Raw genomic sequence first — 108,824 nt, forward strand, 5'->3', positions numbered from 1 at the left:
GTCGAGGGCTGCTTCGACCTCGTGCAGCCCCTCGGGACGCTGGTGGCGGACGTCGAGCAGCGAGCCGGGGTAGTCGACGCTCGTCGCGGCGACGTGCCCGATTCCCGCCATCTTCGCCAGCAGCGCCATCGGCAGCGGGCTCTGGTGGAAGGAGGTGAAGATGACCGCCCGGTCGTAGCGGCGCCCCGCGAGGGTCGCGACGAGCTCCTCGATCGCTGCGGGGTCGACCGCCGGCGGTCGGTAGCCGGACCACGGGGCCGCGACGACGAGCACGTCCCGCACCCCCGGCAGCAGCCGCGCGGCCGCGGCACCGGTGGGCGAGGCGAGGAGGTCGACGTCGTCGCGGGCGGCGAGGGCGCGGACGGCGGGCCCGGTGAGGAGGACGTCGCCGTCGTTGTCGAGGCGCACGGCGAGGGTCGTCACTGGTCCTCACCCGCCATCGCGAGGACGAGGTCGACGGCGGAGGAGAGGTCCGCGGCGACGTGCTCGGCCTGCTCGACCTCCTCCTCGCGGGTCACCGGCGTAGGGACGAGGACGGCGCGAGCGCCCGCGGCCCGGGCGGCACCGACGTCGGCGCCGATGTCCCCGACGACGACGCACTCGTGCGGCTCGACGCCCAGCGCACGCGCGGCGCGCAGCACCATCCCCGGGCCGGGCTTGCGGCAGGTGCAGCCGTCCTCGGGGCCGTGCGGGCAGTGCTCGACGACGTCGAAGGAGCCGAGGAGGTCCTGGACGCGCTCGTTGACCCGGCCGACGTCCTCGGCCGCGATGAGGCCGCGGGCGACGCCCGACTGGTTGGTCACCATCCCGATGAGCAGACCGCCCGCGCGCAGCCGACGCAGCGACTCCGCGGCGCCGGCCACGGTCCGGACCTTGGCCGGGTCCCCGTTGTACGGGACGTCCTCGACGATCGTGCCGTCGCGGTCGAGCAGGGCGGCGCGCACCGGCGGCGGCCACGCGGGCACGTCGCGGAAGCGGGCCGCCCCGTGCAGCCGGTGCCACACCGCCGACCACGGGATGGCCACGCTCGTCCACGCCATCCGGCGCCACTCCGCGGCCCAGCCCTCCTCGCCCGGGCGGGGCCCGGGCGCGATGCGGCGCGCGGCGAAGTCGATGGTGAGTCCCGCCCACGTCGTGGCGGCCACGGTGGCGGCGCGACGACGACCGGCAGCCGCGAGGAGCGCGGCGGCGCTCCCGGCGGCCACGGTGGCGACGTGCCACCGGAAGCGGCCCCGCCCGGTCCCGCCGATCTCCCGCCAGGTGGGGCCGTGCAGCGCCCGCATGAGCGAGTCGGAGGCCGAGCCCGCCTGCATGCGCAGGCTCACGGCGTCGTCCGCGGGACGGACCGGGTGGAGGATCTCGCGCTCGCCGCGGACCAGCTCCCAGCCGGCCTGCGTCACGCGCAGGGCGAGGTCGGCGTCCTCCCGGTAGGCGCGGGGGAAGCGCTCGTCGAAACCGTGGACCGCGGCGAGGGCGGCGCGGCGGTAGGCCATGTCCGCCGTCGCCCACAGGGCCGTCTCCAGCCCCGCGGTGTTGCGCTCCCAGTCGGTGGGCCGGCGGTGCTCGGGCAGGGGGGGGGTGATCCGGCCCTGCGTGGCGCCCGCCTGTGGCCCGGCGGCCGCGAGGTCCGCGGCCAGCCGGGTGGCCCAGCCGGCGGGGAGGCGCACGTCGTCGTCGAGGAAGGCGACCCACTCGGTGGTCGCAGCCCGCCAGCCCGCGTTGCGGGCGGCGGCGGGGCCGCGGCCGCCCGAGCGCAGGACGTCGATGGGGACGGCGGCGTCGGGCAGGTCGAGGGGCTCGGTGCGGTCCAGCGGGCGGTCGTCGACGAGGACGATGCGCGCCGGCGCCGGTCCGTCCTGGCGGAGCAGGTCGGTGAGGACCTCCCGCAGGGACGGTCGGCCGACGGTCGGCAGGACGACGGTGTAGTCGCTCACGCGACCGCCACCGCGGCGTCGTCCGTCACCGCCGCCCCGGCCGCCTCGTGGGCGTCGAAGAGCTGGGAGCGCCGCACGAGGTGGGGACCGAGGACGAGGAGGTCGACCGGCGCGGAGCCGAAGAGCTCGAGCGCGTCGCGGGGGTCGTCGACCATCGGGCGCCCGGCCGTGTTGAGGCTCGTGTTGATGACGACGGGCAGGCCGGTGCGCTCGGCGAAGGCCGCGATCGTCGCGCCCAGGCGCGGCTGACGCTCGGGGTCGACGGTCTGGATGCGCGCGGTGCCGTCGACGTGGACGGCGGCCGGGATCCGGTGGCGCCACTCCGGGCGCACGGAGTGGACGAAGAGCATGTAGGGGCTGGGGATGGGGCCGTCGGTGAAGATCTCCTCGGCGCGGTCGGCGAGGACCATGGGTGCGACGGGGCGGAACTGCTCACGGCCCTTGACGTCGTTGATGCGCTCGAGGTTCTCCTCCAGGCCCGGGTGGGCGAGCAGGGAGCGGTGGCCGAGCGCGCGCGGCCCGAACTCGCTGCGGCCGTCGAACCAGGCGATGACGCCGTTGCCGGCGAGCACCTCGGCCACCTGCTCGGGCAGGTCGTCGGGGGTGGTGAAGGGGACCTTCGCCGTCGTCAGCCACTGCGCGAGCTCGTCGTCGGACCACGCGCGGCCCAGGTCCGCGCCCGCGATCGGGCGCGGCTCGGCCCCGCGGTCCGCCGCCACCTGGAGGGCGGCACCCAGCGAGGTCCCGGCGTCACCGGCGGCGGGCTGGACCCACACGTCCTCGAAGGGGGTCTCGCGCCAGATGCGGGAGTTGGCCACGCAGTTGAGCGCGGTGCCGCCCGCCATCGTCAGGGCGGTGTCGCCGGTCTGCTCGTGGAGCCAGGTCGCGAGGTCGACGAGGACCTCCTCGAGGCGCGCCTGGACCGAGCAGGCGAGGTCGGCGTGGGGGCCGCCCCACGTGCCGTCGTCGACGCGCGGCTCCACCCACCGCGACCAGTCGGGGACGGGGGCCTGGAAACCGCCGTCGTCGGTGGCGTGGATGGTCTCGCGCAGCTCCTCGAGAAAGCGCGGCTTGCCGTAGGAGGCCAGGGCCATGACCTTGTACTCGTCGGAGGAGCGCAGGAAGCCGAGGTGCTCGGTGAGCGACTCGTAGAGCAGGCCCAGGGAGTGGGGCAGCTGCTGCCCGGCGAGGGTCTCGAGCTTCCCCCTGGTGTAGCGGCCGGCGAGGTGGGAGGCGTGCTCGCCGCGGCCGTCGAGGACGAGGACGCTCGAGCTCGCGTGCGGGGAGGCGAGGGCGCCGGAGGCGGCGTGCGCGACGTGGTGGGGGACGAAGACGACCTTCTCGGGGTCCAGGCCCGGCAGCGTGGCGGCGAGGAACTGCGGCGCACGCTCGGCATAGGTGAGGCGCAGGTGGTCCCACGGGTCGTCCAGGCCCATCTCGTGCGCCGGGCGCGCGAGGGAGGGGTCGAAGGAGTAGGCGACGGCGTCGAGGTCCTTGGGCTCCAGGCCGGCCTCCTTGAGGCACCAGCGCATCGCCAGCTCGGGTAGCTCCCAGGCCGAGAACGGCACGGGACGCTTGCCGTGCTTGCGGCGGCTGAAGCGCTCCTCCTCGGCCGCGGCGACCACCTTGCCGTCGATGACGAGGGTGGCCGAGGGGTCGTGGAACAGCGCGTTGACGCCGAGAACTCGCATACCTGCCTCCTGGGTGGTCCAAGTCACCTATAGGTGATTCGCTGCTCACGCTGCCCGAGAGAAGCACTTCTCGCACTTCGACAAGGAGGCCCCGCCCGTGACGACCACCGAGACCGCCCCCGTCCGCACCGCAGAGCTCGCCGTCCACCTGGTGGATGGACGGGTCGCGGAGGCCACCGGGTCGCGGCGCCTGCGCCGTGAGGACCCGAGCGGCTCGGGAGCGGTGTCGACGCTCGTGCCGGCGACGGCGGAGGAGGTGTCCGCCGCGGTCGACGCCGCCTGGCGGGCACGCTCTGACTGGCGCCGTACGGCACCGGCGGAGCGCGCGGCGGCGCTGCGCGCGGCCGCGGCCGCCGTCCGCGCCGACGCCGACCGGCTCGGCGCGCTGCTCACCGCGGCGACCGGCCGGCTGCTCGGCCAGTCGGTCGAGTCGGCCACCGTGGCCGCCGACCTCCTGGAGGAGGCGGCGACGACGGGCCTCGGCCCGGCCGGCCGCACGCTCGCCGGGGCCACGGCGGCGCTGGACGTCGTGCGTCGCGAGCCGCGCGGCGTCGTCGCCGTCATCACCCCCTGGAACGACCCGTTCCCGGCCGCCGCAGGCCTGCTGGCCGCCGCGCTCGTCACCGGCAACACCGTGGTGCACAAGCCCTCGGAGCGCTCGGCAGTGCCGGGCTGGGAGATGGCCCGGCTCATCGCCGACGCGCTGCCCGCCGGGGTCCTCAACATCGTCAACGGCGACGGCGAGACCGGTGCCGCGCTCGTCGCCGACGAGCGGGTGGCCCTCGTCGCGCACGTGGGCTCGACGGTGGCCGGCCGGCGCATCGCCGCCGTCGCCGGGGGGCGCGGGGCGAAGGTGCTCCTCGAGAACGGCGGCGCGGACGCGATCGTCGTCGACTCCGGTGTCGACCCGCGGTGGGCGGCCGAGCAGATCGCGACCGGCGCCTTCACCAACACCGGGCAGATCTGCACCTCCGTCGAGCGCGTCTACGTCCACGACGACGTCGCCGACGCCGTCGTCTCCCAGCTCGCCGACGTCGCCCGCGACCTCGTCGTCGGGGACCCGGCCGACCCGGCCACGACGCTCGGTCCCCTCGTTGACGCCGAGCAGCGTGCCGTCGTCGACGGCCACGTGCGCGCGGCGCTGGACGCCGGCGCCCGGTGCGTCACCGGCGGCGCGCCGCTGGACCGGCCGGGCAGCTTCTACCCGCCCACGGTCCTCGACCACTGCCCGCCGGACGTGGACGCCGTCGCCGAGGAGACCTTCGGGCCGGTGGCCGCGATCGTGCGCGTGCCCGACTTCGACACGGCCCTCGCGCTCGCGGGGGAGAGCCGGTACGGGCTGGCCGCCACCGTCCTCACCCCGGACCTCGGCCGCGCGCTGCACGCCGCCGAGGAGCTGGAGGTAGGCACCGTCAAGGTGAACGGCGTCTTCGGTGGCGCGCCGGGCGGCTCGGCCGACCCGCGCCGCGACAGCGGCACCGGCGCCGGCTACGGCCCGGACCTGCTCACCGAGATGACCGTCCTCAAGACGGTGCACCTCGAGGCCCCGGGCGCCTGATCCCGCCTTCCCCCCTTCCGCCCGAGTACGCACGGACGGTCACCGCGGCGCCCTTCCGAGGGCCGCTGGGTGACGGTCGGTGCGTACTCGAGTAGCTAGCCGTAGCGGCGGGCGGTCGACTCGCGCTGGGAGCGTTCGAGCGCCTGGAAGTGCGCCTCGGCGTGCGCGGGCAGTACCCGCCGCTCGCTGAGCACCCAGGGCGCGCCGCGCAGCGCGGCGAGCACGCCCTCGAGCGCTGGGCGCGAGCGCAGCTGGCCGAGCACCACCGCGGTGCGGCGCAGGGCGGCGGGCAGCGGACGGCGCAGCCAGGTGAACCACAGGGTGTTGCGCACGCCGTCGCGCAGCCGCTTGGTCGTGTCCCGCGCCGTCGAGGCCTGGTGGTGGACGGTGGCGGTGGACAGGTAGCACAGCTCCCACCCGACGGCGGCGAGGTCCGCGGCGAGGAGCTCCTCCTCGCCGCCGAGCCACAGGCGCGGGTGGAAGCCGCCGACGCCGAGGAACGCGGTGCGCCGCACGACGGACGCGCCCGCGAGGAAGCTGCCGAGCGCCGGCCCGGGCAGACCCGGGCGCTGCCCCTGGACGGGGGAGTCGCGGAGCTCGGCGACGATCGGGTCCTCCGTCCCGGCGGGCTCGACGACGATCCGCGCGGTGAGGACGGCGACGTCCGGGTGGGCGTCGAGGGCGTCCGCCGCGGCCGCGAGGCTGCCCGGGTCCCACCACGTGTCGTCGTCGCAGAAGGCGACGTAGGGGGTGTCGAGGAGCTGGACGCCGAGGTTGCGGCCGACCGCGCCGAGGTTCCGGCGGCTCTCGAGGAGCGTCACCCACGGGTGGTCGCGGCGCACCGCCTGTGCCGTCCCGTCGCTCGAGCCGTTGTCGACGACGACGACCGGCGGCGCCTCGGGCAGCTCACGCAGCAGGCGCAGGGTGCGGTCCAGCTCGGTCCGCCGGTTGTGGGTGATGACGACGACGCCGACACGCGGCTCCGGTCCGGGTGCGCTCATGCCACCCATTGGAGCCCCACCCGTCGCCTCGCGCGAGCGAGGCGCCGCGGGCCGAGCCCGGCGGAATGGGCCGCGACGGCGCCGCGTTGCCCCGGCATGACGGACTACGGCCACGACCTCCTCTTCGGCTCCTTCATCACGCCGACCAACGCCTCACCCGAACGGGTCGTCGCCCTTTCGCAAGCCTCGGAGGCCGCCGGCCTCGACCTCGCCACCTTCCAGGACCACCCCTACCAGCCCGCCTTCCTCGACACGTGGACCCTGCTGTCCTACGTCGCCGCGCGCACGGAGACGATCCGGCTCGCGCCGAACGTTGCCAACCTGCCCCTGCGCCCGCCCGCCGTGCTCGCCCGGGCCGCCGCCAGCCTCGATCTCCTCAGCGGCGGCCGGGTGGAGCTCGGCCTGGGCGCCGGCGGCTTCTGGGACGCCATCGAGGCGATGGGCGGCACCCGACTCACGCCCGGTGAGAGCGTCACCGCGCTCAGCGAGGGCATCGACGTCATCCGCGCCGTCTGGGACACGAGCACCCGTGAGCGCCTCGTCCTCGACGGCGAGCACCACCGCCTCGACGGCGCGAAGCGCGGTCCCGCGCCCGCCCACGACATCGGCATCTGGGTCGGTGCCTACAAGCCGCGCATGCTGCGGCTCGTCGGCCGCCAGGCCGACGGCTGGCTGCCCTCCCTCGCCTACCTCAAGAGCCTGCAGGACCTCGCGGACGGCAACGCGGCGATCGACGAGGCCGCCACGGCCGCCGGCCGTGACCGCCGCGCGGTGCGCCGCCTCCTCAACATCGGCGGGCAGCTCACCGCCCAGCGCAGCTCGCGCCTCCTCGTCGGCCCGCCCGAGCAGTGGACCGAGCAGCTCGCCGCCCTCGCCCTGGAGCACGGCGTCAGCGCCTTCATCCTCGACGGCGACGACCCCTCCGCCTACGCCGTCCTCGGCCGGGAGGTCGCCCCCGCCGTCCGTGAGCTCGTCGCGGCGGAGCGCGCCTGATGGACTACGGACACCCCCTCCAGCTCGGCGTCCTCCTCCCCGCGACCACGGCCTCCGTCGCGCTCGCGGTCCGCGCCGAGGAGCTCGGCCTCGACCTCGTCGCCCTCCCGGACGGCGACGCCGGCCACGAGGCCTGGACGCTCCTGTCCTGGGTCGCCGGCCGCACCCGGCGCATCGGCCTGGTCCCGGCCCCCCTCGGCACGACGGCGCGGCCCCCGGCCGTCGTCGCCCGGGCCGCCGCCAGCCTCGACCTCCTCAGCGCCGGACGCCTCACCCTCGCCCTCGACGGCGAGCCCGCCGGCGCGCTCGAGGAGGTCGTCGACGTCGTCCGCGGCACCTGGGACGCCGCCGCCCCCACGCCGCTGACCTACCGCGGCGAGCACCACCGGCTGTCCGGAGCCCAGCGCGGCCCCGCACCGGCGCACACGGTCCCCGTGTGGCTCGCGGGCGGCGGACGCGAGGCCCTCGACCTCGTCGGCCGCGCCGCGGACGGCTGGGTCGTCCCGCCTGCCACCACTCCCGCCGCGCTGCGCGACGGCAACGCCCTCGTGGACGTCGCCGCCACCTCCGCCGGACGCGACCCGCGGGAGGTCCGCCGCGTCCTCACCATCGACGCCGCCGGCAGCCTCGCGGACCTGCTCGCCGCCGTCGTCGACGACGGCGTCGGCACCCTCCTCCTCGCGACCGACGACGCCGCAGCGCTCGAGCGCTTCGCCCGCGAGCTCGCCCCCGCCCTGCGCGCGGCCGTCACCGCGGAGCGGGAACGCCGCGGCACCGCGCCCGCCCCCACGCGCAGCAGCGCCGTCCGGGCCGCCCGCCGGCCGGGCATCGCCTACGACGACGTCCCCGCGGCGCTCGCCGGCCACGCCGTCGAGCCCGGTGACGCCCGGTACGCGAGCGTCCGCTCCACCTACCTGCGCGGCGGCTCGCCCGGCCTCGTGCTGCGCCCGGGCACGGCCGAGGAGGTGGGCCAGGCGCTGCGCTTCGCCCGCGCCCAGGACGTGCCGCTCTCGCTGCGCAGCGCCGGCCACGGGATCAGCGGCCGCTCCACCAACGACGGCGGCATCGTCCTGGACCTGTCGCGGATGAACCGCATCGAGCTGCTCGACGACGGCGAGCGGCTGGTGCGCCTCGGCCCCGGCGCCCGCTGGGGCGAGGTCGCCGCCGCCCTGCAGCCCTACGGCTGGGCGATCACCTCCGGCGACTACGGCGGCGTGGGTGTCGGCGGCCTCGCGACCACGGGTGGCATCGGTTTCCTCGGCCGCGCCCACGGCCTGACGATCGACCACGTCCGGGCGGTGGAGATGGTCCTCGCCGACGGCAGCGTCGTCCGGGCGAGCGAGGACGAGAACCCCGACCTCTTCTGGGCGGCCCGGGGCGCCGGCTTCACCGTCGGCGTCGTCACCGCCTTCGAGCTGCAGGCCGCGGAGGTCGGCGACGTCGGGGTGGCCCAGCTCGTCTTCGACGCGAGCGACACCGCCGACTTCCTCACCCGCTGGGGCGCCGCCGTCGAGGCCGCGCCGCGCGAGCTGACGAGCTTCCTCATGATGGGCGCCCCGCGGGGCGGGCAGCTCGTCGCGCAGACGACGACCGTCATCGACTCCGCCGACCCTGCGACGATCCTCGCGATGCTCCAGCCCTTCGCGCAGATCGCCCCGCTCGTGGGGCAGTCCGTCCAGGTCGCGCCCTACGCCGCGGTCGTCGCGACGCCCGAGGCCGCGCACGCCGGGCAGGGCGAGCCGGTCACCCGCTCGGGGCTGCTCGAGCACGTGACGCCGCAGTTCGCGGCCGACGCGGAGCGGCTGGTCCGCTCCGGGCACACCTTCTTCTTCCAGATCCGCGCGATGGGCGGCGCCACCGGGGACGTCGCGCCCGAGGCCACGGCCTTCGCGCACCGCTCGGCGAACTTCTCCGTCGTCGCCTTCGGGTCCAGCCGCCGCACCCTCGACGCCGTGTGGGACGGGATCCACCACCACACGGTCGGGCTGTACCCGAGCTTCGAGACCGACCCGCGGCCCGAGCGGCTCACCGAGGCCTACCCGCCGGCGCACCTCGAGCGCCTGCGCGCCATCAAGCGCCGCCACGACCCGGACGGCGTCTTCCGGGACAACCACGACATCGCCCCGTGACAGACGTGCGGGGCCCGGGAAGTCCCCGGGCCCCGCACGCTGGTCTGGTCAGGCGGCGCGGATGAACGCGTCGGGGTCGACGACGGCGAAGTCGGGCACGCGGACGTCCCCGGCCACCTTGGCGCCGTCACGCAGCCGCGCCCCACGCCCGACGACGGCGCGCCGGCCGACGTGCGTGTTCTTGCCGATCCGGGCACGGGCGGCGACGACGGCCTCGCGGTCCACCCAGGCACCGTCGTCGAGGTGCGCCTCGGCACCGACGCGGGCGCCGGGGTCGACGTAGGCGGTGGGCGCGACCCACGCGGTCGGGTGCACCTTCGCGCCGCGCTCGACGAGCCCACCACCGTTGGGGTGCTGGACGTAGCGCAGCATGGTGCCGTCGTCGTCCTCGAACTCGACATGCTTGCGGCGGGCCACGGTTCTCCTCCCGGGTACGGGTCCTGCTGTCACTAGGCTCAACGGGCGCGACCGCCGCAGGATTCCAGCTGCGGGGCCGCCCTGGCTGTGAGATTCGCCTCCTACGTCGGTGCCGGCGAGCGCGTCGACGAACCGTGGCGGCAGCAAGAGCGGAGGCTACCGGCGCTCCCGCGCTGGCGGACGCGTTCCCGGTGTCGCACCCTGGCCGGGACGGGCGGCGCGTGGTCGCCGGACGAGGGGAGAGCGATGGTCGACGTCGTCGTCGTGGGGCTGGTCTGCCGGGACATCGTCGTGACCGTGGAGGAGCTGCCGGCCAGCGGCTCCGCGCCGGTGGGGACGCGGATCGAGACGCTCGGCGGGGCCGCCAACCAGGCCGTCGGCGCCCGGCAGCTCGGGCTGAGCGCCGGCCTGGTGGGCGTGGTCGGGCAGGACGCCGCCGCCGACCTCGTCCTCGAGCAGGCCCGCCGGGACGGGATCGACGTCTCCGGCGTCGTCCGCCGCGGCACCACACCGCTCGTCGTCGGCGTCGTCGAGGCCGACTCCACCCACCGGCTGCTCGAGCACGTGCCGGACGGGTCACTGCTCGCCCCGGCGGACGTCCGCGCCGGCGCCCCGCTCCTCGGCGCCGCCCGCGCCGTCGTCGCCGACCTCCAGCAGCCCGACGACGCCGTCGCCGAGGCGGTCCGCCTCGGTGCCTCGGCGGGTGCACTCGTCGTCCTCGACGGCGCACCGGACGAGCCCGACGCGCTCGCCGACGTCTGGGACGGGGTCTCGGTCCTGCGCGCGGACGACGACGAGCTCGCCGCCTACGTCGGCACGGTCCCCGAGGGGACGGACGCCGTCCTCGACGCGGCCCGGGAGCTCGTCGCGAGCGGGCCGGGCGTCGTCGCCCTCGGTGCGGGGGAGGCCGGCAACGTCGTCGCCTGGCGCGGCGGGGCACGCGTCTTCCCGCGGCTCGGGCAGGACCCCGTCGACGCGACGGGCGGTGGTGACGCCTTCGTCGTGGGGCTGGTGCGCGCCCTGCTCGACGGCGCGGACGCGGAGACCGCGGGGTGGTGGGCCTCGGCCGCCGCCGCGCTCACCGTGACCAGGCTCGGCGGGCGCCCGGACCTCGACGCCGCGGCGGTCGCCCGGGAGGCCGAGCGCGCCGCCGCGGGCTGACGGTCCGACGTGCGGGCCGGTGGGACCGGTGGCAACCTCGTGCGACAGGGGAGGGTCCCGGGAGCCCGCGAAGGAGAACGCCAGTTGAGCAGCGCCGTGATGTCGTACGCCCCGACCGAAACCGTCACGGGAACGCCGGCGCTGCCCGTGACGCCACGCGGTGAGGTGAGCGCGACGCTCCTCGACGTGCTGCTCCGCGGGGCCGACCCGGAGACGCTGGAGAACCTCGGCCGCGCCGCGGCCGCCCGCACCACCGACGCCGTGCGTGACGACGACATCCAGCTCAGCCTCTTCCTCCTCTACGCCCTCAGCTACGGCACCTTCGACCAGCTCGGCGCCGAACACGAGTGGACCCCCGAGCTCGTGCGGCTGCGCACCGACCTTGAGGACGCCTTCGAGGCCGCCCTGCGGGAGCAGGTGACCGTGCCGCCCACCCCGGAACCGCGGGTCTCCGCCGTCGCCGACGCGCTCTTCGCCCTCACGGCCGAGCCGAGCGGCCCGTCGCTGGCCAAGTTCGTGGCGAAGAAGGCGAGCTACGAGCAGATCGTCGAGATGCTCGTCCAGCGCAGCGTCTACACGCTGCGCGAGGCGGACCCCCACACCTGGGCGATCCCGCGGCTCACCGGCCGCGCCAAGGCCGCGCTCGTGGAGATCCAGGCCGACGAGTACGGCGGTGGCCACCCCGACCGCGTCCACCAGTCGATCTACGCCGCCACCCTGCGCGGGATGGGGCTGAGCGCGGAGTACGGCACCTACGTCGACCACGTTCCCGCGATCACCCTCGCCTCCTTCAACGTCATGTCGATGTTCGCGCTCAGCCGCCGCTTCCTCGGCGCGATCGTCGGGCACCTCACCGCCTACGAGATGACCGCCTCGATCCCCTGCCGCCTCTACGCCGACGGGATGCGCCGCCACGGCATCCCCGAGGAGGTCACCCATTACTTCGACGAGCACGTCGAGGCCGACGCCGTCCACGAGCAGATCGCCGCCCGCGACCTCGCCGGCGCGCTGGCCGAGGACCGCCCCGAGCTCACCGCCGACATCATGTTCGGCGCGGCTGCGTGCCTCGCCGTCGACGGCGCGATGGGCGACCACATCCTCCAGGCGTGGAAGGCCGGGACCTCCTCCCTCGTCCGCCCGCTGACCGTCGAGGACGCCGCATGACGGACCGGGAGGAGGGCGTGACGATCACCGCCTACCCCAACGGCCCGCTCATCGTGCGCGGGGACGTGACGATCCTCGACGTCGAGGGCCGGGCGATGCCCCGCACCCGCAAGACGGTGGCGCTGTGCCGCTGTGGGGCCTCGACGATCAAGCCGCTGTGCGACGGCAGCCACAAGCTCGTGGGGTTCTGCACGGAGGAGCCCGCGGGCAAGTCCTGACAACACGAGCGGGCGACGGCGGGGCGCCGGTAGCGTCGGGCCATGAGCATCGCGCTGCCCGACTCCGTCACCGCCGCCGAGGGGGAGGGCGGCCTGCCCATCCTGCGGGTGGCCACCGCCCTCGCCACCGGGGAGGTCTACCTCCACGGCGCGCACGTCACCGCGTGGACACCCGCGGGGGCCGACCCCGTCCTGTGGGTGAGCAACGCGTCCCGTTTCGTCCCGGGCGAGGCGATCCGCGGCGGCGTCCCGATCTGCTTCCCGTGGTTCGGGGCCGGCCGCGAGCCCGGCCTCGCCCCGCCCCCGCACGGCTTCGCGCGGCTGGCACCGTGGCGGCTCGTCGCCGCCGAGGAGGACGACGGCGGTGCGGTCACGCTCACCCTCGAGCTCACCGACGCGGACGCCGCCGGTGTGCCCGCCGCGCAGGCCTGGCCCCACGCCTTCACCGCCACCTACGCCGTCACCTTCGGTCGCGAGCTCACCCTGGCCCTGACCGTGGAGAACACCGGCGAGGGCGAGATCTCCTACGAGGAGGCGCTCCACACCTACCTCGCCGTCGCCGACGCCCGGACGACGACGGTCCAGGGCCTCGACGGCGCCACCTACCTCGACAAGGCCCCCGGCGGGGGACCGGACCACGTCACCCAGCGCGGGGACGTCACCTTCACCGCCGAGACGGACCGCGTCTACGACAGCACCGGGACCGCCGTCGTCGTCGACGAGTCGGCCGGCCGCCGGATCGGGATCGAGAAGGAGGGCTCCGCCAACACCGTCGTGTGGAACCCGTGGGTGGACAAGGCCGCCGCCATGCCCGACTACGGCGACGACGAGTGGCCCTCGATGGTGTGCGTCGAGACCGCCAACGCCCTCGCCGCCGCGATCTCCCTCGCGCCCGGTGAGCGGCACACGATGACCGCCCGCTACGCCGTCACGCGGTAGGCGGGTCGCCTCCCGCCGGGCAGGTACCGCCCCCGGCGGCGGGAAGGGGACTCTGTCGGGGGACGTTAGATTGATCCACCAGGCGGATCAATCTAACGTCCCGCGAACACGCCCCCTTCCCGGGCGGATCGGCCGCTTCACAGCCAGCCCCGCTTCTCACCCGGCGCTCTCGGTCGCGGCTTGCGCCCGTATCGTGTGCCGGCCGGGGCGACGAAGCCCTCGGCAGTCCACTCGGGCTGAGGACCGCAGGCCCCGGTCCCGAGGAACTCGTGAAACACCCACCACTGTGGGCCGCCGGCGGCGACCACGCGGAGCTTGTGCACCTCCCGGTTCGCGGGGAAGCGGCGGCCCGAGCGGTCGCGAGCCCGCAGGTCAGTGGCGTCCCATGCCGTGACCGGATGCCCGTCGGCGTCGACGACTGCGAGCGAGTACGGGGACCTGGCGAGCAGGCTCACGACGGTGCCGAGCGTGGACGACAGCGCTGAGCGTTCGACCCGCGCGATCGTCGCCTGAGGGACGCCCACCAGCTCCGCCAGAGCCCGCTGACTCAGGCTGTGCTCGCGCCGGTAGGCCCGGAGGGCAAGGCCGACCTGCTCGTCGACGGGGACAGGCTCCGCGGGGCGCTCGTACTCACGCATGCCGCCCACGGTGCCCCGCCTGTCGGCTGGCGCCGGTGGCCCGGGCACGCACATGGGGACAGGGGTGTGCACACTGGCCCCTGTGAGGGAGCGTGGAACTGAGGCACACACGGAGGTGCGCGAGGCGACGCCGGACGCACTGCCGCTGCTCGAGGCCACGCTGCCCGGGAACCACGCCCAGCAGCTCGCCAACGCCGCCGCGGGCCGGCGCACCTTCCTCCTCGCCTGGTGCGGCGAGGAGCCGGTGGGGACCGTCGTCGTCCGGTGGACCGGGGTGCCCGTCGAGGGCCACGGGGCCGTCCCGGAGATCGGGTCGCTCGAGGTCGTGCCGGCGCGGCGCGGGGAGGGCATCGGGAGCCTGCTCGTCGCCGCGGCCGAGCAGCGGGTCTGCGAGCGCGGGGGCGCCGCGGCCGCGATCGTCGTCGCGGAGGACAACCGGGACGCCCGCCGCCTCTACGAGCGGCTCGGCTACCGCGACACCGGTGCGCTGCGCTCCCTCGACGGCGGTGCGGGGCTGCTGCTCGTGCGCGTGCTCGGCGGCTGACGGGCTCAGCAGGCTCCCTCGAGCACCCGCTCGGTCAGCATCTGGTCGGCCGGGCACGGCTCGGGTGCGCTGAGGGCCGCGGCGCGGGCCCTGGCCCGGCGGTGCAGCACGAGCAGGCCGGCGGTGAGGACGACGGCCGCGAGCACGACCCAGCCCGCGCGGCCGAGCGAGCTCGCCACGACCGGCAGGGCCTGGCCGGCCAGGCCGCCGGCGGCGAGCCACAGCGCGGCCCACAGGAGGCTGCCCGCGACCGAGCCGGCGAGGAAGCGGCCGTAGCGCATCCGGGCGGCGCCCGCGGCGGCCGGCATGAGCGTGCGGACGAGGGGGAGCAGCCGGCTGACGACGAGCGCGGTCGCGCCGCGCCGTCGGGCCAGCCGCGCGGCACCGTCCCAGTGCACGGTGCCCATCCGGCGCACCACGCGGGACCCGCGGAGCTGGGTGCCGTAGCGGCGCCCGACGACGTAGCCGACGTGGTCGGCCGCCGAGGCCGCGAGCGTGACGACGACGAGCGCGAGGACCACCTGGACCGGGGTCTGCGCAGCCGCGCCGAGCACGAGCACGGCAAGCTCGCCCGGCACCAGGACCCCGAGGCCGAGAGCGGACTCGGCCAGGGCGAGCAGGGCAGTGAGGGCGAGGAGCACGGGGCTGAAGGCCTCGGGCAGCGCGGTGATGAGGTCCACCATGGTTCCAGCAGATCGTGAGCGGGTGGGTCGTCGGTATCCGGGGTGACCCTGGTCCGACCCTGGAGTGCCCTCAGGGGCGTGGTCAGGGCCGCCCGCCCAGCCTGGTGGCCGGCGCGCGCGGCGGACAACGGATTTTCGTCAGCGGCGCCGGCGGCCGGGCCAGCCGAAGGTCGTGCGCGGCTTGCGAGGCCGGCTCGGGGCAAGGTGCTGGACGAGGGCGAAGTCGGCCATCGTGCGCCCCGAGCTGTGGGCGGCGAGGTCGTGGAGCAGGTGCGGTTCCATGACGGTTCCTCCTCTCAGTGGGTCGGGCGGCCGGCGCGCAGGGCGAGCGCACCGGCGGCGAGGACGCCGGCGATGGTGACGGCGACGAGGACGCGGTAGTCGACGACGCCGACGACGGCCGCCGCAGCGAGCGTGACGAGGGTCTGCGGCAGGTTGAGCGCGATGTTCGTCGCCGCGGACACCCGTCCCTGCAGCCGGGCCGGGGTCATCCGCTGACGCAGGGTGATGAAGGCGACGATCGCCCACGGCACGCCCAGCCCGAGGACGGCGAGGCCCGTCGCGGCGAGGGGGAGGGTGACGGCTGCGGGGGCGTCGAGGGCCCCGACGAGGAGCAGCGGCATCATGCCCAGCGCCATGGTGCCGAGCCCGAGGGCGACGGCCAGCGGCTCGCCGAGGCGGCCGAGGACCCGGGCGGCGGTGAGCCCGCCGACGACGGCTCCGACGCCCTGGAGGCTGACGAAGACGCCGAGCAGGGCCGGGTCCACGTCCAGTCCCTGCTCCATGAGCGGGAAGACGGCGACGTTGACGAGGCCGGTGGCCCCGGTGGCGACGGCGAGGGCCACCGTGAGCGCGCCGAGCGGTGCGGTGGCGAGCAGGTGGCGCAGCCCCAGGGACAGCTCGGACCAGAAGCGGGCGCCCGTCGACGGCTCGGGCGGTGTCTCGACGACCTCGACCCGGGTGAGGAGCGCGGCGGTGGTCGCGAAGCACGCCCCGGTCAGCGCGATGACGGCGAGCGGGCCGGCCGCCACGTACAGCGCCGTGCCGAGGAGCGGGGAGACCAGACGGAAGGCCTGGTCCACCGTCGAGAGGAGACCGTTGCCGCCGGGCAGCTCGTCGTCGTCGAGGAGGTCGCGCACGAGGCCGGACTGCGCCGACGCGGTGACGTAGCCCATCGCGCCGTAGACGAAGGTGACGGCGTAGACGAGCCAGACGTCGTCGGCGTCCCGGACGAGGGCGAGGGCGAGGACCGCGGGCACCATGACCGCGTTGCCCGCGGCCAGCAGCGACCTGCGGGACACCCGGTCGGCGAGCTGGCCGATGAAGGGGGCGAGGAGGGTCGGCAGGCCGAGGGCGACGAAGACGGAGGCGGCGGCGCCGTCCGAGCCGGTGAGGTCCTTGACCCAGACGGCGAGCATGAGCCACAGGGCGCTGTCGGCCGCGTTGGTGAAGACCCACGCGACCGTGAGCTGCCGGAACCCGCGGCGACTCAGCGCGGCCGGACCGCGGCGACGCTGCGGGGTGGTGGCGAGCTGGGTCATCGGTCCGTCCTTCTCTCGGCTGATGCCACCGAGAGTAGACGCTAAAGAACCCTTGCACAAGACATCTTGCACAAGATGTGTTGCGCGGTCGGGACGAGGGCGTGCCACAGCCCCCACCGCGTGCGGAGGAGGCGGGAGCGAGGCCCTCAGGCCTGCGGCGTGGGCGGCTCGGAGAAGATCGTCGACATGACGCGCACGCGGCGCGCGCCCTCGGGGCGCTGAGCGGGGTCGTCCCGCTCGTCGAAGCGCGCGAGCAGCTCCTGGATCTGGTCAGCCACCTCCGCGGCCTCGGCCGCGGTGGCCCAGAAGCTCCCGCCCATGAGCCGGGTCGCCTCGAGCCACTCCGGCGGCTCTTCGCTGAGCCGCTCCACCGCCGCCCACAGCCCCTGGGCGCGCTGCTCGAAGGTGAGGCGGGCCAGCTCGACGGTCGCCTGGACCGAGCCCGGGACCTCGGGGTCGATCTCCGTGGCGTAGCCGCCGCGGGAGACGGCCCTCCAGGGCTTCTCCCGGCCACGCGCCTCCGCGCGCTCGATGAAGCCGTACTTCTCGAGCATCCGCAGGTGGAAGGAGCAGCTCGCCACGGACTCCCCGGTGAGCTCGGCGCACTCGGTGGCGGTGAGCTCGGTGCGCTCCCCGAGGAGGTCGAGCAGACGCAGCCGCAGGGGGTGGGAGAGCGCGCGGATGCGCTCGGGCTCGTTGATGAGCTGCTGCTCGCGCGCTGCCATGCGGCCACCTTAGGCGCACCTTGCGCAAGGAACCTTGTGTCATCGCCGTCGCCCCCGTCAGCGGGTGGCGAGGGCGACGGCGGTCAGGGTCGGGGCAGCGACACCCAGCGTGGTGCTCACGGCCAGGGTGGCGCGGTGGCGGCGTGCCGGTGAGCGACGGGCACGGTCGGCCGGGACGCGCTGGCGACGGGTGAAGTCGTCGAGAGTCGTGCCGACGCTGTGGGCGGCGAAGCTGTCGAGCAGGTGCGGGTCCATGGGACGTCCCTCCAGGCGAAACGGACATTCCCCACGCTAGGAGGCGTACCGGACACCGGGTGTCCGCTGCTCCCGCCATGATGTGGACGTGGACTCCTCACGGCGCATGCTCGAGCTCCTCAGCCTTCTCCAGCTGCGGCGCGAGTGGCCGGGCAGCGAGCTCGCCGAGCGCCTCGGCGTCAGCGACCGCACCCTGCGCCGGGACGTCGACAAGCTCCGCGAGCTCGACTACCCGGTCCACGCCGTCAAGGGCAAGGGCGGCGGGTACCGGCTCGGCGACGGCGGCCGGCTGCCCCCGCTGCAGTTCCTCAGCGACGAGGCGGTGGCCGCCGCGATCGCGCTCACCACCGCCGCGAGCAGCAACGTCCACGGCGTCGGCGAGGCGGCGCAGCGGGCGCTGGGCAAGCTCGAGCAGGTGCTGCCCTCCCGGCTCCGCACGCGCGTGCAGCGGCTGGGGGCGAGCGTCGTCCACCTCCCCGGCCCGTCCCTCGTCGAGCCGGAGGTCCTCATGACCGTGGCCGGCGCCTGCCGCGACCACGTGTGCCTGCGCTTCGACTACGTGCGCGGCGACGGCACCGAGTCCCTGCGCGAGGTCGAGCCCTACGGCCTGGTCACCTGGACCGGTCGCTGGTACCTCGTCGCCTGGGACGTGCACCGGGAGGACTGGCGCACCTTCCGCGTCGACCGGCTCCGCCCGCGCATCCCCCTCGGCCGCCGCTTCACCCCGCGCCAGCTGCCCGGGGACGACGCCGGCTCCTACCTCCTCGGGCGGGTGCGCGACCTGTGGCAGGAGAAGGCCGTCGTCCTCGTCCACGAGCCCGCCGACAGCGAGGTCATGCGGCGCTGGGCGGGTGAGGGGGAGGTCCGGCCGGTCGACGCGACGAGCTGCCGGCTGCTCCTCGACGGTGACAGCGTCCAGTGGCTGGCCTCCGCCCTGGCCCAGCTCGAGGCCGACTTCGTCGTCGAGTCGCCCGAGGCGCTGCGCCACCACCTGCGGGAGGTCTCGGCGCGCCTGGCCCGGGCGGCGACGGCTCAGACGGAGACGAGCCCGGTGGCGCTGAGCGCGGAGTAGACGCCGAGCAGGAGGATCGCCACGCCGCTCACCGCGAGCGCCGTCACGGCGAAGCGCCCGCCGCGTAGCTCCGGCTCGACGTACCGCGAGCGCAGGTACCAGGCCGCGACGGCGACGGCCGCGAGGAAGATACCGCCGGCCACCCCGCCGACGAGGATCATGACGAAGGGCGAGGAGATCCACAGGTAGGTGAGCAGCCAGACCAGCGGCAGCGCGACGATGAAGACCCGCATCCAGCGGTTGCGCCGGCGGGCGTCGGCCCAGTCGAAGACCCCGACGATGCTCAGCGCGTTCGCCCACGACCGCGACCACGAGGGCACCGCCGCCCAGATCGTCGAGCCGAGTGCCGCCAGGGCACCGACGAGGTAGAGGATCCGGCCCCACTCCCCGAGCACGCTCTCGTAGGTGTGCGAGAGCACCTCGATCATGTCGTTGCCCTCGGGCGCGAGGCCCTGGGGATGGAGCACGGCGGCGCCCATGACGTAGAAGGACATCGTGCTCACCGTGTAGATCACCCAGGCGACGATCGCGTCGCGCTGCATGACGGCGATCCACCCGCGGGCACGGCGCCGGTAGTCGGCCGAGCCGTCGTTGGGACCCGACCAGCGGGCGTAGCCCTTCTCCAGGCACCAGTAGGTGTAGGCGGTGATCTCCTCGGAGCCGACGCCGGTGAGCCCGAACATCGCGACGGCGACGCCGACGGCACCCGCCGGGAGGGACAGGGACAGGCCGGAGGCGAGGTCCCCCGCGGAGTAGGCGTACTCGGTGGCGGGCAGGCCCAGGGCGATGACGAGGGTGACGACGACGAAGGTCATCGTGAGGAAGACGGCGACCTTCTCGATGAGGTTGTACCTGTTGGAGTACAGCGTGACGATCGCGAGCACGGTGACGACGACCGCCCAGATCGTCAGGGACGTCGGCTCGAGGGGGCCGGACCCGATGGGCAGGAGGATGCTCAGCGCGGCGGCCATGCCGCCGATGAGCCCACCGGTCTGGATGAGCTTGGAGACCGCCATGAGGGCCCACATGACGAAGACCCAGCCGATGTTGCCCACCCGCGGCGGGACCCGCGTGTAGCCCTCCATCCCGCCCAGCCCGGTGACGATGGAGTAGCGGGCCATCTCCACCTGGACGGCGACCTTGACGAGGGTGGAGAAGATGACGAGCCAGAGCAGGACGAAGCCGGCCTCGGCCCCCAGGGCCGTCGCGGTGATGAGCTCCCCGGCGCCGACGATGGACGCCGAGACGATGAGGCCGGGGCCGAAGAAGCGCAGCGAGCCGCGCCACGTCGTGGGCGGTTCGCGCACGCCGTCGGGATCCAAGCGGTACGGGTCCCCGACGGCGACCGAGGCCTCGGGCGCAGGTGCGGGTCGGTCGGCCATGACACCCCCTTCGTCGGTCCTGCGCACACAGTAGGACCGACCGTGGACACCCGCTCCTCCACGGTGCGGGGGCGCGGCGGGCGAGGGGTACGGTGCAGCGGTGAGCGAGTCGCGCGGTCCCCTCGTGCCTGGGCCGGCCGCCCCGCTCGTGCTCGGGGCCGCCGTGTCGGTGCAGTTCGGCTCGGCCGTGGCGGCTCTCGTGTTCCCCGCGGCGGGGCCCTCCGGGGTCGTCGCGCTGCGCCTGGCCTTCGCGGCCCTCATCCTCCTCGCCGTCCTGCGTCCGTCGCTCCGCGGCCGCACCCGGCGGGACTGGGCGCTCGTCGTCGCCTTCGGGCTGGCGCTCGTCGCGATGAACAGCCTGCTCTACCACGCGATCGACCGGATCCCGCTGGGTCCGGCGGTGACGCTGGAGGTGCTCGGCCCGCTCACCCTCTACGTCGTCCTCGGCCGGCGCCTGCGCAACCTCCTGTGGGCGGTCCTCGCGCTCGTCGGCGTCGCCGCGCTCGGCGGGGGGAGCGTCAGCGGCCTCGACCCGGTCGGTGTCCTCCTCGCGCTGGGCGCGGCGGCCGCGTGGGCCGCCTACGTCGCCGTCGGCGCCCGGGTGGCCCGCGCCTTCACCGGCGCGCAGGGGCTGGCCCTGGCGCTCGCGGTGGGCGCCGTCGTCGCCGTCCCGCTCGGCGTGGGCACCGCGGGAGCTGCGCTCCTCGACCCGCGGGTCCTCGCGCTCGGAGCGGCCGTCGCGCTGCTCTCCTCGGTCATCCCCTACTCCCTGGAGATGGCCGCGATGCGCCGGGTCACGGCGGGGAACTTCGCGGTGATGATGAGCCTGTACCCGGTCATCGCGGCCCTGGCGGGCTGGCTCGTCCTCGGCCAGCGGCTCGGGCGGCTCGAGCTCGTCGGCATCGCGCTCGTCGCCGTCGCCACCGCCGGGGCGACGAGCGGGGCGCGCGCCGTGACACCGCGTCCGAGCGAGGACGGCCCGTCCGCCCCACCGACCGCTGGGTGACGATGTCGGTGCCGGGCGCTAGCGTGTCCCCCGCCACCACCCCGGTGCCCCCGTGACGGCGTCGTCGCGGATGGTTACGACGAAATGAGACTGTCGATGCGTCGATCGTTGACCGCCGCCACCAGTGCCCTCGTCCTCGGCGCGGTCGGGGTCCTGGGGGCCGTCCCCGCGGGCGCCGACCCCGCGGCCCCCGAGCCGCTGCCGAGCCTCGACCTCCCCGACAAGGTGGGCGAGACGCTCAGGGCGGCCGAGGGCACCGTCACCGCCTTCGTCCGGCTCGACGCGCCCTCGGCGCTCGACGTCGTCGAGTCCGGCGGCTCCGCCTCCGACGCCGGCGAGGCGGTCGAGGACGTCGAGAGCCTCGCCGAGGACGTCGTCCCGGCCGAGGCAGGTGCCCGCGCCCGCAGCGCCGGGCCGCAGCGGGTCTCGGTGACGAGCACGCTCGTCGCCGGCACCATCGTCACCGGTGACGCCACCGAGGTGCGCGAGCTGGCGGAGTCCGACGACGTCGTGTCCGTGGCGCTCGTCCCGCTCAAGGAGCCGAGGAACAAGGGCGTCGACTTCTTCACCCGCGCCGCCGAGGTGTGGGAGTCCTACGGCGAGACGGGCGAGGGCATCCGCATCGGCATCATCGACACCGGCGTCGACTACACCCACGCGGACTTCGGGGGGCCTGGCACCGCGGAGGCCTACGCCTCCGCCTACGGCGAGGACGGCACCGCACCCGCGCCCGAGGGCACCTTCGACGGAGCCAAGTTCCTCGGCGGCTACGACTTCGCCGGCACCCTCTACGACGCCGCCGGGCGGCTGCCGGGCTCCACCACCGTGCCGCAGCCCGACCCGAACCCCATCGACGGCCTCTACACCCGCGACCACGGCGGCCACGGCACGCACGTCGCCGGCAGCGCCGCCGGCTACGGCGTCACCGCCGAGGGCGAGACCTTCCGCGGCGACTACGGCGACCTCGAGGACATCAGCGACTGGAAGGTCGGGCCCGGCGCCGCCCCGGAGGCCGGCATCTACGCCCTCAAGGTCTTCGGTGACTACGGCGGCTCGACCAGCGTGACGATCAACGCGCTGGAGTGGGCGGCCGACCCGAACGGGGACCTCGACTTCAACGACCGCCTCGACATCGTCAACCTCTCCCTCGGCGGCGACTCCGCCCCGGTCGACGACCCCGAGAACCTCTTCGTCGACCGGCTCAGCGACCTCGGCACCCTGTCGGTCATGGCCGCGGGCAACGCCGGCGACGTCACCGACATCGGCGGCTCGCCCGGCAACGCGAGCACCGCACTGTCCGTCGCCAACTCCGTCTCCGACACGATGACCTACGACGCCGTCGAGGTCACCGGAGCCGCGGACGAGTCCCTCCTCGGCCGCCACGCCGTGCAGAACACCATCTCCTACGCGGGGAGCGAGGACGCCGAGGGCCCCGTCGTCTACCTCGGCGAGGGCGTCGACGGCTGCCAGCCCCTCACCGAGTACGCCGAGCAGATCGACGGCGCGATCGTGTGGCTGCACTGGGACGACAACGACAACACCCGTGCGTGCGGCAGCGGCGCCCGCTGGGCGAACGCGACGGCCGCGGGCGCGGCCGGCGTCCTCATCGGCACCGAGAACGCGATCTTCACCGCCGGCATCGCCGGTGACGCCGCGACTCCCGGTGCGCAGCTCACGGCCGCCGCCACCGACCTGCTCCTGCCCGAGATCCAGGCCGGCACGCTGAGCGTGCGCCTGGGGCCCTCCTACCGGGACGCCACCTTCGTCACCGACGAGTCCGTCGCCGACATCCTCAACCCCGGATCCTCGCGCGGCGCCCACGGCTCGCTCGGTGTCGTCAAGCCCGACGTCGCGGCGCCCGGCACCCGGATCTCCTCGGCCGCGGCCGGCGCGGGCACGATGGCGCACACGCTGTCCGGCACCTCGATGGCCTCCCCGCACGTCGCCGGCATCGCCGCCCTCGTGCGGGCGGCCAACCCGGGCTGGAGCCCGCAGGAGGTCAAGGCCGGCATCATGAACACCGCGACCAACCCCGTCTACTCCCAGCCTGGCCCCGGCGGCCCGGTCTTCGGCCCCGAGCGGGTGGGGGCGGGACGTGTCGACGCGGTCGCCGCCGTGAGCACCGGCGTCATCGCCTACGACTCCAGCGCGCCGGACGGCGTCTCGGTGGCCTTCGGGGTCGTGGACGTCGGTGCCGAGACGGTCACCCTGCGCCGCACGGTGACCGTGGAGAACCTCGAGAACCGCGGTCCCGTCGTCCTCCGCCCCACCTTCGAGGCGGCGACGACCACCGGCGGCGCGACGATCACGACGTCGCCGTCGTCCATCACCGTCCCGCCCGGCCGCAGCAGGACCGTCACGGTCACGCTGACGGCGGACCCCGAGACCCTGGCGCGCGACATCGACCCCACGCAGTCGGCCGACTCCGGCGTCGGCGTGCCCCGCGAGTACGTCGCGGCGCTGTCCGGCCAGCTCGTCCTCGAGCCGCCGCGCCCCGGGACCGGACCCACCCTCCACGTCCCGGTGCACGCGGCCCCGCGTCTCGTCTCCGACCTCGCGGCCCAGCCCGTGGAGCTCGCCTCGGCGGACGCGGTCACCGCGCCCCTCGGGCTGACCGGTCGCCACGTCGACTCCGGCGGCTGGACCTCGCGGACCTCGGTGCTCGAGCTCGTCGCCACGAGCCCGCGCCTCGAGGACGTCGACGCGAGCCTTACCTCCCCGAGGCAGGTCGCGGCCGGTGACATCCGGTACGTCGGCGCGATGTCGACGGCGCCGCGGCTCGTGGAGGCCGGCTTCGACCCGGCACTCGGCTACCTCGGCATCGGCATCGCCGTCCAGGGGGAGTGGCCCACGCTCGGCACGACGACCGTCCCGGTCATCGACACCGACGTCACCGGTGACGGCGTCCCGGACATCCAGACCGCCGTCCAGAAGCTCGACCCGTCGCTCGACGTGACGATCGCCTACACCTACGACTACTGGACCGGCCAGCCCTACTCCCAGAGCGCCGTCAACGGCGCCTGGGGCAACGTCGACACCACCGTGTTCGACAACAACGTCCTCGTCGCCCCGATCCCGCTGAGCCTCTTCCGGCCGGGCGTCGTCCCGACCTTCAGCGTCTGGACCTTCTCGCAGTACGCCCCGAACGGCCTCAACATCGTCGACGGTGTCGAGCCCTTCACCTACGACCCCTTCACCCCCGACCTGTGGACCAGCGGCGGCGTGCTCAACGACGTCTTCGACCCCTCGGGCACGGACATCACCGTCCACCGCTCGCCGGAGGCCGGCGCGGACGTCGGGCCGCTGCTCGTCCTGCACTCGCACAACGCCGACGGCGCCCGCGCGCAGGTCGTGGACGTCACCGTCCCAGAGGTCGTCGCCGTCCCGACGACGACGACCCTCACCGTCGACGGCGAGCCCGCCGTCGGCTCCGAGGTCACCCTCACCGCCACCGTGGCGCCGGCCGCAGCGACCGGCACCGTGAGCTTCCGTGACGGGGACACCGAGCTCGCCACGGCGCCCGTCGAGGACGGCACGGCCCGCGCCGTCGTCCCCCTCGGGACCGGCACCCGCACGCTGAGCGCCGCCTTCGCGCCGGACGCCCCGCGGTGGGTGGCCTCGGTGTCCGCGCCCGTCACCGTCGAGGTGGCTCAGGCCACCTCGACGACGTCGCTGCGCCTCGCGCGCAGCCTCGCGACGTACGGGACCGAGACGACGGCGACGGTGACGGTCGACGCCGGGGCGGCGCCGTCGGGCACGGTCGAGCTCCGCCGTGACGGCGAGGTCGTCGCCACCGGCGAGCTCGCGGTCGACGGGAGCCGCGGCACCGCCACGGTCACCCTGCCCCGCGACCTCGCCGCCGGCGGCCACCGGCTCACCGCGGTGTACGCCGGGAGCCCCGGCGTCGCCGGGTCGACGAGCCGCGCCGCGACCTTCGTCGTGCTCCCGGCGCTGCCGCGCGTCGACATCGACGCCGAGTCCCGGGTGCCGAGGGGCAGCTCCCCGCAGGTCGGTATCGAGGTCCTCGGCCGGGGCGGCGCCCCGGTGCCCACGGGCTCGGTGACGGTGACCGCCGGCTTCCGCGTCATCGACCGGGTCGAGCTCGACGAGGACGGAGGGGCGACCGTGCAGCTGCCGCCCGTCCGCTTCCTCACGATCCTCACCGCCACCTACGGCGGCGACGCCGGGTACCTGCCCGGCATCGACCTGGCCACCGTCACGCCGCGCTGACCGGCGGCACGAGGGGCGGGGGCGCGGCAGGCGACTGCCGCGTCCCCGCGCCAAATGCGGCGCCCGGAGGGTGGCGCGCGCTACGGTCAGGGCATGAGCGACGGCGACTTCGAGTTCGAGCGGAAGTTCTTCGTCCCCGAGCTGCCGACCGCGGCCCTGCGCGAGCCGCACCCGGTGCTCATCGTGCAGAGCTACTTCCTCGCCGCCGACGGCTACGCCCTGCGGATCCGGCTGCAGGGGGCCGCGCCGGCCGGGACGCTGCCCACCTGGGGCGACGAGCGCGAGCTCCTCGAGGCCGCCGCCGACACCTTCTCCTTCTGCGCGCTCACCGCCAAGGGCCCCTACGTGGGCGGCACCCGCTACGAGGCCGAGCGGGAGCTGGACGTCACCGCCGGCCTGGCGATGGTCCGGCTCGGCGGTGACCTCGTGGCCAAGCTGCGCTACTCGCTGTGGCTGGGCGCCGACGGCTGGGTCGTCGACTCCTTCCTCGGCCGCAACGAGCCACTCGTCGTCGCGGAGTGCGAGCGCGGCGGCCCCGTCACGGACCTCGCCATCCCCGACTTCTGCCTCAGCGAGGTCACCGACGACCCCCGCTTCGCCAACGACGCGCTCGCCACCAGCCCGTACAGCCACTGGAGCGCGGACTACGGCCGCGAGCTCGAGACGGACGGGCCGCGCTTCCTCACCGAGTTCGGCACGAACCAGCTCGGCCTGCCCAGCTGACCCGCGCGCCGTCGCCCATGACTCCCGGGTCCCTCGTCCTCGTCCGTCACGGCGAGAGTGCCGCCAACGCGCTCGGCCTGTTCACCGGGGTGCTGGACGTCGGGCTCACGCCGCACGGTGAGCAGGCGTGCCACGACGCCGCCGCCCGGCTGCACGCCACCGGCTGGCGGCCCGACCTCGTCCTCGCCTCGGAGCTCGTCCGCTCCTGGCACACCGCGGACATCGTCGCCGGGGTCGTCGGGGGAGAGGTCACGCGGCACTGGCGGCTGGGCGAGCGCAGCTACGGCGCGCTCAGCGGCTACGGCAAGCGTGAGGTCGCCGAGCGGTACGGCCAGGAGCTCTTCCTCCACTGGCGCCGCTCCCTCGACGGCCGCCCCGAGCCCCTGCCCGAGCACACCGTCGCCCTGTGGCGCTCCCTGCCGCCCTTCGCCGGGCTGCCCGCCGAGGCGCTGGCGCCCACGGAGTCGCTGGCCGACGTCGTCGAGCGGGTCCGCCCGCTGTGGGAGGGCGAGCTCGGTGACGCGCTGCGCGCCGGCCGCCACGTCCTCGTCGTCGCCCACGGCAACTCCCTGCGCGCGCTGTGCGCGCTCGTCGACGGCCTCGACGCCGCCGAGCTGCGCGAGCTCAACCTCCCCAACGCCCGCCCGCTCCTGTACGAGCTCGGCCCCGGACTCGTGCCCCGCGTCCGCGGCGGGCGCTACCTCGACCCGCGGCTGGCCGCCGCGGAGGCCGCGGCCATCGCCGCGCAGGGCGGTACCTGAGGCCACCGGCCCCTCCGCCTCCCGGTGCCCGTCGGTCCGCCCTCCGGGCTGCCCGATCGTCCCTCCGCCCGAGGTGCGTGGGCGGAGGCGGCGGTTAGGCTCGCTGGAGATCCGCAGGGTCGCGGTGAGGGGGAAGCGATGAGAGTGGTGGTCGTCGGCATGGCCTATGCCGTCGTCACGCTGCCCGTCGACACCTTCCCGGTCGAGTACCGGGCGGTGCGCGACGTGTCGATCTCCGCCTCTGTCGGCGGATCGGGCTTCGCGGCCGCCCGCACGCTCGCGGCGCTGGGTGACGAGGTCTACCTCGCCGCGCCGCTCGGGGAGGACGCGGAGGGCGTCGCCGTGGACGTCGCCGCCTACCGCTACGGCGTCAACTCGGCGATGTGCCCGCGCTCGCTGCCCCGCTCACCGCGTGCCGTCGTCCTCGAGTGCGACGGCCGGCGGCAGATCAGCCGCGACCTCGGGGAGGCGCGCACCGCGCACGTCGACCTCGACCTCGGGGCGCTGGCGACCTCCGAGCTCGTCATGGTCGACGGCGTGCTCCCGACGGCGGCGCTCATCTCCTCGGCGCAGGCGACGGGGGTGCCCGTGGCCGCGGCGCTCGGCACGGTCCGGGAACCGCCGCTGCTCGAGCAGCAGCCCTACCTCGGCGCCGAGCTGCTCGTCATGGGCCACGACGGGCACGACGAGGAGCACCTCGTGCGCACGTGGCGGCGCCGCTCGGCCGCCCGGCTCGTCGTCCTCACGCTCGGGGAGCGCGGCGCCGTGGGGATGGTGCCCCACTCCGAGGAGGTCCTCCGCGTACCGGCCCGGCAGCTGGGCGGAGGGCCGCGGCCGCCGGGGCTGGGGGCGACCTACGCCGCCACCCTCGCGCACTACGTCTTCGCGCGCGGCTGCGACGCGCGCACCGCGATGGAGTACGCGGCGACCGCTGCCGCCTGGACGATCGCCCACCCCGGCGAGCCCGACGGGCTGCGGGAGGACGTCCTCGAGGCGGCAGCGGCGCGTCCGGACGAGGCGGCTCAGGCCTCGTAGTCGGCGGCGGAGCAGGCGCTGTCGATCTCGCCCTGCGCGGCCTCGGAGCCGGCGACGTCGATCTGCGTGAGGTCGGGGAAGGTGACCTCACCGGTCTCCGGGTCCGCCTGGGCGCGGGCCTCGTTGACGGCCGCGACGGCCTCGGTGAACGGTGCCTTGAGGTCCTCGAGGAGGGCGGTGAGGTCGGCCGGGGCGCTGCGGCCGAGCTCGGTGAGGCGCTGCTCGAGGGCGTTGACCTCGGTGTAGGTGGCGTCGTCCACGACCTCGCCACCGGACAGGGCGGTGCGCGCGCTCTCGGTGCGCTCGGCGAGCGGCGTGCCCGTGCCCTCGTAGAAGCCCTCGCAGGTGACCTGCTCGGGGCTCTGCGAGGCGGAGGCCGCCGGGGTGGACTCGTCGTCGGACGTGCTGGAGCTGCAGGCGGTGAGACCGAGCAGGAGGACTGCGGGAAGGAGGAGTCGACGTGTCATGCCAGACACGTTAAGCCTGTGCGCGGGGCGGTCCGGGCGGCCGTGGACGCCGACCTTACGCTCGGTTTTCCGCGTGCTGGAGCGGTTTTCCCGCACCGCACACCGTGGCTCGGGCCGTGGCGGAACGGCCCGAGACGTTCCTCACAGACGGTCGGTGCGCTGCCGCCGGACGATGAGGACGACGATCGCGGCGACCGCGCCGAGCGCCGCGACGGCGATGGCCACCTTGGCGGCGGTGGGCAGCCCGGACACCCCGGGCTCCTCGGCGGTCTGCGCCGGCTCGCTCGTCGCGGGCTCGCTCGTCGGCTGGGCGGGCTCGGTGGTGGCCGGGGCGGCGGCGGGCTCGCTCGTGGCGGGCTCGGCCGGCTCGGCGGGCGCGGTGACCTCGAAGGGGATGACACCGTCGATCGGGTGGCCGTCGCTGGAGGCCACGCGCCAGCGCACCTGAGCTGTCCGGCCGGCAGCTCGGTGTCGAGCGCGAGGACGACGTCGGTCCCGTCGAGCGTGCCCTCACCCTCGGCGACGGTGGTGCCGTCGGCGTCGACGACGGTGATCACCGAGCCCACCTCGAGCGGCGGGTTGTTGAAGCTCAGCGTGATCGACTCCGGCGGCGCGTCGAGCACCGCCCCCTCGGCGGGGTCGGAGGCGACGAGCATGTCGTGCGCCTGGGCCGCCGTCCCGAGGCCGAGCGTCCCGAGGAGGACGAGCAGGACGAGGGTGAGGGCGCGGGCGGGACGGCGAGCGGCAACGGTCGTGGTCATGGGGTCCATGCTAGGCAGACCCGGGACGGGGGCGGAGCGAGCGCCCGTACGATCGCCCTGATGAGGCAGCTGGACGTCCGCTCGGTGGGCACGGTCGCCGCCGGTGGAGCGGCGGGCGCCGTGGCCCGCCACCTCCTCGTCGGTGCGGCCGGCTCGTCCGCCTGGGCGGCGACGCTGGCCGTCAACGTGGCCGGTGCCTTCCTCCTCGGTCTCCTCCTCGAGCGGCTCGCCCGCGGTGGTCCCGACACGGGCCACCGCCGCCGCCTGCGGCTGCTCCTCGGCACCGGCGTGCTGGGCGGCTTCACCACGTACTCCGGGATCGCCGTCGAGGTCCTCGCCCGGCTCGACGCCGCCCACTGGGCGGGCGCCGCCGGCTACGGGCTCGGCACGGTCCTCGCCGGGCTCGCCGCGTGCGGGGCCGGCGTCCTCGCCGGGGCGCGGAGGGCGGCGCGGTGATCCTCCTCGTCGCCCTCGGTGGCGCGCTCGGCGCCGCGGTCCGCTACGTGCTGGACTCCCTGCTGCCCTCCGCCGGGCCGGAGCGGGTGCCGCGCGGGACGACCGCCGTCAACCTCAGCGGCAGCCTGCTGGCGGGCTGCCTCGTCGGTGCGCTCGCCGCCGGCTCCCTGGACCCGCGGGCCTACGTCGTCGCCCTTGCGGGGTTCTGCGGCGGCTACACGACCTTCTCGACGGCGTCCCTCGAGGCCGTCCGTCTCCTCCAGCGGGGCCGTCCCTGGCGGGCGGCGGGGTACGCGCTGGGCAGCCTCCTCGGCACCGTCGCGGCGGCCGCCCTCGGCGCCGCGGCCACCGGGGCGCTCCTCGGCTGAGCCCGCGCGCAGGCGACCCGGCTCAGCCGACGCGGCGCGCCACCTGGTAGCCCTCGCGGTCCAGGACGAGCTCGTAGTGGGTCCCCGGGTGCTTCTCCTCCGCGTACCGCGCGGCGTCCTCCGGCGCGTTGTCTCCCCACGCCCCGCCCTCGCGGTCGATGACGTAGTAGTCCGCGACCGGGTTGTCACCCGTCCCGGACCACAGCGCCGTCGTCGTCGGCACGAGACGCGCGAGCAGGGAGATGTCGCTGGCGACGACGGCGCCCTCCGGCACCGCCTCGACCACCTCCCGGGCCGCCTCCGTGCGGGGCGAGGCCTGCCACGTGTCCGGGCTCGCCAGCCGCGCGACGGGCAGGTCCGGGGCGGTGAGGACGACGGCGAGGCCCGCGGCCCCGAGCGCGACACCGGCGCGCAGCGGCCGGTGACGGTCCGGCTCCGCGGGACGCGGCCCCAGCGCGTCGAGCAGCGCGGCGGTGGCGAGCGGCATGAGGACGGCGTCGTAGTGCCAGACCCAGGTCCAGTAGAACGACACGTCGCCGAGGAAGCGCCACGCGAGCGTCGGCACCGCGGCGAGGAGGATCGGTGAGCGGACCCCGACGATCCCGGCCGCGAGGACGAGCAGGAGCACCGTGACGACCTTCTCCCCGGGGCCCAGGACCCCGGCGAGGGCGGTGAGCGGGTCGCCGAGGACGTCGCCGACCGTGAGCCGGTCGGTGTAGTCGTACTGGCCGCGCGGGTTGAGGAGCGGCAGGATGACGGCCGTCGCGAGGACGAACCACGCGACGCCCCAGCCGGCCAGGGCGAGGCCGGCGCGGCGCGCCCCCCGCCACCAGATGACCAGGCCCAGGACGGCGACGAGCAGCCCGAGGTCCTCCTTGACGAGGACGAGCGGCGCGAGCCACAGGACGCTCGCCCGCCAGCGCTTCTCGAGGAGGGCGCACAGGCCGAAGGCGAGGAGCGGCAGCGCGAAGGAGATCTCGTGGAACTGGCTGCGCACCGCCCCCTGGATGCCGTGGGACAGGACGTAGGCGGCCCCGACCGCGACGCCGGGCCACCGTCCCAGCCGGCGCACCGCCAGGGCCGTCAGCGGCCACGCCGACACCCCGACGAGCAGCGCCTGGACGACGAGCAGGGTGAGCCCGGAGGGCGCGAGGGCGTAGACCGGGCCGAGGAGCACGAGGATCGGGTGGAAGTGGTCGCCGAGGAGATTGAAGCCGTCGCCCTTGATCGGGACGATCGGCGCGTCGAGGCCCGCGTAGGCCTTGGCGAGCTGGGTGAAGATCGCCAGGTCCCACGACGGCGCCTCCAGCCGGCGCCACTGGAGGACGGTGACGAGCACGTACAGCGCGCCGGCCGCCGCTGCCACGGCCCAGGCCTCCGGCTGCCTCAGCCGTGTCCGCCGGGTGGTGGTGACGGGCGCGGTCACACCGCTCCCCGGCGCTGGAGGTGGCGCAGCGCCGCCCACCCGAGCGGCACCCGGAGCCAGAAGGTGAGCAGTCGGAAGACGAGCGCGACGGAGAAGGCGACGCCGGCGGGGATGCCGGCGACGGTGAGCCCACCGGTGAGGGCCGCCTCGACCGGGCCGATGCCGCCGGGGGAGGGCACGGCCGCGCCCACGGTGTTGGACGTGAGGTAGGTGATCGACAGCGTCGTCAGCGGCAGGCTGTAGCCGAAGGCGGCGAGGGCGCAGCCGAAGGCGGCGACGTAGCCGAGCGTCATGATGACGTTGCCGCCCAGCCCCACGAGCAGCCGGCGCGGGCTGCCGACCACCCACAGCACCCGGGGCCACACCTGGCGCAGGGTGGGTCCGAGCTTCTCCCACAGCCAGGTGCGCACGGGCGGTACGCCGAGCAGCACGCCGAGGATGATGACGGCGGTGATCGCCACCGCGTTGACCGCGCCGGAGGGCACCGACAGCGTGCCGGCGCTGCCGGTGACCAGGGCCATCGTCGCGAGGAGCAGCACGGTGGTGACGAACTGGGAGACCTGGACGAGGGCGACGGTGGCGACGGCGAGCGGGGTGGCGACCCGCTGCCGGTTGAGGAAGCGGAGGTTGAGCGCTGCGGGCCCGACCCCGGCGGGCGCGACGAGCGAGACGACGCCGGCGGCCACCTGGACGAGGGTGGTGCGCCACAGCCCGAGCTTCTCCGGCGCGAAGGCCACCAGGCCCATGGCGCTGCCGAGGAAGGTGAGCACGCCGAAGGCGAAGGTGGCGAGCAGCCACCACGGGTTGGCGTTGCGGGTGGCGGCGACGACCTGCTCGAAGTTCAGCGTGCCGAGGAGCAGCCAGACGGCGACGACGGCGATCGTCACCATGACGACCGTGCGCATGCTGAACCGGGCCAGCCGCATCGGCTCGACGTCGGCCGCTGGGTTCTGGTCCACGAGCCGGGCCCGCAGGGAGTTGAGCAGCTCGCGCGGGCGCTCGGCCGCGGCGCGAGTGTGCGCGGTGAGGACGACCGGCTGGAGCAGCGGCGCCACCGAGGCGAGCTCCTCGCTGTCCAGGGAGCGCGCGGCGCTGGCCAGGGCACGGTCCTCGCCGACGTGCGCGGCGGTGGCCGCGAGGAGCTGGGCGAGGTCGAGGCGGCGGGACAGCTCGGAGGCGGCGATCTCCCCGTTCTCCCAGTCGAGGAGCAGGACCTCGCCCTCGGCCGTGACGAGGACGGCGTCGGCGCTGAGGTCCAGGTGGGCGATGCCGGCGGCGTGCGCGGTGCCGAGCTGGCGCCACAGCTCGTCGAGCAGCTCGTCGCCCACCTCCTCGGCGGGGATGTCGCTGAGCCGGCGCGCGTGGCCGATGTGCGCACTCACCATGAGGACGGAGTCGCGCGACTCGGCCATCCCGGTGAGCGGCGCCGTGCGGACCCCGGCGCGCTCGGTCGCGTAGGCGAGGAGGGCGGCGCGGTCGGCGGCGTCGCGCAGCGTGGTGGCCCGCCGGCGGTGCAGTCCCCGTACCCGCAGCCGCGCCCACAGGGAGGAGAGGTAGCCGACCACCTGGCGGTCGCCGTCGAGCACGCTGACGTACCAGCGGCGGCCCTCGGCGTCCCACACCGAGTACACGCGGTGGGCGCTGACGGGGTCGAGGGTGACGCCGTCGGGGCTCGTGGAGGCGGCGACGACGGCGTGCGGGTCGGTGAGGACGTCGGGGACGATCGAGTCGGCCGGGCGTCCGGAGGCGCCGGGCCAGCTGGGGACCGCCGTCGTGTCCAGCGGCTCCACGGGCCGTGCGGTGTAGCCGACGGGCGCGCTGGTCGTCACGGTCCACGCCTGGACGTCCTCGTCGGCGCTGTCCAGCCGCACCACGCGGGCGGGGTCGAGCCCGGCGTGCCGCAGCCCCTGGACCAGGGCGATGCCCTCGGCACGCTCGTTGTAGACACCGACGACGTACCGTCCGGCCAGCCCGATCGCGCGGCCGATGAGGACGGTGACGACGGCGCCGGGCAGAGTGAGCGCGCCGCGGATGACGGTGAGGACGAGGACCACCCACAGGAGGTTCCACGACCAGCGCACGGTGGGGCGGTGGGCGCGGGTCCCGACCGTCGTGAGGAGTGCGGCGAGCGCGGCCACGAGGGGGTTCATCGCGATGACCGCGTCGCCCTCGGAGGTGATCGTCAGGCCCACCGACAGGGCGGTGGGCCCGTAGGTGTCGAGGAGGAGGACCGCGCCGGTCGTCACGCCCCAGGCGACGACGGCGGCCGCGACGGCCTCCGCCACCGCTCGCCAGCGCCGCCGCACGAGCTGCATGACGACGACGAACAGCGGCAGGAAGAAGGTGACGACGCCCTCGAGGACCGTGACGGGCAGGAGGAGGATCTCGCGGAGCACGAGCGCGGCGGCGGACTGGACGTCCTCGGTGACACCGATCGCGGTCGCGTGCGCGTACACGGCGAGGAGCAGGACCATGCCGATGCCGAGCACGGACAGGACGAGCTCGAGGAGGTCGCGCGGGCGGCGGACGCGCGCCTCGGGCACGTCGACGAGCAGCACCTTGCGGCGCGGCGCCCCGCGGGTGGGGCTGTCGGCCACGGGGGTGCGCTCACCGGGCCGATCCGTCATGCGCCCGAGTGTAGGCGGTGCCCCGGACCGCCCCCCCGGAGCCGCGCTCAGCCGAGACCGAGGGACGCGAGGAGCTCGGCCGGCAGCAGGGCGTAGCCGACGAAGGCGACGACGTCGAGGAGGGTGTGGGCGACGACGAGCGGCATGGTCCGCCGTCGCCTGCGGTAGTACTCCGCGAAGACGACGCCCATCGCGACGTTCGCCAGCCCCGGCCCCAGGCCCTGGTAGAGGTGGTAGGCGCCGCGCAGGAGCGCGCTCGCGGCGACGACGGACGGCGCCCGCCAGCCGAGCTGCTCGAGCCGCTCGATGAGGTAGCCGGCGGCGACCACCTCCTCGAGCAGGGCGTTCTTCAGCGCCGCGAGCACGAGGACGGGCACGGCCCACCACGCGGCGTCGAGGGTGGCGGCCTGGACCTCGACGGTGACGCCCAGCGCCCGCCCGAGCGCGTACAGGCCCAGCCCGGGGATCCCGATGAGCGCGGCCAGCCCGGCACCGACGGCCAGGTCCCGGCCCGGGCGGGAGAGCGTGAGGCCGATCCGCGAGGTGGCACGGCTGCCGGGCTCGCTGAGGAGGAAGAGCGCCAGCGCCACCGGCACGAGCGCGAAGCCGAGGCTGAGCAGCTGGTAGGTGAGGTCGAGGTAGGGCCGCGGGGAGCGCGAGGGGTTGAGCGCGGTGGCCTGGTCGCGCAGCGGCGTCTCGGCGGTGAGCCGGGCGACGAGGTTGACGACGGCGTAGACGGCGGACTGGCCGAGCGACAGGCCAAGGACGATCCACACCTCCGCGCGCAGGCGGCGGGGCGTGGTCTCCATGGGGCAGTTGTAGCAGCCGGCGCCCGGAGCGCCCGCGGGACGCGTCTCGCCATGCGGACGGCGGTGGGTGCACGGGAGGCGGCGAACTTACCGTGACGGGACCATCCAGAGCAGCCGAGAGACCTGGCTCGTCGACGCTGCAGCAACCCGCTCCAACGGGTGCTCCCGCCAGGACCGATGGAGGAACCCCGTGATCAGCCTCAGCGACCTGCGCAAGGTCTACCGCACCCGCGGTGACCGCGAGGTCGTCGCCCTGGACGGCATCGACCTCCACGTCCCCCGCGGTGAGGTCCACGGGATCGTCGGGGAGTCCGGCGCGGGCAAGTCGACCCTCATCCGCTGCCTCACCGCCCTCGAGGAGCCGAGCTCGGGGACCGTCGCCATCGACGGCGTCACCCTCACCGGCCTGGGCGAGCGCGAGCTGCGCCGCCAGCGGCGGCGGATCGGCATGGTCTTCCAGCACGTCAACCTCCTCGACGCCCGGACGGCGGCGCAGAACGTCGCCTACCCGCTGCGGGTGGCGGGGGTGTCGCGCGCCGAGCGGGAGGTCCGGGTGGCCGAGCTGCTCCAGCTCGTCGGCCTTGGGGACCGCGGTGACTCCTACCCCGCCCAGCTGTCCGGCGGGCAGAAGCAGCGCGTCGGCATCGCCCGGGCGCTCGCGGCCGAGCCGGCGGTGCTCCTGTGCGACGAGCCCACCTCGGCCCTCGACTCCGACACCACCCGCCAGATCCTGCGGCTCATCCGCGAGCTGCGCGACCGCCTGGGCCTGACCGTCCTCATCATCACCCACGAGATGTCCGTGGTCCGCGAGGTCTGCGACTCCGTCACGCTCCTCGACCACGGGAAGGTCGCCCAGACCGGGCCGATCGCCGAGGTGGCCGGCGAGCACGGCTCGCGGCTGGCCCGCTCCCTCGTCCCGCTCCCGCCGGAGCCCGGCGTGGCCGGCCGCACCACCCTCGAGCTCGCCTTCGGCGGGGGGACGCCCGCGCACCGGGTGCTCGCCGCCGTCGCCGCCCTCGGCGAGGACGTCGACGTCGCCTCCGGCACGATCGAGACCCTCGCCGGCACGCGGGTGGGACGCCTGCGCATCACCGTCCCGGCCGCCGCCGTCGCGAGCTCCACCGCCCGGCTGCGCGCCGAGGGCGTCCACGTCGAGGAGGTGGCGCCGTGAGCTGGCTGCAGGACGCGCTGAGCAACCGGGTCATCACCGAGCAGCTGCCCGAGGCCACCCTCGAGACGCTCTACATGACCGGGCTGTCCTCGCTCGCCACGGTGCTGCTCGGCCTGCCGCTCGGGCTCGCGCTCGTCGCGACGGCGCCCGGGGGCCTGCGCCCGGCGCGGGCGGTCAACGCGGCGCTCGCGACCGTCGTCAACGTCGGGCGCTCCTTCCCCTTCGTCATCCTCATGATCGCGATCCTCCCGCTGACGCGGCTCATCACCGGTACCACCTACGGGTGGCTCTCCGCCGTCGTCCCGCTCTCGCTCGCCGCCACGCCCTTCTTCGCGCGGCTCGTCGAGAACGCCGTCCGGGACGTGAGCGCGGGGAAGGTCGAGGCGGCGCGCATGGTGGGCGCCTCCCGGCTCGCGATCGTCGGCGGGGTCCTCGTGCGCGAGGCGCTGCCGGCCCTCGTCGGCGGTGCCACCGTCACCGTCATCACGCTCGTCGGCTACTCCGCGATGGCCGGCGCGCTGGGTGCCGGCGGCCTCGGCGCCCTTGCCGTCAACCACGGCTACAACCGTTTCCAGACCGACGTCATGGTCGTGACCGTCGTCGTGATCATCGTCCTCGTCCAGCTCGTCCAGATGCTCGGTGACCGGGTCGTGCGACTCGTCGACCACCGCTGAGCGTCCCCACGAAAGGAAGTCCCATGACCACCCTCCGCACCTCCACCCGGATCGCGGCCCTCGCCGGCGTCGCGGCCCTCACCCTCGCGGCCTGCGGCGACGCCGCGGACGACACCACCGACGGCGCCAGCCCGGCCGCCGACGGCGAGGTCACGACGATCGTCGTCGGCGCCAGCCCCACCCCGCACGCCGAGATCCTCGAGTTCGTCCAGGACAACCTCGCCGAGGACGCCGGCTTCACCCTCGACATCGTCGAGTACACCGACTACGTCCAGCCCAACGTCCAGCTCGCCGAGGGGGAGCTGGACGCGAACTTCTTCCAGCACCTGCCGTACTACGAGGCCGAGGTGGAGGAGAAGGGCTACGACTTCGCGCACTTCGAGGGCGTCCACATCGAGCCCTACGGCGTCTACTCCGACTCCCTCACGTCGCTCGACGAGCTGCCCGACGGCGCCCAGGTGGGCGTGCCCAACGACCCGGCCAACCAGGCCCGCGCGCTCGAGCTGCTCGCCGCCGAGGGTGTCTTCACCCTGGCCGAGGACGTCGAGGACCCGACGATCTTCGACGTCGCGGACAACCCGAAGAACGTCGAGCTCGCCGAGCTCGAGGCCGCCCAGCTCGTCCGCAGCCTCCAGGACTTCGACGCCGCCGTCATCAACGGCAACTACGCCCTCGAGGCCGAGCTCAACCCGGCCGAGGACGCGATCCTCCTCGAGTCCGGCGAGGGCAACCCCTACGCCAACCTCCTCGCCGTGCGCGCGGAGGACGCCGAGAACGAGGCGATCCTCGCCCTCGACGAGGCGCTGCACTCCGAGGACGTGCGCGCCTTCATCGAGGAGCGCTGGCCCGCCGGCGAGATCATCCCCGCCTTCTGACGCACCCCTCCAGCGCCGACAGCCGGATTCCTCCAGGAGGAATCCGGCTGTCGGCGCTTCTTGTTGCGGCTAGCCGGCGCGGCGCAGGCGCAGGGAGTTGCCGACGACGATGACCGAGCTCGCCGCCATCGCGGCGCCGGCGATCATCGGGTTGAGCAGCCCGAGCGCCGCGAGCGGGATCGCGGCGACGTTGTAGGCGAAGGCCCAGAAGAGGTTCTGCTTGATGACCCGCAGGGTGGCGCGGGAGACGGCGATCGACGTCGGGGCGGCGCGGAGGTCGCCCGTGACGAGCGTGATGTCGCTGGCCTCGATCGCGACGTCGGTGCCGGTGCCCATCGCCAGGCCCAGGCCCTGCTGCCCGGCCTGCGCGAGGGCCGCGGCGTCGTTGACGCCGTCCCCGACCATCGCGACGACCCGGCCCTCGCCCTGGAGGCGGGCGACGACGTCGAGCTTGTCCTCCGGCAGCACCTCGGCGATGACGTCCTCGGCCGGGATGCCGACCTCGCGGGCCACGGCCTCGGCGGTGGCCCGGTTGTCGCCGGTGAGGAGCATCGGCCGCACGCCCAGCTTCCGCAGGCGGGCGACCGCCTCGGCGGAGGTGGGCTTGACGGTGTCCCGGACGGCGAGGACGCCGCGGGCGGTGCCGTCCCAGGCGACGACGACGGCGGTCGCCCCGGTCCGCTCGGCGTCCCGGTGGTCCCGGATCACGCCGTCGGGCACGGTGACGCCCTGCTCGGCGAGCCAGGCGGGGCGCCCGACGAGGACCTTGTGGCCCTCGACGGTGCCGCTGACCCCGCGCCCGGCGTGGTTCGCGAAGCCGGTGATCTCGGGGAGGTCGCCGAGCTCGGCGCGGGCACCGGCCGCGACGGCCTGGGCGATGGGGTGCTCGCTGGCCGCCTCGACCGCTCCCGCGAGCCGCAGCACCTCGCTGCGGTCCGCGGCCGTGGTGACGTCCGCGAGCTCCATGCGTCCCTCGGTCACCGTGCCCGTCTTGTCGAGCACCATGGTGTCGATGCGGCGGGTGGACTCGAGGATCTCCGGGCCCTTGATGACGATGCCGAGCTGCGAGGCGCGGCCCGAGCCGACGAGCAGGGCGGTGGGGGTCGCCAGCCCGAGGGCGCAGGGGCAGGCGATGATGAGGACGGCGACGGCGGCGGTGAAGGCCGCCTGGAGGTTGGCGCCGGAGAGCATCCACACCGCGAAGGTGCCGATCGCGATGACGAAGACGACCGGGACGAAGACGGCGGAGATGCGGTCCGCGAGCCGCTGGACCGGGGCCTTGCCGGTCTGGGCCCGGGTGACGAGCCGGCCGATCTGGGCGAGCGTCGTCTCCTCGCCCACGCGGGTGGCCCGCACGACCAGGCGCCCGGAGGCGTTGACGGTCGCGCCGGTCACCGTGTCGCCGGGACCGACGTCGACGGGCACCGGTTCCCCGGTGAGCATCGAGGCGTCCACCGCGGAGCTGCCCTCGACGACGGCGCCGTCGGTGGCGACCTTCTCCCCGGGGCGGACGACGAACAGGTCCCCGGCGGCGAGCTGCTCGACGGGCACGCGCTCCTCGGTGCGCCGCCCCGCCTCGTCCACGGTCAGCCGTGCAACGTCCTTGGCACCGAGGGAGAGGAGGGCGCGCAGCGCGTCCCCGGCCCGGCGGCGGGAGCGCGACTCGGCGTAGCGGCCGGCGAGGAGGAAGGTCGTGACGACCGCCGCGACCTCGAAGTAGAGCTCGGGCATGCCGACCTCACCCAGTGCCCCCTGGGCGGGGAACAGGTGCGGGGTCATCCGCATCCCGATCTCCCCGGCGCCGCCGAGCAGCAGCGCCCACAGCGACCACAGCGTGGCCGCGATGACACCGACGGACACGAGGGTGTCCATCGTCGAGGCGCCGTGCCGGGCGGCCTTGGCCGCCGAGCGGTGGAAGGGCCAGGCGGCCCAGGTCACCACGGGCAGCGACAGGAGCGCGACGACCCACTGCCAGCCCGGGAACTGCAGGGGCGGGACCATCGACAGCGCGACGATCGGGACGCTGAGCACGCCCGCGACCCGCAGGCGCCGCCGCAGGTCCGCCTGGCGCCGCTCGGCGGGGGAGGAGGTGTCGTCCCCGGCGCCGTGGCTGTGCCCGGCGAGCGCGTGCTCGGCGCCGTGACCGTCGTCGTGCCCGCCGTCGCCGTGGCCGCCGTGGTGGGCGGCGTCGTCGTCGGCGGTGCGCCGGCGCGTGACGGTGGCGGCGTACCCGGCGCGTTCGACGGCACCGAGGAGGTCGCCGTCGGGCACCTGCTCCTCGAGGGTGAGGTGCGCGCTCTCGGTGGCGAGGTTGACGGTGGCGCTGACGCCGGGCACGGCGTTGAGCTTCTTCTCCACCCGCGCGACGCAGGAGGCGCAGGTCATCCCCTCGACGGCGAGGTCGATCTCTGCGAACGGTGTGGTGGTGGGGGATGACACGGTGGCCTCCTTGGTGGCCTAGTTGTCGGTGTGGATGGCGGTGACGCTGTAGCCGGCCTCGTCGACGGCGGCGCGCAGGGCGTCCTCGTCGAGGACGGCGTCGGAGACGACCGTGACCTCCGAGGTCCCGCCGTTGCGGAGGATGACGCTGACCTTGGAGACGTCCTTGACGGTCTCCAGCTCCTGCGTCACGGCGGACACGCAGTGCCCGCAGGTCATGCCCTGGACCTCGAGGACGGTGGTGCGGTCGATGGGCGACGGGTCGGTGCTCATGGGTACTCCTTGGGTGGGTAGGGATCTATGACCGGACGAGCCGGGCGATGGCCTCGCTCGCCTCGCGGACCTTCTCGGCGCCCTCCTCGTGGGAGGAGCGGGCGGCGTCGACGACGCAGTGGCCGAGGTGGTCCTCGACCAGGCCGATGCCGACCGCCTGGAGCGCCTTGGTGACGGCGGAGATCTGGGTGAGGACGTCGATGCAGTAGGTGTCCTCGTCGACCATGCGGGCGATGCCGCGGACCTGGCCCTCGATGCGCCGCAGGCGCCGGGCGTAGTCCTCTTTCGTGCCGCTGTAGCCGGCCATGTGATGCTCCCTTCCGTCATCGTCAACGGTATACCCCCTAGGGGTATTCCCGCCACGGGGAGGGGAGTGTCAGGGCAGGAGGTCGGCGCCGTACTTGAGGATGATGGCGACGACGACGGCGCCCACCCAGGCCATGACGACGGCGCCGTCCCAGCCCGCGCGGATGAAGGCCAGTGCGCGCTCGTGGGCGCGAGGGGTGAGGAAGAGGTTGTTCTCGCGGATGTTGTAGTGCAGGAGCGTGGCGAAGACGAGCGTCGTCGAGAGCGTGACGAGCAGGCACCACGGGCACAGGGCGCCGATGGTGAACATCGACTGGTAGAAGAGCCAGTAGGCGAAGACGACCCCGAGCGTGTAGACGACCTGCGCGGCGAACATGAACCAGCGCGGGAACCGCACCCCGCCGAGGCCCGCGACGGCGATCGTGATGACGACCGGTTCCGCGACCAGCCCGAGGAAGGCGTTGGGGAAGCCGAAGATTGCCGCCTGCGAGGAGACCCCGACCGCGCCGCAGCTGAGCACCGAGCTGATGTTGCACGTCAGCTGGGCGTTCGGGTCGGCCGCGAGGGTGACCGCGTCGACCGACAGCACGAAGGAGGCGGTGAGGCTGAGGCACGCGGACAGCAGCATGGTCGCGAAGATCCAGCCGTCGGTGTGCCGGATCTGCCGTAGGCCCGGGCGTGTCTCGGTGAGGTTCACCCGCTCATCGTCCGGGCCGATTCGGACGAATCCCACGGACCAAGGTCCCCACCCCCTGACGCCGAGAGCCGGATTCCTCAGCGGAGGAATCCGGCTCTCGGCGCGAGAGGGAGCGGCGGTCTGTCAGCCCACGTCGTCGAGGTGGGCGACGAGCGAGGCGGCCAGCCCCGTGTAGGTGGCCGGCGTGAGCGCGAGGAGCCGCTCCTCGACGTCGCGGGGCAGCCCGAGCCCGGCGACGAGGCCGCGCATGCCCTCGGCGTCGACGCGGCGCCCGCGGGTGAGCTCCTTGAGCCGCTCGTAGGGGTCGGCCATGCCCTCGGCGCCCGCGACGGACGCCGCGCGCATCGCGGACTGGACGGCCTCGCCGAGCACCTCCCACGAGTCGTCGAGGTCGCGCGCCATGGCGGCGGCGTCGACGTCCAGGCCCGCCAGGCCGCGGCGGACGTTGTCGACGGCGAGCAGCGAGTGCCCGAGCGCGACGCCGATGTTGCGCTGCGTCGTCGAGTCGGTGAGGTCGCGCTGGAGGCGCGAGGTGACGAGCGTGGCGCCGAGGGTGTCGAGGAGCGCGGAGGAGATCTCGAGGTTCGCCTCGGCGTTCTCGAAGCGGATCGGGTTGACCTTGTGCGGCATCGTCGAGGAGCCGGTCGAGCCCTGGGCCGCGAGGCGCTGGCGGAAGTAGCCCAGGGAGATGTAGGTCCACACGTCCGTGCACAGGTTGTGCAGGATCCTGTTGAAGCGGGCGATGTCGGCGTAGAGCTCGGCCTGCCAGTCGTGCGCCTCGATCTGCGTCGTCAGCGGGTTCCAGGTGAGGCCCAGACCCTCGACGAAGGAGCGCGAGACGGCCTGCCAGTCGGTCTCCGGGACCGAGACGACGTGGGCGCCGTAGGTGCCCGTCGCGCCGTTGATCTTGCCCATGAACTCGGCCGCGGAGACGCGGCGCAGCTGGCGGCGCAGGCGGGCGGCGAGCACCGCGACCTCCTTGCCGAGCGTCGTCGGGGTCGCCGTCTGGCCGTGGGTGCGCGAGAGCATCGGCACCTCGGCCGTCTCGCGGGCGAGCTCGGCGAGGTCACCGACGAGGGCGATCGCCGCGGGCAGCCACACCTGGCGGACGGCGTCGCGGATGGTGACGGCGTAGGAGAGGTTGTTGACGTCCTCGCTCGTGCAGAAGATGTGGACGATCTCCCCGACGGCGGGCAGCGGGCTGTCCGGCCCGACGGCCTCGGCGGCCGCGGCCAGCCGCCGCTTGAGGAAGTACTCCACCGCCTTGACGTCGTGCCGGGTCTCGCGCTCGATCTCCGCGAGCTCGGCGATCTCCTCCGCCCCGAAGGAGTCGACGACGCCGCGCAGGTAGGCGACGTCCGCGTCGCTCAGCTGCGGGGCTCCCGGCAGGGCGCCGGAGGTGGTGAGGTGGACGAGCCAGGAGACCTCGACGTCGAGCCGGGCCCGGTTGAGGGCCGCCTCGGAGAGGTGGTCGACGAGCGGGGCGACGACGCCGCGGTAGCGCCCGTCGAGCGGGCCGAGCGCGATCGGCGGCTCGAGGTCCGCGAGGGGGACGCGGTGCCGGCCCGGAGCGGCTCCGGCCGACAGGCTGGCGGACGACGTGGTGCTGGGCTGCTCGCTCATGGCCCCCAGTCTCCCAGAGCCCGGGCACCGCGAGCCGCCCCGTCCACGCGTCTTGCGGCCTCCGCCGTCAGCGGGTGAGGGCCAGGCGCTCCCTGAGGTGGGCCACCACCCCCTCGCAGGCCGGCAGCACCTCCTCGTAGGTGGTGACGAAGTCCGCGTCGTCGCCGAAGTAGGGGTCGTCCACCTCGAGCTCACCGGCGGCGACGGCGTCCGCGTCGAAGCTGCGCAGCAGCCGGACCTTGTCCGCGTCCTCCGGGGTCGGGGCGAGGGTGCGCAGCGCCCGCTCGTGGCCGCGGTCGAGCGCGAGCACGAGGTCGACCTCGGCGAAGCTTTCCCGCCCGAACTGCTGCGCACGGTGCTGCTCGCCGTCCAGGCCGTACTGCTTGAGCGTGCTCACCGCGCGCGGGTCGGCCGGGCCGCCCACGTGCCAGTCCCCGGTGCCCGCCGACACGACCCGCACCCGGTCCGCGAGGCCCTCCCGCTCGAGGAGGTCGCGGAGGACGACCTCGCCCATGGGGGAGCGGCAGATGTTGCCGGTGCACACGAAGGAGACGGTGAAGGGGGACATGACCACATTCTCGCCCGGGGTGCCGGGGAGAGCCACCGGGTGCGCAACAGGTCCGCGACGTGCGCGGCGCGTCCCCAGCCGACGACGGTGGCCCGTCCCGCCGTCGGGCGGCGCCCCTAGGTTCGGGGCAGGACGAGCCGCAGGAGGGCGAGATGAGCACGAGCAGCTGCACCCCGTCGTCGTGGACGGGTGGGGCGGGGCGGGGACGGGTGCGCGAACGTCGCGAGCGCCACCGGCGTCCTCGCCGCCATCGAGGACACGCTGCGCGCCGCCTACCCCGAGCAGTGGCGCTCGCCGGCCGCGGACGAGTTCGCCGCCCGCCTCGGTGACCTCCTCCACCACGCGTACCGGCTCGGCGCCCCCCTCGCGGCCGCGCGGGCCCGGCCCGCCGCGCGCGCCGCTGCCGCCGCCGAGGCCTGGGAGGAGCGGTGACCGCGCTCCTCCACAGCCACGACGCCGACGGCGCGGTGGGCGACGCCCGCCACCGCACCTCCGTCCACGTGCGCGGAGGGGTGGGGGCCACCCGGGTGGACGTCGAGGAGCTCCTGGCCATCGACGCGCTCCTCGACGGGCTGCGCGGGGAGGTCGGCCACCTCGAGAGCACCCTGAGCGCCGCCCGGCGCGACCTCGCGCTGGACGCCACCTGGTCCCCGGCGCTCGCCGCCACCGCGGAGTCCGCCGTCGAGGACGCGCTCGACGGCGGGTGGGGTGCGCGCCGGCTCGGCGAGGAGGTCCTCGAGCTCCTCCTGTCGCTGCGCTACGCCCGGCTTCTGTACGAGGAGGCCGAGCTCGCCGCCCACGCCCGACCCCCCGGACCGTCGCTGGTCGGGTTCCTGCGCATGCTCGTCATGCCCCACGAGGCGGTGTTCGCCGTGGCGGACCGGCTCACCCTCGTCGGTCGCCTGCCCGGCATGGAGCCGACCACCGCGTTCGGCCACGCCCTCGACGCCCTCGGGGAGATCGTCAACGTCATCCACGGGGATGACGACCTCCCACCCGACGGCATCGCCCTGGACGTGGCGGTCCGCGAGCTCGGGGAGCACGGGCAGAACGTCTTCCCCTGGTTCCTCGTCCCCGGCCCCTTCGTCTACGACGGCCGCGAGATCGACCCCGCCGCCCTCACTGGCGCCCAGCGGCTCGTCATCCCGGTCGTCGCCGCCTTCCACGCCCTCACCGGCCGGCGTCCCCGCGCCGCCGACGACCTCACGCTCACGGTGCCCCCCCCGCGCGAGGTCCCGGCCCCGCCGGACCTGCCCGCCGTCGTCGACAGCCTCCACGGCATCCACCAGGACCACGGCGCCGCCCCGGGCACCCTCGAGGTGCGCCGCGTCGAGCACGCGGACGGCACGCGCTCGTGGGTCCTCCTGCTGCCGAGCACCCAGGCGATGGTCCCCGGCGGGCGGAACCCCGTGGACAACCTCACGAACGTCGAGACCTACGGCGGCATGGTGAGCGACGTCGAGATCGGCGCCGCCGAGGCGCTGCGGCTGGCCGGCGTGCAGCCCGGGGAGGCGGTCGCCGTCGTCGGCTTCAGCCAGGGCGGCCTCGCGGCCATGCGCCTGGCGGCCGACCCGCTCGTGCGCCTGCGCTATTCCATCACCACGGTCGTGACGGCCGGGTCGCCCGTCGGCCACCTGCCGACCCCCGCGGGCACGGAGGTGCTCCACCTCGAGCACCTCGAGGACCCCTTCGTCGGGCTCGACGGCACCTCCAACCCCGCGGAGGACGCGCGCACCACGGTGAGCCGCTCCCTCGCCACCGGCACCACCGGGCTCACCCGGCTGGAGGTCCCACCCTCGGACTCCCACTCGATCACCGAGTACACCCGCACCGCCCGCTTGGCCGTGGACGCCGGGGAGCGGTCGGTCGCCCACCTGGCGGAGCGGCTCGCGGACGTCACGGGTGCCCCGGGCGCCCGCGTCACGGCCACCCGCTTCACGCTGGAGAGGGGGTGAGTCAGCGCTCGCCCGGCAGCACAGCGTTGAGGATGCCGCTGACGACCGAGATGACGAGCGCCGCGAGGAGCGCCCACCAGAAGCCGTCGACGAACAGCCCCCAGTCGGTGAAGCTCGTCAGCCAGCTCGTGAGCATGAGCATGAGCGCGTTGACGACGAGGAGGAACAGGCCGAGGGTGAGGATCGTCAGCGGCAGCGTGAGGAGCTTGGCGACCGGCTTGACGACGAGGTTGACGAGCGTGAAGACGAGGCCGACGACGCCGACGACGAGCACCTGCTCCCAGCCCTCGGCCTCGGTGAGGGTCACCCCGTCGAGGAGGAGGGAGGTGAGCCAGATGGCCACCGAGCTGACGACGAGCCGCACGAGGAAGCGCATGCGGCGATCGTGCCACGTCGGGCCCCTCGCCGGGAGTGCGATCATGGCGGCATGGCTCCAGCGTTCCGCTTCCGCGCGGACATCGACTCCCTGCCGGCCTACGTCCCGGGCCAGCGCCCACCGGCGGGACGGTCCGCGTACAAGCTCTCGTCCAACGAGAACCCCTTCCCGCCGTCCTCCGCGGTCCTCAGCGCCGTCATCGACGCGGCCGCCGACCTCAACCGCTACCCGGACATGGCGGCCACCGCGCTCACCGCCGCCATCGCCGAGCACGTGGGGGTCGACGCCGAGCGCGTCGTCGTCGGCAACGGCTCGGTCGCCGTCCTCGAGACGGCGCTCCAGGCGGCGTGCCGACCCGGCGACGAGGTCGTCCACGCGTGGCGCTCCTTCGAGGCCTACCCCATCGCCGTCCAGGTCGCCGGTGCCCGCAGCGTCCCGGTCCCGCTGCGGGGGGACGGCAGCCACGACCTCGAGGCCATGGCCGACGCCGTCACCGAGCGCACCCGTGCCGTCCTCGTGTGCAGCCCCAACAACCCCACCGGGACCGTCGTCCGCGAGGACGAGATGCGCGCCTTCCTCGCCCGCGTGCCGCGCGAGGTGCTCGTCGTCCTCGACGAGGCCTACGTCGAGTACGTCCGCGACGAGGAGGCCGTGGGCGGGCTGGCGCTCGCGGCCGAGTACAAGAACGTCCTCGTCCTGCGCACCTTCTCCAAGGCCTACGGCCTCGCCGGCCTGCGGGTCGGGTACGCCGTCGCCCGGCCGCGACTCGCGCGCGGGCTGCGGACCGCCTCCACCCCCTTCGGCGTCAACGCCCTCGCCCAGGCCGCCGCCCTCGCGGTCCTGCGGGAGGCCGACGCCGTGGCCGAGCGCTGCGACCGGGTGGTCGCCGAGCGCAGCCGCGTGCTCGCCGCCCTGCGTGAGATGGGCTGGAGCATCCCAGAGTCGCACGGGAACTTCTACTGGCTCGCCGTCGGCCGCCACTCCGCCTCCTTCGCCCGTGAGGTGGCCGGCACCGGTGCGATGGTGCGGGCCTTCGACGGGGAGGGCGTGCGGGTGAGCGTCGGGGAGATTGAGGGCAACGACCTCGTCCTCCGGCTGGCCGAGGACTGGCTCGCGCTGCAGCGCTCGCGCGCGCTCTGACGCAGCGGCGTTGTCGCTTCCGGCAACGGCTGCCCGACCCTGCACAACTGCCGCCGTCGGGTTCTGTAGACCCCCTACAAGCGTAAGTTACGGTTCCGTAGCCTACGCTGGCGTAGGTTCGGGGCCGACCCCCGGGCGCAGAGGAGGCAGGACCGATGGAGGTGGTCACCACCATGGACACACTGACACCGCGACCTGAGGCGAGCAGCCCGGCAGATCCCGACACGCTCGTCCAGCTTCTCGACCCGGAGGGTCGTCGCCTCGGCCACAGCCGTTACGACCGGTGGGCCGCCGGGCTGGGCCCCGCCGAGCTACGGGGGCTCTACCGCGACATGGTGCTGGCCCGTCGCTTCGACGCCGAGGCCACCGCGCTCCAGCGCCAGGGCGAGCTCAGCCTGTGGCCCCCGAGCCTGGGCCAGGAGGCCGCGCAGGTGGGCTCCGGCCGGGCCATGCGCCGGCAGGACTTCGCCTTCCCCTCCTACCGGGAGCACGCCGTCGCTCACACGCGCGGCATGGACATGCGCGAGCTGCTGCGGGTCTTTCGCGGCGTCGAGCACGGCGGCTGGGACCCGGCCGCCCACAACTTCCACCTCTACACCTTCGTCATCGGCTCCCACACGCTCCACGCGACCGGCTACGCCATGGGCGCCCAGCGCGACGGCGACGTCGGCACCGGGGACCCCGACCGGGACCGCGCCGTCGTCGTCTACTTCGGCGACGGCGCCACCTCGCAGGGTGATGTCCACGAGGCCATGGTCTTCGCGGCCGTGACGAAGGCGCCGGTCGTCTTCGTCTGCCAGAACAACCAGTGGGCGATCTCCGTGCCCGCGAGCGGCCAGACCACCGTCCCGCTCGCCCGCCGCGGCGCAGGCGTCGGCATCCCCTCCGTGCGCGTCGACGGCAACGACGTCCTCGCCAGCTACGCCGTCACCGCCGAGGCCCTCGAGCGCGCGCGCAGCGGCGGCGGACCCACCCTCATCGAGGCCTACACCTACCGGATGGGCGCCCACACGACCGCCGACGACCCCACGCGCTACCGCACGAGCGCGGAGGAGGACTACTGGCGCGAGCGCGACCCGATCGCCCGTCTGCGCACCTACCTCACCGAGCAGGGCCACGCGGACGAGGACTTCCTCACCGAGGTCGCGGCCGCGGCCGACGAGCTCGGCGAGTCGACCCGCGAGTACTGCCGTGCGCTCACCCCCTCCGGCCCGGAGACGATGTTCGACCACGTCTACGGTGCCCCCCACCCGCAGGTCGAGGCCGAGCGCGCCTGGTTCGACGACTACCAGCAGTCCTTCGCGGAGGCCGACCGATGACGGCGACGACGACCGCCACCCCCCTCCCGCTCGCCAAGGCCGTCAACGCGGGCCTGCGTGCGGCCATGCGGCGTGACGAGAAGGTCATGCTCATGGGCGAGGACATCGGCGCCCTGGGCGGGGTGTTCCGCGTGACCGACGGGCTGCAGGCGGAGTTCGGCCCCCAGCGCGTCGTCGACACGCCGCTCGCCGAGTCCGGCATCGTCGGCACCGCGATCGGCCTGGCGATGGCCGGCTACCGGCCCGTCTGCGAGATCCAGTTCGACGGCTTCATCTTCCCCGGCTTCGACCAGATCACCACGCAGCTGGCCAAGCTCCGCTACCGGTCCGGCGGCCGGGTCGAGGTGCCGGTCGTCATCCGGGTGCCCTTCGGCGGCGGGATCGGCTCCATCGAGCACCACAGCGAGTCCCCCGAGGCGCTCTTCGCGCACACCCCCGGGCTACGGGTCGTCACCCCCGCCACGGCCGCCGACGCCTTCACGATGATCCAGCAGGCCATCGCCTCGCCGGACCCCGTCCTCTTCTTCGAGCCCAAGGCCCGGTACTGGGACCGGGAGGACGTCGACGTCGAGGCACCCGTCGACCTCAGCGAGGCCGGCATCACGACCGGCCTGCACGGCGCCCGGGTGGTGCGCGCCGGCCGCGACGCGACGCTCGTCGGCTACGGCCCCACCGTCAAGACCCTGCTCCGCGCCGCCGAGGTGGCGGCGACCGACGGACAGGAGCTCGAGGTCCTCGACCTGCGCTCGCTGTCCCCGCTCGACGTCCCCACGGTCGCCGAGTCGGTGCGCCGCACCGGCCGGCTCGTCGTCGCCCACGAGGCCACGACCTTCCTCGGCCCCGGCGCCGAGCTCGCCGCCCGCGTCACCGAGGAGTGCTTCTACAGCCTCCAGGCACCGGTGCTCCGCGTCGGCGGCTTCCACACGCCCTACCCGGCATCGGCGCACGAGGAGGAGTTCCTCCCCGGGCTCGACCGGGTGCTCGACGCCGTCGACCGCGCCCTGGCGTACTAGGAGAACCGGTGCCGAAGTACCAGCAGTTCAAGCTGCCCGACGTCGGTGAGGGCCTCACCGAGGCCGACGTCGCCGAGTGGCGGGTCGCCGTCGGTGACACCGTCGACGTCAACCAGGTGATCGTCGAGATCGAGACGGCCAAGTCCCTCGTCGAGCTGCCGGTCCCGTGGGCGGGCGTCGTCACCGAGCTCCTCGTCCGCGAGGGCGAGACCGTGCCGGTGGGCACGCCGATCGTCGTCGTCGACGTCGACCCCGGCGGTGCGGCCGCCGACGACGGCGCCCCGCCGCGTCGTCGGCGAGCGGTGACGTGCTCGTCGGCTCGGGGACGAAGGAGGGCTCCACCACCCGCCGTCGTCGCCGGTCCGCCCCCGCCGCGGAGCCGGCAGCCCAGGACCCGCGGCCGCCCCGGGGTCCCCGCCCCCAGACCCCGCCCGCCCCGCGCCCCGACCGCGGCCAGGGCGCGCCCGCCGCGAGCCGCGCGGCGGTCTCGCCCGCGGTGCTGGCCAAGCCGCCGGTGCGCAAGCTCGCCAAGGACCTCGGTGTCGACCTCACCGCCGTCGCGGCGACGGGCCCCGGCGGGATCGTCACCCGCGAGGACGTCCTCGCCCACACCAAGCGCTCGGAGGCGCAGGAGCTGGCGACCTACCCGGACGACGACAAGCCGTGGCTCGCCGACGGCGTCGTGTCCGCCAACGGGCGCCAGACCCGCGTGCCGGTGCGCTCGGTGCGCCGCCGCACCGCCGAGGCGATGGTGAGCTCGGCCTTCACCGCCCCGCACGTCACGGTGTTCCACACCGTCGACGTCAGCCGCTCGATGAGGCTCGTCGCCCGGCTCAAGGAGGACCGCGCCTTCGCTGACGTCCGCGTCACCCCGCTCCTCCTCGCCGCCAAGGCGCTGCTCCTCGCGGTGCGCCGCCACCCGGAGATCAACGCCTCGTGGGACGACGAGAGCCAGGAGATCGTCTACAAGCACTACATCAACCTCGGCATCGCCGCGGCCACGCCCCGTGGCCTCGTGGTGCCCAACATCAAGGACGCCCACCGCCTGGACCTGCACGAGCTGGCGACGGCGATCGCGGGGCTCACCGCCACCGCGCGGGCCGGACGCACGACCCCGAAGGACATGACCGACGGCACCGTGACGATCACGAACGTCGGCGTCTTCGGGATCGACACCGGGACCCCGATCCTCAACCCGGGGGAGTCGGCGATCCTCGCCTTTGGGGCGATCCGCAAGCAGCCGTGGGTCCACAAGGGCAAGGTGAAGCCGCGCTGGGTCACCCAGCTCGCGCTGTCCTTCGACCACCGGCTCGTCGACGGCGAGCTCGGCGCGCGGGTGCTGGCGGACGTGGCCCGCCTCCTGGAGAACCCCGACATGGGCCTCGTCTGGAGCTGACCCAGGTCCTCACCGCACCGTCGTCGTGAATGGGACCGCGGCCCGTCGCGAGCGCGCGTCCTAGACGGGCAGGAGGTCCAGCCCGCCGCCGGGTGACCACTCGAGCAGGAGCAGGGTCGCGTCGTCCTGGAGGACGCCGCGCTGGTGGACGAGAACGTCGCGCACGACGAGGCGCAGCGTCTCGGGCGCGGGCGTGCCCCCGTGCTCCTCGAGCAGTGCCACGAGACGCGGCACCCCGAAGAACGCACCGTCGGCGTCGCGCGCCTCGGTGATGCCGTCGGTGTAGAGGAGCACCCGGTCGCCGGGCTCGAGCTGGAGCCGGCCGGCCGTCGCCTCCCGGCCGCCGAGGCCGAAGAGGGGACGCCCGGAGTGGTCGAGCGCCTCGCGAACGGTCCCGTCCCGCACGAGAAGAGGGTGGGGGTGCCCGGCGTTGAGGTAGTCGAGCACGCCAGTAGCGGTGTCGAGCCGGGCCAGCACGCCGGTGGCGTACCCGGCGGCGTCGGTCTGCTCGAGCAGGACGCGGTCGATCTCCCGGGCGCAGCCGACGAGGTCCGCGCCGCGACGCCGCTGGTTGCGGTAGGTGGCCAGCGCCACGGAGGTGAGCAGGCCGGAGCTGAGGTCGTGGCCCGTCCCGTCGAAGAGCGCGATGTCGGCGCGGCCGCCCTCGACGGCGTAGTCGAAGGCGTCCCCGGCCACCTTCTCGCTCGGCTCCAGGAGCCCGGCGATGACGAGGTCGTTGGTCGCGTAGGTGAGCGGCGGCAGGAGGTTCCACAGCAGCTCGGCCTCCACGGTGCGGTTGCCGCCGCCACGGATCCGGGTGATGAGGTCCCCGTAGGGCGTGACGACGGCGACGAGGTGGCCGATGAGTATCGACGCCCAGCGCAGGGTCTCGGGGTGCTCGGACGGGCGACGGTCGGGCGACAGGGCGACGGCGCGCAGCGCACCGAGCCGCTCGACACCGTCGACGAGAGGCACCCAGGAGGTGTCGCCGTCGTGGACCGCGCGCATGGTGCGGAAGGCCTCACCGGCGGGGGTGTCCAGGCCCAGCTCGTCCCCCTCGGACGTGAGGGGGACGAGCCGGAGCTGGTCGAAGGTGACAAGGTGGATGACGAGCTCCCAGCCCATCGTCAGCCCGGCCCGGGCGATGGCGCCGATGAGCTCGTCCGGCGTCGCCCGGTGCGCACCGTCCAGGAGGGAGGCGAGGAAGCGCAGTGCGGCGCCCAGGTCGTCGTCGGTACTCACGCCCCCACCCTACGGGGGCGCCTCAGCCCAGGGTGGGCGGCAGGTCCCCCGGCTCCTCGCCCAGGACGTGCTCGGCGAGGAAGGCGAGGTTGACCTCGTACCAGACCTTGGCGTTCTGGGGCGTGAGGATCCAGTGGTTCTCGTCGGGGAAGTAGAGGAAGCGGTGCGGGCTCGCGCCGTTCTCGTCCGCCGGGAGGCCTGACCGGGAGAGCAGCTCGTACCAGAGCCGCAGGCCCTCGCCGATCGGCACGCGGTAGTCCTTGTCCCCGTGGATGACGAGCATCGGGGTGCGGATGCTGCCCACGTGCAGGTGCGGGGAGTTGGCCAGCGCCATCTCCGGGGACATCTCCCGGCCCCAGTACCAGGCGGCGTCCGTCGTCGGGCCGAAGGCGTCCAGCGCCCACAGGCTCGCGTGGGTGACGACGGCGCGGAAGCGGTCGGTGTGCCCGGCCACCCAGTTGGCCATGTACCCGCCGAAGGAGCCGCCCATGGCGGCGGTGCGGGAGGCGTCGACGTCCGCGCGCTCCTCCACGGCGTCGGTGACCGCCATGAGGTCGGTGTACGGCGCCTCGCCCCACGCGCCCCAGCCGCGCTGGACGAAGTCCTGCCCGTAGCCGGTCGACAGTGCCGGGTCCGGCAGCAGCACGGCGTAGCCGCGCGCGACCATGATCCACGGGTTCCACCGCCACGACCACGAGTTCCACGAGCCCAGCGGGCCGCCGTGGATCCACAGCAGCAGGGGCGCCGGGGCGTCCGCGCTCGCGCCCTCGGGCAGCGCGAGCCAGGCCCGCACCCGCGTGCCGTCCGCGGTGGTGGTCTCCACCTCGGTGAGGGTGCCGGGCAGGTCCGGCCGCTCGGCGGGACCGCGCAGCGCCGTCACCTCCGCCTCGCCGGTGAGGTCGCCGAGGTCGATGCGCACGACCTCGGCGGGATACTCGTAGGAGGCGCGCAGCGCGTAGGCCGCCGTGCCGTCCGGGGCGACGACGACGTCGGTGAGCGCGCCCTCGTCGGTGAGCCGGGTGACGGCGCCGGTGTCGAGGGCGACGTGGAAGAGGCGCGAGCGGCCGTCGTCGTCGGCGACGACGAGCAGGCCGGAGGAGTCGGGCAGCCAGCGCAGCTGCGCGGGCCAGCGGTCCCACTCGCGGGTGAGGGCGCGGGACTCGCCGCCGTCCGCGTCGACGACCTCGACCCACATCCGCGGCGCCTGCTCGGCGGTGCTGAGCGCCTCGCGCACGTAGGCGACGAGCCGGCCGTCGGGGCTGATCCGCGGGCCGCCGACCTCCGCCTCGGTGTCGTCGACGAGGACGGCGCGCGCGCCGTCGGTGAGGTCCACGCGGCACAGCTGGGTGCGCACCGCACCGCGCGCCACGGGCACGTTCCACGTCGTGACGAGGAAGCTGCCGTCGGCCGCGAGGTCCGTGGACGCCTCGGTGAGCGCGGCGCCCGCGGCGCGGGTGAGCTCGCGCAGGGCGTGGCTGCCGCGGTGTGCGGCGTCCTTCGCGGGCTCCGTGTCGGAGGGCTCCGCCGCGTAGAGCCGCGGCAGGTCCGGGCCGAGGTCGTGGTCCCAGTACCGCACCGGGTAGGCGCTGTGGAGGATCGCGCTCACCTTGTGCTCGGTGCGCTCCTTGCGCAGGCGGTGGTCCTCGTCGACGTCCCCGGCGGAGGGCAGCGCGTCGGCCATGACGACGACGACGGCGGCCCGCGCGGCCGCGCTCACGCCCGAGACCCCACCGGGGTGGGCGGCGACCATGCTCGCCTCGCCGCCCGCGGCGGGCAGGGACCACACGGCGGGGCGCGCGTCGTCGTCGGTGCCGCGCCTGGCGACGAAGAGGAGGTCACCGTCCGCGGTGAAGGTCGGCTGGGACTCCCCGCTCGGGCCGTGGGTGAGGCGGCGGGCCGGGCGCTCGCCGGCCGGGTCCACCTCCCACAGGGCGGGCTGGTACTTCGTGCGGTCCTCGTCGAGGGCGCTCACCGCGGTGACGAGGCGCTGCCCGTCGGGGGAGATCGCCAGCCCGCCGAGGCGGGGCAGGGCGATGTAGTCGTCGAGGTCGTGGAAGGGAGTGTCGCTCACGGACCTGTCCTATCACGTGGCCCCGGCCACGGTCGGCCCGCAGATTCGTACTCGGCGGAGGCGGTGGGGTTACTCCTCGGGCCACAGCGTGACGAGCACCTTGCCGGACGCCTCGGAGTCGCGGGCGACGGCGAAGGCCTCCAGTGCCTGGTCGGCGGGCAGCTCGTGGGTGATGACCTGCTCGATGCCGGGCTGCGCGTCGAGCAGCGCGACCGCGGCGTCGATCTCGTCCCGGAAGCGGAAGGAGCCGTGGACGGTGAGCTCCTTGGAGATGACCGGCGCGAGGTTGAGGCCCTTCGGCTCGTCCGGCACCATCCCCAGCTGGACGTGCACCCCGGCGCGGCGGGCGGCGCGGAAGGCGGTGGTGATCGACGCCGGCACGCCCGAGCACTCGAGGACGACGTCGTAGGCCTCTGCCGGCACCTCCTCCCGGCTCACGTCGACGGTGGCGTGCACGCCGAGGGCCCGGGCACGCCCGAGCGGCCCGGGCAGCACGTCGGTGGCCGTCACCTCGGCGGCGCCCCCGGCGAGGGCGGCGGCAGCGGTGAGCAGCCCGATGGGCCCGGCGCCGGTGACGAGGACGCGCTGGCCCGCGACGCCGCCGGCCAGCGCGATCCCGTGCATCCCGACGGCGAGCGGCTCGGCGAGGGCGGCGCGCCGCAGCGGCAGCGACGCGGGCAGGACCCGCACCATCGACCGGTCGACGAGGAGGTACTCGCTCATCCCGCCCTGCGTGTGCGGCCAGGTCGAGGCGCTGCCGAGGTAGGCGCCGCCCGGCCACAGGTGCGGGCGGTCCTCCACGCCGGGTCGCACCTCGCCGAAGGTCGCGGGGTGGACGGTCACCGGGGTGCCCGGGGCGAGCTCGCCGGCGGGGTCGAGGTCCACCGTCCCGGAGACCTCGTGGCCCGGCACGAGGGGCTCGCGCACGACGAAGGCCCCGTTCGCGCCGTCGTAGTAGTAGTGGAGGTCCGACCCGCAGATGCCGGCGTAGGCCATTCGCAGGCGGACCTGACCGGGACCGGGTTCGGGTGTGGGGACCTCGACGAGCTCGAGGTCCTCCTTGCCCCTGATGACGATCGCGCGCACGAGGCTCCTTCCTAGACGACGGCCGTCATGCCGCCGTCGACGAAGACGTTCTGGCCCGACACGAAGCTTGCGGCGTCCGAGCACAGGTAGACGAGCGTGCCGACCAGCTCCTCGACCCGGCCCCAGCGGCGGGCCGGAGTGCGGTCGACCACCCAGCGGGTGAAGTCCTCGTCCTCGACGAGCGCCCGATTGAGCTCCGTGGCGAAGTAGCCGGGGGAGATCGCGTTGACCTGGATGTCGAAGCGGGCGAGGTCGGCGGCCATGCCCTTGGTGAGCATGACGAGGCCACCCTTGGTCGCCGAGTAGGGCGCGATGGTCTGCCGGGCGAGCTGGGACTGCACGGAACCGATGTTGACGACCTTGCCCGAGCCCCGTTCGGCCATCCCCCGGGTGATCTGCTGGGAGACGTAGAAGGCGCTGCTGAGGTTGGCCGCGACGATGTCGTCCCAGTCGGCGGGGTCGAAGTCGTTGAAAGGGGCGCGGCGCTGGATCCCGGCGTTGTTGACGAGGATGTCCGGGGTGCCGTGCTCGGCGAGGAGCCCGGCGATACCCTCCCGGACGGCGGCGGAGTCGGTGACGTCGAAGCTCACGGCGGGGACCTCCGCGCCGCCGCCCGCGGCGACCTGCTCGCGGGCACGGGCGAGCGCCCCCTGGTCGCGCCCGTGCAGGACCACCCGGGCCCCGTGCTCGGCCAGGCCGGCGGCCAGCGCGAGGCCCAGGCCGCGGGAGGAGCCGGTGACGAGGGCGAGCCGGCCGGTGATGTCGAACAGCGGGCTGTTCACGCCGGCTCCTAGAAGATCGCGAAGACGGCGAGGGCGAAGAGGAAGCCGACGACGGACTGGAGGCTCTGCTGGACCGTCCACGTCTTGAGGGTCGTCTTGACGTCCATCCCCATGAGGCGGCCCACGAGCCAGAACCCGGAGTCGTTGACGTGGCTGGCGAAGACCGAGCCGGCCGCCGTCGCGAGCGTGATCGCGACGATCTGCATCTCGCTGAAGCCGCCCGCGAGGACGGCGGGCGCCATGAGGCCCGCCGCGGTGACGAGCGCGACCGTCGCCGAGCCCTGCGCCACGCGGAGGATGACGGCGATGAGCCACACCGCGAGGATGACCGGGATGCCGGTGTCACCGAGCACGTCGGCGAGGGCGTCACCGATGCCGGACAGGCGCAGGATCCCGCCGAACATGCCACCGGCGCCGGTGATGAGGATGACGGAGGCGACCGGGCCGAGCGCCGAGTCGACGATCTTCTCCAGGGCCGTGCCGTTCTCGCCGCGGCGGTGGCCGAGGACGAAGAGGGCGACGATCACGGAGATGAGCAGCGCCACGGGGGCCGTGCCGACGGACGAGAGCACCTGGACCCAGGTCTCGGACTCGTCGACGACGCCGGCGGTGCCGAGGAAGTCGAGGCCGGTGTTGAAGAAGATGAGGACGAGGGGCAGGAGGAGGATCCCGACGACGGTCGCGACGCTGGGCGGGTTGACCTGCGTGTCGTCGTCGGTGCCGAAGAGCGCGGGCACGGGGAGGATGAAGCGCTTGCCGACGAAGGTGCCCCAGAGGTAGCCGGCGAGGTACCAGACCGGGAAGGCGAGCACGATGGCGACGACGAGCACGAGGCCGACGTCGGCACCGTAGAGCTCGGAGGCGGCCACCGGGCCGGGGTGCGGGGGCACGAAGACGTGCATGACCGAGAACGCGGTCGCGGCGGGGATGCCGTACAGGAGGACGTTGTTCCCCAGGCGTCGGGCGACGGCGAAGATGATCGGCAGCATGACGATGAGGCCGGCGTCGAAGAAGATCGGGAAGCCGAAGGCGAGGGACGCGACGCCCAGCCCGAGCGGCGCCCGCTTCTCCCCGAAGACGGTGACCATCTTCTCCGAGAGCACCCGCGCGCCACCGCTGTGCTCGATGAGCTTGCCGAGCATGGCGCCCAGCGCGATGAGGAGGGCGACGTTCCCGAGCGTGCCGCCGAAGCTCGTCACGAGCGCCGGCACGATCTCGCCGGCCGGGATCCCCGTGACGAACGCCGTGAGCAGCGAGACGAGGATGAGCGTGAGGAACGCGTGCAGCTTGAAGACGATGACGAGGACGAGGATGAGGGCGATCGCGCTGGCCGCGATGGCCAGGAGCGGCCCGGCCCCCAATGTCTGAGTCCAACCTTCGATCACGGGAGCCCCCTCGGGTGTCGTGACCCCGGCTCCCCCGCCGGGGCAGCGCCGTCGACGCTGCCTCGCACAGTAGCGGTGACTGACGGCCGGCCCAAGGGGGAGGCGCGACTCGCCGCGCCGGCCCGCCAGGTGGGCCGTCGGGGCCGCTAGCGTGGGAGCCGTGGCGGTCGACGACGGCGTTCCTGAGCAGGAGGAGCTCCTCGCCGAGCCGGCGGGCTCGGTCGAGGTCGAGCTGGCGCGCGCCCTGTCCGCGGCCCAGCGCCAGATCCACTGGCTGCGCGAGGAGCGCGACCGGCTGCGCGCCGAGCTCGCGGCCGAGCCGCGCGAGGACCGCGCCGACGACCCGGCGGCGATGCTCGCCGACGTCGTCGAGCAGGCTGTCCCCGAGGCCGCGCGGCGCCTGGCCCTGCGGGAGGCGGCCGGCAGCGACACCTGGGACCGGCTGACCGAGGGGGTGCGGGAGGTCTACCTCACGCGCGCCCGTGCCGCCGTCGAGGCCGTCGTGCCGGTGTTCGACGCCGCCGTCGCCGCGATTCCGGGCCTGGGGGAGGTGCGCCGTGCGCAGCTGCGGCTGGGTCTGCCGCCCGAGGGTGACCTCGCGGGCCTGCTCGACCACGTCCGCGCGGAGAGCCGCGCGCGGGCGCTGCAGGAGGTGTCGGAGGACCTGCGCGCCCGGCTGGAGGACTACGAGCTCATGCGGCGCGCCGTGCAGGCGGTCGAGCTCGTCCTCGTCGAGGGCGAGCACATGGCCGCGCAGCACGCCTCGCCGGTCGCGGTGGAGGTGGCCGAGTGGTTCGCCCGGCGGCTGCAGCAGGCCCTCGCCGGTCCCGACGTCACCCTCGGTGACGCGCTCGAGGCCGAGCGGGAGCAGGTGCTCCTCGCCGTCGCCAGCGAGCTGGGCCTGGAGGGCATGGACGCCCTGGCCTGGTACAGCGACATGAGCACCCGCCTCGACGCTGCCGGCGAGACGGAGGAGTAGCCGAGCGGATGCGGCAGACCCCCGGTTGGGGTACCAACGGGACCATGCCTACTGACGCACCCGGCGCCGTCCTGCTCGACATCGACGGGACCCTGGCCGACTCCAACTACGTCCACACCTTCACCTGGGCGCGGGCTTTCCGCGAGGTCGGGCACCCGGTCGACGCGTGGCGCATCCACCGGTCCATCGGCATGGGCGGGGAGCTGCTCCTCGCCGAGCTGCTCGGGGACCGCGTCGAGGAGCTCGGCGAGGCCGCCAAGGAGAAGCACACCGAGTACTACGCGCAGGCCGCGGACGAGGTGCACCGCTTCGACGGCGTCGTCGAGCTCGTCGCCGCGCTCAAGGAGCGCGGGGCGAAGGTCGTCCTCGCGACCTCCGCCGCCCCCGCGGAGCTGGAGATCCTCGAGCGCCTCCTCGAGATCTCCGACGACGTCGACGCCATCACCTCCGCCCAGGACGTCGAGGAGGCCAAGCCGGACCCGGACCTCGTCCAGAAGGCCCTCGGCGCCGCCGAGGTCCCCGCCGAGCGGGCCGTCTTCGTCGGCGACACCGTGTGGGACGTCGAGGCCGCCGCCCGCGCCGGCGTGCCCTGCGTCGGCGTGCTCACCGGCGGCGTCAGCGAGGCCGAGCTGCGCGAGGCCGGCGCCGTGGCGGTCTACCGCTCGGTCGCCGCGATCCTCGAGGACCTCGACTCCTCCCCCCTGCGTCACGCCTGGGAGGGCTGAACCGAACGGGGGCCCGCAGCCGACCGGCTGCAGGCCCCCGTCGAGGTGGGTCGTCAGCGGGTGGGCGTCCGGCGGACGCCGAGGGTGTCGGTCCCGTTGCCGTCCCAGTCACCGACGTGCACCTCGTCACCGGCGCGACCGAAGGTCACCGCGGTCTCGGCCGCGCCGCCGCGCAGCGTGTTGGTGACGTGGAAGGTCCGCCCGCGCTGGACGGCGAAGGTGTCGGTCCCGTTGCCGTCCCAGTCGCCCGCGAGGGTGACGTCGGCGGCGCGGCCGTAGGTGAACACCGTGTCGGCGTCCCCGCCACGCAGGGAGTTCTTCACGTGGTACGTCGCGGCCCGGCGCACCGCGAAGGTGTCCGTCCCGTTGCCGTCCCAGTCACCCACGAGCACCGTGTCGGCCTCCCGGCCGTAGCGGAACACCGCGTCGGCGTCCCCGCCGCGCAGGGAGTTCTTCACGTGGTAGGTCGCCCCGCGGCGGACCGTGAAGGTGTCCGTGCCGTCCCCGTCCCAGTCCCCGACGAGGACGACGTCACCGGGTCGCCCGTAGGTGAGGACCACGTCGGCGTCCCCGCCGCGCGGGGCGTTGGAGATGTGGAACCGGTTCCCGCGGCGCACCGTGACGGAGTCCTTGCCGTCCCCGTCCCAGTCGCCGATGAGGACCTCGTCGGTGCTCCGGCCGTAGGGGAATGACACGGCCGTGGTGCCGCGCCAGTCGTTGCTGAGGTGGAAGACGGGCGAGTGGCTCGGCTCGGGCTGCGGCTCGGGGACGGGGGTGGGCTCGCCCGGGAGCGCGGGGAAGTCCGCGGGTGCGACGCGGTGCCCGGTGCCCTGCTCGTAGGCGTAGGCCAGCTCGAAGAGGGACTTCTCCGACCACGGCAGGCCGAGGAGGTCGATGCCGACGGGCAGGCCGGCGGTGGTGAAGCCGGCGGGGACCGCGAGCGCCGGGAAGCCGGTGACCGGCGCCAGGCTGCGGTTGCTGCCCTGGCGGACACCGGCCATCGCGCCGGGGTTGGTCAGCTGGTCGGCCGGGATGACGGGCGGCTCGTGGTCGAAGGTGGCGTAGGCGAGCGCGTCGAGCTCGTTGTCCTCCATGACGGCGGTGACGGCGTCACGCAGCTGCTGGCGCATCTGCTCGCCCTCGATGTAGTCGGCGTCCTCGGTGGTCCGGCCGAGGAGCGCGCGGAGGCTCGCCTGCCGGGTCGGGGTGACGAGCGGGGAGGTGGCGATCTCCTCGAAGGTCGAGACCGGCGGGTCGGCGATCTCGGCGAGCGTGGCGAGGTAGGCGTTGGTCGCGGCCTCGGTCTCGGCACCGCCCGTCGAGTACGCGGCGAGCAGGGCCCGCAGGTCGGGCACCTCGACCTCGACGATCTCGGCGCCCAGGCGCTCCATGTCGGTGTAGGCCGCGTCGACGACGGTCTGGACGCGGGCGTAGTCGGGGGCGGTGATGTCGGTGTCACCGGACTGCGGCTCCCGGATGACGCCGATGCGCGTGCCCTCGAGGGCCTCGGCCCGTAGGTCCGCGGCGTAGTCCTCGGCGACGTGGCCGTCCGCCTGCGCGGTCAGCGGGTCGTTGGCGTCCGGCCCGGCGATGACGCTCGTGACGATCGCGGCATCCTCCACCGTCCGGGTGAGCGGCCCGAGGGTGTCGTAGCTGGGGTTGGCCGGCATCATCCCGTAGCGGCTGATGAGCGGGGTCGTCGGGCGCAGGCCGACGGCGTTGTTCCAGGCGGCCGGCCCACGTGTGGAGCCTCCGGTGTCCTCCGCGATCCCGACGGCCCCGAAGTTCGCGGCCACCGCCGCGCCGGTGCCGCACGAGGAGCTGCTTGCCGCGCGGGCGAGGTCGTAGGGGTTGCGGCACACCCCGAAGGACGAGCCGGCCCAGCCGCTCGCGTACTCGCCCATGTTCGTCTTGGCGAGGATGACGGCGCCGGCGTCCCGCATCCGGGCGACGATCGTGGCGTCGCGGCCCGACTCGAAGCCGGAGAAGATCGCCGACCCGTACGTCGTGGGCATGTCGGCGGTCTCCACCTGGTCCTTGACGAGGACGGGGACGCAGTGGAGCGGGCCGCTCAGCCCGTCCTCGGCGTACGTGGCGTCCAGCTCGGCAGCCGTGGCGAGCGCCTCGTCGTTGACGACCTGGACGGAGTTGGTCGTCTCGGCGTCGTAGGTCTCGATGCGGTCGATGTAGGCCTGCACGAGGTCGGTGCACGACATGTCGCCCTCGGCGAAGGCCTCGTGGATGGAGGCGATCGTCGCCTCCGTCACGAGGCTCTCGTCGGCCTCCTCCGCGGCGCGCGCCGGGACGGCGACGAGCGTGAGGGCCACCGACGGGATGAGCGCCGCGACCGCGAGCCGCATGGTCGTCCTGCGTGGGTGATGCATAGGTCCTACCCCCTGAGTCTCCGGACGGTCCGGAGTTCGGACGTTACGGACGGGGCATTACCGGCACGTCACACATCTGTTTCGTTGCCTTTACCTCGTCATGGTCCGCCCGTGCGTCGGGAGCGGGACGTCTGCTAGGTGTGGACTTTGCGACCTCAGCGGGCGCGAAGTCCACACCTTGTCCGTCGGAGCGGGGCGGGGCCGAGCGGGGCGGGGCGGAGGGGGCCGTCAGCCCGCCGCGGCCTCGTGGGCGGTGCGCAGGTCCGCGACCAGCTCCGCGAAGGCCTCGTCCCAGCCGCCGCGCCGCGCAGGCGCAGCAGCGCCGAGGGGTGCGTCGTCACGAGCACGGGCGGGTCCTCGCCGCCGAGGACCTCACCGCGCACGTCCCCGATCCGTACCTCGCGGCCGAGGACAGCGCGGGCCGCCGTCGCCCCCAGGCAGACGACGACGGCGGGCCGCACCGCGGCGCGTTCGGCCGCCAGCCACGGGTGGCACGCCTCGACGTGGGCGACACCCGGCTTCTTGTGGATCCGGCGCTTGCCGCGGTCCTCGAAGCGGAAGTGCTTGACGGCGTTGGTGAGGTAGACGTCCTGGCGCGCGATGCCCGCTGCCTCCAGCGCGTCGGCCAGCACCCGCCCGGCGGGCCCGACGAAGGGCTCGCCCTCCCTGTCCTCCCGGTCGCCCGGCTGCTCGCCGACGAGCATGAGCCGGGCCCCGGCGTCCCCGGCGGAGAAGACCACCTGGGTGGCGTCGGCCCACAGCTCGCAGCCGCGGCAGCCGGGGGCCGCGGCGCGCAGGGCGCCGACGTCACCGTCCGAGGGCACCCACTCCTGCGCCCCGGGTCGCTGCACGGCCATGTGCCCACCGTAGGCAGCGGCGTGGCCCGCCGCGCGCCGGCCCGGGCCGTCCCCCGCCGTGGTGGACCCGGCCCACCAGCCGGATCGGATCCAGCACACGGGCCGCCCGGCGCCGCGGCGCCCGTACGGTTGTCACCATGCGCCGCCTCGCCTCCGTGGTCCTCGTCCTGCTCGTCCTGCTCGCGGTCGCCGGCACGGTGGTCGACCGTGTGGTCGTGGCCCGCACCGAGGACCGGCTCCTCGCCGAGGCGCGCGAGCAGCTGGAGCTCGCGCCGGACGCCGACGTCGAGATCGACGGCTTCCCCTTCCTCACCCAGGTGGTGGCCGGGCGGCTGTCCGAGGTCCGTGGGACCGCCTCGACGCTCCTCCTCGAGGAGTTCGAGCTGCACGACGTCCGCGTCGCGCTGCGCGGCGTCGCGCCGGAGGAGCCCTACCCGGCCGAGACCGTCGAGATCAACGCCGAGATCCCCGCCGCGACCCTCCAGGCGGCGCTCGCGGGCGCCGTCGACGTGCCCGGCGACCCGCTGCGCGTCGACGTCGCGAACGGTCTCGTCCAGCTGGGCGTCGAGGTCGTCGCCGGCCTGGAGCTCGCGGTCGTCGTCGAGCCCGTCCTCGTCGACGGCGCGATCAGCGTCGAGCTCGGGGAGGTGTCGGTCGGCGGTGGCACCGTTCCCCGCGACCTCGTCACCGTCGTCGACGAGCTCCTCGGTGACGTGCGCGTCGAGATCCCCGGCCTGCCCGAGGGCCTGGTCCCCACGCGCCTGGAGGTCGGGCGGGACGCCGTCGAGCTGCGCCTCGAGGGCAGCGACGTCGAGCTCGGCGAGTGGGTCGGCTAGGACCTCAGCGCGCGGCGCCGTCCCGCTCGGCCATCCGGGCGAGCTGGGCGTTGTACTCCGCCAGGGCGGCGTCGTCGTCGCGGTCGGCCTGACGGTCGGTGCGGCGGGTGACGCGGTCCTCGTCCCGCGCCCACGCGATCGCGACGGCGACGGCGAGAGCGAGCGTCGGCAGCTCGCCGATGCCCCACGCGATCGCGCCGCCGGCCTCCTGGTCGGCGAGCGCGTCCACCCCCCAGGGCAGGCCGAGGCGGCCGAAGTGGTCCCCGGCGAACAGGGTGGTGGCCTGCATGACCGAGACGCCGAAGAAGGCGTGGAAGGCCATCGTCGCGAAGAGCAGGAGCAGCCGCATGGGGTAGCGCGGGCGGCTGGGGCCCGGGTCGACGCCGATGAGGGCGCCTGCGAACAGGTACCCGGCCGCGGTGAAGTGGACGACCATGACGATGTGGCCCACGTGGGTGCTCAGCGCCAGCTCGAAGAGCGGTGAGTAGTAGAAGACGATCATCGAGCCGGCGAAGTTCACCGCCGCGGTCCCCGGGTGGGCGAAGAAGCGCGCCCAGCGGGAGTGGACGGTCGCGAGCAGCCACTCGCGCGGCCCGCGGGAGCCGTCCGCGCGGGAGGGCAGCGCGCGCACCGCGAGGGTGATCGGCGCGCCGATGACGAGGAAGATCGGCACGACCATCGCGAGCAGCATGTGCTGGATCATGTGGGCGCTGAACATGACGACGCCGTAGACCGACGGTCCGCCGGACGTCACCCACGCGAAGAGCAGGAGACCCACCACCCACGACGCCGTGCGCGGCAGGGACCAGTGGTCCCCGCGGCGGCGCAGCCGGTACACCCAGGAGAGGTAGACGCCGATGCCGACGAGCGCGAGGAGCCCGAAGAGCACGTCGGGGCGCCACTCCGTGAACCACGTGAGGGCGCTCGGCTCCGGGGGAGCGGGGTAGCCGGTGATCTCCTGCGCGGGGCTCGGGCGGCTGACCGGGTCCTGCGGGACGGGCGGGGCCGAGGAGCCGAGCGCGACGGAGACGCCGATGACGGCGCCCATGAGGACGATCTCGCCGGCCGCGAGCCGCCAGAACGCGCCGGGGCGGTCCGTGGCCGCTGGCACGGTGGCGCGGCGGTGCACCCAGCCGATGACGCCGAGGACGACGAACATCACGGTCTTGGCCAGGAGCAGCAGCCCGTAGTCGGTGGTGACGAGGTCCTCGAGGCTGCCCACGCGCACCCCGCCGTTGACGAGGCCCGAGACGCCGACGAGCGCGAAGCTCCAGCCGGCGAGCGTGGAGAAGCGCCGCACGGCGGGCCCACGGTCGGCACCCAGCCGCCGGGCGACGAGGCACAGCACCGCCAGGCCGCCGGCCCACACGCTGATCGAGCCGATGTGCAGCCACATCGCCGAGACGGCGAGGTTGTGGCCCTCGGCGCCGGCGGCGTGGCCGGTGAGGGCGATGGGGATGACGGTGGCGAGGGCGAGGACGCCGGCGAGGGCGGCCGCCGTCGGCGTCGAGACGGCCACGCACACCGTGGCGAGCACCGCGGCCATGAGCGTGGCGACGAGGTGGGCCTGGCCCATCGGGATGTCGGTGACGAACTGGGCGAGCTCGGCGCCGAAGGTCGGCTCGTCGAGGCCGCGCCCGGAGGTGCGCGCGTAGGTGAGGACGATGCGCACGACGCTCGCCAGCGTCCACACGACCGCGGCGACGGCGGCGGCCCGGGCGGCCAGCGACCACGCCGCGCCGTCGACGGCGACCCGCGGGCGGCGCCGCTCGTCCCCGCGTCCGGCGTGCGGCAGGACGAGCGCGCACATGGCGAGCGCGCCGATCGTCACGGCGGCGGCGCCGTCGGCGACCACGGTCACCAGCGGGACGCCCCAGCGGACGACGGCGCCCGGATCCAGCACGGCGGTGGCCTCGGCCGCCCCGGAGAACACGAGCCCGGCGACCGCGAGCACGAGCGCCGCGACCGCGGCCCCGACGAGGGCGAGGGCCGGGCGGTGGCGGGAGGCGGGAGCGGGCGTGGTCACCTCTCCAGGGTAGATCCAGGCTCGGGTGGCATACTCGCGCGGGTACACGGCACGACACCGGGCGGCAGCAGCCGCCCCCAGGACAGGGGAACGATGACGACACCGAGCGGCGCGGGGCTGGCACCCAGCACGGCCACGATCGAGCACGGCGACCTCCAGCGCTCCGCGGAGCTGCTCGGGCGGGTCAACGCCATCTTCGGCCAGCGGGTGATCGGCCAGGAGGCGCTGCGCACGGCGCTCGTGTCGACGCTGCTCGCCGGCGGGCACATCCTCCTCGAGTCCGTTCCGGGCCTGGCGAAGACGACGGCGGCCCAGACCCTGGCCTCCTCGGTCTCCGGCACCTTCCACCGGATCCAGTGCACGCCGGACCTCATGCCCAACGACATCGTCGGCACGCAGATCTTCAACTACGCGACCGGCCAGTTCAGCACCCAGCTCGGGCCGGTCCACGCCAACCTCGTCCTCCTCGACGAGATCAACCGCTCCAGCGCCAAGACGCAGTCGGCGATGCTCGAGGCGATGCAGGAGAAGCAGACCTCCATCGGCGGCGAGGTCTTCCCGCTGCCCACGCCCTTCATGGTGCTCGCGACGCAGAACCCCATCGAGGAGGAGGGCACCTACGTGCTGCCCGAGGCCCAGATGGACCGGTTCCTCGTCAAGGAGGTCCTCACCTACCCCACGCCCACCGAGGAGATCAGCGTCCTCGACGGCATCAGCTCCGGCTCCTTCGAGGCGCCGCTGCGCAGCGACCCGATCAGCCTGGACGACGTCGTCCTCCTCCAGCGCCTCGCCGCGCAGGTGTACGTCGACGCGTCGATCAAGCAGTACATCGTCGCGATCGTCAACACCACGCGCGGCGGCGGGCCCCGGCCGCTGCCGAAGTTCTCCCAGCACGTGCGGGTGGGCGCCAGCCCGCGTGGTGCGATCGCGCTCATGCGGGTGGCGCAGGCGCACGCCCTCCAGCAGGGCCGCACCTACGTCGTGCCCGACGACGTCAAGGCGCTGAGCCACAGCGTCCTGCGCCACCGGCTCGTGCGCACCTACGATGCCCTGGCGAACAACGTCGCCCCCGAGGCGCTCATCGACGCCGTCTTCGCCGCCGTCCCGGCCCCGTAGGTCTCCCGGATGTCGAGCGCCTCCCGGCTGGCGAAGGTCCGTGCGCGCCTGGACCTTCCCACGGTCCGGCGCGCCTCGGGCCTGCTCGACGGCCACCACCGCTCGATCTTCACCGGCCACGGGCAGGACTTCGACGACATGGTCGAGTACCACCCGGGTGACGACGTCGGCGACATCGACTGGAAGGCCTCGGCCCGTACCGGGCACCCGGTCATCCGCCGCTTCGTCCACGAGTCGAACCTCGCGATGGTCCTCGCCGTGGACACCGGCCGCTCGATGGCCGCCACGGCCCCGAGCGGGGAGCGCAAGTCCGAGATCGCCCTCTTCGCCGCCGACGTCGTCGCCTACCTCGCGCGCTCGCGCGGCGACCTCGTCGGCCTGGTGGCCGGGGACTCGCGCCGGATCACCCAGGTCCCCGCCCGCGGCGGGACCGGCCACATGGAGATGCTCCTGCGCCTCCTCGAACGCGAGCTGACCCGCGACGCACCCGTCTCGGACCTCTCCCGCGTCCTGGACCGGATCCTCACCTCGGCCACCCGCCGTACGCTCGTCGTCCTCATCACCGACGAGGCGCGGCCCGCGCTCAGCGACGAGGAGGCGCTGCGCCGCCTGCGCACCCGCCACGACGTCATGGTCATCTCGGTGGCCGACGCCGTGCCGACGACGCCGGGCCTCGGCCCCGTGGCCGACGTCGAGGGCGGGCTCGTCCTGCCGCCCTTCCTCCAGCGCGACCGCCGCCTGCACGCCGCGGCGACCACCGCCGTCGCCAACCGCAAGAAGCGGGTGCGCGACATGCTGCGGCGCCGCGGCGTCGAGCACGTCGTCGCCGCCAGCTCCGACGACGTCGTCGACGCCCTCCTCGACCTGTTCCGGAGGCAGCGACGTGTCCGGAGCTGAGTCCCTCCTGCCCCCCGAGTCCTACTCGACGTGGGTGCCGGTCCTCGGCGGCGTGCTGCTGCTCGCCGTCGTCGCCTGGTACGCCTTCGTCCTGCTCTCCACCCGCCGCCCGGACCGCCCCCGCGAGCCCGGGCCGCTGGGCGCGGACGGCCGTGCCCGCTTCGAGGAGGACGTCGAGGCCGCGCTGAGCGCCTACCGCAGGGGTGAGCGCGACGTGCGCGGCCTGCACCTGGAGCTCGCGCGCATCATGCGCTCCTTCGCCTCCGAGCGGATCGGGCGCGACGTGCGCTCGTGGACCGCCGGCGAGATCGCCGACCACGACCCGACGGCGACGCTCGGCGACCTCCTCCACCTGTGGGAGGAGCCGTCCTTCGCGCGGCGCAGCGACGCCGAGGCCGACACGGCCGTCCAGCGAGCCCGGGAGGTGATCCGCCGGTGGTGATGCTCATGGCGTGGCTCGTCCCCGTGGTCCTCGGGCTCGTCGTCCTCGCGGCCGTCCTCGGCTGGTTCCGGCCGCGGACCTCCCGCGAGACGCGGTCGGTGCGGTGGGTGGCCAACACCGCCTACCTGCGCCGCCTGCCCACCTACCGCCGGCGCATGCGGCTGTACCAGGTGGCCCTGGGCGGCGTGGGCGTCTTCGCGATCGTCGCCGCCCTCGGCTCGGCCCTGCTGCTCGCCCGTCCGGCGGAGCGGGACGTGCGCGCGGAGGTCCTCGCGACCCGTGACATCGTCCTGTGCCTGGACGTGTCCGGCTCGATGATCGAGTTCGACACCGAGATCGTCCAGACCTTCTCGGAGATGGTCGAGAGCTTCGACGGCGAGCGCATCGCGCTGTCGGTGTGGAACTCCACCTCCCGCACGGTCTTCCCGCTCACCGACGACTACGCGCTCGTCACCGACGAGCTCGACGCCGCCGCCACCGCCCTCGACTTCGACCTCGACGCCCTCGTCCACGCCCCCGAGGCGCTGGACCGGCTCGAGGAGTTCGTCGCCGGGACGATGTCGCTGGACCCCAACTCCTCCTCGCTCGTCGGGGACGGCCTGGCCACCTGCGCCTACGCCTTCGACGAGACGGACACCGAGCGCTCCCGCTCGATCATCATCGCGACCGACAACCAGGTGCTCGGCGAGCCGATCTTCAGCCTCCAGGAGGCCGCCGACCTCGCCGCCGAGCGTGACATCCGGCTCTACGGCCTGTTCGCCTCCTCCGACGAGTCCTACTCCCCGGAGAACGAGGAGGCCTACCGGCAGGCGATCACCGGCCACGGCGGGCTCGTCTACAACGCCGACGACCCCGGCGCCGTCGACGCGATCATCGCGGACATCGCCTCCGAGCAGGCCGTGGAGCTCGAGGCCGAGCCGGAGGTCGTCATCACCGACCGTCCCGAGACCGTCCTGTGGATCGCCGTCGCCGGCGTCGCCGGGCTCGTCCTCGCCGCGTGGAGGCTCCGGTCATGATCCTGCGACTGGTGTGGCCGCTGTGGGTCATCGCCCTGGTCTTCCTGCCGCTCGTCGTCGTCTGCGTCCTCGCCGCCGTGCGGGCCCGCCGGACCGAGGACGGCTCCTTCGCCGCGTGGCTGCGCCGCGGGGGCATGGTCCTCGCGCTCGCGGCGATCGCCCTGGGGCCCGCCGTGCCGAGCACGACGACGACGGTCGCCACCAACGTCGAGCTGTTCTTCGTCGTCGACCGCACCGGGTCGATGGCGGCGGAGGACTACGACGGCGGCCGCCCCCGCCTGGACGGTGTGCGGCACGACGTCGAGGCGCTCGTCGAGGCGATGCCCGGCTCGCGGTACTCGGTCATCACCTTCGACTCCCAGGCCGCCCGCCAGCTGCCGCTCACCACCGACGCCCGCGCGGTGAGCACCTGGGCCGAGACCCTCGTCCAGGAGATCACCTACTACTCGGCCGGGTCCGCCGTCGACCGGCCGCTGCCGGCCCTGCGCAGCGCCCTCGAGGGCGCCGCCGAGCGCAACCCCGAGAACGTCCGGCTCGTCTTCCTCCTGTCCGACGGCGAGAACACCCGCGGCGACGGGACCGGTGACAGCGAGACCCAGTCCTACGCGGAGCTGGGCCCGCTCGTCGACGGCGGCGCGGTGCTCGGCTACGGCACGGCCGAGGGCGGGCAGATGCGCTACTACGACGGCACCGAGGAGACCGGTCCCGGCACCGACGCCCCGTGGATCCTCGACGAGACCCAGCCCGACTCCCCGCCCGCCGTCTCTCGCATCGACGAGACCCAGCTGCGTCGCGTCGCCGAGCAGCTCGGTGTCGACTACACCCACCGCACCGCGCCCACGGACGTCTCCGGCCTCGTGGCCGGCATCGACGCCGAGACCATCGCCGCGGAGGACGGCCGCCGCGAGGTGTCCGTCTACGAGGACGTCTACTGGCCGGCGGCCGCGGTGCTCGCCGCGCTCCTCGCCTGGGAGGCGTGGTACCTGGCGCGCCGGTTCCCCGCCCCTTCGCGTCCCGCCGAGGAGGAGCGCCGCATGACCGCCGACGTCCCGCTGCCCGAGCGCCCGCCGCTGCCCGCCCACCTGCGCCGCCGCCGTCGGCTGCTCGCGTGGTCCGCGCCCGCGGTGCTGGCCTTCCTCGTCACCGGCTCCTGCTCGTGGGCACGGTGCTCGGCGCCGCCCTGGGCACCCGCGAGTTCGACGCGCTGAGGTTCCCGGAGGCGGCGCGGCAGTACCAGGCGCAGCAGCGGTGGACCGGTTTCGCCGAGCAGTGGAAGGCGTGGTTCAACAGCGGCACCGCGCAGTACCGCGCCGAGGAGCACTTCCTCGCCGTCGAGGACCTGCGGGTCGCGCTCGAGCTGGTCCCGGAGGCAGGGCCGCTTCCCGGCGGTCCCGAGGGCAGCAAGGCTCCGGAGTCGCCCGAGTGCCGGGTGCGGACCAACCTGTCCCTGGCGATCGAGGCGATGGGGGACGTCGCCGCGGCCGACGACGAGGACCCCGGCATGGCCGAGGTCTACTACGCCGAGGCGCAGGAGGTCATCACGCCCTGCACGAGCTCCCCGGACAACGAGGAGAGCTCGGAGCGCCAGCAGGACAAGGAGCAGCAGGCGCGCGAGGACCAGCAGGAGCCGCAGGAGCAGCCCACGGACCAGCCCTCCGGCGAGCCGAGCGAGGACCCGAGCGACGAGCCGAGCGACGAGCCCAGCGAGGACCCCAGCGACGAGCCGAGCGACCCCAGCGACGAGCCGAGCGACGACCCGGGGGAGCAGGACCCCACCGACGAGCCGGACGACGACCCCCGTCGCGACGAGCTCGAGGAGCGCAACCGCGAGGCGGAGCGCGACCGGCAGGAGCAGCAGGAGCGCGGCGGTGGCGGGTTCGGCGGCGGCCAGAACTGGTAGTCCCCGTGCCCGGGCACGACCGACGTGTGGAGGACCGCGGGGTCCGGGTGCAGACTGAGGTGGTGCCGACACCGAGGGAGACGACCGACGTCGTCGTCGTGGGTTCTGGACCCAACGGGCTCGCGGCGGCGGTGACGATGGCCCGAGCCGGGCTCGGCGTCGTCGTCCTCGAGGCCGAGTCGACCATCGGCGGCGGGGCACGCACCCTCGACCTGCCGGGGACGGACGGGCTGCGCTACGACGTCTGCTCCGCCGTCCACCCGCTCGCCACGGCGAGCCCCTTCCTCGCCGAGTTCGACCTCGAGTCGCGCGGCGTCGAGCTCGTCACCCCCGAGCTGTCCTACGCCCACCCGCTCGACGGCGGCCGCGCCGGCCTCGCGTGGCGCGACCTCGAGCGCACCGTCGACGGCCTCGGGCCCGACGGCCCGGCGTGGCGGCGGCTCTTCGCGCCGCTCATGCGCGACTCGGAGGCCGTCGTCGGCGCGACCCTCGGCGACATGCGCAGCATCCCGCCCGAGCTGCGTTCGGTGAGCGGCCTGCGCGCCGCCGTCGCCTTCGGCCTGCGGGTGCTCACCCAGGGCACCCACCTGTGGAACCTGCCCTTCCGCAGCGACGTCGCCCCGGCCATGGTCACCGGCGTCGCCGGCCACGCCATCGCCCCGCTGCCGGGCCTCGCCCCCGCCGGCGTCGCCCTCATGCTCGGCACGCTTGCCCACGGGGTGGGCTGGCGCATCCCCGTGGGCGGGTCCCAGGCGATCGTCGACGCGCTCGTCGCCGACCTGCACGCCCACGGCGGGGAGGTCCGCACCGACGTGCGCGTGCGCTCGTGGCGCGACATGCCCCGCGCCCGCACCTACCTCCTCGACACGACGCCCCGCGTGGCCGCCGGCATCTGGGGGGACCGGATGCCCGCCGACATCGCCCGGCGCCTGCGCAAGGCCCCGCGCGGCGGTGGTGCCGCCAAGGTCGACTTCGTCATCGACGGCCCCGTCCCGTGGGCGGTGCCCGAGGTGGGCCAGGCGTTCACGGTCCACGTCGGCGGCAGCCGCGAGCAGGTCACCGACGCCGAGACGAAGGTGGCCCGCGGCATCATGCCCGAACGGCCGAGCGTGCTCCTGTCCGACCCCGCCGTCGCCGACCCCGGCCGGGAGCAGGGCGGGCTGCGGCCGCTGTGGACCTACGCGCACGTCCCGGCAGGCTCGGACGTCGACATGACCGAGGCGATCACCCGCCAGATCGAGCGCTTCGCGCCCGGCTTCCGGGACGTCGTCGTCGACAGCGTGAGCGTGCCCGCGGCGCGGATGGTCGAGCACAACGCGAACCTCGCCGGCGGGGACATCGCCGGCGGCGCCGTGACGCTGCGCCGCGTGCTCGGTGGCCCCACCGGCCGCTGGGACCCCTACTTCCTCGGCATCCCCGGCGTGTACCTGTGCTCGTCCTCCGCGCCGCCCGCGCCCGGCGTCCACGGCATGAACGGCTGGCACGCCGCCCGCCGGGCGCTGCGCCAGCGCTTCGGCCGGCCCGTGCCCTCCCTGGCCCCCTGACGACGGCGGCTCGCGGGCGCCAGCGGCCGAGCCCGCCGCGGGCCGGTAGGGTTCCCTGCGGACCGAGGGAAAGAGGGTGGCGATGAGCGGCGTCGTGCTGCTGCGTGACGTGGCGGTGGGCGAGGGGCGCGTGAAGATCGCCGCCCCGCTGTGCTCCCCGACCCCCGAGGGGCTCCTCGAGGAGGCCGGGCGGGTGACCGCCGCCGGCGTCGACATCGCCGAGTGGCGGGCCGACTATCTCCTCGCCGCCCGTCCCGACGCTCCGCTGCGGGAGCTGCCCGCCACCCTGCGCGAGGGGCTGGGTGGCACGCCCCTGCTCCTCACCGTGCGCAGCGCGGAGGAGGGCGGGCAGGTCACCCTGGAGGACGCCGCGTACGCCGCGGCCGTCTCGGCCCTTCTCGACGACGGCGCGGGGGACGCCGTCGACCTCGAGCTCGCCCGCGGCAGCGTGCTGCCCGGGCTCGTCGACCGTGCCCAGGAGGCCGGCGCGCGCGTGCTCGTCTCGAGCCACGATGTCACGGGCACCCCGCCCGCCGCGGAGATGGCCGACCGGCTCGCCGCGATGGCCGCGGCAGGCGCGGACGTCGTGAAGATCGCGGTGACGGCGCGGGACCCGCTCGACGTCATCGCGCTCCTCGAGGCGACGTGCACGGCCGACCGGGAGCTCGACGTCCCCGTCGTGACGATGGCGATGGGCCCGGTGGGCCTGGTGAGCCGGCTGTGCGGGGAGGTCTTCGGCTCCGCCGTCACCTTCGGGTCGGTCGACCGGGCCTCCGCGCCCGGGCAGATCGACGTCGCTCGCCTGCGGGACGTCGTCGGGCTCGTCCACGAGCACGCGGCGCGATGAGCCAGCCGCCCCCACCGACGGGAGCGCCCCAGCACCCCTGGACCCCGCCCGCCGGCCCCTCCGGCCCTCTTTCCGGCCCTCCCGCCGGCCCGTACGGCCCGCCCGCCGGCCCTTACGGCGCGTCCGCCGACCCGTACCGCCCGGCCGCCTACCCCGTCCCATACCAGCCGGCGCCGGTGGGGCCCACCGGCTCGCCCCTGGACGCCTACGCCTACCAGCTGCCGGCCCCGCGCCGCCGGACGGGCCTGATCGTCGCGGTCGTCGTCTTCTCGGTGCTCGCCCTCGCCGCGCTCGCCCTCGTCCTCGCCGCGCTCGTCGGGCTCGTGGGCGGGGGCCGCGCCTACGGCGAGGACCCGGACCTCGACCGCCTGTGGGACTCGTGCACGGCCGGGGACGCGCTGGCCTGCGACAACCTCTACCTCGAGTCCCCGGTCGGCTCGGAGTACGAGGAGTACGGGGACACCTGCGGCGACCGCTTCCCGCCCGGCGAGCAGCTGTGGTGCCGCGGGCGCATGTGACCTAGCGCAGCCCCAGCGCCGCGACGACCGGCAGGTCCGCGGGGAGCCAGGGGAGCGCGGCCCAGTCGGCCGGGCCCACCCACCGCAGCTCGTCGTGGTCGAGGAGCGGCCGCGGGGTCCCGGACATGGTCGCCGCGAGCCACACGCGCAGCCGCAGGGCCGGCGTGATCGGCCAGTCCCCGGCGAGCGGCCCGGCCACCAGGGGCCCCAGGGACACGCGCACGCCGAGCTCCTCGTGCAGCTCGCGGTGCAGTGCCGCGACCGGGTCCTCCCCGGGCTCGACCTTGCCACCGGGCACCTCCCACCGGCCGGCGAGCTCCGCCGGTGCGGACCGGCGGGCGGCGAGGAGACGGGCCGGCTGGGAGACGTCGTCGACGATCGCGGCGGCGACGACGAGACGGCCCGCCCAGGCGGGAGCCGAGCTGTCGGAGGGGAGGGCGGGCACCCGTGCACGCTACCGCTGCCGCGCCGGCCACGGCACGATGGCGGGATGGACCTCACGGCGGTGCTCTCGCGGCTGCGTCCGGGTGCGCCGCTCGCCGAGCTCGGTGTCCCGGACGCGGCGGTGTGGGCGGCGCTCGGGGCGGGGTTGCTCGTCGTGGGTGTGCGTCCGCTGTGGCGGCTGCTCCGGGTGGCCGTCACCGTGGTCCACGAGCTCGGGCACGCGATCGTCGGCGTCCTCGTCGGACGCTCGTTCACCGGGCTGGTCCTGCGCCCCGACATGTCCGGGCACGCCGTCACGGTGGGCCGCTCGCGCGGGCCCGGCCGGGTCGCGACGACGTGGGCCGGCTACCCCGCGCCGGCGCTCGTGGGTCTGGCGCTCGTCCTCGCGGGGACGAGCGGGTGGACGGGACCGACGACCTTCGTCCTCGCGCTGCTCCTCCTGCTCGGCCTGCTGCGCTCCCGCTCGGTCTACACCGTCCTCGTCATGGTCGCGGCGCTGGTCGCCGCGGGCTGGCTGTGGTGGGCGGCGGACGAGCGGGTCCGTGGCCTGGCCCTGCTCACCGCGGGCGTCGTCCTGCTCCTCGGCGCCTGGCGCCACCTCGGCGCCGTGCTCCGGGCACCCGACCGCGGCTCGGACCCGGCAGTGCTCGCCCGCCTCACCCGGGTGCCGGCGGCACTGTGGGTGCTGAGCTTCGCCGTCGTCCTGGCCGCGTCGAGCTGGGTTGCGGCGGGCCGGCTAGGGGAGCTGCTCCGTTGACACACGCCCGAGGACACACGATACTTGAAGGATCAACCATGAGAGGTGGAGACCGATGAGCGATCCGCGCTGGCTGTCCCCCGTCGAGCGGGAGACCTGGCTGAGCATCTCCGAGCTCGTCACCACGCTACAGGGTGCCCTCGACACCCGTCTCCAGCAGCACGCGGGGGTCACCTTCTACGAGTACATGGTCATGGCCATGCTCTCCGAGCACGACGACCGCACCCTCCAGCTGAGCGAGCTCGCCGAGCTGACCTCGGGCTCCCTCTCGCGCCTGTCCCACGTGCTCACCCGCCTCGAGCGGCACGGCTGGGTCGTGCGCGAGCGCTCCCCGCTCAACCCGCGGGCCCGCATCGCCACCCTCACCGACGCGGGCCTGGAGAAGGTGGAGCAGACGGCTCCCGCGCACGTCCGCGACGTGCGCGAGCTCGTCTTCGATGCCATCGCTCCCGACGACGTCCCCGAGCTGGCCCGGATCCTCGCCCCGGTCCTCGACCGCGCCCGTCCGCCCGGCCGCCGCGTGCGGACCGGCCGCGGCCTGGGCGTGCGCTGACCTAGGACGCGGCTGACGTGCCGCCGATCTGGCGGGGCAGCTCGCGGAAGGCGCCGAGGTTCAGCGCGTCGGCGGCAATGCGCATCTGCTCGAGCTCGGGGTCCCCGAGAGTCTGGGCGACGGTGTCGAGCAGCCGGATCCGGATGGCCTCGGACTGGACGAGGACGGCCTCGCCCTTGGGCGCGAGGTGCACGAGCGTGGGCGCGGCGGCGGCGTTGGGCTCGTTGGGGTGGTGGTGGCGGCTGAGCAGCCCCTTGCGCACGAGACCGGCGACGGTGGCAGCGGACGCGGCGTCGGCCTGGCCGGTGAGCCGGGCCACCGTGCGGTAGTGGTCGGCGCCCTCGGCGACGGCGGTGAGGGCCTGCAGCTCACCGAGGCGCAGGCCGGTGAGCTCCTCGACGCCCCCGACGAGGAGGCGGCGTGCCTGCTCCCGCTGGGCGGAGTCGCTGTCGAGCTCGAGGATGGCGTCCAGGCCCGACCCGGGGGTCGTGCCACGCAGCACCTGGCGGGCACGGCTGAGGAGGTCCGCCTCGTCGGGATCGACGGTCGGGACCGGCGGGGGGTCATCCTGCTGCATGCTCACAGTTCGTCAACGCTACGGGACGCCGCCGAGTTCCACCCACCGGAGCGGCCGCCGTCAGGGGCGGTTTTCGAACCCGCGCGACCCGTGGCTATAATCGACTCCGGCAGCGGCACCGCCCCTGCCACGCGGGTGTAGTTCAATGGTAGAACTTCAGCTTCCCAAGCTGATGGCGCGGGTTCGATTCCCGTCACCCGCTCCAGACGGCCGGCCCCGAACGGGACCGGCCGTTCGCCATTCGTGAGGCACAATCGCTGCGTGCTTCTCTCCGACCGTGACATCCGGGCCCAGATCGACGGCGGGCGGGTCCACCTCGACCCGTACGACCCCGCGATGATCCAGCCAGCCAGCATCGACGTCCGGCTCGACCGGTGGTTCCGGCTCTTCGACAACCACCGCTACCCGGTCATCGACCCGGCCCAGGACCAGTCCGAGCTCACCAGGCTCGTCGAGGTCGCCCCGGAGGAGCCCTTCGTCCTCCACCCCGGGGAGTTCGCGCTCGGCGCGACCTACGAGCTCGTCACCCTGCCCGACGACGTCGCCGCGCGCCTCGAGGGCAAGTCCTCCCTCGGGCGCCTGGGTCTGCTCACGCACTCCACGGCCGGCTTCATCGACCCCGGCTTCACCGGCCACGTCACCCTCGAGCTGTCGAACACCGCGACGCTGCCCATCACGCTGTGGCCGGGCATGAAGATCGGGCAGCTGTGCTTCTTCCAGCTCTCCAGCCCCGCCGAGCACCCCTACGGCTCGGGCGCGCAGGGCTCGCGGTACCAGGGGCAGCGCGGGCCCACCGCCTCCCGCTCCCACCTCAACTTCAGCCGCATCCTCCTGGGCTGATGACCGACGAGCTGCCCGCCCTCGACCGCGCCCTCGCCGAGCCGCGGCACCTGCTCGTCCTGTCCGAGGAGGTCGGGGCGGAGGAGGTCGAGGCGCTCGCCGTCTCCCACTTCGACGACGCCGGCTGGCTCGGCCCCTCGACGCTCCGGCTCACCGGTGAGGTCCAGCTGACCGGGCCGTGGCACGTGGACGACCGTGTCCGGGCCGCGCTGGACCTGCCGCCCTGGGCGGCCACCGCCATGCTCCTGCGCTGCCCCGTGCAGCGCGGGGCGCCCGTCCCGCCGGAGCTGCGCGGCCTCGGCGGGCTGCTCGACGCCTTCCCCGAGGGTGAGCCGGTGGGCCTGGAACGCCGCGTCCTGGACCACCTCCTCGCCCAGGCCCGTCGCCTCGCCGGCGCGCTGCGCGTCTCCGGGACGGGCACGGTCCTCGTGCCCGACCCGGCCTCCGCCGTCGACCTCACCGTCCACACGACGGTGTGGCTGCAGCCCGAGGCCTGCGGCCGCGTGCTCGCCCCGGTCCTGCCGGGCGTGGTGGCCCTCGACGTCCCCGAGGCGCCCGCTCCGCCCGCCGACCGCCTGCGGGCCGACGTCAGCCCTCACCGGGCCCGCGCGGTCGCCGCCCTCGACGACGGCGAGCGGGCCTGGCTGCACGCGGAGGCCGACGCCCTCGACGCGGCTGTGCTCGCCCAGCCCCAGGTGGTCGACGGCTACGCACACCTGGCGCCCGTGCCCGGCGGGACGCTCGAGGTGCTCGTCGCCGGTGACGAGCACACCCCGCTCGTCCTGCGGGGCCTGCCGTGGGCGCGTGGCGGCGTCATCAGCTACGAGGTGCGCTGGCGGCCCGACGAGCCGGCCCTCGCGCTCGGACCGCGGCCCCCGCTGGCGCTGCGGCGCCAGCGCGAGGAGGTGCGTGCCCTCGTCGAGCGCGTCGCGGCGGCGCTGCACGCCGTCGTCGGCGGGGAGGTCGTCGACGACGACGCCTTCCTCGTCGCCCTGCCGCAGACATGACGACGCGGCGGCCCCGGGGTGGGGGGCCGCCGCGTACGCGGGGTGTCAGCGGGAGTCGCGGACCGTGCCGGCGGAGTCCTGCGCCTGGGACTTCACGTCCTGTGCGGCGCCGGTGCCCTCCTCGCGGACGTGCTGGACGCCCTCCGTGGCGGTCTCCTTGAGGTCCTGGACGGCCTGCTGAGCCGGCTCCCGGAGCTGCTCGGCGGTGTCCTGGGCAGCCGACTTCACCTCGTCGGTCGCCTTGGCGAGGGCGTCGCTGTCACGCGCCCCGCCCACGAGCTCGCGCTCCTTGCGGCTGGAGGGGATGAGCCCGGCCGCGAGCAGGCCCGCGCCAAAGGCGATGAGGCCGGCGGCGAGCGGGTTGCCCTCCGCCTTGTTCTTGACGCGGTGCGGCGCGTCCTGCGCCATGCCGCCCGCGTGGCTGGCCTGGTCGCGGACCGAGCCGGCGGCGTCGGACGCGGCCCCGAAGACCTTGTCCTTGGCGTCGGTGACGGCGCCGCGGATCTTGTCGCCCTGACGGTGGGCGATGTTGCTCGGGTTCACCTTGTCGCTCAGCGCGTCGACGTTCTGGCTGAGGTCGGCGCGGGTCCGCTCGATGTCACTGCGGATCGCATCGGGATCGTTGGTCGCCATCAGTGGTCCTGTCCTTTCACTGCGTCCGGAATCTTCTTCACGGTCTCTTGCGTGCGGGGCAGGCCCTCGGCCTGCTTGATCTCCTTGCGGCCGGTGACCGCGAGCACGGCGGCGACGACGGCCCAGATGACCGCGACGATGAGCGCGGACCAGCCGAGGGACGGCTGGGCGTCCCCGTCGCCGATCATCGCGCCCAGCGCCCACCACAGGGCGAGGGAGAGGAAGAGCAGCGTGAAGTACCCGGCGAGGCCGGCGCCGCCGAACATGCCTGCGCCCTTGCCCGCCTTGCTCACGGTCTGGGAGATCTCCGCCTTGGCGAGCTCCATCTCCTGGCGCACCAGCGTGGAGAAGTCCTCGCTGATGTTCCCGATGAGCTCACCGAGGCTCGCGTCCTCGGGCGGCGGGCTGGTGCCCGCCGCGCCGGCCGGGGGAACGTACGGGCTGGTGCCCGGCGCCCCTGCGGGGGGAGTGTGACCGGGGGGCGTGCTCATCGCAGCCCACCCGGCTGGTTGCCCTGGATGCTCGTGTCCGTGCCGTAGGTGTGCATGGGCGGCGGGGGAGTGGCGGTGCCGCTCAGCGGGCTCGTGCCGGTGGAGTAGCCCACGGGGGTCGTGGTCGTCCCGGTGGTCCCGTGCTGGCCCGAGGCGTAGAAGCCGGCGGACGTGCCGCCCGAGGTGTCGGTGTCGTCGTCGCCCATGTCCTTGAGGCTGCGGGCGATGCGGCCGGCGGCGAGGCCGAGGCCTGCCGCGACGAGCATGAAGGTGCCCGGGTTGTGGCGGGCGTAGCGGCCCACCTCCTCGAGCAGCTCGGCGGGCTCGCGGTCCTCGAGCCAGCGGCCGGCGTCGTCGGCCGCCTGCGAGGCCCACCGGGCCACGTTGGTGGCGACGCCCGGCTCCTCGGTGCCGTCGGCCATCTGGTTCATCTCGGAGGAGAAGGACCGCAGGCCGCTCGCGAGGCGCTGCTGCTGCGCACCGGCCTGGGAGGAGATCTCGGAGGTGCCCTGGCGGTAGAGCTGCTGCGCCTGGCGCTTGGCCTCACCGGCGGCCTGCTTGACCTCGTCCTTGGCGGTGCCGGCGACGTTCGCCGCCTGCTCCTTGGCGCTGCCGGCGACCTTGGAGGCCTCCTCCTTGGCGGCCTCCTTGGCCCCGCCGTTCTCGTCGTCCTGGGCCACGTGGGCCGGGCCGGTGCTGACGGGTGCCGGCGCGCCGGGCGGGGGCGGGGTCACCGGTGCGGGCGGGGCGACGGGGGCGGCGGTCCGACGGGCGGCCGTGCCGGAGCGCCGGCGTCCTGCCCAAGTGCCTCTGGGTTTCCCGCGGGGCGGGTGAAGTCCTCGGTCATGTGGTTCAGTCCCTTCGGTGCTGATCCGGCCTCGTGGTCGTTCGAGGCACCTGCCCAGAGTGGTACCAATCGCGTCAGCGCGCCTCCCGAAACGTCCGGATCCTCCTCGCCGTTCACGGAATGACACCCCCGGGATTCTGCGAGAGCGGCGAGATCGCACCGCTTGTCCGCAACCGATTCAGAATCGCGTCGGTGTGACGGGTCCCTCCGTCGTCCCACGGAGAGAGGGCAGCGTCGGGTTGGTACAGTGCTGACGTCCCCCTGCTGCGCGAGCCGCGTGCGCACGGGGCTCGTTCTGCGTGGGTACGGCCGGCGTGGACCCGATCCTGACCGACGACAACACACGGAGCCGCCGGTGCTGCAGCTGCTGATCCTCCACCTCGTGGTGGCTGTGGTCGCTCCTGCGTGCATGCGCCTGTGGGGGCGCCGCTTCTTCCTCGTCCTCGCACTCGTCCCGGCCTCGGCCGCGGCCTGGGCGGCGGCGCACAGCCCCGCCGTGCTGCGCGGTGACCACCCCGTCGTCGACGTCTCGTGGGTGCCGGCGCTCGACCTCCACCTCACCTTCCGGCTCGACACCCTGTCCTGGCTCATGGTGCTGCTCGTCGGTGGGGTCGGTGCCCTTGTCCTCGTCTACTGCGCGGCCTACTTCTCGGCCACCGCCCAGGGACTCGGGCGCTTCGCCGGCGTCTTCGTCGCCTTCGCCGGCTCGATGCTCGGCCTGGTGACGACCGACAACACGCTGCTCCTGTACGTCTTCTGGGAGCTCACCACCATCACCTCCTTCCTCCTCATCGGGCACTACCACGACCGCCAGAGCTCGCGGCGTGCCGCGGTCCAGGCGCTCGTCCTCACGACCTTCGGCGGGCTGGCTATGCTCGCCGGCTTCATCGCCCTGGGCGAGGTCGAGGGCGGGAGCTACGCGCTGAGCGAGCTCGTCGCGTCCCCGCCCAGCGGCACGATCGTCGAGGTGGCCGTCGCGCTCGTCCTGCTCGGCGCGGTGACGAAGTCGGCGCTGCTGCCCTTCCACTTCTGGCTGCCGTCGGCCATGGCGGCGCCGACGCCGGTCAGCGCCTACCTGCACGCCGCCGCGATGGTCAAGGCCGGCGTCTACCTCGTCGCGCGCCTGGCCCCCGGCTTCGCCGACGTGCCGCTGTGGCGCTGGACCGTGCTCCTCCTCGGCGGTGGCACCCTCCTGCTCGGTGGCTACCGCTCGCTGCGCCAGCACGACCTCAAGCTCCTGCTCGCCTTCGGCACCGTCAGCCAGCTCGGCTTCATCATCCTGCTCGTCGGCTTCGGCACCCGAGCCGCGGCGCTCGCCGGTCTGGCCCTGCTCGCCGCGCACGCGATGTTCAAGGCCTCCCTCTTCCTCGTCGTCGGCACCATCGACTGGGCCGTGGGCACCCGTGACCTGCGCGAGCTCACGGGGCTGGCCCGGCGCATGCCGCTGACCGCGGCGTCTGCGGCGCTGGCGACGGCGTCGATGGTGGGACTGCCCGTCACGCTGGGCTACGTGGCCAAGGAGGCCGCGCTCGAGTCGATGCTCCACACCGAGGACGGCCTCGGCGCCGCCGCGCTCGTCCTCATCGTCCTCGGGTCGGTCCTCACCTTCGCCTACGGGATGCGCTTCATGTGGGGCGCCTTCGCGAGCAAGCCCGGCGTCGAGCTGTCCTCGGCCCAGCGCACCTCGCGGCTCATCGTCACCCCGGCAGCCGTCCTCGCCGTCGCCGGTGTCGTCGTCGGCTTCCTGCCCGGCGGCGTCGAGCGGGTGCTCGCCCCCCACGCCGACAGCTACCCCGGCGAGCCGGGCCACCTCACGCTCTGGGGCGGCTTCGGCCCGGCGCTCTACCTCACGCTGCTCGTCGTCGCCGTCGGCCTCGTGCTGTTCCTCTGGCGGGCGCCCGTCGAGCGGCTCCAGGGCTCGCTGTGGGAGTTCGACGGCGCCGCGGGCGTCTACCGCCGGATCATCCGCGGCACCGAGCGCTTCGCCGCGGACGTCACCGCCGTCACCCAGCGCGGTTCGCTGCCCGCCTACCTGTCGACCATCCTCACCGTGACGGTCGTCCTCGCGGGCGGTGCGGCCCTCACCTACGGCGTCCTTCCGGCCGACGTGAGGCTGTGGGACAGCGGGGTGCAGGCCGCTGTTGCCGCCGTCGTCGCCCTGGCGGCCCTGCTCGCCGCCCGCGCCCGGCGCCGGCTCAAGGCCGTGCTCCTCCTCGGCGTCTCCGGGTACGGGATCGCGCTCCTGTACGAGATCCACGGCGCCCCGGACCTCGCGCTCACCCAGGTGCTCGTCGAGACGATCACGCTCGTCGTCTTCATCCTCGTCCTGCGCCGGCTCCCCGCCTACTTCTCCAACCGGCCGCTCGCCGCCTCCCGCTGGTGGCGCGCCGCGCTCGGCGCCATCGTCGGCCTCACCGCGGCCGGGCTCACCATGGTCGCCGCCGGCTCCCGGATCCACGTGCCCGTCTCGGTCGACTTCGCCGAGGAGGCCTACGAGTACGGCTACGGGCGCAACGTCGTCAACGTCACCCTCGTCGACATGCGCGCCTGGGACACGATGGGCGAGATCTCGGTGCTGCTCGCCGCGGCCACCGGCGTCGCCTCGCTCATCTTCCTCCGCGCGCGGGCGATCAAGATCGACCGCGCGACCAAGCTGAGCGACCCTCGGCAGGCCAGGGTGTGGGAGACGCCCGTCCCCGACCGCAACGTCAGCCTCTACCGCCGGATGACCGAGCGGGGCGAGGAGGCAGGTGCGGCGGGCCGCGGGCGCCAGTGGCTCAGCGCCATCCCCACCCTCGCGCCGCAGCGACGCTCGGTGATCTTCGAGGTCGGCACCCGCCTCGTCTTCCACACGATGGTGATCTTCTCCCTCTACCTGCTCTTCGCCGGGCACAACCAGCCCGGCGGCGGCTTCGCGGGCGGACTCATCGCGGGGATCGCGCTCACCGTGCGCTACCTGGCTGGCGGCCGCTACGAGCTGGGTGAGGCGCTCCCGGTTCAGGCCGGCTGGATCCTCGGCTCGGGCCTGTTCCTCTCCGCCGGAGCCGGCGCGATCCCGCTGTTCTTCGGCGGGGACGTGCTCCAGTCGGCCCTCATCGAGGCGGACCTCGGCCCGATGGGCGAGCTCAAGCTCGTGACGACGATCTTCTTCGACGTCGGCGTCTACCTCGTCGTCGTCGGTCTCGTCCTCGACATCCTCCGCACCCTCGGTGCCGAGGTGGACCGCCAGGGCGAGCGCGAGGGTGACGTCGCCCCCGACGTGCCCTTCGACTCCCCGGAGGTCACCTCCGACGACGCCGCGCCCGAGGCCGCGCCCGCCGGACGGGTCGGCAACCCGCGCCCCACGGACGGAGAGCCCCGATGATCGACACGTCCCCGAGCCTCGCGCTCATCGTGCTCATCGCCGTCCTCGTCGGTGCCGGCGTCTACCTCCTCCTCGAGCGCAGCCTCACGCGCATCATCATCGGCATCTCGATGATCTCCAACGGGGTCAACATCATGTTCCTCGTCGCGAGTGGCCGCGCCGGAGGGCCACCGCTCGTGGGCACGACCGCGCCCGAGAACATGAGCGACCCGCTGCCGCAGGCCCTCGTCCTCACCGCCATCGTCATCACCCTCGGGCTCACCGCCTTCCTCCTGTCCGTCGCCTACCGCGCCTGGCAGCTCAACGGCCACGACGAGGTCCAGGACGACCTCGAGGACCGCCGGATCGTCCGGCTCGCGGAGAGCAACGAGGTCCCCGCCCGCAGCACCGACGACGCCGGCACCTCGCTGGCCGAGGACGCCGCCCTGTCCCGGGACGAGACCCTCGTCCTGCCCCACAGCAGCGGCCCCAGGCGCCGCCGTCCGGGCCTCGGCCTGGACGACGAGGAGCTGCGATGAGCTTTCTCCTGCCGCTGCCAGTCCTCATCCCCCTCGTCGCAGCGGGGCTGGCGCTCGCGCTCGCCCGCTTCCCGCACGTCCAGCGGATCGTCACGCTCACCGCGCTCACCACCGTGCTCGGGGTCGCGATCGCGCTGCTCGTCCTCGTCAACGACGGCCCTATGGCGGTCGACATCGGAGGCTGGGCCGCCCCGGTGGGCATCGCGCTCGTCGCGGACCGGCTCTCGGCGCTCCTGCTCGTCGTCTCTGTCGCCGTCACCCTCGGGGTGCTCCTGTACTCGCTCGCACAGGGCAACGCCGACGGCGACGAGGGCGCACCGGTGGCGATCTACCACCCGACGTACCTCATCCTCTCCGCGGGCGTCTCCAACGCCTTCCTCACCGGGGACCTGTTCAACCTCTACGTCGGCTTCGAGATCCTCCTCGTCTCGAGCTTCGTCCTCATCACCCTCGGCGGGTCCCGCGAGCGGGTACGGGCGGGCACGGTCTACATCGTCGTCTCGATCCTGTCCTCGATCCTCTTCCTCGCGGCTATCGCGCTCATCTACGCCGCCACGGGCACCGTCAACCTCGCGCAGCTGTCCCAGCGCCTCTCGGAGATCGACCCGGGGACCCAGCTCGTCCTCCAGCTCATGCTGCTCGTCGCCTTCGGGATCAAGGCGGCCATCTTCCCGCTGCACGCGTGGCTGCCCGACTCCTACCCGACGGCGCCCGCCCCGGTCACCGCCGTGTTCGCCGGCCTCCTCACCAAGGTGGGCGTCTACGCGATCATCCGGACGCAGACGCTGCTCTTCCCGGGCGGCCGGGCCGACGACGTCCTCATGGTCCTCGCGCTGCTCACCATGGTCATCGGGATCCTCGGCGCCGTCGCCCAGCAGGACATCAAACGGCTCCTGTCCTTCACCCTCGTCAGCCACATCGGCTACATGGTGTGGGGCATCGCGATGTCGACGGAGGCGGGGCTCTCCGCGGCGATCTTCTACGTCGTCCACCACATCACCGTCCAGACGGCGCTCTTCCTCGTCGCGGGCCTCATCGAGCGCCGAGGCGGCACGACGTCCCTCGCCAAGCTCGGCTCCCTCGCGCGGGTCGCGCCGCTCCTCGCCGTCCTGTACTTCGTGCCGGCGATGAACCTCGCCGGCATCCCGCCGATGTCCGGCTTCCTCGGCAAGGTCGGCCTCATCGAGGCCGGCGCGCAGCGGGGCGGCGCCCTGGACTGGACGCTTGTGGGCGCCGCGCTCGTCACGAGCCTCCTCACGCTCTACGCCGTGAGCAAGGCGTGGAACCAGGCCTTCTGGCAGGAGGCCCCCGAGCCGCTGCCGGACACGTCCACGCCCCGCTCGATGGTCGGGCCCACGGCGGCGCTCGTCGCGATGTCCCTCGCCTTCACCGTCGTGGCCGGGCCGCTGTTCGACTACACCGACCGCGCGGCCCGCGACCTGCGGCAGCAGACTCCGTACATCTCCACCGTCCTGCCCGACGGCCTGCGCGGCTCGGGCCAGTCCTCGGACCTCACCGAGGAGGCCGAGCGCAACGGCGAGTCGGGCCAGATCAGCGAGGAGCAGGAGACCCGGGAGGAGGTGCCGTGAGCCCGCACATCGCCAAGCAGCAGCCCCAGGAGCACCGCCCGCGCGGCCGCTTCCGGCCCCGGGCGAACTGGGGCATCCTCCTGTGGCTCACCGCCGTGTGGGTCGCCCTCTGGGGCGACCTCAGCCTCGCCAACGTCGTCATCGGCGCCTTCCTCGCCGTCCTCGTCACCGCGGTGCTCCCGCTGCCCAGCACGCCCTTCGACGGGCGCTTCCGGCCGTGGGGCGTCGTGCTGCTCCTCGCCTACTTCCTGTGGGACGTGGTCAAGGCGTCGGTCGAGGTGGCGGCCCTCGCCGTGCGCCGCAAGCCGCCGCGGGGTGCGGTCATCCGGGTGCGCCTGCGCAGCCACAACGACGTCTACCTCACGATGGTCGCCGGCATGACGTCCCTCGTGCCCGGGTCCGTCGTCATCGAGGCACACCGCATCACCGGGACGCTCTACCACCACATCCTCGACGTCGAGATGCACGGCGGCCTCGAGCGGGCCCACCAGGCCGTCCTCGACCAGGAGGAGCGCATCCTGCGCGCCTTCGGCAGCCGCGAGGAGCTCATCGAGGCCGGTCTGACGCCGGGCAGCTCCGCGCGGGCCGGCAAGCAGCGCAGCAGCTCCGGGGACCGCGTCGACCGCGACATGGACGCCCGTCGGGAGGAGGCGTCATGACCGTCGTCTACGTCATCTGCTTCGTCATCCTGCTGGTTGCCGCCCTCATGGCGCTGTCCCGGGTCGAGCGCGGGCCGAGCATGTTCGACCGCATCCTCGGGGTGGACGTCACGACTGCCGTCCTCATCGGCACGGTCGCGCTCATCGCCGCCGCGACCAAGCGCGGCGACCTCGTCCCCGTGCTCATCGTCCTCGCCCTCGTCGGCTTCATCGGCTCGGTCTCCATCGCCCGGTTCGCCGCGGCGGAGTCCGCGGAGGAGGGCCGCATCCTCACCAAGGACGAGCTCGAGGACATCCTCTCCCAGCGCGACGCGGCGCACGAGGACGGGCCGGGCGCCGACGAGGACGATGACAGCGGGTCGGTCATCGTCTCCGTCGAGGCCGACGACGACGAGGAACACCGCAGGAGGGACCGATGACCACCGACACCGTCCTCGACGTCGTCGCCGGGTTCCTGCTCATCGGCGGGTCGCTGCTCGCCCTCGTCGCGGGCCTCGGCATCGTCCGCTTCCCCGACCTGCTCTCCCGCATGCACGCGGCGACCAAGCCGCAGGTGCTCGGCCTCATGCTCCTCATGCTCGGCCTGGGGATCGAGCTGCGCAGCGTCACCGCGGGGGTCACCCTGCTGCTCGTCGTCGCGTTCCAGCTGGTGACGGGGCCGATCTCCGCGCACATGCTGAGCCGGGCCGGCTACCGCACCGGCAAGGTCGACCACTCGCTGCTCGTCGTCGACGAGCTCACCGAGGACCTCGAGCGGGCCGAGAAGCTCGACGAGCTCGACCGGCTCGAGCTCGAGCGGGAGAAGCGCACCGCCAGCGCGGACGAGGGCCGCGACGCGCGCGGCACCTCGCCCGCGGACGGCTGAGGCGCGGGGCGGCTACGGCCCGGTGACGGGGTTGGGGGACTTCTTCTCCACCGGCCCGCCGTACCACTTCGCGGCCCCGGCCTGCGCCAGCTGGCGGCTCAGCCCGATGACGGCGCCGCTGACCGCGGCGAACACGACGACCTCGGTGAGGCTGACCGCGGGGTCGTCGTTGTCGTCACCGGGCGGCTCGTGCCCGGTGACGGCCTTCCACCCGATGTCGAGGAGCTTGTTGGCGAGCAGGCCGGCAAGAACTGCCGACCCGGTGCTGACGATCTTCCACCCGATGTCCATGTCACTCCATCCTTGAGGGCTGGGGACAAACCTAACGGGGCCCGTGGCGCCGCGCACACCTGCCCGCGAGGTAGCATCGTGAGCGAACGACAGGGGAGCACCGGACGGTGCTGAGAGTGCGGTGAGGCCGCAGACCCTCGAACCTGCTCCGGCTAGCACCGGCGAAGGAAGTCGGGATTCTCTCCCCGGGACGCGGTCGCCCGCGCCCGGACCCCTCCTTGCACCTGAGGAGGACGCATGACCACGCACCGCACCCGCACCGTGACCGCCGGGCTCGTCGCGACGCTCGCCCTGGCGGCGTGCAGCGCCACCGGCTCGGCCGGGGGAGGGGGCGAGGACGCGGACGTGCTCCGCGTCGTCACCCACGACTCCTTCACCCTCAGCGAGGGCCTCCTCGCCGGCTTCGAGGAGCGCACCGGCTACACCGTCGAGCAGATCACCCCCGGCGACGGCGGCGCGCTCGTCAACCAGCTCGTCCTCACCCGCGACAACCCGCTGGGGGACGTCGTCTACGGCATCGACAACTCCTTCGCGGCGCGGGCCGTCGAGGAGGGCGTCCTCCAGCCCTACCGCTCCCCGGACGCCGTCGAGACCGCGTTGGACGACTCGCTCACCGCCGTGGACTTCGGTGACGTGTGCGTCAACGTCGACCACGAGTGGTTCCGCGAGCAGGGGATCCCCGAGCCGCAGACGCTCGAGGACCTCACCGACCCCACCTACGCCGACCTGCTCGTGGTGACCAACCCCGCGACGTCGTCGCCGGGGCTCGCCTTCCTCCTCGCGACCGTCGGTGCCTTCGGCGAGGACGGGTGGGAGCAGTACTGGCGCGACCTCACGGCCAACGGGGTGCACGTCGTCGAGAGCTGGTCCGACGCCTACTACGTCGACTTCTCCGGCTCTGAGGGCGCCGGGCCGCGGCCGCTCGTCCTGTCCTACTCCTCGTCGCCGGCCGCCGAGGTGCCCGAGGGCGGCTCCGCGCCGCGGACCGGGGCGCTGCTCGAGACCTGCTTCCGCCAGACCGAGTACGCCGGCGTGCTCACCGGGGCCGAGAACGTCGAGGGCGCCCAGGAGTTCGTCGACTTCCTCCTCTCGCCCGACGTCCAGGCCGACATCCCGGGCAGCATGTTCATGTACCCCGTGCTCGACGGCGTCGGGCTGCCCCAGGAGTGGGCGGACCACGCCCCGGTGAGCCCGGCGCCCCACGAGGTGGAGCCGCAGGACATCACCGACAACCGGGACCGGTGGATCGAGACGTGGACCGAGATCGTCGTCGGCTGACCCGGCGCAGCCCGGCCGGCGCGCTCGCCTGGGTGCTCGCGGCCGGGCTGCCGCTCGCGTTCCTCTCCGTCTTCTTCCTGTGGCCGGTCGCGACGATGGTCGCGCGCGGCTTCCTGCCCGACGGCGCCCTCGACCTCGGCGGCATCTCCGAGGTCCTCTCGCGGCGGCGGACGTGGCGGGTCATCGGGATCACGGTCGGACAGTCGCTCACCGCGACCGCGCTCGCCCTGCTCCTCGGGGTCCCGGGGGCTTACGTGCTCTACCGCTGCCGCTTCCGCGGCCGCCGGCTCGTGCGCGGCTTCGTCACGGTGCCCTTCGTGCTGCCGACGGTCGTCGTCGGCGTGGCCTTCCGCTCACTGCTCGTGGAGACCGGGCCGCTCGGCTTCCTCGGCATCGACGGAACCTTCGCGGCGGTCGTGGCAGCGCTCGTGTTCTTCAACTACGCGCTCGTCGTGCGCACGGTCGGGGCGCTGTGGGAGCGGCTCGACCCGCGCGCCGAGGAGGCGGCCCGCAGCCTCGGCGCCTCCCCGTGGCGGGCGTTCCGCACGGTGACCCTGCCCGCCCTCGCCCCGGCCGTGGTCTCCGCGGGCGCCGTCGTCTTCCTCTTCTGCGCGACGTCCTTCGGTGTCGTCCTCACGATGGGCGGGCTGCGCTACGGGACGATCGAGACCGAGGTGTGGATCCAGACCACCCAGTTCCTCGACCTCCGGGCCGCCGCGGTGCTCTCGGTGCTCCAGCTCGTCGTCGTCGGCGCCGCCCTGCTCCTCGCCTCCCGCGCCCGCCGCCACTACGACCGCTCGCTCCACCTGCGAGCGGACCGCTCCGCCACCCACCCGCTGCGGCTGCGCCGGGCCGGGCGGCCGGGACCGGACGCGCCCGCGGCAGCCGTCACCGCCGTCGTCGTCCTCGGGCTGCTCGTCCTGCCGCTCGCCCACCTCCTCACGGGCTCGCTGCGCACCCCCGAGGGCTGGGGCCTGGACAACTTCCGCCGGCTGGCGACGACGGGCGGCACCAACGCCCTCACCGTCACCGTGTGGGAGGCGGCCCTCAACTCGCTGCGCGCGGCCGTGGACGCGACCGTCATCGCCGTCGTCGTCGGCACGCTCGTCGCGCTCGTCGTCTCCCGCCGGCCGCGCTCGCCGGGCGGGCGCCGCGCACTGGGGGTGCTCGACGCCGTCTTCATGCTCCCGCTCGGGGTGTCCGCCGTGACGGTCGGCTTCGGCTTCCTCATCACCCTCGACTCCCCGCCCCTCGACCTGCGCGGCTCGGCGCTCATCGTGCCGATCGCCCAGGCGGTGGTCGCGGTCCCGCTCGTCGTGCGGACGGTGCTGCCCGTGCTCCGGGCGATCGACCCGCGGCTGCGGGAGGCGGCGGCCGTCCTCGGGGCCTCCCCCGGGCGCGTGCTCGCGACCGTCGACGGCCCCTTCCTCGTCCGCGGGCTCGGCCTCGCGGTGGGCTTCGCCTTCGCGGTCTCGCTCGGGGAGTTCGGCGCCACCGCCTTCCTCTCCCGCCCTGAGAGCCCCACGCTGCCGGTCGTCATCTTCCGGCTCATCGGCCGCCCCGGCGCGGAGAACTACGGGATGGCGCTCGCGGCGTCCGTCGTCCTCGCCACCCTCACCGCCGGCGTCATGATGCTGGCCGAACGCCTCCGAGGAGACAGGATGGGCACGTGGTGAACGGACTGGAGGTCCGCGGGGCGGTCCTCACCTACCCCGGTGGCCCGACGGCGGTGGACGACGTCAGCCTCGACGTCCCCGCCGGTGAGGTGCTCGCACTGCTCGGTCCCTCCGGCTGCGGGAAGTCCTCGCTGCTCCGGGCGGTGGCCGGGCTCGAGCCGCTCACCGCGGGGCAGGTGCGCTGGGACGGGGGCGACCTCGCGGCCGTGCCCGTGCACCGGCGCGGCTTCGGGCTCATGTTCCAGGACGGCCAGCTGTTCCCGCACCGCGACGTCGCGGGGAACATCGCCTACGGCATCGGCGGGCTGCCGCGCGCCGATCGCGAGGCACGCGTCGCCGAGCTGCTGCACCTCGTGGGCCTGCGGGACTACGGCGAGCGCCCGGTGACGACGCTCTCGGGCGGCGAGCAGCAACGGGTGGCCCTCGCCCGCGCGCTGGCACCGCGCCCGCGGCTGCTCCTGCTCGACGAGCCGCTCTCCTCCCTGGACCGCTCGCTGCGCGAGCACCTCGCCGCCGAGCTGCGCGACATCATCCACGCGACGGGCACCACCGCCGTCTACGTCACCCACGACCACGACGAGGCCTTCACCGTCGCCTCCCGCATCGCCGTCATGGCCCGCGGCCGCGTCCTGCAGGCCGACACGCCCGAGCGGCTGTGGCGTGCGCCGGCGAGCGAGGAGGTGGCCCGGTTCCTCGGCTACGGACCCGTCGTCGACGCCGTCGTCGCCGACGGGCAGGTGCGGGGGCCGCTGGGCGCCGTCACGCCACTGCCCGCCGGCGCGGGCGGCACGGTGCGCCTCGCCCTGGGCCCGCGCGCGCTCGTCCCCGACGACGACGGCGAGCCGGTCCCCGTACGCGGGTGGCGGGTGCGCCGCGGGGAGCGCGAGCTGGACGTCACGCTGCCGGACGGCCAGGGAGCCGTGGTCCGCGTGCCGGCGGACGGTGCGGTGCCGCAGACCGCCCGGGTGCGGGTGGCGGCCGAGCACGTGGCGGTGGTGCCCCGGTGAACGAGACGCTCATGCTGCTCCTCCTCGTGGCGGTCGTCGCGGTGCCGGCGCTGCTGCTGGCACGCTCGCGCCGGCGGCTCGGCAGCGCCGTCCGCCGCACCGAGCGCCTGGAGACCTGGGCCGCGCCGCGGGGCTGGCGGGTGCTCGGCGCCGCCCCCGAGGTGCTCGGCCGCTGGCAGTGCCCGCCCTTCACGGCGCCGGAGCGGGACGTGGACGACGCCGTCGCCGGGGAGTACCGCGGCCGTGAGGCGACGTCCTTCCGCCTCGAGACGGCGCCGCCGCGCGAGGTCACCCACGTCCTCACCGTCGAGCTGCACGCCGCCGTGCCGGTGGCGCAGATGATGTCCGGCGGCGTGCCGGCCGAGGAGCTGGGCGCCGAGGGCGGCGCGTGGCTGAGCGAGCGCGCCCCGACAGGGCTGTCGCTGCGGGTGGAGCGCGGCGTCGTCCTCGGCTGGCTCCCCGGCGAGCCGCTCCTCACCGAGCTGGACCGCTACCTCGACGTCCTCGTCGACGTCGCCGAGAGGCTGGAGCGCCTCCCGTAACCACCGCCCCCACCCCGTACATATGCGCGGAATCTGCAGCCGGTGCACCTGGTTGTGCACCGAATTCACCCATATGCGGAGGTTGGGACGGTGACGGGCGGGCGGGTTGGGAGAATGGCCGGATGACCGAGCACCTGCCGACGGACGAGCTGAGCACCGCACCCGGGGCCGCCCTGGCCCCCGACTGGAACCCGCGCGGGCCGCGGGTGCGGCGTGACCCCTTGGCCGCCTACGACGAGATACGCGGGCAGTGCCCCGTGGCGCGCGGGCCGGCCGGGGACTGGACCCTCTTCTCCCACGCCGCGGTCACCGCCGCCGCCCTGGACGACCGCACCTTCTCCAACGGCGTCTCCCGCTTCCTCCAGGTGCCCAACGGCCTGGACGGGCCCACTCACACCGCCTACCGCGCCGTCGTCGACCGGTACTTCACGCCGGAGCGGATGCGCGCCCTCGAGCCGGCGGTCGAGCGGGTCGCCGCCGAGCTCGTCGCCGGGCTCGACGTGCCGGGAGTGGTCGACGCCGTCGCGGTCGGCGCGCGTTTCGCGGTCCGGGCCCAGTGCGCCTGGCTCGGCTGGCCGGCCGAGCTCGAGGACGAGCTGCTCCGGTGGATGGCCGACAACCACGCCGCGAGCCGCTCGGGGGACCGCGCCCGCACCGCCGAGGTCGCCGCGCGCTTCGACGCGATCATCCGCTCCCTCACCGACGCGCGCCGGCAGGCCGGCGCGGACGCTCCCGACGACGTGACGACCGAGCTCGTCCGCGACCGCGTGGACGGCCGCCCGCTCACCGACGAGGAGATCGTCTCCCTCCTGCGCAACTGGACCGGCGGCGACCTCGGCTCGATGGCCCTGTGCGCCGGCGTCGTCCTCGGCTACCTCGCCGACCACCCGCCGCTGCAGGACCGGCTGCGCTCCGGGGTGTCGGACCGCGAGCTGGGCGCGGTCCTCGACGAGATCCTCCGGATCGACGACCCCTTCGTCAGCAACCGGCGGGTCACCACCGAGGCCGTCACGCTCGCGGGCCGCGAGATCGCCGCGGGGGACCGCGTCCACCTCAGCTGGACGGCGGCCAACCGCGACCCGCGGGTCTTCGGTGACCCGGACGACTTCGCGCCCGAGCGCAACGCCCCCTACAACCTCGTGTGGGGCATCGGGCGGCACGTGTGCCCCGGCCGCCCGCTCGCCACCCTCGAGCTGCGGGCGCTCACCCGCGCCGTCCTCGCCGCGACGACGTCGGTGGACCCGGACCCCGACCGGCCGCGGGAGCGCGCCCTGCCCCCGGTCGGCGGCTACGCCGTCGCCCCCGTCCGCCTCCGCTGAGCCCAACGGGGCGCGCGTCCGGGCGAAGCCTGTAAGGCTGGGGCGGACCTCCAAGCGAAGGGAGAAGTGGTGCTCGGCCTACCCGACAGCGTGCGTGCCCTCCTGTTCGACCTCGACGGCGTCCTCACCCGGACCGCCGACCTCCACGCCAGGGCGTGGACGGAGACCTTCGACGAGTTCCTCCGGGACCACGCCGCCCGCACGGGCGAGCCCTTCGTCCCCTTCGACCCGGTGGCCGAGTACGCCGCCCACGTCGACGGGAAGCGGCGGGTCGACGGTGTGCGTGACTTCCTCGGGAGCCGCGACATCACCCTGCCCTACGGCACCCCCGCGGACAGCCCCGAGCGGGAGACCCTCCACGGCATCGGCAACCGCAAGAACGAGCGCGTCCTCAAGCTCATCACGACCGAGGGCGTCGAGGTGTTCCCCGGCTCGCTGCGCTACCTCGACGCCGCGCGGGCGGCGGGACTGCCGTGCGCCGTCGTCTCCTCCAGCGCGAACGCGGCGCTCGTCCTGGACGTCACGGGCCTCGAGGACCGCATCGACGTCCTCGTCGACGGCTCGGTCGCCCACGCCCTCGACCTGCCCGGCAAGCCGGCGCCGGACACCTTCCTCGAGGCCACCCGTCGCCTCGGGCTGACCCCGCCGGAGGCCGCGGTCATCGAGGACGCCCTCGCGGGCGTCGCGGCGGGCCGGGCCGGCGGCTTCGGCTACGTCGTCGGCGTCGACCGCCTGGGGCAGGCCGACGCACTGAGGGAGCAGGGCGCGGACGTCGTCGTCGCGGACCTCGAGGAGCTCCTGTGACGGGTCCGACCCTCCCGGTCGAACCCTGGTGCCTGCGCGAGAGCGGCCTGGACCTCGAGACGCTCGGGCGGATGGAGTCACTCTTCGCGCTGTCCAACGGCCACCTCGGGATGCGGGGCAACCTTGACGAGGGCGAGCCGGTGGACCAGCAGGGCACCTACCTGTCCGGCTTCTTCGAGCACCACCCGCTGCCCTACGCCGAGGGCGGCTACGGGTACCCCGAGTCCGGGCAGACGATCGTCAACGTCACCAACGGCAAGCTCATCCGCCTCCTCGTCGATGACGAGCCCTTCGACATGCGCTACGGCGAGGTCGTCTCCCACGAGCGCGTCCTCGACCTGCGCGCCGGGACCCTGCGCCGCGAGACCGAGTGGATCTCCCCGGCCGGGCGGCGCGTCGTCGTGCGCTCCACCCGGCTCGTCTCCCTCACCCACCGGGCCGTCGCCGCCATCGAGTACGAGGTGGAGCCGGTCGACGGGCCGGCGCGCGTCATCGTCCAGTCCCAGCTCGTCGCCAACGAGGCACCCCCGGAGGCCGACGACGGCGACCCGCGCGTGGCCGCCGCGCTCCAGGACCCGCTCGCCGCCGTCGCCCAGGACGTCGAGCAGGACGGCGCGATCCTCCTCCACCGCACCCGCACGAGCGGGCTGCTCGTCGCCGCCGGGATGGACCACGACATCGAGTGCCCGCACCAGTACGAGGTGGAGCACGAGGCGCGGGAGGACTGGGCCCGCACGACCGTCGTCACCGTCCTCCAGCCCGGGGAACGGCTGCGGGTGGTGAAGAACGTCGCCTACGGCTGGTCGGGCACCCGCAGCGAGCACGCGCTGCGTGACCAGGTGGCCGCCGCGCTCACCAGCGCGCGGTACGCCGGGTGGGACTCCCTCGTCCGCGACCAGCGGGCCTACCTCGACGACTTCTGGGGCTCGGCCGACGTCGAGGTCGACGGGGACCCGATCCTCCAGCAGGCGGTGCGCTTCTGCCTCTTCCAGGTGCTGCAGGCCGGGGCGCGGGCCGAGGGCCGGGCGATCGGGGCCAAGGCCCTCACCGGGACGGGCTACAACGGCCACACCTTCTGGGACGTCGAGGGCTTCGTCCTGCCCGTCCTCGTCATGACGGCACCGGGCGCCGCCGCGGACGCGCTGCGCTGGCGCGCCTCGACGCTCGACCTCGCCCGCGCGCGCGCCGCCACCCTCGGGCTGGCCGGGGCGGCCTTCCCGTGGCGCACCATCCAGGGGGAGGAGACCTCGGCGTACTGGCCGGCGGGCACCGCCGCCTTCCACCTCAACGCCGTCGTCGCGCGTGCCTTCGAGTACTACCGCCTCACCACCGGCGACGACAGCCTGGACCGTGAGTGCGGCGCCGAGGTGCTCGTCGAGACGGCCCGCCTGTGGATGTCGCTGGGCCACCACGACCGCTCCGGCGCGTGGCACGTCCAGGGCGTCACCGGCCCCGACGAGTACACCGCCGTCATCGACGACAACGTCTTCACCAACCTCATGGCCGCGCGGAACCTGCGCTCGGCGGACGCGACGTGCGAGCGCAACCCGGACATCGCCGTCGCCCTCGGGGTGGACGACGACGAGCGGGAGGCGTGGCGGGCCGCGGCCGCCGCCGTCCACATCCCCTACGACGCCGAGCTCGGCGTCCACCCGCAGTGCGAGGGCTTCACCCGGTACGGGGAGTGGGACTTCCACGACGGCGAGACGCGCTACCCGCTCATGCTCCACGCGCCCTACTTCCAGCTCTACCGCAAGCAGGTGGTCAAGCAGGCCGACCTCGTCCTCGCCATGCACTGGTGCGGTGAGGAGTTCACCGCCAAGGACAAGGCGTGGAACCTCGACTACTACGAGCGCCGCACGGTGCGGGACTCCTCGCTGTCGGCCTGCACGCAGGCCGTCATGTGCGCGGAGGTCGGCCACCTCGACCTCGCCCACGCCTACCTCCACGAGGCGGCGCTCGTCGACCTGCGCGACCTCCAGGGCAACACGGACCAGGGCCTGCACATCGCCTCCTCGGCCGGGGCGTGGACGGCCCTCGTCGACGGCTTCGGCGGGATGCGGGAGCGCGGGGACCAGCTGTGCGTGGCGCCGGCGCTGCCGGCCTCGGTGACGCGACTGGCCTTCCGCGTGCTCTGGCACGGCATGGCGGTCCAGGTGGAGGCGACCCACGACGAGGTGACGTGCACGCTGCTGAGCGGGAACGGGGAGGGGATGTCGATGCAGGTCTACGACGAGGAGGTGCTCGTGCGCGCCGGGCAGCCGGTGACGCGGCCGGTCCAGCGGCGCGAGCCGCTGCTGCCCGCGCCGCCGCAGCCGGTGGGCCGCACCCCGCGGCCGGCCGGGCGCGACCCGCTCTCGGTCGCGCGGAGCGCGTCGTGAGCACCGCTGGCCCGGGCGAGGCGGAGGCCGTCGCCGCGATGGAGGCCGCCGGCCTGGCTCACACCGTCACGCGGCACGGACGGGTGAGCAGCCTGGAGGAGGCCGCCGCGGCCCGCGGCGTCGAGCCCGCGGCGATCATCAAGACGATCGTCGTGCGGCGCGCGGAGGAGGACTACCTCTTCGTGCTCGTCCCCGGGGACCGGACGATCTCGTGGCCCAGGCTCCGGACGCTGCTCGGGGTCAACCGCGTGTCGATGCCCGACGCCGCCACGGCCCGGGAGGTCACCGGCTACGAGCGCGGCACCATCACGCCCTTCGGTGCGCTGCGCGCCTGGCCGGTGATCGCCGACGAGCGGGTGCGGGGCACCGTCTCGATCGGGGCCGGTGCCCACGGCGTCGCCGTGACGGTCGACGGCGCCGCCCTCGTGACGGCGCTGGGCGCCCAGGTCGCCGACGTCACCGAGCCCGCCTGACACCGTCGCGCAACCCGGCCCGCCGGGGAGCGGTCGGTGGGATGCTGGAAACCCGCCGACGGGAGTCGAGATGTCGCTCGAGGTCCTGGGACCGCGCGCCTGCCGCCGCCTGCTCGAGCAGGTGTCCGTGGCCTGGCTCGCCCACTGTGCCGACGGCGCCGTCCACATGGTGCCGGTGAACTTCGCCGTGCACGGCACCGAGATCGTCGTCCACAGCGTCTACGGCCGCTCGCTCACCGCCGTCGCCGAAGGGCGGCTCATCACCCTCGCAGCGGGCCACTTCGACGAGGAGGCCCGGACCGGCTGGTCGGTGACCGTCACCGGGCGGGCGCACCTCGTCGGCGACCCGCTCGTCAACCCCGGGGCCCCGGACGCGGACGTCTGGGCCGACCTGCCGTCCACCGTGCCCGTCGCCGTGCCGATGACGACGGTCACCGGCCGGCGGGTGCAGCGCTGAGGGCTACTGGAGGAGCGTGCGGTCGTCGAGGCCGGCGCCGGCCTGGGCGAAGGCGCTGAGCAGGTCCGGGACCGTCGCGCGCTCCTTGCGCTCGCCGGAGATGTCGACGACCACCCGGCCCTCGTGCATCATGATGAGCCGCGTGCCCACCCGCAGGGCCTGGTCCATGTTGTGGGTGACCATGAGCGTGGTGAGGTGGTGGCGCTCGACGGCCTCGGCGGTGAGCCGCGTGATGAGGTCCGCGCGCTGGGGGTCCAGGGCCGCGGTGTGCTCGTCGAGGAGGAGGATCTTCGGCTCGCTGAAGGTCGCCATGAGCAGCGACAGCGCCTGGCGCTGACCGCCGGACAGCAGGCCGACCTTCATCTTGAGCCGGTTCTCCAGGCCCAGCTCCAGGGACGTGAGCTCGGTGCGGAAGAAGTCCCGCTTGGTGCGGGTCACCCCCAGCCGCAGGCCGCGCGTCTTGCCGCGGGCGTAGGCGATCGCGAGGTTCTCCTCGATCGTCATGTCCGGGGCCGTGCCGGCGAGCGGGTCCTGGAAGACGCGGCCCACGTGCGCGGCGCGGCGGTGGTCGGGCAGGCGCGTGACGTCGTCGCCGTCGACGGTGATGGTGCCCGAGTCGGGGCTGATCCGGCCGGCGACGGTGTTGAGGAGCGTCGACTTGCCCGCGCCGTTGGAGCCGATGACGGTGGCGAACTCGCCCGGCGCCAGGCGCAGGGAGATCCCGGCGAGCGCGACCCGCTCGTTCGGGGTGCCGGGGAAGAAGGTCTTGGTGACCGAGTCGATCGCGAGCATCGTCACTGGCCTCCGGCCGGCGTCGTGGTCGTCGCTGCCGTGCGGCGCAGCGAGCGCAGGGCGCCCACCCGCCGGAACACGCCCCACCGCGGCAGGAGCAGCGCGGTGACGACGAGGACGGCGGAGACGAGCTTCATGTCGTTGGCCTCCAGCCACGGCACCTGGAGGGCGAGCTGGATCACCACTCGGTAGAGGATCGAGCCGAGGACGACGGCGAGCGTCGAGATGACGATGACCCGCGAGCCAAAGACGGCCTGGCCGAGGATGACAGAGGCGAGGCCGGCGATGATGAGGCCGATCCCCATCGAGATGTCGGCGAAGCCCTGGTACTGGGCGACGCCCGCACCCGCGAGGCCGACGAGCCCGTTGGACACGGCCAGGCCGAGGATCTTCGTGCGGTCGGTGTTGACGCCGAAGCTGCGGATCATCGCCTCGTTGTCACCGGTGGCCTGCAGGGCCAGGCCGGTGTCGGTGTGGAGGAACCAGTCGAGGGCGAGCTTCACGAGGAGCGCGATCGCCGCGAAGATCCCGATCGCCGCGGCCCCGCCGAGCAGGCCGTTCTCGCGCAGCGGCGTGATGAGCGTGTCCTCGCGCAGCAGCGGCACGTTGGCCCCGCCCATGATCCGCAGGTTGATCGAGTACAGGCCGATCTGGGTGAGGATGCCCGCGAGCAGCGGGTTGATCCCGCCCTTCGCGTGGAGCAGGCCCGTGATGACGCCCGCCCCCAGCCCCGCCGCGCCCGCGGCGAGCGTGGCGAGGGCCGGGTGGGTGCCGCCCGTGATGAGGACGGCGGCGGTCGCGGCGCCCGTGGTGAAGCTGCCGTCCACCGTGAGGTCGGGGAAGTTGAGGATCCGGAAGGTCAGGTAGACCCCCAGCGCCATCACCGCGTAGATGAGGCCGAGCTCGACGGCTGCGGGTAGTGCGGACACGGGGTGCTACTCGATGACGGTGTCGGCGCGCCCGACGAGCTCGTCGGACAGCGTCACGCCCATCCGCTCGGCGGCGGCGGGGTTGACGACGAGCGGCCACTCGGTGAGCGTCTCGATGGGCATCTCGGCCGGGTCTGCGCCGTCCTGCAGGATGCGGACGGCCATCTCACCGGTCTGGTAGCCGAGCTGCTCGTAGTCGATGCCGTAGGTGGCGATCGCGCCACGCTCCACGGTGTCGCCGTCGGCGGACACGAGCGGGATCGACTTCGACTCGGCCACCTGGAGCAGCGCCTCGAAGGACTGGATGACGGTGTTGTCGGTGGGCACGTAGAAGGCGTCGACGTCGAGGGAGTCGGCGGCCTGCTGCACCTCACCGGAGTTGGTGATCGCGGCCGTCTCGACCTCCAGGCCGAGCTCGGCGGCGGCCTCCTGGGCCAGCTCGACCTGCACCTCGGAGTTCACCTCGCCGGAGCTGTAGACGATGCCGACGGTCTGGGCGTCCGGCGCGATCTCGGCGAGCAGCCCGAGCTGCTCGGCGACCGGGTTGAGGTCGCTCGTGCCGGTGAGGTTCGCACCGGGCGCCTCCCAGCTGTCGACGAGGCCCGCGGCCTCCGGCTCGGTGACGGCGGTGATGAGGATCGGGACGTCGGTGATCGCCTGCGCGGCCGCCTGCGCGGTGGGCGTGGCGATCGCCAGGACGAGGTCGTGCCCGGCGGAGGCGAAGCCGCTCGCGATCGAGATGGCGGTGGACTGGTCGCCCTGGGCGTTCTCCTCGTCGTACTCGACGTCGAGCCCGGCGTCCTCGAGGGCGGCCTTGAAGCCGACGAGGGAGGCGTCGAGCGAGGGGTGCGCGGCGATCTGCGTGACGCCGACGGAGTAGGTGCGGGCGTCGTCGCCCGAGCCGGTGCCGTCCTCGGACACGCCGTCGTCGTTCCCGCAGGCGGCGAGGAGGAGGGCGGAGGCGGCCAGGGCGCCGGCCAGACGGAGGGAGGTGCGCGTCATCGGGAGGTCCTTCCAGGGGCACGTTTTCGCGTCGTCGAAGCGTACTGGACGTGACCGGTATATGAGAACGCCGTCTCAGGCGGTGGGTGACGTGTGGTGTCGGCACCCACGGGTAGGTTGTGGCCATGGTCGCGTACAGGTACCTCGGCAACAGCGGTTTCAAGATCTCGGAGATCGTCTACGGCAACTGGCTCACGCACGGGTCGCAGGTGGAGAACGACGTCGCCACGCGCTGCGTCCACGCCGCGCTGGACGCCGGCATCTCGAGCTTCGACACTGCCGACACCTACGCCAACACCCGCGCCGAGGAGGTGCTGGCCGACGCGCTCGCCGGCGTCCCGCGCCACGAGCTCGAGATCTTCACCAAGGTCTACTTCCCCATCGGGAAGAAGGGCCCCAACGACACCGGGCTGTCCCGCAAGCACATCCGCGACGGCATCGACGGGTCCCTACGCCGCCTGCGCACCGACTACGTCGACCTCTACCAGGCCCACCGCTACGACGTCGAGACCCCGCTCGAGGAGACGATGCAGGCCTTCGCCGACATCGTCCGCCAGGGGAAGGCCCTGTACATCGGCGTCTCGGAGTGGCCGGCGGACAAGCTCCGCGAGGGCCACGCCCTGGCCCGCGAGCTCGGCTTCCAGCTCGTCTCGAACCAGCCGAAGTACTCGATGCTGTGGCGGGTCATCGAGGAGGAGGTCGTGCCGGCCTCCCGCGAGCTCGGCATCGGGCAGATCGTCTTCTCCCCGGTCGCGCAGGGCATCCTCACCGGCAAGTACCGCCCGGGTCAGCCCGTGCCGGAGGGCTCGCGGGCCACCGACGCCGCCGGCGGCGCCCGGTTCATCGACCGCGACGTGCACGACGACGTCCTCCTCACCCGCGTCCAGGAGCTGCGTCCCGTCGCGGAAGAGCTGGGCCTGTCGATGGCGCAGCTCGCCGTCGCCTGGGTGCTGCAGAACTCATGCGTCTCCGCCGCGATCATCGGCGCCTCGCGCCCCGAGCAGGTCGCCGAGAACGTCGCGGCCTCCGGGGTGGAGCTGCCGGCCGAGGTGCTCACCCGGATCGACGAGATCCTCGGGGACTCGGTCGTGCGCGACCCGTCCCTGACGAACGTCCCGGAAACGCGCTTCGCCTAGGCGCCGGGGAGGATGAGGAGCTCGCGCCCCCACTCGGTGGCGCGCTCCTCCTCCCCGTCGGCCAGCGGCCCCTCGCTGCCGTGGACGGCGAAGTGCTCCGGGGGTGCCACCACCGGCACCTTGCGCTGCCGCAGCCGCCGCACGACGGCGCGGGCGGCGCTCCCCGGCAGCTTGGACTCGTGGGTGCGGGTGTCGTAGACGGCGACCGGCACGGTGAGCTCGCCGGCGTCCTCGAGCCACTCGCGGATGCCCGGCCGCGGCTCCTCCTCGTCCCCGGCGCGCTCCATCGCCTCGCGGCGGGAGTCCGGCCGGCTGAGGCCGAGGACGTGGGTGGGGGCGCCGATGACGAGGAGGTCGGCGTCGACCTCACCGAGCGGCGGGGCGTCCGCGACGTCGAGCACCTCGACGTCGGCGCCGCTGCGCAGCCCCTCGGCCACGGCCCGCGCCACCCGGCCGGTGTTGCCGAAGTGGGACTCGTACACGACGAGCGCCTTCATGTCGTCTCCCTCCCGCGGTGGTCCCGTGAGGCTACTGGACGCCTCTCGCTGCGCGCGGGACGATGCCGGGCATGGCGATCGACCCGGACACCAAGGACTGGACGTGGGTGCTGGAGCGCCCCTGCCCCGAGTGCGGCACCGAGGCAGCCGCCCACACCCCGGCGACGACGGCGCAGGTGCTCGAGGACGCCGTCGTGCGCTGGGAGGCGGTGCTGCGCCGCCCCGACGTCGCGCGGCGCCCGGACGAGCGCACGTGGTCACCGCTGGAGTACGCGGCTCACGTGCGGGACGTGTGCGCGGTGTTCCGCGAGCGGCTCCACCTCATCCTCACCGAGGAGGACCCGACCTTCCCGAACTGGGACCAGGACGCCGCGGCCGTCGCGGGCCGGTACGGCGAGCAGGATCCGGCCGCCGTCGCGGAGCAGCTGGCCGCGAACGCGCGCGCCGTCGGGGCGGACTTCGACTCCGTCGGTGAGGAGCGGTGGGAGCGCGCCGGGCTGCGCAGCAACGGCTCGCCCTTCACGGTGCGCACGCTGAGCCAGTACTTCCTCCACGACGTCCTGCACCACCTGCACGACGTCGGCGGCTGAGTCAGGCCGCCCGCACGAGGAGGACGACGACGTTGGCCAGCGCGATGGCCATCGCGGCGTAGAACGGCGCGCGGCCGGGCCGCCCGAGGGAGACGACGGCGAGCACCCCGGCGCCGGCGAGCACCGCCCACGCCCACGCCGGCACCGGGCCGTCCGGCCCCAGCACGGCGACGGCCGTGCCGGTGAGGAGGACGACGACGGCGAGCACCCCCGAGGCGCGTGCCCCGAGCCGGTGAGGCAGGCCGCGGACCCCGGTGGCGGCGTCGTCGGCGAGGTCGGGCAGGACGTTGACGACGTGCGCGCCCGCGCCGAGGAGACCACCGACGGCGGGCATCCACCACGGCGGCAGCACCGGCGGGTCCAGCGCCAGCCACGGCACCACCGGCAGCGCCGCGAAGGCGACGACGTAGGGCAGCCAGGAGACCACCGTGGACTTGAGGCCGAGGTTGTATGCCCACCCGCCGCCGACGAGGAGCAGGTGCGCCAGCGCTGCGCCCGGCCCGAGCGCGAGGGAGAGGGCGACGGTGGCCGCCAGGGTGAGGCCGAGCGCGACCGCGACGACCCGCGTGCTCAGCGCCCCCGTCGCCAGCGGCTTGTCGGCCCGCCCGACGGCCCGGTCACGGGCGGCGTCGAGGAGGTCGTTGGACCAGCCGATCGACAGCTGGCCGGTGAGCACCGCCAGGCCCACGAGCAGCGTGCCGCCCGGCCCGTGGCCCGCGCCGACGGCCAGCAGCACGGCCAGCGCGGTGACGACGACGGTCGGCGCCGGGTGGCTGGCGCGGGCGAGCGCGGCGATGACGGGCACCCGTGGAGGCTAGCCCGTACTCTCGGCTTGTGACTGAGCTGCTCGCCGTCGAGCCGGTGCTGCCCGAGTACCGCTACTCGCAGGGCGAGCTGACCGACGCGCTCGTCGACATCATCGGCCTGGACGAGCGCGGGGAGCGGCTCATCAGGCGGATCCACGCGGGCTGCGGCGTCGACGCCCGCCACGTGGCCCTGCCGCTCGAGCAGTACGCCGAGCTCCTCGACTTCGGGCAGACCAACGACGCCTTCATCGCCGCCGCGGTCGACCTCGGCGCCGAGGCGCTCACCCGGGCCCTCGACTCCGCGGGGCTGGCCCCGGAGGAGCTCGACCTCGTCGTCTCCACGACCATCACCGGCCTGGCCGTGCCGTCCCTGGAGGCGCGCATCGCCGAGAAGGTCGGGCTGCGGCGGGACGTCGTGCGGCTGCCGATCGTCGGGCTCGGCTGCATGGCCGGCGCCGCGGGGACCGCGCGCCTGCACGACCTGCTGGCGGGCCGGCCGGGCACGGTCGGTGCACTCGTCAGCGTCGAGCTGTGCTCGCTCACCGTCCAGCGGGGGGACGCCTCGGGCGCGAACCTCGTGGCGAGCGGCCTGTTCGGCGACGGCGCCGGCGCGGTCCTCGCCACCTCCAGCGGCGTCGCGACGGCGGGGCTGCCGCGGGTCGTGGCCGCCGCGAGCCGGCTCTACCCCGGGACGCAGGACGTCATGGGCTGGGACGTGCGCTCCACGGGGCTGCGGATCGTCCTGGGCGCCGAGGTCCCCGACCTCGTCCGCGACAACGTGGGGGCCGACGTCGTCGCCTTCCTCGCCGAGCACGGGCTCACCGTCGCCGACATCGGGTGGTGGGTGTGCCATCCGGGCGGCCCCAAGGTCATCGACGCGCTCGCCGAGACCCTCGGCCTGCCGCTGGAGGCGCTCGCGCTGACGACGGAGTCGCTCCGGACGGTCGGCAACCTCTCCTCGGCGTCGGTGCTCCACATCCTGCGGGCGGCGCTGGACGCACAGCCCGCCCCCGGCAGCCACGGGCTCATGATGGCGATGGGCCCGGGGTTCAGTCTCGAGATGGTTCTCCTGGAGGCCAGATGACGTCGCAGGTCCTGTTCACGGTGCTCATCGGCGCGGTCGCGCTCGAGCGGCTCGCCGAGCTCGTCGTCGCCAAGCGCAACGCCCGCTGGGCCTTTGCCCGCGGCGGGAAGGAGAGCGGCGCCGGGCACTACCGGGTCATGGTCGTGCTCCACACCGGTCTGCTCGTCGGCTGCCTCGTCGAGGTGTGGGTCGCCGACCGGCCCTTCGTGCCGGCCGTCGGGTGGGTCATGCTCGCGCTCGCGCTCGGGTCCCAGGCGCTGCGCTGGTGGTGCATCACGACGCTCGGGCCGCGCTGGAACACCCGCGTCATCGTCGTGCCGGACCTGCCGCTCGTGGCCCGCGGGCCCTACCGCCACCGGTGGCTGCGGCACCCCAACTACGTCGCCGTCGTCGTCGAGGGCTTCGCGCTGCCCCTCGTCCACGACGCCTGGATCACCGCCCTCGTCTTCACGGTGGCCAACGCGGCGCTCCTCACGGTGCGGATCCGCACCGAGAACCGGGCCCTGGCCACCGCGGTGCCGGCGGGTCGCTGAGGTGGACCTCGTCGTCGCCGGTGGCGGCCCGGCCGGGCTGGCCACGGCACTGCACGCCGCGGCGGCGGGGCTGAGCGTCGTCGTGCGGGAGCTGCGGGCCGGCGTCGTCGACAAGGCGTGCGGGGAGGGGGTCATGCCCGCCGGGGTGGCCCACCTCGCGGTGCTCGGTGTCCGGCCGGCCGGGCGGGAGATCGTCGGGATCCGCTACTGCGTGCCCGGCCGCAGCGCCGAGACCCGCTTCCGCGGCCCGGCCGGGCGCGGGGTCCGCCGCACCGAGCTGCACCGCGCGCTGCGCGAGGCGGTGCTCGACGCCGGCGTGCGGATCGAGCAGGGCCGGGTCCGCGAGATACGGAACCAGCCGGGCGGCGTCGTCGTCGACGGCGAGACGGCGGGGTACGTCGTTGTCGCCGACGGGCTGCACTCCCCGCTGCGCCGCGCCCTGGGCCTGGAGGCCCGGACCCCCGGCCCGGCCCGCTACGGGCTGCGGCGACACGTGCGCCTGGCGCCGTGGACCGACCACGTCGAGGTGCACTGGGCCGCGCACAGCGAGGCCTACGTGACGCCGGTGGCCGACGACGAGGTGGGCGTCGCGATCCTCACCTCCCGGCGCGCGCCGTACGAGGAGCAGCTCGCCGAGTTTCCCGAGCTGCTCGCGCGGCTTGCCGATGCTCAGCCCGCCTCCACCGTGCGCGGCGCCGGCCCGCTGCGGCAGGCCTCGCGGCGGCGGGTGGAGGGGCGGGTCCTCCTCGTCGGGGACGCGTCGGGCTACGTCGACGCGCTGACGGGGGAGGGCATCAGCCTGGCGCTCGCCCAGGCGCAGGCGGCAGTGCGGTCCGTCGTCGCCGGGGACCCGGCCGGCTACGAGCGGGAGTGGCGCCGCATCGTGCGTCGCCACCGGCTGCTCACCCAGACGTTGCTCACGGTCGGCGCCTCACCGGCCCGGCCGCTGCTCGTCCCCGCCGCCCAGCGGCTGCCGCGCGTCTTCGCCGCGGCCGTCAACGCCGTCGGCGGCTGATCGTCCCCGCCCTACGGGCCGGGCGGGGCGCCGTCGGGCACCGTCCACCCCGGGGCCGCCGAGGCCGTTGTGCCCGGGGAGGTCGGCTCGTCGTCCGCACCACCGCCGGGAAAGATCGCGACGAGCACCGCGACGACGGCGGTGACGATGCCCAGGGCGACGGTGACGACGAGCATCGCCTTGAGGTAGCTGCGTTCGTCGTCGCTGTCCACGTCCCCGACACTAGCGGCGGGGCCCTCAGGGGAGCGTGCGGAGCGGCCAGCGCTCGCCGGTCGCGCTGTCGATGAGGGCGGCCCGGGTGGCGTGCACCTCGAGCGGCAGGACCGCGTAGGCGACGTCGGCGACCGCCGGCAGGTCCGCGAGCCGGGCGCGGGGCACGAGACTCAGGTGCGGCAGCCAGCGGCCGGGCACGTAGTGGCGGTGCAGCTCGGCGCCCGTCGCGGTCACCGCCTCCACCACCGCCCGCTGCCGACGGACGAGCTCGGCGGACGCCGCGGGCACGAGCCAGACCCGCCCGCGCGGCGCGGTGGCGACGGCGCTGAGGTGGAGGGTGAGCGGGCCGCCGTCAGGCAGCGTCGCGACGGCGTCGTGCACGGCGGTGACGTCGTAGGTCCGCAGCACCGCGTAGGACAGGTGCGGCACGTGCGCGCCGTGGGTGTGGGTGGCCATGCTCGGCACGCCGGCGGCCTCGACCCGCCGCCACAGCCGCACGAGCGCACGCTCGTCCGCCGGGTCGGGGAGCAGGCAGACGGCGAGAGCCATGGTCGGTCCAAGCTACGGGTGCCTTGTGCCCCGGCGGCGGCGGGGATAGACAGGTCTCATGCCCCTCGTCACCCGTCACCTCCTCGGTCCCGGCCCCACCAATCCCTATCCCGAGGCGACGGCGGGGCTCGCGGCCCCGCTGCTCGGGCACCTCGACCCGGAGTTCATCCGCGTCATGGACGAGACCTGCGCGATGCTGCGCGAGGTCTGGCAGACGGAGAACGCGCGCACGCTGCCGCTGTCGGCCACCGGCTCGGCCGGGATGGAGGCCGCCTTCGTCAACACGGTGAACGAGGGCGACGTCGTCGTCGTCGCCGTCAACGGGCTCTTCGGGGAGCGGATGTGCGAGGTGGCCCGGCGCTGCGGCGCCGAGGTGGTGCGCGTGGAGCACGAGTGGGGGCAGCCGGTGGACGTCGAGCGCGTCGCCGCCGCGCACCCCGCCCCGACGATCGTCGCGATGGTCCATGCCGAGACGTCCACGGGGGTGCGTTCCGACGTCGCCGCCCTCGGTCAGCTCAAGGGCGAGGCGCTGCTCCTCGTCGACGCCGTCACGTCCATCGGCGGCATCGAGCTGCGCGCCGACGAGTGGGGCATCGACATCGGCTACGCCGGCACGCAGAAGTGCCTCGGCGTGCCCCCGGGCCTCGCGCCCTTCACGATCAGCGACCGCGCCTTCGCGCGGCGGGTCGAGACGCCGCGATCCTGGTACCTCGACCTCGGTCTGCTCGGCGGGTACGTCGGCGGCACCACCGGCGGGGCGCGCACCTACCACCACACCGCGCCGACGGCGATGGTCGCCAGCCTCCACGGCGGGCTGCGGCGGATACTCGACGAGGGCCTCGAGACGGTGTGGGCGCGGCACGAGCGCGCGGGCCGGCGGCTGCAGGACGGCCTGCAGGAGATGGGCCTGGAGCTCTTCGCCGCGGAGGGGCACCGGCTGCCCGAGCTCACCACCGTCGTCGTCCCCGACGGCGTGGACGCCGCCGCCGTGCGCCGGGAGCTGCTCGAGCGGTACGACATCGAGATCGGCGCCGGGGCGGGGCGGTATGCGGACAGCGTGTGGCGCATCGGGCTCATGGGGCCCAACGCCGACGACGACGCCGTCGCCCTCGTTCTCGCGGCCCTCGGGGACGTGCTGCGCCGCTGAGCGGATGCGAGCGGCGTTGACATGGGCTCGAATGGGACGGGATGAGCACCCCACTCGAGCAGTACGCCCTCCTGTCCGACCTCCGCACCGGCCCGCTCGTGTCGCGGGACGGGAGCATCGACTGGCTCTGCCTGCCGCGCTTCGACTCCCCGGCCGTCTTCTGCGCGCTCCTCGGCGACGAGGACGACGGCCGCTGGCTGCTGCGCGCCGTGGACGGCGAGGTCGTCGAGCGGCGCTACCTGCCGCAGACCTTCGTGCTCGAGACGACGTGGCGCACACCCACGGGCCGCGCCCGCGTCACCGACTTCCTGCCGCCGAGCACCACCCAGGGCGACCTCGTGCGGCGGGTGGAGTGCCTCGAGGGCGAGGTGGAGGTGGAGCACGACCTGCGCCTGCGCTTCGACTACGCGCGCTCCACGCCGTGGACCCGGCAGATCGAGGAGAAGGACGGCACGCCGGCGCTCCTGTCGCTCGCGGGACCGGACGGCATCCTCATCACCGGGCCGCTCCTCCACTGGCCCGACGGCACTGACGAGCAGGACGACGCCGGCTCCGCGCAGCCCGGCGCCCACGGGGACGGGGAGGAGGAGGGCACGCGTGCGCCCCGGCTGGTGGGGACCTTCTCCCTCCGCGAGGGCGAGACGCTGGACTGGGACCTCACCTGGTTCCCCTCCTACGAGGACCCGCCGGAGCCGCCGGACGCCGACCAGGCGCTCGCCGAGGCCATCGAGTTCTGGAGCGACTGGGCCTCCCAGCTCGAGGTACGCACCGACCACACCCAGATGGTCATCCGGTCCCTGCTCGTGCTGCGCGCCCTCACGCACATCGACACGGGCGGGATCGTTGCGGCCCCCACCGCCTCGCTCCCCGAGGACTTCGGCGGGGTACGGAACTGGGACTACCGCTACACCTGGCTGCGTGATGCGGCGTTCACCATCGAGGTGGCGATCGCGCACGGCCTCACGAAGGGCGCCTCCCTGTGGCGGGACTGGCTGCTGCGCGCCGTCGCCGGCGACGCCGACGACATCAAGATCATGTACGGGCTCGGTGGCGAGCGGGAGCTCACCGAGCTCGAGCTCGACCACCTGGCCGGCTACGAGGACTCGCGCCCCGTGCGGATCGGGAACGGTGCGGCCGACCAGTACCAGGCCGACGTCGTCGGCGAGGTGATGATCGCCCTCCACGAGCTGCGCGAGGCGGGCGTCGCCGAGGACACCTACACGTGGGGGCTGCAGAAGAGCCTGCTGCGTTACTGCGAGAAGAACTTTGAGCGCAAGGACCACGGCATCTGGGAGATGCGCGGGGACGCGCACTACTTCACCCACGGCCGGGTGATGATGTGGGCGGCCTTCGACCGCGGTGTCCGCGCCGTCGAGGAGCACGGCTACGACGGCCCGGTCGAACGGTGGCGCGAGCTGCGCGCCAGGCTCGCGGAGGAGATCGAGGAGCACGGCTTCGACGCGGAGCTGAACTCCTACACCCAGACGTACGACGGCACCGAGGTGGACGCCTCGCTCCTTCAGCTGCCCCACACCGGGTACATCGCCTACGACGACCCCCGCATGCTCGGGACGGTCGCTCGCGTCGAGGAGGACCTCCTCGACGCCGAGCACGGGCTGGTGCACCGCTACCGCACCGAGGCCGGCATGGACGGGCTGGAGGGGGAGGAGTACCCGTTCCTCCTGTGCGCGTTCTGGCTGGTGGAGCAGTACGCCCACAGCGGCCGGGTGGAGGATGCCGAGCGGATGATGGCCCAGCTCGTTGGCTACTCCAGCGACCTGGGACTTCTCGCCGAGGAGTACGACCCGGAGAACGGGCGGCTGGCGGGAAACTTCCCCCAGGCCTTCAGCCACCTCGGCCTCATCCGCGCTGCCGACGCGATCCAGGGGTCCCGCGACTCCGGCTGACGCGGCCGGCCGTGGCGGCCTAGAAGGTCGGGGTGTCCGGCATGGCCTGTCTGCGGCGGC

Annotated in this window: 105 protein-coding genes, 1 tRNA gene, 4 pseudogenes and 1 riboswitch; of the genes and pseudogenes, 64 read left to right on the forward strand and 46 right to left on the reverse strand. The window is 74.4% G+C overall.

The features are described 5' to 3' along the window. The 3 genes from ACWPXV_RS12405 to ACWPXV_RS12415 all read right to left on the reverse strand — a co-directional run. Positions 1-423 (reverse strand): glycosyltransferase family 9 protein (locus ACWPXV_RS12405; RefSeq protein WP_454085501.1); only part of this gene is annotated, 423 nt, incomplete at its 3' end. Continuing rightward, on the reverse strand, positions 420-1,934 hold the full coding sequence (locus ACWPXV_RS12410) for an HAD-IIIA family hydrolase (RefSeq protein WP_454085502.1): 1,515 nt from the start codon (positions 1,932-1,934) through the stop codon (positions 420-422). The genes ACWPXV_RS12405 and ACWPXV_RS12410, both read right to left, overlap by 4 nt. After that, on the reverse strand, positions 1,931-3,625 hold the full coding sequence (locus ACWPXV_RS12415) for a carbamoyltransferase family protein (protein ID WP_454085503.1): 1,695 nt from the start codon (positions 3,623-3,625) through the stop codon (positions 1,931-1,933). Before ACWPXV_RS12415 ends, ACWPXV_RS12410 begins: the two co-directional genes overlap by 4 nt. Before the next feature lie 97 nt (positions 3,626-3,722). On the opposite strand from ACWPXV_RS12415, the gene ACWPXV_RS12420 reads away from it, so the two are divergent. After that, positions 3,723-5,183 (forward strand): aldehyde dehydrogenase family protein, encoded by a 1,461-nt coding sequence (locus ACWPXV_RS12420; RefSeq protein ID WP_454085504.1) that lies wholly within the window; start codon positions 3,723-3,725, stop codon positions 5,181-5,183. A 95-nt stretch (positions 5,184-5,278) separates the two neighbouring features. On the opposite strand, the gene ACWPXV_RS12425 is transcribed toward ACWPXV_RS12420, so the two are convergent. Beyond that, positions 5,279-6,193 (reverse strand): glycosyltransferase family 2 protein, encoded by a 915-nt coding sequence (locus ACWPXV_RS12425; protein ID WP_454085505.1) that lies wholly within the window; start codon positions 6,191-6,193, stop codon positions 5,279-5,281. An 87-nt stretch (positions 6,194-6,280) separates the two neighbouring features. On the opposite strand from ACWPXV_RS12425, the pseudogene ACWPXV_RS12430 reads away from it, so the two are divergent. After that, positions 6,281-7,174 (forward strand): annotated as a pseudogene (locus tag ACWPXV_RS12430) (LLM class flavin-dependent oxidoreductase); the annotation flags it as partial. 2 nt (positions 7,175-7,176) lie between these two features. Further along, positions 7,177-9,306 carry an LLM class flavin-dependent oxidoreductase gene (locus ACWPXV_RS12435; protein WP_454085506.1) on the forward strand — a complete coding sequence of 710 codons (2,130 nt, stop codon included), beginning with the start codon at positions 7,177-7,179 and terminating at the stop codon, positions 9,304-9,306. 48 nt (positions 9,307-9,354) lie between these two features. Here ACWPXV_RS12435 and ACWPXV_RS12440 read toward each other — a convergent pair whose 3' ends face one another. Next, the gene (locus ACWPXV_RS12440; RefSeq protein ID WP_454085507.1) at positions 9,355-9,723 is read right to left on the reverse strand and encodes a transferase; all 369 of its coding nucleotides are present in this window, start codon (positions 9,721-9,723) and stop codon (positions 9,355-9,357) included. 246 nt (positions 9,724-9,969) lie between these two features. Here ACWPXV_RS12440 and ACWPXV_RS12445 point away from each other — a divergent pair, with 246 nt between their 5' ends. The 4 genes from ACWPXV_RS12445 to ACWPXV_RS12460 all read left to right on the forward strand — a co-directional run bounded on the left by ACWPXV_RS12445 (position 9,970) and on the right by ACWPXV_RS12460 (position 13,205). Then, positions 9,970-10,884: a PfkB family carbohydrate kinase gene (locus ACWPXV_RS12445; protein WP_454085508.1), complete on the forward strand. Its 915-nt coding sequence runs from the start codon at positions 9,970-9,972 to the stop codon at positions 10,882-10,884. Positions 10,885-10,983: 99 nt separating this feature from the next. Continuing rightward, on the forward strand, positions 10,984-12,048 hold the full coding sequence (locus tag ACWPXV_RS12450; RefSeq protein ID WP_454085590.1) for an iron-containing redox enzyme family protein: 1,065 nt from the start codon (positions 10,984-10,986) through the stop codon (positions 12,046-12,048). After that, positions 12,045-12,266, forward strand: a complete 222-nt coding sequence (locus ACWPXV_RS12455; RefSeq protein ID WP_454085509.1) for a CDGSH iron-sulfur domain-containing protein — start codon at positions 12,045-12,047, stop codon at positions 12,264-12,266. The genes ACWPXV_RS12450 and ACWPXV_RS12455 overlap by 4 nt, the downstream gene beginning before the upstream one ends. 42 nt (positions 12,267-12,308) lie before the next feature. Further along, on the forward strand, positions 12,309-13,205 hold the full coding sequence (locus tag ACWPXV_RS12460) for a D-hexose-6-phosphate mutarotase (RefSeq protein ID WP_454085510.1): 897 nt from the start codon (positions 12,309-12,311) through the stop codon (positions 13,203-13,205). 137 nt (positions 13,206-13,342) lie between these two features. Here the strand turns inward: ACWPXV_RS12460 and ACWPXV_RS12465 are convergent, their stop codons facing one another. Continuing rightward, positions 13,343-13,843 (reverse strand): helix-turn-helix domain-containing protein, encoded by a 501-nt coding sequence (locus ACWPXV_RS12465; RefSeq protein WP_454085511.1) that lies wholly within the window; start codon positions 13,841-13,843, stop codon positions 13,343-13,345. 82 nt (positions 13,844-13,925) lie between these two features. Here ACWPXV_RS12465 and ACWPXV_RS12470 point away from each other — a divergent pair, with 82 nt between their 5' ends. Next, complete coding sequence (locus ACWPXV_RS12470) at positions 13,926-14,387, forward strand: GNAT family N-acetyltransferase (RefSeq protein WP_454085512.1); 462 nt, start codon at positions 13,926-13,928, stop codon at positions 14,385-14,387. 5 nt (positions 14,388-14,392) lie between these two features. Here ACWPXV_RS12470 and ACWPXV_RS12475 read toward each other — a convergent pair whose 3' ends face one another. The 5 genes from ACWPXV_RS12475 to ACWPXV_RS12495 all read right to left on the reverse strand — a co-directional run bounded on the left by ACWPXV_RS12475 (position 14,393) and on the right by ACWPXV_RS12495 (position 17,591). Beyond that, the gene (locus ACWPXV_RS12475) at positions 14,393-15,070 is read right to left on the reverse strand and encodes a DedA family protein (protein WP_454085513.1); all 678 of its coding nucleotides are present in this window, start codon (positions 15,068-15,070) and stop codon (positions 14,393-14,395) included. A gap of 138 nt (positions 15,071-15,208) precedes the next feature. Next, entirely contained in the window at positions 15,209-15,352 is a 144-nt protein-coding gene (locus ACWPXV_RS12480; RefSeq protein ID WP_454085514.1) for a hypothetical protein, read from the reverse strand. 14 nt (positions 15,353-15,366) lie between these two features. Continuing rightward, entirely contained in the window at positions 15,367-16,611 is a 1,245-nt protein-coding gene (locus ACWPXV_RS12485) for an MFS transporter (RefSeq protein ID WP_454085515.1), read from the reverse strand. Positions 16,612-16,757: 146 nt separating this feature from the next. Continuing rightward, positions 16,758-17,336 carry a winged helix-turn-helix domain-containing protein gene (locus ACWPXV_RS12490; RefSeq protein ID WP_454085516.1) on the reverse strand — a complete coding sequence of 193 codons (579 nt, stop codon included), beginning with the start codon at positions 17,334-17,336 and terminating at the stop codon, positions 16,758-16,760. A gap of 57 nt (positions 17,337-17,393) precedes the next feature. Continuing rightward, a complete protein-coding gene (locus ACWPXV_RS12495) occupies positions 17,394-17,591 on the reverse strand; it encodes a hypothetical protein (RefSeq protein WP_454085517.1) in 198 nt (65 codons plus the stop codon). A gap of 106 nt (positions 17,592-17,697) precedes the next feature. Between ACWPXV_RS12495 and ACWPXV_RS12500 the strand changes: the two genes are divergently transcribed. Further along, positions 17,698-18,663, forward strand: a complete 966-nt coding sequence (locus ACWPXV_RS12500) for a helix-turn-helix transcriptional regulator (RefSeq protein WP_454085591.1) — start codon at positions 17,698-17,700, stop codon at positions 18,661-18,663. Here the strand turns inward: ACWPXV_RS12500 and ACWPXV_RS12505 are convergent. Next, a complete protein-coding gene (locus ACWPXV_RS12505; RefSeq protein WP_454085518.1) occupies positions 18,624-20,045 on the reverse strand; it encodes an Nramp family divalent metal transporter in 1,422 nt (473 codons plus the stop codon). The two genes, ACWPXV_RS12500 and ACWPXV_RS12505, sit on opposite strands and share 40 nt — an antisense overlap. Positions 20,046-20,145: 100 nt before the next feature. Here ACWPXV_RS12505 and ACWPXV_RS12510 point away from each other — a divergent pair, with 100 nt between their 5' ends. From ACWPXV_RS12510 to ACWPXV_RS12530, 5 genes are all read left to right on the forward strand, one after another. Then, complete coding sequence (locus ACWPXV_RS12510) at positions 20,146-21,051, forward strand: EamA family transporter (protein ID WP_454085519.1); 906 nt, start codon at positions 20,146-20,148, stop codon at positions 21,049-21,051. Between the two features lie 96 nt (positions 21,052-21,147). Further along, positions 21,148-25,281 carry a S8 family serine peptidase gene (locus ACWPXV_RS12515; RefSeq protein WP_454085520.1) on the forward strand — a complete coding sequence of 1,378 codons (4,134 nt, stop codon included), beginning with the start codon at positions 21,148-21,150 and terminating at the stop codon, positions 25,279-25,281. A gap of 93 nt (positions 25,282-25,374) precedes the next feature. Further along, entirely contained in the window at positions 25,375-26,004 is a 630-nt protein-coding gene (locus ACWPXV_RS12520) for a hypothetical protein (protein WP_454085521.1), read from the forward strand. Positions 26,005-26,021: 17 nt separating this feature from the next. Beyond that, a complete protein-coding gene (locus ACWPXV_RS12525) occupies positions 26,022-26,765 on the forward strand; it encodes a 2,3-bisphosphoglycerate-dependent phosphoglycerate mutase (protein ID WP_454085522.1) in 744 nt (247 codons plus the stop codon). Between the two features lie 138 nt (positions 26,766-26,903). Continuing rightward, positions 26,904-27,800, forward strand: a complete 897-nt coding sequence (locus ACWPXV_RS12530) for a PfkB family carbohydrate kinase (RefSeq protein WP_454085523.1) — start codon at positions 26,904-26,906, stop codon at positions 27,798-27,800. On the opposite strand, the gene ACWPXV_RS12535 is transcribed toward ACWPXV_RS12530, so the two are convergent. The 3 genes and pseudogenes from ACWPXV_RS12535 to ACWPXV_RS12545 form a co-directional block, all read right to left on the reverse strand. Then, on the reverse strand, positions 27,788-28,267 hold the full coding sequence (locus tag ACWPXV_RS12535; RefSeq protein WP_454085524.1) for a hypothetical protein: 480 nt from the start codon (positions 28,265-28,267) through the stop codon (positions 27,788-27,790). The two genes, ACWPXV_RS12530 and ACWPXV_RS12535, sit on opposite strands and share 13 nt — an antisense overlap. A gap of 141 nt (positions 28,268-28,408) precedes the next feature. Then, positions 28,409-28,699 (reverse strand): hypothetical protein, encoded by a 291-nt coding sequence (locus ACWPXV_RS12540; protein ID WP_454085596.1) that lies wholly within the window; start codon positions 28,697-28,699, stop codon positions 28,409-28,411. Positions 28,700-28,708: 9 nt separating this feature from the next. Beyond that, positions 28,709-29,037 (reverse strand): annotated as a pseudogene (locus tag ACWPXV_RS12545) (copper resistance CopC family protein); the annotation flags it as partial. A gap of 51 nt (positions 29,038-29,088) precedes the next feature. Here ACWPXV_RS12545 and ACWPXV_RS12550 point away from each other — a divergent pair. Then, positions 29,089-29,484, forward strand: coding sequence for a CrcB family protein (locus tag ACWPXV_RS12550; RefSeq protein WP_454085525.1), 396 nt, complete (start codon positions 29,089-29,091; stop codon positions 29,482-29,484). Then, positions 29,481-29,852, forward strand: a complete 372-nt coding sequence (gene crcB / locus ACWPXV_RS12555) for a fluoride efflux transporter CrcB (RefSeq protein WP_454085526.1) — start codon at positions 29,481-29,483, stop codon at positions 29,850-29,852. Before ACWPXV_RS12550 ends, crcB begins: the two co-directional genes overlap by 4 nt. Positions 29,853-29,874: 22 nt before the next feature. Here the strand turns inward: crcB and ACWPXV_RS12560 are convergent, their stop codons facing one another. From ACWPXV_RS12560 to ACWPXV_RS12570, 3 genes are read right to left on the reverse strand one after another with little or no spacing between them, the layout of a single operon-like run. After that, positions 29,875-31,278: a DUF2079 domain-containing protein gene (locus ACWPXV_RS12560; RefSeq protein WP_454085527.1), complete on the reverse strand. Its 1,404-nt coding sequence runs from the start codon at positions 31,276-31,278 to the stop codon at positions 29,875-29,877. Then, positions 31,275-33,905, reverse strand: coding sequence for a lysylphosphatidylglycerol synthase domain-containing protein (locus ACWPXV_RS12565; RefSeq protein WP_454085528.1), 2,631 nt, complete (start codon positions 33,903-33,905; stop codon positions 31,275-31,277). Before ACWPXV_RS12565 ends, ACWPXV_RS12560 begins: the two co-directional genes overlap by 4 nt. A 47-nt stretch (positions 33,906-33,952) precedes the next feature. Continuing rightward, on the reverse strand, positions 33,953-34,714 hold the full coding sequence (locus ACWPXV_RS12570) for a CPBP family intramembrane glutamic endopeptidase (RefSeq protein ID WP_454085529.1): 762 nt from the start codon (positions 34,712-34,714) through the stop codon (positions 33,953-33,955). Positions 34,715-34,904: 190 nt separating this feature from the next. On the opposite strand from ACWPXV_RS12570, the gene ACWPXV_RS12575 reads away from it, so the two are divergent. From ACWPXV_RS12575 to ACWPXV_RS12585, 3 genes are read left to right on the forward strand one after another with little or no spacing between them, the layout of a single operon-like run. After that, the gene (locus ACWPXV_RS12575; protein ID WP_454085530.1) at positions 34,905-35,885 is read left to right on the forward strand and encodes a methionine ABC transporter ATP-binding protein; all 981 of its coding nucleotides are present in this window, start codon (positions 34,905-34,907) and stop codon (positions 35,883-35,885) included. Next, positions 35,882-36,559, forward strand: coding sequence for a methionine ABC transporter permease (locus tag ACWPXV_RS12580; protein WP_454085531.1), 678 nt, complete (start codon positions 35,882-35,884; stop codon positions 36,557-36,559). The genes ACWPXV_RS12575 and ACWPXV_RS12580 overlap by 4 nt, the downstream gene beginning before the upstream one ends. A gap of 23 nt (positions 36,560-36,582) precedes the next feature. Next, complete coding sequence (locus ACWPXV_RS12585) at positions 36,583-37,434, forward strand: MetQ/NlpA family ABC transporter substrate-binding protein (RefSeq protein WP_454085532.1); 852 nt, start codon at positions 36,583-36,585, stop codon at positions 37,432-37,434. Between the two features lie 69 nt (positions 37,435-37,503). Here the strand turns inward: ACWPXV_RS12585 and ACWPXV_RS12590 are convergent, their stop codons facing one another. From ACWPXV_RS12590 to ACWPXV_RS12615, 6 genes are all read right to left on the reverse strand, one after another. Continuing rightward, positions 37,504-39,819 (reverse strand): heavy metal translocating P-type ATPase, encoded by a 2,316-nt coding sequence (locus ACWPXV_RS12590; protein WP_454085592.1) that lies wholly within the window; start codon positions 39,817-39,819, stop codon positions 37,504-37,506. Between the two features lie 72 nt (positions 39,820-39,891). Continuing rightward, positions 39,892-40,146 carry a heavy-metal-associated domain-containing protein gene (locus ACWPXV_RS12595; RefSeq protein WP_454085533.1) on the reverse strand — a complete coding sequence of 85 codons (255 nt, stop codon included), beginning with the start codon at positions 40,144-40,146 and terminating at the stop codon, positions 39,892-39,894. A gap of 25 nt (positions 40,147-40,171) precedes the next feature. Beyond that, positions 40,172-40,453, reverse strand: a complete 282-nt coding sequence (locus ACWPXV_RS12600) for a metal-sensitive transcriptional regulator (RefSeq protein WP_152188789.1) — start codon at positions 40,451-40,453, stop codon at positions 40,172-40,174. 69 nt (positions 40,454-40,522) lie between these two features. Next, complete coding sequence (locus ACWPXV_RS12605; RefSeq protein WP_454085534.1) at positions 40,523-41,149, reverse strand: vitamin K epoxide reductase family protein; 627 nt, start codon at positions 41,147-41,149, stop codon at positions 40,523-40,525. Between the two features lie 123 nt (positions 41,150-41,272). Then, the gene (purB, locus tag ACWPXV_RS12610) at positions 41,273-42,772 is read right to left on the reverse strand and encodes an adenylosuccinate lyase (RefSeq protein ID WP_454085535.1); all 1,500 of its coding nucleotides are present in this window, start codon (positions 42,770-42,772) and stop codon (positions 41,273-41,275) included. A gap of 67 nt (positions 42,773-42,839) precedes the next feature. Next, the gene (locus ACWPXV_RS12615) at positions 42,840-43,340 is read right to left on the reverse strand and encodes a low molecular weight protein-tyrosine-phosphatase (protein WP_454085536.1); all 501 of its coding nucleotides are present in this window, start codon (positions 43,338-43,340) and stop codon (positions 42,840-42,842) included. Between the two features lie 189 nt (positions 43,341-43,529). Here ACWPXV_RS12615 and ACWPXV_RS12620 point away from each other — a divergent pair, with 189 nt between their 5' ends. Both ACWPXV_RS12620 and ACWPXV_RS12625 read left to right on the forward strand, forming a co-directional pair. Further along, positions 43,530-43,772: a hypothetical protein gene (locus tag ACWPXV_RS12620; protein ID WP_454085537.1), complete on the forward strand. Its 243-nt coding sequence runs from the start codon at positions 43,530-43,532 to the stop codon at positions 43,770-43,772. Next, entirely contained in the window at positions 43,769-45,295 is a 1,527-nt protein-coding gene (locus tag ACWPXV_RS12625) for a hypothetical protein (protein WP_454085538.1), read from the forward strand. Before ACWPXV_RS12620 ends, ACWPXV_RS12625 begins: the two co-directional genes overlap by 4 nt. 1 nt (position 45,296) lies before the next feature. Here the strand turns inward: ACWPXV_RS12625 and ACWPXV_RS12630 are convergent, their stop codons facing one another. Then, entirely contained in the window at positions 45,297-45,671 is a 375-nt protein-coding gene (locus ACWPXV_RS12630; RefSeq protein ID WP_454085539.1) for a phage holin family protein, read from the reverse strand. A gap of 51 nt (positions 45,672-45,722) precedes the next feature. Between ACWPXV_RS12630 and hisC the strand changes: the two genes are divergently transcribed. The 4 genes and pseudogenes from hisC to ACWPXV_RS12650 all read left to right on the forward strand — a co-directional run bounded on the left by hisC (position 45,723) and on the right by ACWPXV_RS12650 (position 50,539). Further along, positions 45,723-46,811 carry a histidinol-phosphate transaminase gene (gene hisC, locus ACWPXV_RS12635; RefSeq protein WP_454085540.1) on the forward strand — a complete coding sequence of 363 codons (1,089 nt, stop codon included), beginning with the start codon at positions 45,723-45,725 and terminating at the stop codon, positions 46,809-46,811. 173 nt (positions 46,812-46,984) lie between these two features. After that, positions 46,985-48,130 (forward strand): pyruvate dehydrogenase (acetyl-transferring) E1 component subunit alpha, encoded by a 1,146-nt coding sequence (gene pdhA, locus ACWPXV_RS12640; RefSeq protein ID WP_454085541.1) that lies wholly within the window; start codon positions 46,985-46,987, stop codon positions 48,128-48,130. After that, positions 48,127-49,143, forward strand: coding sequence for an alpha-ketoacid dehydrogenase subunit beta (locus ACWPXV_RS12645; protein WP_454085542.1), 1,017 nt, complete (start codon positions 48,127-48,129; stop codon positions 49,141-49,143). The genes pdhA and ACWPXV_RS12645 overlap by 4 nt, the downstream gene beginning before the upstream one ends. Before the next feature lie 8 nt (positions 49,144-49,151). Next, a pseudogene (locus ACWPXV_RS12650) lies at positions 49,152-50,539 on the forward strand (dihydrolipoamide acetyltransferase family protein). Positions 50,540-50,599: 60 nt separating this feature from the next. Here the strand turns inward: ACWPXV_RS12650 and ACWPXV_RS12655 are convergent. The 5 genes from ACWPXV_RS12655 to ACWPXV_RS12675 form a co-directional block, all read right to left on the reverse strand. Then, positions 50,600-51,781, reverse strand: coding sequence for a PP2C family protein-serine/threonine phosphatase (locus ACWPXV_RS12655; protein ID WP_454085543.1), 1,182 nt, complete (start codon positions 51,779-51,781; stop codon positions 50,600-50,602). Between the two features lie 22 nt (positions 51,782-51,803). Further along, the gene (locus ACWPXV_RS12660; RefSeq protein WP_454085544.1) at positions 51,804-53,852 is read right to left on the reverse strand and encodes a S9 family peptidase; all 2,049 of its coding nucleotides are present in this window, start codon (positions 53,850-53,852) and stop codon (positions 51,804-51,806) included. Positions 53,853-53,921: 69 nt separating this feature from the next. Then, positions 53,922-54,938: an L-idonate 5-dehydrogenase gene (locus ACWPXV_RS12665; RefSeq protein ID WP_454085545.1), complete on the reverse strand. Its 1,017-nt coding sequence runs from the start codon at positions 54,936-54,938 to the stop codon at positions 53,922-53,924. 11 nt (positions 54,939-54,949) lie between these two features. Continuing rightward, positions 54,950-55,720, reverse strand: a complete 771-nt coding sequence (locus tag ACWPXV_RS12670) for an SDR family oxidoreductase (protein WP_454085546.1) — start codon at positions 55,718-55,720, stop codon at positions 54,950-54,952. An 8-nt stretch (positions 55,721-55,728) separates the two neighbouring features. Then, the gene (locus ACWPXV_RS12675; RefSeq protein WP_454085593.1) at positions 55,729-57,102 is read right to left on the reverse strand and encodes a GntP family permease; all 1,374 of its coding nucleotides are present in this window, start codon (positions 57,100-57,102) and stop codon (positions 55,729-55,731) included. A gap of 163 nt (positions 57,103-57,265) precedes the next feature. On the opposite strand from ACWPXV_RS12675, the gene ACWPXV_RS12680 reads away from it, so the two are divergent. Both ACWPXV_RS12680 and ACWPXV_RS12685 read left to right on the forward strand, forming a co-directional pair. After that, positions 57,266-58,084, forward strand: coding sequence for a hypothetical protein (locus ACWPXV_RS12680; RefSeq protein WP_454085547.1), 819 nt, complete (start codon positions 57,266-57,268; stop codon positions 58,082-58,084). 44 nt (positions 58,085-58,128) lie between these two features. Further along, positions 58,129-58,809, forward strand: a complete 681-nt coding sequence (locus ACWPXV_RS12685; protein ID WP_454085548.1) for an HAD family hydrolase — start codon at positions 58,129-58,131, stop codon at positions 58,807-58,809. A 53-nt stretch (positions 58,810-58,862) separates the two neighbouring features. On the opposite strand, the gene ACWPXV_RS12690 is transcribed toward ACWPXV_RS12685, so the two are convergent. Further along, positions 58,863-61,169 carry an amidase gene (locus tag ACWPXV_RS12690; RefSeq protein ID WP_454085549.1) on the reverse strand — a complete coding sequence of 769 codons (2,307 nt, stop codon included), beginning with the start codon at positions 61,167-61,169 and terminating at the stop codon, positions 58,863-58,865. A 252-nt stretch (positions 61,170-61,421) separates the two neighbouring features. Next, positions 61,422-62,050: pseudogene (locus ACWPXV_RS12695) on the reverse strand (UdgX family uracil-DNA binding protein). Positions 62,051-62,187: 137 nt separating this feature from the next. Here ACWPXV_RS12695 and ACWPXV_RS12700 point away from each other — a divergent pair. Further along, positions 62,188-62,886 carry an LmeA family phospholipid-binding protein gene (locus tag ACWPXV_RS12700; protein WP_454085550.1) on the forward strand — a complete coding sequence of 233 codons (699 nt, stop codon included), beginning with the start codon at positions 62,188-62,190 and terminating at the stop codon, positions 62,884-62,886. A gap of 4 nt (positions 62,887-62,890) precedes the next feature. Here ACWPXV_RS12700 and ACWPXV_RS12705 read toward each other — a convergent pair whose 3' ends face one another. Continuing rightward, positions 62,891-64,912: a cytochrome c oxidase assembly protein gene (locus ACWPXV_RS12705; RefSeq protein WP_454085551.1), complete on the reverse strand. Its 2,022-nt coding sequence runs from the start codon at positions 64,910-64,912 to the stop codon at positions 62,891-62,893. A gap of 93 nt (positions 64,913-65,005) precedes the next feature. Between ACWPXV_RS12705 and ACWPXV_RS12710 the strand changes: the two genes are divergently transcribed. The 9 genes from ACWPXV_RS12710 (at position 65,006) to ACWPXV_RS12750 (ending at position 73,192) form a co-directional block, all read left to right on the forward strand. Next, the gene (locus tag ACWPXV_RS12710; protein ID WP_454085552.1) at positions 65,006-66,028 is read left to right on the forward strand and encodes an AAA family ATPase; all 1,023 of its coding nucleotides are present in this window, start codon (positions 65,006-65,008) and stop codon (positions 66,026-66,028) included. A gap of 9 nt (positions 66,029-66,037) precedes the next feature. Then, entirely contained in the window at positions 66,038-66,925 is an 888-nt protein-coding gene (locus tag ACWPXV_RS12715) for a DUF58 domain-containing protein (protein ID WP_251839231.1), read from the forward strand. Continuing rightward, the gene (locus ACWPXV_RS12720) at positions 66,912-67,367 is read left to right on the forward strand and encodes a hypothetical protein (protein ID WP_454085553.1); all 456 of its coding nucleotides are present in this window, start codon (positions 66,912-66,914) and stop codon (positions 67,365-67,367) included. Before ACWPXV_RS12715 ends, ACWPXV_RS12720 begins: the two co-directional genes overlap by 14 nt. A 5-nt stretch (positions 67,368-67,372) precedes the next feature. Continuing rightward, positions 67,373-68,383 carry a VWA domain-containing protein gene (locus tag ACWPXV_RS12725; RefSeq protein WP_454085554.1) on the forward strand — a complete coding sequence of 337 codons (1,011 nt, stop codon included), beginning with the start codon at positions 67,373-67,375 and terminating at the stop codon, positions 68,381-68,383. Continuing rightward, on the forward strand, positions 68,380-69,591 hold the full coding sequence (locus ACWPXV_RS12730) for a vWA domain-containing protein (RefSeq protein WP_454085555.1): 1,212 nt from the start codon (positions 68,380-68,382) through the stop codon (positions 69,589-69,591). Before ACWPXV_RS12725 ends, ACWPXV_RS12730 begins: the two co-directional genes overlap by 4 nt. Further along, on the forward strand, positions 69,540-70,283 hold the full coding sequence (locus tag ACWPXV_RS12735; protein WP_454085556.1) for a hypothetical protein: 744 nt from the start codon (positions 69,540-69,542) through the stop codon (positions 70,281-70,283). The genes ACWPXV_RS12730 and ACWPXV_RS12735 overlap by 52 nt, the downstream gene beginning before the upstream one ends. Positions 70,284-70,342: 59 nt before the next feature. Continuing rightward, entirely contained in the window at positions 70,343-71,827 is a 1,485-nt protein-coding gene (locus ACWPXV_RS12740; RefSeq protein WP_454085594.1) for a phytoene desaturase family protein, read from the forward strand. An 82-nt stretch (positions 71,828-71,909) separates the two neighbouring features. Then, positions 71,910-72,674, forward strand: coding sequence for a type I 3-dehydroquinate dehydratase (aroD, locus tag ACWPXV_RS12745; RefSeq protein WP_454085557.1), 765 nt, complete (start codon positions 71,910-71,912; stop codon positions 72,672-72,674). Positions 72,675-72,850: 176 nt separating this feature from the next. Further along, on the forward strand, positions 72,851-73,192 hold the full coding sequence (locus ACWPXV_RS12750; RefSeq protein ID WP_454085558.1) for a hypothetical protein: 342 nt from the start codon (positions 72,851-72,853) through the stop codon (positions 73,190-73,192). 1 nt (position 73,193) lies between these two features. Here ACWPXV_RS12750 and ACWPXV_RS12755 read toward each other — a convergent pair whose 3' ends face one another. Next, the gene (locus ACWPXV_RS12755; RefSeq protein ID WP_454085559.1) at positions 73,194-73,637 is read right to left on the reverse strand and encodes a (deoxy)nucleoside triphosphate pyrophosphohydrolase; all 444 of its coding nucleotides are present in this window, start codon (positions 73,635-73,637) and stop codon (positions 73,194-73,196) included. 45 nt (positions 73,638-73,682) lie between these two features. On the opposite strand from ACWPXV_RS12755, the gene ACWPXV_RS12760 reads away from it, so the two are divergent. Both ACWPXV_RS12760 and ACWPXV_RS12765 read left to right on the forward strand, forming a co-directional pair. After that, a complete protein-coding gene (locus ACWPXV_RS12760) occupies positions 73,683-74,393 on the forward strand; it encodes a M50 family metallopeptidase (protein WP_454085560.1) in 711 nt (236 codons plus the stop codon). Between the two features lie 55 nt (positions 74,394-74,448). Beyond that, on the forward strand, positions 74,449-74,946 hold the full coding sequence (locus ACWPXV_RS12765) for a MarR family winged helix-turn-helix transcriptional regulator (RefSeq protein WP_454085561.1): 498 nt from the start codon (positions 74,449-74,451) through the stop codon (positions 74,944-74,946). 1 nt (position 74,947) lies between these two features. Here the strand turns inward: ACWPXV_RS12765 and ACWPXV_RS12770 are convergent, their stop codons facing one another. Beyond that, the gene (locus tag ACWPXV_RS12770; protein ID WP_454085562.1) at positions 74,948-75,529 is read right to left on the reverse strand and encodes a hypothetical protein; all 582 of its coding nucleotides are present in this window, start codon (positions 75,527-75,529) and stop codon (positions 74,948-74,950) included. 125 nt (positions 75,530-75,654) lie between these two features. On the opposite strand from ACWPXV_RS12770, the gene ACWPXV_RS12775 reads away from it, so the two are divergent. The 3 genes from ACWPXV_RS12775 (at position 75,655) to ACWPXV_RS12785 (ending at position 77,370) form a co-directional block, all read left to right on the forward strand. Further along, positions 75,655-75,728: transfer RNA gene (locus tag ACWPXV_RS12775), tRNA-Gly, on the forward strand. A gap of 56 nt (positions 75,729-75,784) precedes the next feature. Beyond that, on the forward strand, positions 75,785-76,363 hold the full coding sequence (dcd, locus tag ACWPXV_RS12780) for a dCTP deaminase (protein ID WP_454085563.1): 579 nt from the start codon (positions 75,785-75,787) through the stop codon (positions 76,361-76,363). Beyond that, the gene (locus ACWPXV_RS12785) at positions 76,363-77,370 is read left to right on the forward strand and encodes a hypothetical protein (RefSeq protein ID WP_454085564.1); all 1,008 of its coding nucleotides are present in this window, start codon (positions 76,363-76,365) and stop codon (positions 77,368-77,370) included. Before dcd ends, ACWPXV_RS12785 begins: the two co-directional genes overlap by 1 nt. Before the next feature lie 45 nt (positions 77,371-77,415). On the opposite strand, the gene ACWPXV_RS12790 is transcribed toward ACWPXV_RS12785, so the two are convergent. The 3 genes from ACWPXV_RS12790 to ACWPXV_RS12800 are packed head-to-tail and all read right to left on the reverse strand — an operon-like array spanning position 77,416 to position 79,174. After that, positions 77,416-78,003 carry a DUF3618 domain-containing protein gene (locus tag ACWPXV_RS12790; RefSeq protein ID WP_454085565.1) on the reverse strand — a complete coding sequence of 196 codons (588 nt, stop codon included), beginning with the start codon at positions 78,001-78,003 and terminating at the stop codon, positions 77,416-77,418. After that, positions 78,003-78,494, reverse strand: a complete 492-nt coding sequence (locus ACWPXV_RS12795) for a phage holin family protein (RefSeq protein WP_454085566.1) — start codon at positions 78,492-78,494, stop codon at positions 78,003-78,005. Before ACWPXV_RS12795 ends, ACWPXV_RS12790 begins: the two co-directional genes overlap by 1 nt. After that, entirely contained in the window at positions 78,491-79,174 is a 684-nt protein-coding gene (locus tag ACWPXV_RS12800) for a hypothetical protein (protein ID WP_454085567.1), read from the reverse strand. Before ACWPXV_RS12800 ends, ACWPXV_RS12795 begins: the two co-directional genes overlap by 4 nt. A gap of 522 nt (positions 79,175-79,696) precedes the next feature. Between ACWPXV_RS12800 and ACWPXV_RS12805 the strand changes: the two genes are divergently transcribed. Genes ACWPXV_RS12805 through mnhG form a run of 6 tightly spaced genes read left to right on the forward strand, consistent with a single transcriptional unit; the run spans position 79,697 to position 86,336 of the window. Continuing rightward, the gene (locus ACWPXV_RS12805) at positions 79,697-82,705 is read left to right on the forward strand and encodes a Na+/H+ antiporter subunit A (protein WP_454085568.1); all 3,009 of its coding nucleotides are present in this window, start codon (positions 79,697-79,699) and stop codon (positions 82,703-82,705) included. After that, a complete protein-coding gene (locus tag ACWPXV_RS12810) occupies positions 82,702-83,223 on the forward strand; it encodes a Na(+)/H(+) antiporter subunit C (protein ID WP_251839246.1) in 522 nt (173 codons plus the stop codon). The genes ACWPXV_RS12805 and ACWPXV_RS12810 overlap by 4 nt, the downstream gene beginning before the upstream one ends. Next, on the forward strand, positions 83,220-84,812 hold the full coding sequence (locus ACWPXV_RS12815; protein ID WP_454085569.1) for a Na+/H+ antiporter subunit D: 1,593 nt from the start codon (positions 83,220-83,222) through the stop codon (positions 84,810-84,812). The genes ACWPXV_RS12810 and ACWPXV_RS12815 overlap by 4 nt, the downstream gene beginning before the upstream one ends. Continuing rightward, the gene (locus tag ACWPXV_RS12820) at positions 84,809-85,471 is read left to right on the forward strand and encodes a Na+/H+ antiporter subunit E (protein ID WP_454085570.1); all 663 of its coding nucleotides are present in this window, start codon (positions 84,809-84,811) and stop codon (positions 85,469-85,471) included. The genes ACWPXV_RS12815 and ACWPXV_RS12820 overlap by 4 nt, the downstream gene beginning before the upstream one ends. After that, entirely contained in the window at positions 85,468-85,890 is a 423-nt protein-coding gene (locus tag ACWPXV_RS12825) for a monovalent cation/H+ antiporter complex subunit F (RefSeq protein WP_454085571.1), read from the forward strand. The genes ACWPXV_RS12820 and ACWPXV_RS12825 overlap by 4 nt, the downstream gene beginning before the upstream one ends. Then, positions 85,887-86,336 carry a monovalent cation/H(+) antiporter subunit G gene (mnhG, locus tag ACWPXV_RS12830; protein WP_251839250.1) on the forward strand — a complete coding sequence of 150 codons (450 nt, stop codon included), beginning with the start codon at positions 85,887-85,889 and terminating at the stop codon, positions 86,334-86,336. The genes ACWPXV_RS12825 and mnhG overlap by 4 nt, the downstream gene beginning before the upstream one ends. A gap of 12 nt (positions 86,337-86,348) precedes the next feature. Here mnhG and ACWPXV_RS12835 read toward each other — a convergent pair whose 3' ends face one another. Then, positions 86,349-86,627 (reverse strand): DUF4235 domain-containing protein, encoded by a 279-nt coding sequence (locus ACWPXV_RS12835; protein ID WP_251839251.1) that lies wholly within the window; start codon positions 86,625-86,627, stop codon positions 86,349-86,351. Positions 86,628-86,708: 81 nt separating this feature from the next. After that, positions 86,709-86,814: riboswitch (TPP riboswitch) on the forward strand. Between the two features lie 50 nt (positions 86,815-86,864). Here ACWPXV_RS12835 and ACWPXV_RS12840 point away from each other — a divergent pair. From ACWPXV_RS12840 to ACWPXV_RS12880, 9 genes are all read left to right on the forward strand, one after another. Beyond that, positions 86,865-87,905 (forward strand): thiamine ABC transporter substrate-binding protein, encoded by a 1,041-nt coding sequence (locus tag ACWPXV_RS12840; RefSeq protein ID WP_454085572.1) that lies wholly within the window; start codon positions 86,865-86,867, stop codon positions 87,903-87,905. Beyond that, positions 87,881-89,581 carry an ABC transporter permease gene (locus ACWPXV_RS12845; RefSeq protein ID WP_454085573.1) on the forward strand — a complete coding sequence of 567 codons (1,701 nt, stop codon included), beginning with the start codon at positions 87,881-87,883 and terminating at the stop codon, positions 89,579-89,581. The genes ACWPXV_RS12840 and ACWPXV_RS12845 overlap by 25 nt, the downstream gene beginning before the upstream one ends. Next, a complete protein-coding gene (locus ACWPXV_RS12850) occupies positions 89,575-90,588 on the forward strand; it encodes an ABC transporter ATP-binding protein (RefSeq protein WP_454085574.1) in 1,014 nt (337 codons plus the stop codon). The genes ACWPXV_RS12845 and ACWPXV_RS12850 overlap by 7 nt, the downstream gene beginning before the upstream one ends. Further along, positions 90,585-91,130 carry a hypothetical protein gene (locus ACWPXV_RS12855; RefSeq protein ID WP_454085575.1) on the forward strand — a complete coding sequence of 182 codons (546 nt, stop codon included), beginning with the start codon at positions 90,585-90,587 and terminating at the stop codon, positions 91,128-91,130. Before ACWPXV_RS12850 ends, ACWPXV_RS12855 begins: the two co-directional genes overlap by 4 nt. A gap of 122 nt (positions 91,131-91,252) precedes the next feature. Continuing rightward, positions 91,253-92,449 carry a cytochrome P450 gene (locus ACWPXV_RS12860; RefSeq protein WP_454085576.1) on the forward strand — a complete coding sequence of 399 codons (1,197 nt, stop codon included), beginning with the start codon at positions 91,253-91,255 and terminating at the stop codon, positions 92,447-92,449. 69 nt (positions 92,450-92,518) lie between these two features. Further along, positions 92,519-93,253, forward strand: coding sequence for a beta-phosphoglucomutase family hydrolase (locus ACWPXV_RS12865; protein ID WP_454085577.1), 735 nt, complete (start codon positions 92,519-92,521; stop codon positions 93,251-93,253). After that, on the forward strand, positions 93,250-95,634 hold the full coding sequence (locus ACWPXV_RS12870) for a glycoside hydrolase family 65 protein (RefSeq protein WP_454085578.1): 2,385 nt from the start codon (positions 93,250-93,252) through the stop codon (positions 95,632-95,634). Before ACWPXV_RS12865 ends, ACWPXV_RS12870 begins: the two co-directional genes overlap by 4 nt. Before the next feature lie 38 nt (positions 95,635-95,672). Further along, positions 95,673-96,107 carry an aminoacyl-tRNA deacylase gene (locus ACWPXV_RS12875; RefSeq protein WP_454085595.1) on the forward strand — a complete coding sequence of 145 codons (435 nt, stop codon included), beginning with the start codon at positions 95,673-95,675 and terminating at the stop codon, positions 96,105-96,107. A gap of 70 nt (positions 96,108-96,177) precedes the next feature. Next, positions 96,178-96,564, forward strand: a complete 387-nt coding sequence (locus ACWPXV_RS12880; RefSeq protein ID WP_251839258.1) for a pyridoxamine 5'-phosphate oxidase family protein — start codon at positions 96,178-96,180, stop codon at positions 96,562-96,564. 3 nt (positions 96,565-96,567) lie between these two features. Here ACWPXV_RS12880 and ACWPXV_RS12885 read toward each other — a convergent pair whose 3' ends face one another. From ACWPXV_RS12885 to ACWPXV_RS12895, 3 genes are read right to left on the reverse strand one after another with little or no spacing between them, the layout of a single operon-like run. Then, complete coding sequence (locus ACWPXV_RS12885; protein WP_251839259.1) at positions 96,568-97,356, reverse strand: ABC transporter ATP-binding protein; 789 nt, start codon at positions 97,354-97,356, stop codon at positions 96,568-96,570. A 2-nt stretch (positions 97,357-97,358) separates the two neighbouring features. Further along, a complete protein-coding gene (locus ACWPXV_RS12890) occupies positions 97,359-98,285 on the reverse strand; it encodes an ABC transporter permease (protein WP_307784942.1) in 927 nt (308 codons plus the stop codon). Between the two features lie 6 nt (positions 98,286-98,291). Further along, a complete protein-coding gene (locus ACWPXV_RS12895; RefSeq protein WP_454085579.1) occupies positions 98,292-99,287 on the reverse strand; it encodes an ABC transporter substrate-binding protein in 996 nt (331 codons plus the stop codon). Between the two features lie 125 nt (positions 99,288-99,412). Here ACWPXV_RS12895 and ACWPXV_RS12900 point away from each other — a divergent pair, with 125 nt between their 5' ends. After that, the gene (locus ACWPXV_RS12900) at positions 99,413-100,423 is read left to right on the forward strand and encodes an aldo/keto reductase family protein (protein ID WP_454085580.1); all 1,011 of its coding nucleotides are present in this window, start codon (positions 99,413-99,415) and stop codon (positions 100,421-100,423) included. Here ACWPXV_RS12900 and ACWPXV_RS12905 read toward each other — a convergent pair. Then, a complete protein-coding gene (locus ACWPXV_RS12905) occupies positions 100,420-100,920 on the reverse strand; it encodes a flavodoxin family protein (RefSeq protein WP_454085581.1) in 501 nt (166 codons plus the stop codon). The genes ACWPXV_RS12900 and ACWPXV_RS12905 overlap by 4 nt on opposite strands. Before the next feature lie 71 nt (positions 100,921-100,991). On the opposite strand from ACWPXV_RS12905, the gene ACWPXV_RS12910 reads away from it, so the two are divergent. Then, the gene (locus ACWPXV_RS12910; RefSeq protein WP_454085582.1) at positions 100,992-101,510 is read left to right on the forward strand and encodes a DinB family protein; all 519 of its coding nucleotides are present in this window, start codon (positions 100,992-100,994) and stop codon (positions 101,508-101,510) included. Position 101,511: 1 nt separating this feature from the next. Here ACWPXV_RS12910 and ACWPXV_RS12915 read toward each other — a convergent pair whose 3' ends face one another. Next, positions 101,512-102,315, reverse strand: a complete 804-nt coding sequence (locus tag ACWPXV_RS12915; RefSeq protein ID WP_251839264.1) for a UbiA family prenyltransferase — start codon at positions 102,313-102,315, stop codon at positions 101,512-101,514. 29 nt (positions 102,316-102,344) lie between these two features. Between ACWPXV_RS12915 and ACWPXV_RS12920 the strand changes: the two genes are divergently transcribed. From ACWPXV_RS12920 to ACWPXV_RS12930, 3 genes are read left to right on the forward strand one after another with little or no spacing between them, the layout of a single operon-like run. Further along, entirely contained in the window at positions 102,345-103,400 is a 1,056-nt protein-coding gene (locus ACWPXV_RS12920) for a type III polyketide synthase (RefSeq protein WP_454085583.1), read from the forward strand. Beyond that, positions 103,397-103,933 carry an isoprenylcysteine carboxyl methyltransferase family protein gene (locus ACWPXV_RS12925; RefSeq protein WP_454085584.1) on the forward strand — a complete coding sequence of 179 codons (537 nt, stop codon included), beginning with the start codon at positions 103,397-103,399 and terminating at the stop codon, positions 103,931-103,933. The genes ACWPXV_RS12920 and ACWPXV_RS12925 overlap by 4 nt, the downstream gene beginning before the upstream one ends. 1 nt (position 103,934) lies before the next feature. Then, positions 103,935-104,948, forward strand: a complete 1,014-nt coding sequence (locus ACWPXV_RS12930; RefSeq protein ID WP_454085585.1) for an NAD(P)/FAD-dependent oxidoreductase — start codon at positions 103,935-103,937, stop codon at positions 104,946-104,948. A gap of 11 nt (positions 104,949-104,959) precedes the next feature. Here the strand turns inward: ACWPXV_RS12930 and ACWPXV_RS12935 are convergent, their stop codons facing one another. Beyond that, positions 104,960-105,160, reverse strand: coding sequence for a hypothetical protein (locus tag ACWPXV_RS12935; RefSeq protein ID WP_454085586.1), 201 nt, complete (start codon positions 105,158-105,160; stop codon positions 104,960-104,962). 25 nt (positions 105,161-105,185) lie between these two features. Continuing rightward, entirely contained in the window at positions 105,186-105,710 is a 525-nt protein-coding gene (locus tag ACWPXV_RS12940) for a 2'-5' RNA ligase family protein (RefSeq protein ID WP_454085587.1), read from the reverse strand. Positions 105,711-105,768: 58 nt separating this feature from the next. Between ACWPXV_RS12940 and ACWPXV_RS12945 the strand changes: the two genes are divergently transcribed. Next, the gene (locus ACWPXV_RS12945; protein WP_454085588.1) at positions 105,769-106,857 is read left to right on the forward strand and encodes a pyridoxal-phosphate-dependent aminotransferase family protein; all 1,089 of its coding nucleotides are present in this window, start codon (positions 105,769-105,771) and stop codon (positions 106,855-106,857) included. A gap of 41 nt (positions 106,858-106,898) precedes the next feature. Continuing rightward, positions 106,899-108,764, forward strand: a complete 1,866-nt coding sequence (locus ACWPXV_RS12950) for a glycoside hydrolase family 15 protein (protein ID WP_454085589.1) — start codon at positions 106,899-106,901, stop codon at positions 108,762-108,764. Positions 108,765-108,824 lie beyond the last annotated feature (60 nt).

The organism is Georgenia sp. Marseille-Q6866 (assembly GCF_965111665.1).

What these genes read in the sequence shown, in the direction of transcription:
- ACWPXV_RS12685 (WP_454085548.1), top strand. Translation starts at nt 58,129, where the DNA reads ATGCCTACTGACGCACCCGGCGCCGTCCTGCTCGACATCGACGGGACC.
- ACWPXV_RS12495 (WP_454085517.1), bottom strand. Translation starts at nt 17,591, where the DNA reads ATGGACCCGCACCTGCTCGACAGCTTCGCCGCCCACAGCGTCGGCACG.
- ACWPXV_RS12455 (WP_454085509.1), top strand. Translation starts at nt 12,045, where the DNA reads ATGACGGACCGGGAGGAGGGCGTGACGATCACCGCCTACCCCAACGGC.
- ACWPXV_RS12485 (WP_454085515.1), bottom strand. Translation starts at nt 16,611, where the DNA reads ATGACCCAGCTCGCCACCACCCCGCAGCGTCGCCGCGGTCCGGCCGCG.
- ACWPXV_RS12585 (WP_454085532.1), top strand. Translation starts at nt 36,583, where the DNA reads ATGACCACCCTCCGCACCTCCACCCGGATCGCGGCCCTCGCCGGCGTC.
- ACWPXV_RS12690 (WP_454085549.1), bottom strand. Translation starts at nt 61,169, where the DNA reads ATGCGGCTCGCGGTCGCGGCGCTCATCCCGTCGGTGGCCCTCACGCTC.
- ACWPXV_RS12895 (WP_454085579.1), bottom strand. Translation starts at nt 99,287, where the DNA reads ATGACGCGCACCTCCCTCCGTCTGGCCGGCGCCCTGGCCGCCTCCGCC.
- ACWPXV_RS12505 (WP_454085518.1), bottom strand. Translation starts at nt 20,045, where the DNA reads ATGGCCGACCGACCCGCACCTGCGCCCGAGGCCTCGGTCGCCGTCGGG.
- hisC (WP_454085540.1), top strand. Translation starts at nt 45,723, where the DNA reads ATGGCTCCAGCGTTCCGCTTCCGCGCGGACATCGACTCCCTGCCGGCC.
- ACWPXV_RS12415 (WP_454085503.1), bottom strand. Translation starts at nt 3,625, where the DNA reads ATGCGAGTTCTCGGCGTCAACGCGCTGTTCCACGACCCCTCGGCCACC.
- ACWPXV_RS12840 (WP_454085572.1), top strand. Translation starts at nt 86,865, where the DNA reads ATGACCACGCACCGCACCCGCACCGTGACCGCCGGGCTCGTCGCGACG.
- ACWPXV_RS12860 (WP_454085576.1), top strand. Translation starts at nt 91,253, where the DNA reads ATGACCGAGCACCTGCCGACGGACGAGCTGAGCACCGCACCCGGGGCC.
- ACWPXV_RS12600 (WP_152188789.1), bottom strand. Translation starts at nt 40,453, where the DNA reads ATGGCCGGCTACAGCGGCACGAAAGAGGACTACGCCCGGCGCCTGCGG.
- ACWPXV_RS12945 (WP_454085588.1), top strand. Translation starts at nt 105,769, where the DNA reads ATGCCCCTCGTCACCCGTCACCTCCTCGGTCCCGGCCCCACCAATCCC.
- ACWPXV_RS12715 (WP_251839231.1), top strand. Translation starts at nt 66,038, where the DNA reads ATGTCGAGCGCCTCCCGGCTGGCGAAGGTCCGTGCGCGCCTGGACCTT.
- ACWPXV_RS12500 (WP_454085591.1), top strand. Translation starts at nt 17,698, where the DNA reads ATGCTCGAGCTCCTCAGCCTTCTCCAGCTGCGGCGCGAGTGGCCGGGC.
- ACWPXV_RS12875 (WP_454085595.1), top strand. Translation starts at nt 95,673, where the DNA reads ATGGAGGCCGCCGGCCTGGCTCACACCGTCACGCGGCACGGACGGGTG.
- ACWPXV_RS12520 (WP_454085521.1), top strand. Translation starts at nt 25,375, where the DNA reads ATGAGCGACGGCGACTTCGAGTTCGAGCGGAAGTTCTTCGTCCCCGAG.
- ACWPXV_RS12460 (WP_454085510.1), top strand. Translation starts at nt 12,309, where the DNA reads ATGAGCATCGCGCTGCCCGACTCCGTCACCGCCGCCGAGGGGGAGGGC.
- ACWPXV_RS12530 (WP_454085523.1), top strand. Translation starts at nt 26,904, where the DNA reads ATGAGAGTGGTGGTCGTCGGCATGGCCTATGCCGTCGTCACGCTGCCC.
- pdhA (WP_454085541.1), top strand. Translation starts at nt 46,985, where the DNA reads ATGGACACACTGACACCGCGACCTGAGGCGAGCAGCCCGGCAGATCCC.
- ACWPXV_RS12645 (WP_454085542.1), top strand. Translation starts at nt 48,127, where the DNA reads ATGACGGCGACGACGACCGCCACCCCCCTCCCGCTCGCCAAGGCCGTC.
- ACWPXV_RS12480 (WP_454085514.1), bottom strand. Translation starts at nt 15,352, where the DNA reads ATGGAACCGCACCTGCTCCACGACCTCGCCGCCCACAGCTCGGGGCGC.
- ACWPXV_RS12700 (WP_454085550.1), top strand. Translation starts at nt 62,188, where the DNA reads ATGCGCCGCCTCGCCTCCGTGGTCCTCGTCCTGCTCGTCCTGCTCGCG.
- ACWPXV_RS12835 (WP_251839251.1), bottom strand. Translation starts at nt 86,627, where the DNA reads ATGGACATCGGGTGGAAGATCGTCAGCACCGGGTCGGCAGTTCTTGCC.
- ACWPXV_RS12445 (WP_454085508.1), top strand. Translation starts at nt 9,970, where the DNA reads ATGGTCGACGTCGTCGTCGTGGGGCTGGTCTGCCGGGACATCGTCGTG.
- ACWPXV_RS12465 (WP_454085511.1), bottom strand. Translation starts at nt 13,843, where the DNA reads ATGCGTGAGTACGAGCGCCCCGCGGAGCCTGTCCCCGTCGACGAGCAG.
- ACWPXV_RS12595 (WP_454085533.1), bottom strand. Translation starts at nt 40,146, where the DNA reads ATGAGCACCGACCCGTCGCCCATCGACCGCACCACCGTCCTCGAGGTC.
- ACWPXV_RS12515 (WP_454085520.1), top strand. Translation starts at nt 21,148, where the DNA reads ATGCGTCGATCGTTGACCGCCGCCACCAGTGCCCTCGTCCTCGGCGCG.
- ACWPXV_RS12490 (WP_454085516.1), bottom strand. Translation starts at nt 17,336, where the DNA reads ATGGCAGCGCGCGAGCAGCAGCTCATCAACGAGCCCGAGCGCATCCGC.
- ACWPXV_RS12900 (WP_454085580.1), top strand. Translation starts at nt 99,413, where the DNA reads ATGGTCGCGTACAGGTACCTCGGCAACAGCGGTTTCAAGATCTCGGAG.
- ACWPXV_RS12630 (WP_454085539.1), bottom strand. Translation starts at nt 45,671, where the DNA reads ATGCGCTTCCTCGTGCGGCTCGTCGTCAGCTCGGTGGCCATCTGGCTC.
- ACWPXV_RS12825 (WP_454085571.1), top strand. Translation starts at nt 85,468, where the DNA reads ATGACCGTCGTCTACGTCATCTGCTTCGTCATCCTGCTGGTTGCCGCC.
- ACWPXV_RS12475 (WP_454085513.1), bottom strand. Translation starts at nt 15,070, where the DNA reads ATGGTGGACCTCATCACCGCGCTGCCCGAGGCCTTCAGCCCCGTGCTC.
- ACWPXV_RS12425 (WP_454085505.1), bottom strand. Translation starts at nt 6,193, where the DNA reads ATGGGTGGCATGAGCGCACCCGGACCGGAGCCGCGTGTCGGCGTCGTC.
- ACWPXV_RS12550 (WP_454085525.1), top strand. Translation starts at nt 29,089, where the DNA reads ATGAGGCAGCTGGACGTCCGCTCGGTGGGCACGGTCGCCGCCGGTGGA.
- ACWPXV_RS12910 (WP_454085582.1), top strand. Translation starts at nt 100,992, where the DNA reads ATGGCGATCGACCCGGACACCAAGGACTGGACGTGGGTGCTGGAGCGC.
- ACWPXV_RS12450 (WP_454085590.1), top strand. Translation starts at nt 10,984, where the DNA reads ATGTCGTACGCCCCGACCGAAACCGTCACGGGAACGCCGGCGCTGCCC.
- purB (WP_454085535.1), bottom strand. Translation starts at nt 42,772, where the DNA reads ATGAGCGAGCAGCCCAGCACCACGTCGTCCGCCAGCCTGTCGGCCGGA.
- ACWPXV_RS12525 (WP_454085522.1), top strand. Translation starts at nt 26,022, where the DNA reads ATGACTCCCGGGTCCCTCGTCCTCGTCCGTCACGGCGAGAGTGCCGCC.
- ACWPXV_RS12535 (WP_454085524.1), bottom strand. Translation starts at nt 28,267, where the DNA reads ATGACACGTCGACTCCTCCTTCCCGCAGTCCTCCTGCTCGGTCTCACC.
- ACWPXV_RS12765 (WP_454085561.1), top strand. Translation starts at nt 74,449, where the DNA reads ATGAGCGATCCGCGCTGGCTGTCCCCCGTCGAGCGGGAGACCTGGCTG.
- ACWPXV_RS12925 (WP_454085584.1), top strand. Translation starts at nt 103,397, where the DNA reads ATGACGTCGCAGGTCCTGTTCACGGTGCTCATCGGCGCGGTCGCGCTC.
- ACWPXV_RS12725 (WP_454085554.1), top strand. Translation starts at nt 67,373, where the DNA reads ATGGCGTGGCTCGTCCCCGTGGTCCTCGGGCTCGTCGTCCTCGCGGCC.
- ACWPXV_RS12790 (WP_454085565.1), bottom strand. Translation starts at nt 78,003, where the DNA reads ATGGCGACCAACGATCCCGATGCGATCCGCAGTGACATCGAGCGGACC.
- ACWPXV_RS12710 (WP_454085552.1), top strand. Translation starts at nt 65,006, where the DNA reads ATGACGACACCGAGCGGCGCGGGGCTGGCACCCAGCACGGCCACGATC.
- ACWPXV_RS12885 (WP_251839259.1), bottom strand. Translation starts at nt 97,356, where the DNA reads ATGCTCGCGATCGACTCGGTCACCAAGACCTTCTTCCCCGGCACCCCG.
- ACWPXV_RS12785 (WP_454085564.1), top strand. Translation starts at nt 76,363, where the DNA reads ATGACCGACGAGCTGCCCGCCCTCGACCGCGCCCTCGCCGAGCCGCGG.
- ACWPXV_RS12940 (WP_454085587.1), bottom strand. Translation starts at nt 105,710, where the DNA reads ATGGCTCTCGCCGTCTGCCTGCTCCCCGACCCGGCGGACGAGCGTGCG.
- ACWPXV_RS12565 (WP_454085528.1), bottom strand. Translation starts at nt 33,905, where the DNA reads ATGACGGATCGGCCCGGTGAGCGCACCCCCGTGGCCGACAGCCCCACC.
- ACWPXV_RS12435 (WP_454085506.1), top strand. Translation starts at nt 7,177, where the DNA reads ATGGACTACGGACACCCCCTCCAGCTCGGCGTCCTCCTCCCCGCGACC.
- ACWPXV_RS12570 (WP_454085529.1), bottom strand. Translation starts at nt 34,714, where the DNA reads ATGGAGACCACGCCCCGCCGCCTGCGCGCGGAGGTGTGGATCGTCCTT.
- ACWPXV_RS12760 (WP_454085560.1), top strand. Translation starts at nt 73,683, where the DNA reads ATGGACCTCACGGCGGTGCTCTCGCGGCTGCGTCCGGGTGCGCCGCTC.
- ACWPXV_RS12590 (WP_454085592.1), bottom strand. Translation starts at nt 39,819, where the DNA reads ATGACCTGCGCCTCCTGCGTCGCGCGGGTGGAGAAGAAGCTCAACGCC.
- ACWPXV_RS12730 (WP_454085555.1), top strand. Translation starts at nt 68,380, where the DNA reads ATGATCCTGCGACTGGTGTGGCCGCTGTGGGTCATCGCCCTGGTCTTC.
- ACWPXV_RS12950 (WP_454085589.1), top strand. Translation starts at nt 106,899, where the DNA reads ATGAGCACCCCACTCGAGCAGTACGCCCTCCTGTCCGACCTCCGCACC.
- ACWPXV_RS12795 (WP_454085566.1), bottom strand. Translation starts at nt 78,494, where the DNA reads ATGAGCACGCCCCCCGGTCACACTCCCCCCGCAGGGGCGCCGGGCACC.
- ACWPXV_RS12810 (WP_251839246.1), top strand. Translation starts at nt 82,702, where the DNA reads ATGATCGACACGTCCCCGAGCCTCGCGCTCATCGTGCTCATCGCCGTC.
- mnhG (WP_251839250.1), top strand. Translation starts at nt 85,887, where the DNA reads ATGACCACCGACACCGTCCTCGACGTCGTCGCCGGGTTCCTGCTCATC.
- ACWPXV_RS12615 (WP_454085536.1), bottom strand. Translation starts at nt 43,340, where the DNA reads ATGTCCCCCTTCACCGTCTCCTTCGTGTGCACCGGCAACATCTGCCGC.
- ACWPXV_RS12905 (WP_454085581.1), bottom strand. Translation starts at nt 100,920, where the DNA reads ATGAAGGCGCTCGTCGTGTACGAGTCCCACTTCGGCAACACCGGCCGG.
- ACWPXV_RS12880 (WP_251839258.1), top strand. Translation starts at nt 96,178, where the DNA reads ATGTCGCTCGAGGTCCTGGGACCGCGCGCCTGCCGCCGCCTGCTCGAG.
- aroD (WP_454085557.1), top strand. Translation starts at nt 71,910, where the DNA reads ATGAGCGGCGTCGTGCTGCTGCGTGACGTGGCGGTGGGCGAGGGGCGC.
- ACWPXV_RS12815 (WP_454085569.1), top strand. Translation starts at nt 83,220, where the DNA reads ATGAGCTTTCTCCTGCCGCTGCCAGTCCTCATCCCCCTCGTCGCAGCG.